Genomic DNA, 113,630 nt, shown 5'->3' with positions numbered 1-113,630 from the left:
CCTTTCTCAATGCGTTTACAAGCAATATTTTCGACCTACGGCCACACCAAGCACTGATGCTTCATGCAATCGCCCTGAGATGGCAGCCGGTTTGCGGTGGATCGCTTTGCCGGGAGAGTAAAATGCGCGTTTGATGCCAGGAATCACCGTGAGCACTATGGACAATGAACAGATGGAAAATCGTTTCGTCGATATCGAGATCAAGCTGGCGCAGCAGGAGGACCTGGTCGAGTCGCTGAACCAGATGGTGTACCAGCAGGGGCGCCGCATCGACCAGCTCGAAGCGATGCTGCACAAGCTGGGCGAGCACGTGCGCGACGGCGCGCAGCAGGCCAATGGTGGCCAGGTCAACGAGCGCCCGCCGCACTACTGATCGCTACCGATCATTACTGCGGTGCGTGATACCTGCGGTTGTTGCGGGTGACGCAAGTATGTCCGGCTGTTATTATTTCAGGCTGGTCCGCGACACAATCGCGGTTCTCTTGCGTTCTTTGAAAGATGTCATGACCCGTCCAACACTGCTCGTCATCGCCGCCAGCCTGATGCTGGCGCCAGCCGCTTTTGCCGCGACCAAGGCGCCAGCCGCCGCTACCGCCGCGGTTGCCCTGCCTGCCAGCAATCCGTTTGCGCAAGCCAGCACCCTGCCTTTCCATTACCCCGCCTTCGACAAGGTGCAGGACGCCGATTACGCGCCCGCCTTTACGGCAGGCATGGCGGCGCACCTGGCGGAGATCAATGCAATCGCCAACAATCCGAAAGCGGCCACCTTCGACAACACCATCGTGGCCATGGAACGCGCGGGCCAGCTGCTGGGCCGTGTGCGCACCGTGTTTTCGGTGATGTCGGGTTCGAACACCAATGAGACGATCCAGGGACTGGAACGCGAGCTGGCGCCAAAAATGGCGGCCCATAGCGACGCGATCATGCTCAACGGCAAGCTGTACCAGCGCATCAGCGCCTTGTACGCCAAGCGCGACAAGCTGGGTCTCGATGCCGAATCGACACGCTTGCTGGAGCGCTACAATACGGACTTCGTGCGCGCCGGCGCCAAGCTGTCGGCTGCCGACAAGGACAAGCTGAAGACCTACAACGGCCAGCTGGCAGCCCTGTCGACCACCTTTGCGCAAAATGTGCTGAAGGAATTGAACGCTTCGGCGGTCGTTGTCGATACGCGCGAAGAGCTCGACGGCCTGTCGCCGGCCGCGATCGAAGTGGCCGCCGGCCTGGCCAAGAAGCGCGGGCTGGACGGCAAGTATGTGATCGCGCTGGTTAACACCACCGGCCAGGCGCCGCTGTCGCAGCTGACGAATCGCGCCGTGCGCGAACGCATCATGGCGGCCTCGCAGGCGCGCGGCAGCCATGGCGGCGAGTTCGACAACCGGCAAGTGGTGCTGGACCTGGCCAAGCTGCGCGCCGAGCGTGCGGCCCTGATGGGCTACCCGAACTACGCGGCCTATTCGCTGGAAGACCAGACCGCCAAGACCACCACCGCCGTCAACGCGCTGCTGGGCGAACTGGCGAAACCGGCCGTCGTCAACGCGCGCCGCGAAGCGGACGATATCCAGAAGGTGATCGATGCCGGCAAAGGCGGCTTCAAGGTCGCCGCCAGCGACTGGGCCTATTACAGCGACAAGGTGCGTGCCGAACGCTACAACTTCGACCAGAACCAGTTGAAGCCGTATTTCGAGATGAACAGCGTGTTGACCAAAGGCGTATTCTTTGCCGCCGGCAAGCTGTACGGCCTCTCCTTCAAGCAGCGTACCGACCTGCCGGTGTACAACGCCGACATGCTGGTGTTCGACGTGTTCAATGAGGACGGCAAGCAACTGGCCATCTTCACGCTCGATCCTTATGCGCGCAGCAACAAGCGCGGCGGCGCCTGGGCCAATGCCTATGTCAGCCAGTCGACCCTGCTGGGCAACCAGCCGGTGATCGCCAACAACCTGAATATTCCGAAGCCGGAAGCGGGCCAGCCGACCCTGATGACGTTCGACGAAGTGACCACCATGTTCCACGAATTCGGCCATGCGCTGCACGGCATGTTCTCGAACGTGAAATACCCGCGCTTCTCGGGCACCAGCGTGCCGCGCGACTTCGTCGAATACCCGTCGCAGGTCAATGAAATGTGGGCGCTGTGGCCGGAAGTGCTGCAGAACTACGCCAAGCACTACCAGACGGGCGTGGCGATTCCCGCCGAGCTGCTGGCGAAGGTGACGGCGGCCGACAATTTCAACCAGGGCTATAAAACCACCGAATACCTGGCCTCGGCCCTGCTCGACCAGCGCTGGCACCAGCTGACTCCGGCCCAGATCCCGACCGACGTGCTGGCGTTTGAAAAAGCCGCCCTGACGGACGCGGGCATCGATTTTGCGCCGGCGCCGCCACGCTACCGCACCACGTATTTCTCGCACGCGTTTGCGGGCGGCTATTCGGCCGGCTACTACGCCTACCTGTGGTCGGAAAAGCTCGACGCCGACACGGTCGAATGGTTCAAGGAAAACGGCGGCCTGACGCGCAAGAACGGCGACTGGTTCCGCGCCAAGCTGCTGTCGCGCGGCGGCAGCGCCGATGCGCTGCAACTGTTCCGCGACTTCCGCGGCCGCGATGCGAAAATCGAGCCGCTGCTGGAACGCCGCGGCCTGACGGGCAAATAAGCTCGCTAAGCTAAAAATGGCCGCCATGGACTGGCGGCCATTTTTTATTTGGGGTATCAAAACCGGCGCCGTGGTAAACCGCGCATTCGGCCCGCGCCGCCACGCTGGCGGATCGCCCTGCTATCATTTGCCACTGGTCCGCGACATGGTCGCGGTTCTTCCCTGCACTTTGAAAGATGTCATGATCCGTCCACAACTGCTCGTCATCGCCGCCAGCGTCATGCTGGCCCACGCCGCTCCGCAAGCCATGGCCGCCGCTGCCACGAAAGCCGCGCCCGCTGCCGCCGTCAGCGCGCAAAATCCGCTGCTCAAGGCCAGCCCGCTGCCGTTCCAGATGCCGCAGTTCGGCCTGATCAAGGACGCGCATTACGCGCCGGCGTTTGCCGAAGGCATGAAGCGCCAGCTGGCCGAAGTCAATGCGATCGCCAATAACCGCCAGGCGCCGACGTTTGAAAACACCATCGTGGCGCTCGAGCGTACGGGCCAGCTGCTGCACCGCGTGCAGAGCATTTTCAGCAACATGACCTCGACCAATACCAACGCGGTGCTCGAAGCGGTGGAGGTGGATGTGTCGCCGAAGCTGGCCGCCCACGCGGACGCCATCAGCCTCAATCCGAAACTGTTTACCCGCATCGACACTCTCTATGCCAAGCGCGACCAGCTGGGTCTGGACGCCGAATCGCTGCGCCTGCTGGACCGCTACCACACCGATTTCGTGCGCGCCGGCGCCAAGCTGTCCGACGCCGACAAGGACAAGCTGAAAGCCTTCAATGCCGAGCAGGCCGGCCTGGAAACGGCCTTCGCGCAGAACGTCTTGAAGGAAACCAACGCCAAGGGCCTGGTGGTGAACACGCGCGAGGAACTGGCCGGCATGACCGACAGCGATATCGACACGGCCGCCGCCGCCGCCAAGGAGCGCGGTCTGGACGGCAAGTTCGTCATCGCCCTGGTCAACACCAGCGGCCAGCCGGCGCTGGCGGTACTCACCAACCGCGCCACGCGCCAGCGCCTGATGGATGCGTCGCTGAACCGCGGCAGCCAGGGCGGCGAATTCGACAACCGCGCCATCGTGCTGAAGCTGGCCAAGCTGCGCGCCGAACGCGCCACCCTGCTGGGCTACCCGAACTACGCGGCGTATTCGCTGGAAGACCAGACGGCGAAAACCACCACCGCCGTCAACACCCTGCTGTCGGAACTGGCCAAACCGGCCGTGGCCAATGCGTGCCGCGAAGCGGCCGATCTGCAGGGTGTGGTCGACGCGGAGAAAGGCGGTTTTACCGTGGCGGCCGCCGACTGGGCCATCTATACCGACAAGCTGCGTAATCAACGTTTCAATTTCGACGAGAACCAGCTGAAGCCTTACCTGGAACTCAATAGCGTGCTGAACAACGGCGTGTTTTTTGCCGCCAACAAGTTGTACGGCATCAGCTTCAAGGAACGTAAAGACTTGCCGGTGTATAACCCGGACGTGCGCGTGTATGACGTGATCGACGCCAACGGCAAGCAGCTGGCGCTGTTTATCGCCGACTTCTATGCGCGCGGCAACAAGCATGGCGGCGCCTGGATGAATGAATATGTGTCGCAATCAAGCCTGATGGGCACCCATCCGGTGGTGGCGAACCAGCTCAATATTCCGAAGCCGCCGGCCGGCCAGCCGACCCTGCTGACGTTCGACGAAGTGACCACCATGTTCCACGAATTCGGCCATGCGCTGCACGGCATGTTCTCGAACGTGAAGTATCCGCGTTTCTCGGGCACCAGCGTGCCGAGCGACTTTGTCGAATACCCGTCGCAGGTCAACGAGATGTGGGCCGTCTGGCCGGAAGTGCTGCAGAACTATGCGAAGCACTACCAGAGCGGCGCGGCCATGCCGCAGGAATTGCTCGACAAAGTCATGGCGGCCAAGAAATTCAACCAGGGTTTCATGACCACCGAATACCTGTCGGCGGCCCTGCTCGACCAGCGCTGGCACCAGCTGGCGCCGAACCAGATCCCGACCGATGTGCTGGCGTTCGAAGCGGCGTCCTTGAAAGAGGCCGGCGTCGACTACGCGCCGGTGCCGCCACGCTACCGCACCAGCTATTTCTCGCACAGTTTCTCGGGCGGCTATTCGGCGGCCTACTATGCCTACCTGTGGTCGGAAAAACTCGATGCCGAGTCGGTCAACTGGTTCAAGGAAAACGGCGGCCTTACGCGCAAGAACGGCGACTGGTTCCGTACCAAGCTGCTGTCGCGCGGCGGCAGCGTCGACGCGCTGCAGCTGTTCCGCGACTTCCGTGGCCGCGACGCCACTGTCGAGCCGTTGCTGGAACGCCGTGGCCTGAAAACCCAGTAAGCGTGGTTCTCCGCTTGCGCTGTTCTTGACCGGGCAGTGCAAGCGTAACGTGCGGACGGCGTAGAATTGAGTAAGATAGTGATAGACACAAAACATGTAGTCGAGAGAGAACAATGAGTCAGCAAGATTTGAATGGCGTCACCCTGGAAGCGATCGTGACGCGATTGCAAGCCCATTACGGCTGGGATGGTTTGGGCAAGCGTATCGATATCAATTGTTTTATCAGCGAGCCGAGCATCAAGTCGAGCCTGAAGTTTTTACGCAAGACCCCGTGGGCCAGGAGCAAGGTGGAACAGCTGTACCTGGACACGCAATTTACCGACTGACAGGAAAAAACATGGAAACCAAACTCAAGGAATCGTTACACCAGCTGCGGTCCAACCTGGAGTCCAGCGGCCCCGTCGATGAAGAGTTGCAAGGTTTGCTGCAAAAGCTCGATGGCGACATTCACCTGCTGCTGGAAAAGCGCGCCGCGCTGGAAGCGCAGGAAGAGCCGGAATCGACCACCTACGGCCTGGCCGAGCGTAGCCAGGAATTGTCGGCCAAGTTTGCCGTCAAGCATCCGAAACTGGAGCCGGCGCTGCGTGAGCTGGGCGAGATCCTGGCCAATATGGGGATTTGAGAAGGTCTGTCGCTGCGCGATCGCAATGCGCCCCGTCAGGGCGCATTGCCCCCAAGTGATTGAAATATAAACGTTTTTTGCACCAAAATCCAACAGTCAAAATCAGGCTGTCAGGTTTGAAATGGCCAATTCCGGTACAATCCGGCCAATGAGCTCCCCTACCAATTTATTTGCGACCGTTCCCAAGCGGTCTGCCCGCGCTGCCGTAGCGCCTTTCCTGCCGATGTCGCGCGCCGAGATGGACGCGCTGGGCTGGGACCAGTGCGACGTCATTCTCGTGACCGGCGACGCCTATATCGACCATCCGAGTTTCGGCATGGCCCTGGTCGGCCGCCTGCTCGAAGCGCAAGGCTATCGTGTCGGCATCATCAGCCAGCCCGACTGGCTGTCGGCCGACGCCTTCCGCATTCTCGGCAAGCCGCGCCTGTACTACGGCGTTACCGCCGGCAATATGGATTCCATGGTCAACCAGTACACGGCCGACCGCAAGATCCGCTCCGACGACGCGTATACCGCCAACGCCGAACCGAACAGACGCCCGGACCGCGCCGTCACCGTCTACGCCCAGCGCGCGCGCGAAGCATACCCGGACGTGCCGGTGGTGATCGGCAGCATCGAAGCGTCGCTGCGCCGCATCGCCCATTACGATTACTGGTCGGACAAGGTCCGCCGTTCCGTGCTGCCCGATTCCAAGGCCGATTTGCTGATCTTCGGCAATGCCGAACGCGCGCTGGTCGACCTGACGCACCGCCTGGCCGCCGGCGAAGCGATCAAGGATATCCGCGACCTGCGCGGCACCGCCTTCATGGTACCGGCCGGCTGGCTGCCGGGGGACGACTGGGGCGTGCACAATTCCACCCGCGTCGATGTGCCGGGAAAGATCGATCCGCACTACAGTCCGTATGAAATGGTGCAGGAAGACAAGACCGCCTGCGCCACCGAAAATGCCTCGAAGTCGGCCGAAGTGATCAAGCCGATCCGCATCATGAGCCGCGAAGAGCGGCTGGCGATGGCCAAGGAAAAGCACGACAAGACCGTGGTGCGCCTGCCCGCGTATGACGTGGTCAAGGACGACCCGGTGATGTATGCGCACGCTTCGCGCGTGTTTCACCTGGAATCGAACCCGGGCAATGCGCGCGCCATGGTGCAGGCGCATGGCGAACGCGACGTGTGGCTCAATCCGCCACCGCTGCCGCTGGCGATGGACGAGATGGACGGCGTGTATGACATGAACTACGCGCGCGCGCCGCATCCGAGCTATGGCAAGGCGCATATCCCGGCCTGGGAAATGATCCGCTTTTCCGTCAACATCATGCGCGGCTGCTTCGGCGGCTGTACCTTCTGCTCGATTACCGAGCATGAAGGCCGCATCATCCAGAGCCGTTCGGAACCGTCGATCCTGCGCGAAATCGAGCATATCCGCGATAAAACCAAAGGGTTTACGGGCACCATTTCCGATATGGGTGGCCCGACCGCGAACATGTACCGCCTGGCCTGCAAGGAAAAAGAGATCGAAGTGTCGTGCCGCCGCCTGTCGTGCGTCTACCCGTCGATCTGCGTCAACCTGGGCACCGACCACAGCAAGCTCATCTCCCTGTACCGCAAGGCACGCGCGATTCCCGGCATCAAGAAAGTACTGATCAGCTCGGGCCTGCGCTACGACCTGGCCGTGCGCTCGCCCGAGTATGTGAAGGAACTGGTCACGCACCACGTCGGCGGCCTGCTGAAGATCGCGCCCGAGCACACGGAAGAGGGCACCTTGTCGAAAATGATGAAGCCCGGCATCGGTGCCTACGACGAATTCAAGGAAATGTTCGACCGTTTCTCGCTGGAAGCGGGCAAGAAGCAGTACCTGATCCCCTACTTTATCGCCGCGCACCCGGGCACCACCGATGTGGACATGCTGAACCTGGCGCTGTGGCTGAAGAAAAACAATTTCAAATTGGACCAGGTGCAGACCTTCATGCCGACGCCGATGGCGATGGCCACCACCATGTATCACACGCGCAAGAATCCTTTGCGCAAGGTGACCGCCGACTCGGAAACCGTGGAAACGGCGCGCAGCGGCAAGATCCGCCGCACTCATAAAGCGTTCCTGCGCTACCAGGACCCGGCCAACTGGCCTATCCTGCGCGAAGCGCTGGTGAACATGGGCCGTGGCGACCTGATCGGCAATGGCGACAAGCACCTGATCCCGGCCTGGACCTCGTCCGAGTCGGGCGGCCTGGCCGCAGGCGAACGCAGCCGCCAGACGCACGGCGCCGGCACGCCCGACAAGTTCAAGGTCACGCCGGGCAAGAACCGCATCGCCTTGGGTGGCACGGCAGCGGCGCCGAAAGCGTCGGCGGCCGAATCAAAAGTGCGTCCATCGATTCTGTCGACCATCAAGACCAAGGCCAAACCTGCCGTTGCCGCACCGGTCAGCCGCGGCAAGGCGCCGGCCAAGGGCGGCGCGCCGGCACGGGGCGGTCGCAGATAAGCAAGTTTCTGCAGTCATCCCTGAAACCCGGCCTTGCGCCGGGTTTTTTCATGGCGAAGTGGCATTTTTGCTGCACCGCACACACAGAATCGCTTGCACTGAGATAGGGCATTGAGGCACACTTCGCTTCGCGCAAACGTTTGCGCAAAGCGTTTTACAAAAAAGCATTGCTCAGACGTGCTTGCCCAACCATACCCTGGAGACTGCCATGACATCCCGTATTCGCCTCAAAATGATCGCCGCCGCCGCCCTCGTGTGCGCCCTGCCTGCCCTGCCAGCGATGGCGCAGACGGCGGCCAAACCGAAGGTCGCGCTGGTGATGAAGTCGCTCGCCAACGAATTTTTCCTGACCATGGAAAACGGCGCCAAGGCGCACCAGAAAGCCAATGCCGCCAAGTACGACCTGCTGTCGAACGGCATCAAGGATGAAACCGACACCTCGAGCCAGATCAAGCTGGTCGAGCAGATGATCGTCTCGCGCGTGAACGCCCTGGTGATCGCACCGGCCGACTCGAAGGCGCTGGTGCCGGTGCTGAAGAAAGCCGTCGACGCGGGCATCCTGGTGGTCAATATCGACAACAAGCTCGACGACGCCGCCCTGAAAGAAAAAGGCATCTCGGTGCCATTCGTCGGCCCGGACAACCGCAAGGGCGCCAAGCTGGTCGGCGACTACCTGGCCAAGCAGATCAAGAAGGGCGACCAGGTCGCCATCATCGAAGGCGTCTCGACCACCTACAACGCGCAGCAGCGTACCCTGGGCTTCCAGGACGCCATGGCCACCGCCGGCGCGAAAGTCGTCAGCGTGCAGTCGGGCCAGTGGGAAATCGCGCCTGCCAACACGGTGGCCGCCGCCATGCTGAACGCCAACCCGAACATTACCGCCATCCTGGCCGGCAATGACAACATGGCCATCGGCGCCATCTCCGCCATCAAGGCCGCCGGCAAGACCGGTAAAGTGCTGGTGGTGGGCTACGACAATATCAACGCCATCAAGCCGATGCTGGCCGATGGCCGCGTGCTGGCTACCGCCGACCAGTTCGGTTCGCAGCAAGCCGTGTTCGGTATCGAAGCCGTGCTGAAAGCGCTGGCCGAGAAGAAAAAGCAAGCCCAGCTGGGCGGCACCATCGAAACCAAGGTGGAACTGGTCGCCAAGGGCGCCAAGTCCTGATCGTTTGATCCTGCCGGGGCCGCAGCTGTCGCCTGACAGCGGCGGCCCCGTTTGTCCTTTTACGCGGAGCCTCCATGCCTACCGACACTCTTGCGGCGCACGCTGCCGCCACTCCTTTGCTCACGCTCGATAATATCGGCAAGTCCTATGTCGGCCCCGTGCTGGGCGGCGTGGCCCTGCGTTTCATTCCCGGCCAGGTGCTGGCGCTGACGGGCGAAAACGGCGCGGGCAAGAGCACGCTGTCGAAGATCGTCTGCGGCCTGGAGCAAGCCACCACGGGCACCATGCTGCTCGACGGCAAACCGTATCAGCCTGCTTCGCGCGGCGCCGCCGAAGCGCTGGGCATCCGCATGGTGATGCAGGAACTCAATCTGATTCCGACCCTGTCGATCGCCGAAAACCTGTATCTGAAGAACTTGCCGCAGCGTTTCGGCTGGATCGACCGTGGCCGCCTCGAGCGCGACGCGCGCGAGCAGATGGAAAAAGTCGGCCTGGGCGCGCTCGACCCGTGGACCCTGGTGGGCGAGCTGGGCATCGGCCACCAGCAGATGATCGAGATCGCGCGCAACCTGATCGGCTCCTGCCGCCTGCTGGTGCTCGATGAACCGACCGCCATGCTGACGCACCGCGAAGTCGAACTGCTGTTCCTGCAAATCGAACGCCTGAAAGCCGAAGGCGTGGCCATCATCTATATTTCGCACCGCCTGGAAGAACTCAAGCGCGTGGCCGACCGTATCGCCGTGCTGCGCGACGGCCAACTGGTGTGCGACGACGATATCGCCGGCCATACGGCCGCCGACCTGGTGGGCCTGATGGTGGGCCGCTCGGCCGACGATGAAATCGACCTCAGTGGCCGTACCATCGGCGCACCCTTGCTGCGCGTGCGCGGCCTGGCGCGTGGCGACGTGGTGCACCCCACCTCGTTCGACCTGCGCGCCGGCGAGATCCTCGGTATCGCCGGCCTGATCGGCTCGGGCCGCACGGAATTGCTGCGCCTGATCTTTGGCGCCGACCGCGCCGACGCCGGCCAGGTCTTCCTCGGCGACAGCGAAACACCGGCCGTGCTCGGCTCGCCGCAGGCGGCCGTCAAAGCCGGCATCGCCATGATCACCGAAGACCGCAAGGGCCAGGGCCTGCTGCTGCGCCAGTCGATCGCCATCAACACCACCCTGGCCTCATTGGATACCGTGAACCGCGCCGGCTGGATGGACCATGCGGCGGAAGCCACGGTCGCCAATGACTATATCGGCCAGCTCGGCGTGCGTTCGCGCAACTGCGAGCAGGCCGTCGGCGAACTGTCGGGCGGCAACCAGCAAAAAGTGGTGATCGCGCGCTGGCTGTACCGCGACTGTCCCGTGATGCTGTTTGACGAGCCGACGCGCGGCATCGATATCGGCGCCAAGTTCGACATCTATCAAGTGCTGGCCGAACAGGCACGCCAGGGCAAGGGCCTGGTCATCGTCTCGAGCGACCTGCGCGAGCTGATGCTGATCTGCGACCGCATCGCCGTGATGAGCGCCGGCAAGATTGTCGACACCTTCGAGCGCGGCGCCTGGAGCCAGGATGCGCTGCTGTCGGCCGCCTTCTCCGGCTACATGAACACCCCTTCCACCCCCGCTGCGGCTTGACCCCGCCGGAAAGATTACCATGACAACACCTTCTTCTCCTTCGTATCTGCAGCGCAGCCTGGCCGACCTGAAAAACTATGCCGGCCTGATCGGCGCGCTGGTGGCCATGTGCGTGCTGTTTTCGTTTGCCAGCGAAAACTTCTTTACCCTGGCCACCCTCAGCACCCTGTCGAACAATATTCCGACCCTGGTGGTGATGGCGGTCGGCATGACGTTTATCCTGATTATCGGCGGCATCGACCTGTCGGTCGGCTCCGTCATGGCGCTGGCCGCCTCCGTCTTGTCGCTGGCGGTGGTGCACTGGGGCTGGCCGGTATGGAGCGCGGCCATGCTGGGCATGCTGGTGGCCGCCACTTGCGGCGCGATCACCGGATTGATTTCGGTCGGCTGGCGCATCCCCTCGTTTATTGTGTCCCTGGGCGTGCTGGAAATGGCGCGCGGCCTGGCGTACCAGGTGACCAATTCGCGCACCGAATATATCGGCGGCGCCGTGGAAGGCATCAGCTCGCCGATCGTGTTCGGTCTGTCGCCGGCCTTTATCGCCTCGATCGCCATCGTGGTCATCGGCCACCTGGTGCTGACGCGCACCGTGCTGGGCCGTCACTGGATCGGCATCGGTACCAATGAAGAAGCGGTGCGCCTGTCGGGCATCAATCCGAAACCATCGAAAGTGCTGGTGTTTGCGCTGATGGGCTTGCTGGCCGGCGTGGGCGCCCTGTTCCAGGTGTCGCGCCTGGAAGCGGCCGACCCGAACGGCGGCGTCGGCATGGAGCTGCAGGTGATCGCGGCGGTCGTAATCGGCGGCACCAGCCTGATGGGGGGCCGCGGCTCCGTGATCAGCACCTTTATCGGCGTGCTGATCATTTCCGTGCTGGAAGCGGGCCTGGCGCAGGTGGGCGTGTCGGAACCCGTGAAACGCATCGTCACGGGCCTGGTGATCGTCGCCGCCGTGGTGCTCGACACCTATCGCCGCCGCGGCGAACGCGCCTAAGCGTCCATCATGGCAACCATCAAACAGGTGGCACAGGTGGCGGGGGTGTCGTTTACCACCGTCTCGCATGTGCTCAACAACACGCGCCCCGTCAGCGACGAGGCGCGCGCGGCGGTGCTGGCGGCGGTGGAGCAGCTGCACTACGTGCCGAGCGCGCTGGCGCGCTCGTTGAAGTGCCGCAGCACCGGCACCATCGGCCTGATCATTCCTAACAATACCAATCCGTATTTTTCGGAAGTGGCGCGCGGCATCGAAGACAGCTGCTATGCGGCCGGCTACAGCGTGATCCTGTGCAATTCCGATGACGACCCGGTCAAGCAGCGCGAGTACCTGAACGTGCTGTTGACCAAGCGCTGCGATGGCCTGATCCTGTCCGCGCTGGCCGACCGCGACGGCGAATTGCTGCATAAAATGAAGGTGCCGGCCGTGCTGCTCGACCGCGCACCGTGCGACCTGTCGCTCGATTCGGTGGCGGTCGACAACCGCGCCGGCGGCCTGCTGGCCGCGCGCCATCTGCTGGGCCTGGGACGGCGCCGCATCGCCTGCATCGCTGGCCCGCGCGAGGTCGGCATTTCGAATGAACGCATCGACGGCGTGCGCGGCGCCCTGCAGGACGCCGGCGTGGCCTTCGATGATCTGCTGTGCCGCCACAGCGACTTTACCAGCGCCGGCGGCTATGCTGCCGCTTTGGCCCTGCTGGCCTTGCCCGCCGGCCAGCGCCCCGACGCCCTGTTTTGCTGCAATGATCTGATGGCGTTTGGCGCCCTGCGCGCCGCCGCCGAACTGGGCATCGCCGTGCCGGGCCAGCTGGCCGTGGTGGGCTTTGACGATATTGATCTCGCCAGCTTCGTGCATCCACCCTTGACCAGCGTGGCGCAAAATACGCGCGAGCTGGGCCATATCACGGCCGCCTGCCTGCTGGCGCGCATTGCCGAGCCCGACCTGCCGCGCCAGCAGCGCAGCGTGGCGCCGGTGCTGCATGTGCGCGGCTCGTCCGGCGGCCTTACTTTGACTTCACCTTTTACTGAACTGATGGGAATGACACCATGATCGTGGTTATCGGCAGCATTAATATGGACCTGGTCTTGCGCGTGCCGCGCATGCCGCTTCCCGGCGAAACCCTGACGGGCGGCGCCTTCCGTACCATTCCTGGCGGCAAGGGCGCCAACCAGGCCGTCGCCTGCGCGCGCATGAGCGGCAAGCTTGCCGCCGGTGGCCAGCAGGTGGCGATGGTGGCCTGCGTCGGCGACGACGAATTCGGCGCTACCCTGCGCGCCGCGCTGGTGGCGGACGGCATCATCGACCGCCATGTGACGACCGTGCCGGGCGTGGCGTCCGGCATCGCCTCGATCCTGGTGGACGACAACGGCCAGAACAGCATCGTGCTGGCCGGCGGCGCCAACGACTGCCTGAGCCCGGCGCATATCGATGCGGCCAGGGAACTGATCGAGCAGTCCGACATCGTCGTGCTGCAACTGGAAGTGCCGATGGAAACCGTGGTGCACGCGATTAAACTGGCGCGCTCGCTGGGCAAGACCGTGGTGCTGAACCCGGCCCCGGCGGCCAAGGTGCCGGCCGACGTGCTGGCGCTGGTCGACTATCTGATCCCGAACGAAATCGAAGCGGCCATGCTGGCCGGCGCCGAGGTCGATGCGAATGACGTCAAGGCGCTGGCCGCCGCGCTGCAGAAACAGGGCAGCGACAACATCATCATCACCCTGGGTGCCAAGGGCGTGCATGCGGCGCTGTATGGCGGCGACCATGATTTCCCTGCGCAAGCGGTGCAGGCGGTCGACACCACCGCCGCCGGCGACACCTTTATCGGCGGCTTCGTGGCCGGCCTGGCGTCCGGCCTGGACGAAGCCGAAGCGATCGCGCAAGGCCAGCGCGCGGCCGCCTGGAGCGTCACCAAGCCCGGTGCGCAAACCTCGATCCCCCATTTGCACGAACTGTTTTAATCCAGACCATGAAAAAATCACCGCTGCTCAATATCGCCCTGTCGCAACTGGTCGCCTCGCTGGGCCATGGCGACATGGTCGTCATCGGCGACGCCGGCCTGCCGTCGCAGCCCGGCGTGCCCCTGATCGACCTGGCCCTGACGCGTGGCATTCCCGGCTTTATCGACACGGTCACTACCGTGCTCAGCGAAATGCAGGTCGAGCACCATTTCCTGGCCACGGAATTGCCGCATCACAATCCAGCCATCGCCGAACAGGTGACCGCGCTGGGCCTGCCCGACGCGCGCCAGCTGTCGCACGAAGAATTCAAGCAACTGAGCAAACGGGCGCGTGCGATCGTGCGCACCGGTGAATGCAGCCCGTATGCGAATGTGATCCTGGTCGCTGGCGTGGTCTTCTGAACGCCATCCCCGTCCTGCCTTCCTGACTGCACCACGGCCGCCATTCCTGCCGCGGCGTCTCCCCCCTTGAAACACGCGCCTCCCGCCGCCAGTTGACACCTGGCCAGCGGGACGCGGCCCGTTGCCGTTCCCCCTTATACTCGTCCGGCTGGCTCTCCATCGATTCTTCCATCCACTGACCTAAAGAGGTGCATACATGGGCATTTTTACCAATATCTACAACAAGATTTTTCATCATGGCGACGCCGCCAAGCCTGCTGCCCCGGCAGCGCCAGCTGCTCCGGCGCCGGCCGCACCGGCCCCAGCCGCAGCACCGGCTCCCGCAGCCGCCCCGGCCGCGCCGGCGCAGCCGGTCGACGTGGAAGCTGTGCTGACCAGCCTGGCTGAAAAGAATCCGGAAAAACTCAACTGGCGCACCTCCATCGTCGACCTGCTGAAACTCCTGCAACTCGACAGCAGCCTGGCCTCGCGCAAGGAACTGGCGCAGGAATTGCATTTCACGGGCGACACCAATGACTCGGCCAGCATGAACATCTGGCTGCACCGCCAGGTGATGACCAAGCTGGCCGAAAACGGCGGCAAGGTGCCGGACGCGCTGAAAAACTGAGGTCTGTTCAATCCGATGGGAACTGCCTATGATGGGGTTCCCATACCGTCATGATAGCCAAAACCAATTGAATCTATTGTGACAATCAATTTTGAATATGGACTAAAACCCTTTACACTAGGGTCTTACTGATTCACCACACGAGAGGAAATGACCATGTCGCTCATCAACACCCAAGTTAAACCATTCAAGGCAACCGCATACCACAACGGCAAATTCGTCGATCTGACGGAAGAGTCCCTGAAAGGCAAGTGGTCGGTATTCGTGTTCTACCCAGCCGACTTCACCTTCGTTTGCCCAACCGAACTGGAAGACCTGGCCGACCATCACGCCGCATTCCAGCAACTGGGCGTGGACATCTACGGTATCTCGACCGATACCCACTTCGCCCACAAAGCATGGCATGACACCTCGGACGCGATCAAGAAAGTGCAATACGCACTGATCGGCGACCCGACCACCACCCTGTCGCGCAACTTTGAAGTGCTGATCGAAGAAGAAGGCCTGGCACTGCGCGGTACCTTCGTCATCAATCCTGACGGCTTCATCAAAGTGCTGGAAGTGCATGACAACGGCATCGGCCGTGACGCATCGGAACTGCTGCGCAAAGTCAAAGCCGCCCAATACGTGGCTTCCCACCCAGGCGAAGTGTGCCCAGCCAAATGGACCGAAGGCGCAGCAACCCTGACCCCATCGCTGGACCTGGTCGGCAAGATCTAAGTCTTGATGCAGCACGCAGCACACAAGTAGTTACCGCGATGCCGGACCGGGCGTCCGGTCCGGCAATCGCCTAAATATTTGTAAAGGAAGAAAAAATCATGTTAGACGCAACCCTCAAAACCCAACTGAAATCCTACCTGGAAAAAGTGGTGTATCCGCTTGAGCTGGTCGCTTCTCTCGATGACAGCGCAAAAGCCCGCGAGATGAAAGAATTGCTCCAGGAAATAGTCCTGTTGAGCGACAAGATCACGCTGGTCGAGCGCCTTGACGCCGGTGTACGCGCCCCGTCGTTCAGCATCAACCGTGCCGGCACCGATATCGGCGTGCGTTTCGCCGGTGTGCCGATGGGCCATGAATTTACCTCGCTGGTGCTGGCGCTGCTGCAAGTGGGCGGCCACACCATCAAGTTCGACGAGGCGGTGATCGAACAGATCCGCAACCTCGACGGCGATTTCGAGTTTGAAACCTTTATTTCGCTGTCCTGCCATAACTGCCCGGAAGTGGTGCAGGCCTTGAATGCCATGTCGGTGATCAACCCGCGCATCAAGGTCACCACCATCGACGGTGGCGTCTTCCCGAAAGAAGTCGAAGCACGCCAGATCATGGCCGTGCCGATGATGTTCCTGAACGGCCAGCATTTCGGCCAGGGCCGCACCAATGTCGAGGAAATCCTCGCCAAGCTCGACACCAATGCCGGCGCCCGCCAGGCGGAAGCACTGAGCAAGAAAGACGTGTTCGACGTGCTGATCGTCGGCGGCGGCCCCGCTGGCGCTGCGGCAGCGATCTACGCCGCCCGCAAAGGCATCAATACCGGCGTACTGGCCGAGCGTTTCGGCGGCCAGGTGCTCGACACCATGGCGATCGAGAACTTTATTTCGATCAAGGAAACCGACGGTCCGAAATTTGCCGTGGCGCTGGAACAGCACGTCAAGACCTATGACGTCGACATCATGAATACCCAGCGCGCCGCCAAGCTGACGCCGGGCAAATTGATCGAGATCGAAACGGCCGGTGGCGCGGTGCTGAAAGCCAAGACCGTGATCCTGGCGACCGGTGCCCGCTGGCGCGAAATCAATGTGCCGGGCGAGAAGGAATACCGCAACAAGGGTGTCGCCTACTGCCCGCACTGCGATGGCCCGCTGTTCAAGGGCAAGCGCGTGGCCGTGATCGGCGGCGGCAACTCGGGCGTGGAAGCGGCGATCGACCTGGCCGGCCTGGTGAAACACGTGACCCTGATCGAGTTCGGCGCGGAACTGCGCGCCGATGCGGTACTGCAACGCAAGCTGCACAGCATGGCCAATGTCACCGTGATCACCTCGGCGCAAACCACCGAGATCCACGGCGACGGCAAGATCGTCAATGGCCTCAGCTATACGGACCGCAGCAGCGGCGCGTCGAACAAGGTGGAGCTGGAAGGCGTGTTCGTGCAGATCGGCCTGGTGCCGAACACCGAATGGCTGAAGGGTACGCTGGCCTTGTCGCGCCACGGCGAGATCGAAGTGGACGCCCGTGGCCAGACCTCGATCCCCGGCGTGTTTGCGGCCGGCGACGTCACCACGGTGCCGTACAAGCAGATCATCATCGCCACCGGCGAAGGCGCGAAGGCAGCCCTGTCCGCCTTTGACCACCTGATCCGCTCGGGTGACGACGAGGTGGTGGAAGAGTCGGCCTCGCAGGAAGCCATGACGGCGTAAGCTGTCTTGCTTAAAAAAAACCGGAACCGCCGCCAGGCCGTTCCGGTTTTTTCATGGCTATTTGACTCAGGCGTCAACCTGCATGCAAGGGATTGCTAGCCACATACACCTTGATGCCGTCGACCGGCATGTCCTTCGGCGCGATGGTGGCCAGCGCGAACACGGTGAGGTGGCTGTCGGTGTCGAGATGCCAGCTGAAGCGCTGGCCGGCACGGACGATGGTGACGGTTTCGCCGCGCGTGACATTGATGTGGCGGGTATCGGGCTGCAGGACGATGGTGCGGCCGGCGTCGGACTCGGCTGCCGGACTGCCGTTGGGGCTGGACGCCTGGGCGGCGGTAAAAGCGAGGGCGCAGGCGAGCGCAAGGGCGGCGCGTGAGGTGTGAAACATGCAGGTCTCCGAAAGTGCCGGCCCGGGTAAGGGCCGTGTGTTGTGATGGAGCGCGCCGGGATCGCCGGCTGGCGCAGCCGGCATGCTAAGCCGGCTGGGCTTGAACTGCAAAGCGGTATTTCACAATTGCACGGTCGCCGCCAGCGGCAATTGCGGTGCCAGATGGCTGGTCAGCACGATGCACTGGCGCGCCAGGCGGCCCGGTTCGGCCAGGCGCTGGCGCAGATGCGCCATGGCATCGGCATCGAGGCCATTGAACGGTTCATCGACCAGCAGCAGCTTCACCGGCAAGGCCAGTGCCAGCGCCAGTTGCAGCTTTTTATGCTGGCCCAGCGACAGCGCGGTGACGCTTTGCCGCAAGGTCGGGCTCATGGCAAAGGCCTCCAGTTCGGCGTTCAGCAGGGCCTGGTCGCTGCCCGGATACAGGGCCAGGTGCAGGTCGAGCCATTCGTGTACTTGCAGCCAGGGCAGGGCGGGCGCGTCGCCACCGCAATAGAACGCCTGGGCGCGGTAGGCCAGCGGCATGCTGGCGCTGTCGAGTTCGTCCAGGCGAATGAGGCCCCGCGCGGGCAGCAGGGCGCCGCCCGCCAGTTTTAACAAAGTGGTTTTGCCGGCCCCGTTGGCGCCGCGCAGCCAGGTGATGCCGGGGCCGAACTGCAGATCGCGGTGCTGGAACACGCTGCGCGTGGCGAAATGAAAATCGAGCTGCTCGACCTGCAGCACGGGAGAAGACAGCTTCAATTCCATAATTCGCTTCCGATGGCGCTCAAGGCAAGGATGGACAGGGCGACCAGCACGACGCGCCCGCGCGCCGTCAGGCGGGTCAGGCCGACGATGGCCAGCAGGGCCAGGCTGGCGGTGATGGCATACACGCTGGTGACGCGGCGCAGCAGGGTGGCGGGGTCCAGGCAGTACAGCAACATGGCGGCGCCCAGCAGCACGGCAAGGGCGGGCAGCAGGCTGGCGGCGCAGGCCAGGCGGAGCACGGCGCCGCTGGCCACGGGCCAGGCGTCCAGTGATGGACGCAGCACGGCGATCTGCTCGCGCACGGCCTTGTCGCCACGGTCCGTCACAATGATCAGGCTGGCGCTGGCCAGCAAACCGAGTAGCGGCGCCGGCACCAGCGGCACGCGCAGCAGCCAGGCCAGCATGCTGGCGAGCGCGCCGGCCAGCAGCACGCTTTGCTGGACGCCAATCACATTCTCGTTGCGCCAGAACGGCAGCCAGAACAGCTGGCGCCACAGGAACAGGGTCGGCCAGCGGGGGCGGCGATATACATAGGCTGTCATGGTTGGCGTGTGCGCCTTTTGCGCCGGGCGTGGCGCGCGCAGGCGCAGCGCCATGATGCAGCTCGACAATAGCCAGGCCAGCAGCCACGCGCAAATGGTGGCGGCGATACCGGACGCGGCAATCGGGCGCAGCCAGGGCGGCGACTGCAGCAGCCAGATGCCGGCCGAAACGGCGTAGGCGATGCCCAGTGGCAGCATCAGCAGGCCGGCCACGGCGATATCGGCTTGCCGGCGCAAGCGGCGCGGCAAGGGCAGCTGGCGCAGCCATGCGGCGACAGGCGAGGGTAGCAGCCGCTTGCGCAGCAGCCAGGCGGGCAGGCAAGTGAGCAGGCTTTGCGCGCACAGCAGGCCCAGCGCGGCGGGCCAGGGCAGGGTCAAGGCAAGAAAGCCGGGCAGGGCGATGACGCTCAGCAGCGCCAGCAAGACGGGCCCGGCCAGGAACACGACGATTTCCATGGAGCTGGCCAGGCTGGCGGCAAATTGCAGCAAAGCATGATGAGCCAGCCGCAGCCGCAGGGCAATATAGGGATGTGTGCTGCTGGGCAAGCGCATGCGGGCAGAGGGGAGTGAGGGACAGCGCTGATTCTAGTGCATTTGCTGAGCTGAAATGGGAAAAGCCCTTCGGTTCAGAGAACCAAAGGGCTTTTCTTTTATTGGCGGAGCGGACGGGACTCGAACCCGCGACCCCCGACGTGACAGGCCGGTATTCTAACCAACTGAACTACCACTCCAAGCTCGTATGATCTGTGTTGCTGATCCATGAAGCACTGGACAGTTTTCTGATTTTGGTGGGTGCTGAGAGGCTCGAACTCCCGACCTACGCCTTGTAAGGGCGCCGCTCTACCAACTGAGCTAAGCACCCGCATACCCAGAAAACTATCCCGACGTTTGTCACCACGTCTGGAAGAGGCACTATTATAGAGGGCAGATTCCCGCTTGTGCAACTAAAAATGCAAAATTTTTTCAGGCAATAAATGGGGATGATTTTCTGGCGCGGAAATGGGAAAAGCCCTTCGGTTCAGAGAACCAAAGGGCTTTTCTTTTATTGGCGGAGCGGACGGGACTCGAACCCGCGACCCCCGACGTGACAGGCCGGTATTCTAACCAACTGAACTACCACTCCAAGCTCGTATGATCTGTGTTGCTGATCCATGAAGCACTGGACAGTTTTCTGATTTGGTGGGTGCTGAGAGGCTCGAACTCCCGACCTACGCCTTGTAAGGGCGCCGCTCTACCAACTGAGCTAAGCACCCAAAGCTTGCTTGTCTCAGAAAACCATCCCGACGTTTGTCACCACGTCTGGAAGAGGCGCTATTATAGGATGGCAAAAATCCTGTTGCAAGCGCTTTTTTCAAATTATTCCTTGATCTCCCATTGCGACAGCATCCAGGCCATGTTGAAGGCGTTTTCCTTGATGGCGTCATAGCGGCCCGAGGCGCCGCCATGGCCGGCGCCCATATTGGTTTTCAGCAGCAGCGGGTTGCTGTCCGTTTTATAGGCGCGCAGCTTGGCCACATACTTGGCCGGCTCCCAGTACATCACCTGGCTGTCGTTGAGGCCGGTGGTCACCAGCATCGCCGGATAAGCCTTGCGGGCGAGATTGTCATACGGCGAATAGCTGAGCATGTAGTCGTAGGCCGCCTTCTGGTTCGGGTCGCCCCATTCCAGGTATTCGCCGGTGGTGAGCGGCAGGCTGGCGTCCATCATGGTGTTCATCACGTCGACAAACGGCACGGCCGCGTGCACCGCGTGGAACAGTTCGGGGCGCAGGTTGACGACCGCGCCCATCAGCAGGCCGCCGGCGCTGCCGCCCTGGATGATCAGCCGGTTCGGGCTGGTCCATTTTTCGCGCACCAGGTAGTCGGCGCTGTCGATGAAGTCATTGAAGGTGTTTTTCTTCTTCATCAGCATGCCGTCTTCATGCCAGGCTTCGCCCATGTCGGTGCCGCCACGGATATGCGCCTGGGCATAGATCACGCCCCGCTCCAGCAGGCTGATGCGGCTGATGGCAAAGCTCGCTTCCGTCGAGATGCCATACGAGCCATACGAATACAGCAGCAGCGGCGCCGAGCCGTCGCGTTTGACGCCCTTCTTGTAGACGATCCACAGCGGCACCTGCACGCCGTCGCGCGCCTTGACCCACAAACGCTCGGTGGCATAGTGGCTGGCGTCATAGCCGCCGACGATTTCCTGCTGTTTCAGCACCGTGCGCTGGCCGTCCTTCATGTTGACGTCGATGACGGTCGGCGGCGTGATCGGCGACTGGTACGACATGCGATAGTGGGTCGCATTGAATTCCGGCGTGCCGGCCGCGTTGGCCAGGTAGACCGGGTCGTCGAATTTGACGGTCTTCCACTGCTTGCTCTTGAAGTCATAAATACGGGCGCGGTTCAGGGCGCGCGCCTTTTCCATCACCACTAGGTAATCCTGGAACACATCGAGCGACTTGATGACGGCGTCCTTGTCGTGCGGCACCAGCGGACGCCAGTGCTTCGGCTGCGGGGTGCTCAGCGGCGCGCTGACGATGCGGAAGTTTTTCGCGTCCTTGTTGGTCAGAATATACAACTGGCCGTCGCGGTGCTCGACGCTGTAGCGGTGGCCTTTTTCGCGTGGCAATACCAGCTGGAATTGGCCGTCGGGCGTGGCCGTGGACAGCAGGCGCACGTCGCTGGTATCGGTGCTGCCGGCGCGCAAAACAAAAAACTGCTTGTCCTGCGTGCGGTTGATGCTGATGGAAAATTGCTCGATCGCCTCGTGGTACACCTGCTGCGGCGCGCCGCCCAGGTCCAGGCGGAACAGCCGGTCCGAACGCTTGGTGGTGGCGTCTTCCTGTACCAGCATCAGCGTGGCGTTGTTGGCCGCCCAGGCCAGCGAGGTGACGCGCGGCATGGTGTCACTGAGCAGCTTGCCGGTGTTCAGATCCTTGATGTGCAGCTCGTACTGGCGAAAGCCGGTGGTATCGGTGGTGTAGGCCAGCAACTGTTCATTCGGGCTGACGGCGAATGCGCGCACCGAAAAGAAGGTGTGGCCTTCGGCCAGCTGGTTCTGGTCCAGCAGGATTTCCTCTGCCGCTTGCGCGTCATAGGCGCCGTTGGTGCCAAGCGGGCGGCGGCAGTTGATCGGATATTGCTTGCCCGCTTCGGTGCGCGTGTAATAGTAAAAATTGCCCATGCGTACAGGCACGGACAGATCCACTTCCTGCATGCGGCCCTTGATCTCGCCGAACAGCTTGTCGGCCAACGGCTGTATCGGGGCCGTCACGGCGGCCGTGTAGGCGTTTTCCGCATTCAGGTAATCGATCACGGCGGGATCGGTCTTTTTTTGCAGCCAGCGGTAGTCGTCGGTCACGACAGTGCCGTGGCGGGTTTCCTGCCAGGCAGATTTGGCGGCGACAGGTGGGGAAGTAACGGCGTCGGCCGCCGTCGCCAGTGGCGCCAGGGTGGACAGCAGCAGGGCCGGCAGGCTCATGGCCAGGCGGACGGTGTGTGAATAGCGTGATAGGCGAGACAAGGCAACTCCTTTGTAGTGTTGTGGCAAGATTCTATTCTTGCTACTCAGAAATGCAACCGCTGATCTTGCCGGCCCGTTTCAACTTGCCAGAATTGCCGTTTCGGGTAATACTGTATGCATGAACAGTATCTTGCCGCCATCGTGCCGCGGCAGGCCCAACCGCCGCGAGGTGTCCTTGACCGCATCTGCTCCGCCACTCTCTGAAACATCCTCCGCGCGCCGCTGGATCGCGCACCTGGATATGGACGCCTTTTTCGCCTCCGTGGAACTGCTGAAATATCCGGAACTGCGCGGCGAAGCCGTCGTCATCGGCGGCGGGCGCCTGCAGCAGCCGGTCTTGCAGGCGGACGGCACGCGCCAGTACGCCCGCATGCGCGATTACGTGGGGCGCGGCGTGGTCACCACCTCGACCTATGCGGCGCGCGCGTTTGGCGTGTTTTCGGCGATGGGCATCATGAAGGCGGCCAAGCTGGCGCCCGACAGCATCTTGCTGCCGGCCGACTTCGAGGCCTACCGCGAGTATTCGGCCCGCTTCAAGCAGGCGGTGGCGAACCTGGCGCCGGTGATCCAGAACGTCGGCATCGATGAAATCTATATCGACCTGACCGCACATGGCGAAGACGCGCCGGCGTTTGCGGCCAGGCTGAAAGCGGCCGTGTCCGAGGCCACCGGCCTGTCGTGCTCGATTGGTCTCGCGCCGAACAAATTGCTGGCAAAAATCTGTTCCGACCTGGAAAAGCCGGACGGGCTGACGATCTTGCATCCGCAGGATCTGGAAAGCCGCGTGTGGCCCTTGCCGGCCAAAAAGATCAACGGCATCGGCCCGAAAGCCACCGCCAAGCTCGAGGCGATGGGGATAGTCACCATCGGCGAACTGGCGCAGGCTGATCTGGCCACGCTGCGCACCCAGTTTGGCGATGTGTATACGGGCTGGCTGCACCAGGCGGCGCTGGGCATCGATGACCGCCCGGTGCAGACCAGCCGCGAAACCAAGTCGGTCAGCCGCGAAACCACGTTCGAGCGCGACCTGCAGGTGGTGCGCGACCGCGCCGTGCTGTCGGAGAAACTGGAAAGCCTGTGCACGCGGGTGGCGGGCGACCTCGACAAGCAGGCGCTGGTCGGGCGCACGGTGGGCATCAAATTGCGCTTCGAAGATTTCAGTACGGTCACGCGCGATATCACCTTGCCCAGCGCCACGGCGGACGCGGCGGCGATCCTGCGCGCCACCCGCGACTGCCTGCGGCGGGTGCCGTTCGAAAAGAAAATCCGCCTGCTGGGGGTGCGCATTTCCACCCTGTGCGACCCGTCCCAGGCAGCCCGGCAGACGCCGGCCCAGGCCGAGCTGTTCCCCGCCCTGTAGCGCCGGCACCCCTGTATTACCAGCAAAACACCGGACTCTCGTTTGACCGCAGCGCCGGGTCGAAAGTGTAGAATGGCATCCTATTAGCTCCAACGAAACAACCGGAAGACAAAAACTATGTGGTTCAAGAATCTTCAGATTTACCGCCTGCCCGCACCGTGGGCTTACACGCCAGAACAGCTGGAAGAGGCACTGTCCTCGAACAAATTTACGCCGGCCACCAGCATGGACCTGATGCGCCAGGGCTGGGATACGCCACGCCCGAACGGCGGCCTGGTCCACGTGGTCAACAAACAGATGCTGATCCTGCTGGGCACGGAAAAGAAACTGCTGCCGGCCACCGTCATCAACCAGGTCGCCAAGGCCCGCGCCGCTGAAATGGAAGAAGCGCAAGGCTTTGCCCCGGGCAAGAAAGCCATGAAGGAACTGAAAGAGCGCGTGGCCGACGAACTGCTGCCGCGCGCCTTCAGCATCCGCAGCAATGTGTGGACCTGGATCGACCCGGTCAATGGCTGGCTGGTGGTCGATGCGGCCAGCCCGGCGAAAGCCGACGAAGTGATCAAATTGCTGCTCAAGGCCGTCGACAAATTGCCGCTGGAAAGCCTGCGCGTGCAGCGTTCGCCGGTGGCGGTGATGACGGAATGGCTGCAGGCCGACGATGCGCCGGCCGGCTTTACGGTCGACATGGATACGGAATTGCGCGCCACCGGCGAGAGCAAGGCCACCGTGCGCTATGTGCGCCACACCCTGGAAGCGGACGACGTGCGCCGCCATATCGCGGCCGGCAAGCAGTGCACGCGCCTGGCCATGACGTGGAACGACAAGATCTCGTTCGTGCTGACGGAATCGCTGGCGATCAAAAGCATCAAGCCGCTCGACGTGATCAAGGAAACCGAATCGAGCACCAAGAACGACGAAGAACGTTTCGACGGCGACATGATGCTGATGACGGGCGAGCTGAGCAAACTGATGGCCGACGTGGTCGAAGCACTGGGCGGCGAAGCGACGGCGTAAGCGTTGCCGTTACCGTTAGCGTAAAAAAAGGAGCCGCGGCTCCTTTTTTTGTGCTGGATGAGACAGCGCTTACAAGGGCTGGAACACGCCGGCGGCGCGGTTCTTCTGCACATTGTCCCAGGCAAAGATCTGTCCGTTCATCGCCACGTAGACGCCGGCCGGCAGAGCCTGCGCCACGCCGCAGGCAAAGCCCAGGTTGAACAGGGCGTCGGAGTTGGCGATTTCATACGGAATCATGGCGCCCGTCAGGATAATGGTCTGCTGCAACTGCGCCGCGCCCAGCACCTGTGCCGTTTCGCGCATGGTGTCGGTGCCGTGGATGATGACGATGGCTTTTTCATGCGCCGCGCGGCACGAGGCCAGCACGCGCTGGCGGTCGGCATCCTGCATGTCGAGCGAGTCGAGCAGCGGCAGTTGCTCCAGCGCCACCGGCGCCGTCATGCGCGCGCGCGCGATGGCGGCCGGCAAATGACTGTCGGAAAAACCCAGGGTGCCGTTCAATTCATTGTAATGCTTGTCGAAAGTGCCGCCGGTGGCGAGGATGCGCAAGGTCATGATGTGGTCACGATGTCAGTGGAGAATGACGCGCATGATAGCGTGAATGGCGATGCCTGGGCGAGTAAGCTTGTTGACCCGCATCTGGAAAATTCGGCCATCTGTGGGTACACTTGCTTCTTTGCTCCCGCTCCGGCTTGATGATTCCCCATGAAAGCGCTTGCTCCCGGCACCGTCATTTTTCACCGCCATCGCGGTTATGGCGTGATCACGTCCGTCAACTTGCTGACCGGCTGGATCGCCGCGCGTTTCGGCAGCGAAGCGCGCACCCTGGACCTGAACCTGTCCACCGATGACGTCGAATTTGCCGATGGCGAAGCGATCCGCTTTCGCCGCGCGCCGCCGGACCGCATGCCGCATGCGCGCCTGATGGCCATGGTGCGCGAATTGCACCGCGCCGGATATCAAAAGCTGTATCTGTATTCCTGGCCGAAACCGTCGGGCCTGCACTGGCGCTGGCATTTGTTTACCGGGCCGCGCGACTGGATGCAGCGGCCCTGGCGCGAAGGCTGGTATGGCTCGGGTGCCGACTACAACGTCAATCCCGTGATGGGCTGGGGCGATACCCCGGGCGCCACCACCGCCGAGCTGGTCGACGCGCTGGCGCGCTTCGATCCGCAAGGCCTGGCCCAGGCGCTGGGCCGCGATGAAGACCATGCGGCCTGGTTCGCGCAGGTCTGCGACGCCTTGCTGCCCAACTATATGTACAGCCTGGACATGCCGCGCGAACCGGGCGCCCCCCTGCCCGAGATGCCGCCGGTGCCGGTGATTGCCGTGCGCGCCGGCTTGCCGGCTTACGCCGGTCCCGTGCTGGCCTGGCCACCGGGCTGGACCGGCCTGTGGTCGCGCCCGCATGTGCTGCCGTTGCCGCCCGTCAGCATCACGGGCGAGCCGGACCTGCTCAAGGGTTTCCAGCGCTCCTGAACGCCAGCTGGCGCGCATGCGCCAGCACCTCGGGATTGAGCAGGCGCGTGCATTGCCCGCGTTCGAAGTCGACGATGTTTTGCAGGGCATAGCTGAAATACAGCTCATAGCCGTCACGCTCCACGTAGCCCAGGTGCGGCGTGGCCAGCACATTGGGCAGCTGCAACAGCGGTGATGTGGGCGGCAACGGTTCGTCCGTAAACACGTCGAGCGCGGCCGCGCCCGGGCGCCCTTGCGGCAGGGCCGCTTCCAGGGCACCATCGGCCACCAGTTCGGCGCGGCTGGTATTGACGAACAGGGCCGTCGGCTTCATGCGCGCCAGGTCCTGCGCCGTGACGATGCCACGCGTCTTGTCGGACAGGCGCAGGTGCAGGCTGAGCACATCGGCCTGCGCAAAAAAGTCCTCGCGCGACTCGGCCGCCGTGTCGCCGGCTGCCACCGCCGCCGTGCGGCTCGCTTCGCTGCCCCATATCAGCACCCGCATGCCGAACGCGCGGCCATAGCCGGCCACCAGCTGGCCGATCTTGCCGTAGCCCCAGATACCGAGGGTGCGGCCCTTGAGCGCCGTGCCCAGGGTGTTCTGCGCCGGTTCCAGCGAGGCCATCTGCCACAAGCCCTCTTTCAGGTTCTGCGCGTACGGCACGATCTTGCGCTGGGCCGCCATGATCAAGGCCCAGGTCAGTTCGGCCGGCGCCGTGGGTGAGCCGACGCCTTCGGCAATCGCGATGCCCAGCTCGGTAGCGGCGGCCACATCCACATGGCCGCTGACCTTGCCCGTTTGCGACAACAGTTTCAAATTGGGCAGCTTGGCCAGCAGGGCGCGGTTGAAACTGCTGCGCTCGCGTATCAATACCAGGGCGTCGAACGGCGCCAGGCGGATCGCCAGCTGGCCCAGGCCGCGCGCCGTGTTGCTGAACACTTTGACGTCGTGTCCTGCCGTTAATTTGAAACAATCGAGGCCGCGCACGGCATCCTGATAATCATCGAGTATGGCAATTTTCATGGAGGTTGACCGATTTTAATGTGAATTTGGTAGGGAAATAACAGGATACGGGTAATGCCGAATAGCCTACTACATTAGTCGGACTATTCTCCTACATTTTTGCGAGAATAGCGGTTTGACGGGTGTACAATCGCCGACACTTTGCTACATCCTGGTGCATGCACCGCGCGTCCACCAGGCGCAAACACCGCCGCCGGCGCCATGCGCCGCGGCCGGCACGACCAGCCAGACTGCCAGCGTGAGCGCGCCGCGGCAGGGCTGTCTGCCGGAACCACCAGAATTTCTTAATTGGTATTGGAGGTAATATGAATCAGCCCGTCATGGGTGGCGTTGCCACACTCAACGTTCCAGCTTATATTAAACAACAGAAACTGATCAACTGGGTGGCGGAGATTGCCGCGCTGACCAAACCCGATCGTATCTACTGGTGCGACGGCTCGCAGGAAGAGTACGAGCGCCTGTGTGCCGAGATGGTGGCCAGCGGCACCATGAAAAAACTGAACGCCGACAAGCGCCCGAATTCCTACCTGGCCTGTTCCGACCCGAGCGACGTGGCCCGTGTCGAAGACCGTACCTATATCTGCTCGGCAACGAAAGAAGCGGCCGGTCCGACCAATAACTGGACCGAACCGGGCGAGATGCGCCACACCCTGAGCGGCCTGTTCGACGGTTGCATGCAGGGCCGCACCATGTATGTGGTGCCGTTTTCGATGGGCCCGCTCGGTTCGCCGATCGCCCATATCGGCGTGGAACTGTCCGATTCACCGTATGTTGCCGTCAACATGAAAATCATGACCCGCATGGGTCGTGCCGTCTACGACGTGCTGGGCACCGATGGCGAGTTCGTGCCATGCGTGCACAGCGTGGGCGCGCCCCTGGCCGCCGGCCAGGCCGATGTGAAATGGCCATGCAACAGCACCAAATACATCGTGCATTTCCCGGAAACGCGCGAAATCTGGTCCTACGGTTCCGGCTACGGCGGCAATGCCTTGCTGGGCAAGAAGTGCTTCGCCCTGCGCATCGCCTCGAACATGGGCTACCAGGAAGCGCAAGCATCCGCAGACGCACCAGGCTGGCTGGCCGAACACATGCTGATCCTCGGTGTCGAGTCACCGGAAGGCAAGAAGCACTATGTGGCGGCGGCCTTCCCATCGGCCTGCGGCAAGACCAACTTCGCCATGCTGATTCCACCGGCCAGCTTCCAGGGCTGGAAAGTGACCACCATCGGCGACGATATCGCCTGGATCAAGCCCGGCGCCGATGGCCGCCTGTACGCCATCAACCCGGAAGCGGGCTATTTTGGCGTGGCGCCCGGCACCAATGAAAAAACCAATTTCAACTGCATGGCCTCGATGCGTGAAAACACCATCTTCACCAACGTCGCGCTGACCGACGACGGCGACGTCTGGTGGGAAGGCTTGACGAAAGAAGCGCCGAGCCATCTGATCGACTGGCAGGGCAAGGACTGGACGCCGCAATCCGGTACCAAGGCCGCCCATCCGAACGCCCGCTTCACCGTTGCCGCGACGCAAAACCCGGTGATCGACGCCGCCTGGGACGACCCGGCCGGCGTGCCGATCTCGGCCTTCATCTTTGGCGGGCGCCGCTCGACCACCGTGCCTTTAGTGACCGAAGCGCGCAACTGGGTCGAAGGCGTCTACATGGCCGCCACCATGGGTTCCGAAACCACGGCCGCCGCCGTGGGCCAGATGGGCGTGGTGCGACGCGATCCATTTGCCATGTTGCCATTTATCGGCTATAACATGAGCGACTATTTCCAGCACTGGCTGGACATGGGCGTGAAAGTGGGCAAGGTCAACCCGGCCGCGCTGCCGAAGATCTATTGCGTCAACTGGTTCCGTACCGACGAAGCAGGCAAATTCGTCTGGCCCGGTTTTGGCGACAATATGCGCGTGCTGAAATGGATGCTGGAACGCATCGACGGCAAGACGGGCGGCGTGGAAAACCTGTTCGGCACCACGCCCGAATACGGCGACCTGAACTGGGACGGCCTGCCGTTCACGCAAGAACAATTCGACACCATCACCTCGATCGACAAGGCGGCGTGGGTGGAAGAATTGAAATTGCATACGGAATTGTTTGAAAAGCTGGCGTATCATCTGCCGCAGGCCTTGGCCGACAACAAGGCGGCGCTCGAGCAGCGCCTGGCAGGGTAAGAGTTTTAGCAGGGGGAGACGCACGCTGGCAAAGACCGGTGTGTGATACAAAGACACGCCGGCAATGACTGGCGTGCTGAAAAGGGAAACGGCGCGGATTGCATGAGCAATACGCGCCGTTTTTTATGGAGCCGACTGTTTATTGCTTCAGCAGCGGTCCCAGGTATTTGCCCGTCACGCTGGCCGGATTGAGGGCCACTTCTTCCGGCGTGCCGGTGGCGATGATCTGCCCGCCGCCGGCGCCGCCTTCGGGACCCAGGTCGACGATCCAGTCGGCCGTCTTGATCACGTCCAGGTTGTGCTCGATGATCACCAGGGTGTTGCCCTGGTCGCGCAGGCGGTGGATCACTTTCATCAGCAGGTCGATATCGTGGAAGTGCAGGCCGGTGGTCGGCTCGTCCAGGATATACAGGGTGCGACCGGTGTCGCGCTTCGACAGTTCCAGCGACAGTTTCACGCGCTGCGCCTCGCCGCCCGAGAGGGTGGTAGCGCTCTGCCCCAGCTTGATGTAGCCGAGGCCCACGTCGAGCAAGGTCTGCAGCTTGCGCGCGATCAGCGGCACCGGCTTGAAGAATTCATGCGCTTCCTCCACCGTCATGCCCAGCACCTCGGTGATGTTCTTGCCCTTGTATTGCACTTCCAGCGTTTCGCGGTTGTAGCGCTTGCCGTGGCACACGTCGCATGGCACATATACGTCCGGCAAAAAGTGCATCTCGACCTTGATCACGCCATCGCCCTGGCACGCTTCGCAGCGTCCGCCCTTGACGTTGAACGAGAAGCGGCCCGCGCTGTAACCGCGTTCCTTGGCCGTCGGCACGGTTGAGAACAGGTCGCGGATCGGCGTAAACAAGCCGGTATAGGTGGCCGGGTTCGAACGCGGGGTGCGGCCGATCGGTGCCTGGTCGACGGAAATCACCTTGTCGAAATGCTCCAGGCCGCTGATCGAATCGTGCGGCGCCGGTTCCGTCTGCGAGCCGTACAAGTGGCGCGACAGGGCCGGGTACAAGGTGTCGTTCACCAGCGAGGACTTGCCCGAACCGGACACGCCCGTCACGCAGGTCATCAGGCCCACCGGCAGGCTCAACGACACTTTTTTCAGGTTGTTGCCGGTCGCGCCGGTAATGACGAGCTGCTTTTCCGGATTGCTCACATGGCGCTTCTTCGGTACGGCGATTTTCAGCTTGCCGTTCAGGTATTGCGCCGTCAGCGACTTCTTGTTTTTCAGGATGTCCTTCAAGGTGCCTTCGGCGATGATCTCGCCGCCGTGCACGCCGGCGCCCACGCCCATGTCGACGATATAGTCGGCGGTGCGGATCGCGTCCTCGTCGTGCTCGACCACCAGCACGCTGTTGCCGATATCGCGCAAGTGTTTCAGCGTTTCGATCAGGCGGTCGTTGTCGCGCTGGTGCAGGCCGATCGACGGTTCATCGAGCACATACATCACGCCCGTCAGGCCTGAACCGATCTGCGACGCCAGGCGTATCCGTTGCGCCTCGCCGCCCGATAGGGTATCGGCGCTGCGGTCCAGCGACAGGTAGTCGAGGCCCACATTGTTGAGGAATTTCAGGCGCGAAATGATCTCTTTCACGACCCGGTCGGCGATCTCTTTCTTGGCGCCCGTCAGTTTCAGTTTTTCAAAGAAATCGAGCGTGTCGCGCAGCGGCTTTTCCGCCACTTCATAGATCGCGCGCTGCTGCTTGCCGGTGCCGACTTTCACATGGCGCGCTTCCACGCGCAGGCGCGCGCCGTCGCAGGACGGGCAGCATTTTTCATTGATGAACTTGGCCAGCTCTTCCTTGACCGCCATCGAATCGGTTTCACGGTAGCGGCGCTGCAGATTGTTGACCACGCCTTCAAACATGTGTTCCTTGACCACGGTACGGCCGCGCTCGTTCACATAGCTGAAGGGAATCACCTGCTTGCCCGAGCCGTACAGCACGGCTTGCTGGGCGTTCAGTTCCAGCTGTTCGAACGGCATGTCGAGGTCGAACTCGTAGAAGTCGGCCAGGTTCGACAGCATCTGGAAGTAAAACTGGTTGCGGCGGTCCCAGCCCTTGACAGCGCCCGAGGCCAGCGACAGATTCGGGAACGCGACGATGCGTTTCGGGTCAAAGAATTCAATATGACCGAGACCGTCGCATTCCGGGCAGGCGCCCATCGGATTGTTGAACGAGAACAGACGCGGTTCCAGTTCCTGCAGCGAATAGCCGCACTCGTTGCAGGCGAACTTGTTCGAAAATACCTGTTCCTGTGCGGTATCCATTTCGTAGGCCACGGCGCGGCCATCGGCCAGGCGCAGCGCCGTCTCGAAACTTTCCGCCAGGCGCTGCTTGATGTCCTGGTTGACCTTGACCCGGTCGATCACCACGTCGATCGTATGCTTTTCGGTTTTCTTCAGTTTCGGCAGGTCGTCGACTTCATAGATCTTCGCGTCGTGCGTGCCGCTCTGCACGCGAAAACGCACGAAGCCCTGTGCCTGCATCTGTTCGAACAGGTCGACGTGTTCGCCCTTGCGGTTGGCCACCACCGGCGCGAGGATCATCAGCTTGGTGTCTTCCGGCATGGCCAGCACGGCGTCGACCATTTGCGACACGGTCTGCGCGGCCAGCGCGTGTTCCGGATGGTTGATGCAATACGGCGTGCCGACGCGCGCATACAGCAGGCGCAGGTAATCGTGGATTTCCGTCACCGTGCCCACCGTCGAGCGCGGGTTGTGCGAAGTGGCTTTCTGTTCGATGGAAATCGCCGGCGACAGGCCCTCGATCAGGTCGACATCGGGTTTTTCCATCAGTTGCAGGAACTGGCGCGCATACGCCGACAGCGATTCGACATAGCGCCGCTGTCCTTCCGCGTACAGGGTATCGAACGCCAGCGAAGACTTGCCGGAGCCGGACAGGCCGGTAATCACGATCAGCTTATTGCGCGGCAAATCGAGATTGATATTCTTGAGGTTATGCGTGCGAGCACCGCGAATGCGGATCTGTTCCATGTGATTAGCCTTGCTTTCAGTGGGGTGCGGTGGACCCGTACCGCCCCGAAACGGGCATGCAGCGGGTCAACTTGTTACTATAGCCGGGTTTTGTTGCGCACGCCTGAGGCCGTGGCAAGCGGATTTTGCCGCCTGGCCGGCGTGCGCGGACAAAGGTTGATGCAGATGCGTACAGACGTTTGAACACTGTATATAATACCAGTATTCAAGTTTCTTGTTTTCACCGCTGCTGAAAAAAACGGGACCGTGCCACATCGCTGCATGGCACGACGCACGCGCCTCAATACAAGTCGCCTTGTGCCGGTGAGTCGCTTATAATCGTCGTTTAGTAAAAAATCTAACGCGCGGCACTCCCGCAGCAGTTCAACAGGAGTTATTCATGGCATCAGTCAACAAAGTCATTATCGTCGGCAATCTGGGCCGCGACCCGGAAATCCGCTACATGCCTAGCGGCGACGCGATCGCCAACATCGCCGTGGCCACTTCGTACAAATCGAAGGACCGCAACACGGGCGAACAAAAAGAGTTGACCGAATGGCATCGCATCTCGTTCTTCGGCCGCCTGGCTGAAATCGTCGGCCAGTACCTGAAAAAAGGTTCCTCGGTCTACGTCGAAGGCCGCCTGCAAACCCGTAAATACACGGACAAGGACGGCGTCGAGAAGTACGCAACCGACATCATCGCTGAAAACATGCAAATGCTGGGCGGCCGTTCCGGCATGGGCGGCGACGCCGGTGGTGGCGACGACAGCTACGGCGGCAACAGCGGCGGCTACGACGCCCCGGCCCCACGCCAGGCACCAGCCCCGCGTCCAGCCCCGGCGCCAGCACCACGCCCGGCACCGAAGCCAGCACCGAACTTCTCGGATATGGATGACGATATTCCGTTCTAAGACCGGAAAAGTAGTTTCAGAACAAGGCCCGCTTTCTGCATGGAAAGCGGGCTTTTTTTTTATCGCTTTATGCACGTTGATTTGCGACCCGGGCGAAGACATCGAACCCCGCTTGTCAGCGCCACACCGTTGCGTAACGCTGAAAGTTGTCAAATGGTATTGTTACGAACTCCCGGCCCAGGCATCCGGCAATAACGCTCCCTATCAGACAAGGCACCCCGCATGGCACATCCCTCGTTCGACATCATTTCCCAGCTTCTGAACGCCGCTCCCGGCCGCAGCACCTCGGCGCTGCCCCGCTTCCGCGACGAGGTCTGGTCGATGCCGGTCTGGGTGCCCGGCGAGCAGGTACCCGTGCCGAATGGGCAGACGGCCACCTCGCTGCACCTGGCCGCCGGGACCGGCGACGCGCTGCCACTCCTGCCGGCTTACCTCAATGAAGCCGAGGCGAATGAGGCGCAAGGCAATGGCCACTGCATCGCCGTGCCGTTCCGCTTCCTGATCCTGTTTGCCGAGTCGAACCGGCTCGATGTCACGCTTGCCGATGCCGGCCAGGTGCTGCCCATGTCGCACGACGGCCTGATGGCGCTGCGCGATGCCGGAGGGCTGGGCGGCGATGGCGTGCCGGTGACGGCGGAAGAAGTGGGGCAGATGGCACAGGCCGTCGAGCGCTTTGCGGCGCAGGCGCGCGCGTATTGCGCCAGCCAGGCGGACATTATCAGCCTGCACCTGTCGCTGGTCAGCATCACCGGCGTCAAGCCCATGCTGATGGGCTGGCTCAGTGGTGGTCGTGGCGAGCATGCGGCGGCCCTGGAGCTGCTGAGCCGCCAGTTCCTGCAGCCCAACTGGCGTTGCATGGTGTTTGACGGCCTGCGCAGCGAGGGGCGGCTGGTCGAGGAACTGACGGCGTTGCCGGCCGTGTACGAGCGCCAGGCCAGCCAAGGCTGGTTCGGCAAGATGAAACAGAAATTGAGCGCGCCAGCGGTGCAGGTCATCCAGCTGGACGTGTACTAGCCCCAGCACTATTGCAAATGCGGCGGCGTTGGCTCCGCCGCCGCCATGTTGTTGTCCTCGCGCTTTTGCGCCAGCAGATTCGTCATCAATATCGCCGTCAACAGTTCCGCCTGCGGCGTCGTGTCCAGCAAGTCGATGCTGTGCCGCGTGCGCAAGGTCATGACCTTGGCTTGCGCCCTGGCGATCACCTGGCCATGCCGGGCCAGTTCGAAATCCATGTCGAGCAGGCTGCCGCGCAGCATGGCGCCGTCGAAGCGGCCACCGACGACGGTGATCTGCCGGCGCCAGCTCCACAGCTTGCCGCGCAAGATGAAGTTTTCTTCGTTGGTGCTGACGTTCCAGATCGGCGTGAATGACCACAGCTTGCGCGTGACGGCGGCCACTTCGCGTCCGTCTTGCGTGATGCTCCACGGCTGGCTCAGCCAGCCCCAGCGGGCGCGGCTTTCGTACAGGACGTTGCCGGCGTCGTCGGTGATCTGGATCTTGCCCAGCAGGGACATCAGCTTCCTGGCGATATGCAGTGTCTTCGGGGCGGCGGTGGCAGTCATGGGGGAACCCTGGCGGCGGAGATACTGGCGATTCTACAAGCCTGCCGCAGATATTGCCGGTGTGGCGCGGCACAGCCTGCTATGCGCGAAGGAAACAAGCCCGGTGGTAAGCTGTCTGTTTCCACCATGACAGGAGCCCGGCTTGCAATCCGCATCGATCCACCGCCAGATCGCCTTGGTCAGCTACGGCACGCAATTCCTGCGCGACAAGCTGGCGCTGGACGACTGGTACCGGCACGGCATCTTTTTCGGCGCCCGCCTGCAGTTCCGGCAACTGGCTGACCATGCCCTGCTGGCCGATGATTTCACGTGGTGGCTGGGCATCCTGAAGCAGTCGGGCGCGGCGAGGCTGTCGCTGCACCTGCTGAGCGAATTCGGCATCGCGCCGCCGCAGCTTGTGCGCAGTGGCGAGCATGCGGTGGTGGTGCATTTTCCTGATCGGTACCAGATCTGGGCCGTCGGCGAAGAGCGGCCCGCGTGGCTGACGCATCCCTTGCTGCCGGACGAGCCGGGCATCCCCATCTTTCCCGACGCGACACATTGGGGCGGCGAGATCGACAGCTACTGGTGCGTCGAAGAGCGGGCCGGGCAACTGAACGTGCCAGAGACCCACTGGAAGGCGCTGGCGGACAGCATCGCCACCAATCTCGAGACCAATATTCCATCGAGCCTGGCGCCGGCCGGCCCCATCTTCCTGCCGCGGGAGCCGCCCGCGTCGTGGGCGAGATTTCCGCTGTTCCCCAGCGGCAGCATTTCTTCCCTGGCGCATGCCGTGCTGGCCACCTTGTATAGCGAGCGGGCAAGGTTTGCCAACGATACCCATCCCAAGAACGAAAACAGCTACTACCAGGGATTCGACGAGGCAGGCATCGCGCAAATCGACGACTGGGGCCGTCGTCTCGATGGCTGGATCAGCGAAGTGGAGCTGCGCTGCGCCAATGAATGCCGCCAGAGAGCGTCCAGTCATGACGGCATGCCCTTGCCACTTCCGCCCGCTTCGGCACGTCCGGCGCGCAGCAAGCGTGTCAAGACACGGAAGGAGGAGCAAGCGCCAACCTATGCCGACCCGGTGACGACAACCGGCGGCAAATGGCTGCGCCGCATCGTGTTCGTGGTGGTGCTGGCGGTGGTGTGCCTGCTGCTGCTGGCCTTTGCCCACATTGTTGCCGCCTGGCCCTGGCTATCCGTGGTGCTTGGTTTGCCGTTCGCCATCTATGCCGTGTATGTAAAAGAGTAGCGGCAATTTGCCTTTACTTGACCTGCCTCGCCGTTTGCCACATTCCTGTCCCGTGCGCTCTTCCCTTCCCCGTCAAAAAGGTTTTTGATGGGAGTGGAAGCGAACCTGCCTGTTGCAGGACCGCTGATTTTGAAAGGAAAACACATGAGCATCACAGGAAAAGTCGCATTGGTCACGGGCGCCGCGCAAGGCATCGGCAAGGCAATCGCCTTAAGGCTGGCCAAGGATGGCGCCGATATCGCGCTGGTCGACCTGAACCAGGAAAAACTCGATGCGGCTGCGGCGGAAGTGCGTGCGCTGGGGCGCCGCGTCTTCACTTATATCGCCGATGTGTCGCAGCTGGATCAGGTCACGGCAGCGGTGGCGTTTGCCGAAAAGGAACTGGGCGGCTTCGATATCATGGTCAACAATGCCGGCATCGCCCAGGTGGCGCCGCTGCTGGACGTGACGCCGGAAGAAGTCGACCGCATCATGCGCATCAATGTGCAAGGCACCTTGTGGGGCATCCAGGCGGCCGCAAAAACCTTCAAGCAGCGCGGGCAGAAGGGCAAGATCATCAATGCCTGCTCGATCGCCGGCCATGACGGCTTTGCCTTGCTGGGCGTGTATTGCGCCACCAAGTTCGCGGTGCGCGCGCTGACGCAGTCGGCGGCCAGGGAACTCGCCTCGGACGGCATTACCGTCAATGCCTATTGCCCTGGCGTCGTCGGCACCGACATGTGGGTCGAGATCGACAAGCGCATGGCCGAGGTGACGGGCGCCGAGCTGGGCGCGACCTACAAGAAATTTGTCGACGGCATCGCGCTGGGGCGCGCCGAAACGCCGGACGATGTGGCGGGGCTGGTGTCGTTCCTGGCCGGACCCGATTCGGACTACATGACGGGGCAGGCGCCGCTGATCGATGGCGGCATGGTTTACCGCTGATCTCCCGCCGTTAAAAAAACAGGCCGCGCAATCATCGATTGCGCGGCCTGTTTCATATGGCTGTCAGCTTAATTGAAACTGACCTCCTTGCGGTTATCGCTCGACACGCGGTCGATCATCTTGTTATATGGATCGACACCGACCTCGAACGGTTTTTCCTTGACCGTGATGGTCACCACCGGGTCTTTTCCACTCAAGACGCGCTTGTCCGTGAACAGCACGGTTTCATCTTTTTCCTTGGCGCCCGGCGCGCGCGCAAAGATGGCGATTTCCACCGGCTCGTCATACACGCGCGGGCTTTCCTTGCCCTTGCCGTCCGATTCGAGCTTGGCCAGGTGCAGCTTCATGGTGACATCCCACTGGCCATCGGGCCGCTTGACGGCGGTCGCTGCGGTCACGCGGTTGTCGTAGAAGACGATTTTCTCGAACAGGTCGGTGATCAGGGCCTGTTTGTCTGCCGGCGCTTCGGCACGGATGTACGTCAGCAGTTCGGCGGTGGTGGTAAATGGCGCTTGCTGGTAGCCCTTGTCCTGCAGGAAGCGTTTCAGTGCGCGGTTGACGGCCGCTTCGCCGATCTCGTCGCGCAGGCGATAGAAGATCAGGCTGCCCTTGCGGTAGTGGATATATTGCTGGTTTTCCACGCGCGCCAAAGGCAGTTCCTCGATCAATTCGCCGCCGCGTCCGCTCAGATAACGGTCCAGCTCATAGCGCAGGAAGCGGCGCAGCTTGTCGCGGCCGTATTCCTTTTCCATCACCATCAGCGCCGAGTATTGCGCCAGCGACTCCATCAGCATCGACGCGCCCTGCACATTGGCGCCGATCACCTGGTGGCCCCACCACTGGTGGGCCATTTCATGGGCCGTGACGTAATACACGTAGTCGATATCGTCCTTGTTGCGCAGGTCGGCGATAAAGCCGATGCCTTCCGAGTACGGAATCGTGTTCGCGAACGACTGGGCAAAGCTGGCGTAGCCGGGGAATTCCAGGATGCGCACCTGCTTGTGCTGGTAGGGCGTGAACTCGGCGGTGTAATAGTCGAGCGACTTCTGTACCGAGGTGATCATGCGCTCGGTGTTGTAGCCGTGTTTCTTGTCGACATACACTTCGATCGGCACGCCGTGCCAATCGCCTTTTTTCACGTCCCAGCGCGCCGACAGGTAGGCAAAGAAGGGCATCATCGGCTGGTCCATCTTGTAGTGGTAGTAGCGGCGGCCATCCTTTTCCCAGCTTTTTTGCAGGTAGCCGGGCGCCAGCGCCGTTTGGTCGCCGCTGGTGGAGACGGTGGTGTCAAAGCTGATCCAGTCCGCTTCGCTGCCAAACACGGTGTTGCCGTAGGCCGACTTGTCTTCCAGCTTGGCCATGCGCTGCGGTTCGCCCAGGCCGCGCTTGCGGCGCTCGTTGCGGTCTTTCAGTTCCATCTCCTGCTGGTAGCCGAAGTGCGGAAAGAAGGCCATGTTGTTGAAGAAGGTACCGTTCAGGTTGACCTGGTCCGGCGCGCCGCTGTTGGTAAAACCTTCATGCGTGACGGCCACCGTGAAGTCGAGCGGCAGTTGCGCGCCCGGCGCCAGCGGCGTGGCCAGCTTCAGGATGCGGAAACCGAGGTCCTTGTCGTCCAGTTGCGTGCTGTGCGCGGGCAAGTTCAGCCAGGTGGTCTCCAGTTCGGGATCGAGCTGGATGCGCAGGGTGTCGATCGCTTGCGCGGTCTTGTTCTGCAACAGGTAATGACCCTTGATCAGCACCTTGCGCTGTTCCGGATAGATATCGACATTGGCCTGCACCTCGGTGATCTTCAGCTGCGGCAAGTCCTTGTACTGGCGGTACAGTTTTTCGTAGCGCGCCGCCTTGTCCATGTTTACATCCGCCGTTGCATAGGTGTTGAGCACATTGGTGTTGTAGAAGATCCAGCCGCCGGTGCCCAGCCAGCACAGCACGACCGCGGCCAGCGCCGCGCCGGTACCGCTTTTCAGGCGCCGGCCAGCCAGGCTGACGCGGGAACGCCAGCCGGTCGACAGGCCGCGCACCCAGAACGCCTGCGCCAGCATCACCAGGGCCACGGTAAACAGGCTCCAGTACAGCGCATACCAGCGCCAGCCCGCCAGGAAATGGCCATAGCCGTTCATGTCGGAATACTTGATGTCGGGCGTGGCGCCGAAGTTGTACAGGTTATGCTCGAAGTGCAGCATGCCCAGCACGGCCTGCGACACCATCAGCAGGATCACCGCCAGGTAACCGATGAACTTGTTGTTCGACAGCACTTGCAGCACGATGGCGCACAAGCCCATCAGCACGAAGAAGAAGCTACCCAGCAAGCTGCCTTGCAGATACAGGCCCAGCTCCACCGGCGCACCACCCTTGACCAGCTGGAAGATGATGGTAGTGATCACGCCGACCAGCATATAGCCAGCCACCACGCCGACCAGGGCCGTGCACTTGGCCAGCAGCGGCGTCCAGTCAGCCACCGGCATGGCGTCGCTGACATCGGCGATCTTCACTTGCCGCTCCTTGAAGATCAGTTCGCCTGCGTAGAAGGTGACGATAATGATCAGCATGAAGCTGAAGCTTTGGCTGATCTGCTGCAGCATCAAATAGGTCATCGGATAGACGGCGGTGCCGTACATCTTGGAGCTCATGGTGGCGCCGGCCACCAGGTTGATCACGCCGAACAGCAGCATCACCAGGAAGGGCACGCTCTTGAACACGCCGGCGGCGTCGAAGCGCAGGATCTGCCACCACTGGCGCCAGGCGGTGGCGGCACCAAACGCCGGCGTAATGCGCGGCAATTGCAGCGGCGCTGCCACCGCAGGGGCTGCCGCTTGCGTCTTGTGCTTGCCGAACAGGCGCTTGCCGGTGCCGGTGCGCTGCGGCTTGAACAGGATTACGGTGGCGGCAAACAGGGCAGTGGTAATGGCCAGCCACAGCAGGCGGTTGGCCAGCAGGAAATGTTCAAACGGCGGCAGGCTGGTATTCGCTTCGGACGAGGTGAAATAGCGCGTCATGCGGCCAAAGGCGGTCACGCCGAACGGGTCGATCAGCACGGCCAGCCATTCGTTGTTGATGTCGCGCGTAAACACGCTGGCGATGGTGCGCAGCACGAAAAACGCCAGCACGCCCACATACACCAGCAGCATCGAGCGCGTGGTGGCGGCCAGCAGCATCAGCAGCGCGCCGACGAACAGCAGGTTGGGGATCACCAGCACGGCAAAGGTCCAGCCATAGGTGTGCAGTGAAAACGGCCCCACGCGTTGCGGGTCGACCCACGGCATCAGCGGGCCGATCATGGTACCGAGCGCGATGCAGACAAAAATCACCAGGCAGGCGACAAAACCGGCGGCAAAGCGGCCGAACAGATAATCCCATTTGCGCATCGGCGTGGCGAACAGCATGTCGGCCATGCCGACTTCGCTGTCGCGCAGCACGGCGCCGGCGATAAAAACAGTAATGAGAAACATCGACAGCAGGGTAAACATGCCCAGTAGCTGCGCCACCACGGTGGGCGCATTGCGGTTGACGTTACCGATCGCGCCACCCATCTGCACCGAATCGCTGGTCGTCACGCCAAAGGCCATCAGGGCCAGGATGGCGGCAAATACCCACAGCAGCGGTTGTTTCAGCTGGTAGCCGAGGTCAAACTTGAAAAATTCCTTCCACATGGCGCGCTCCTCAAGCCACGGTGGTGGCAGAGGCGGCGGCAGGCGCGGCGGCATGGCGGCCGGCGTTGCGCACATGCAGGAAGTACACGTCTTCCAGGTCCGGCGCGATCTGCACGAAGCCGCTGTCGGGCTGGCTGTCGGCAAAGACATTGATCTGCGGGCGGCCACCGACCAGGCGCGTCGACAGCACGTTCAGGCTCTGCTGGTACTGCGCCAGCTCGTCGGCGGACACGGTGCGGCGCCATACCTTGTTGTTCAAGGTATCGATCGCCGCCTGCGGCTCGCCCTGCACCAGTACCTGCCCCTTGACGATCATCGCCATGCGCGGGCACAGGTCGGTCACGTCGGCCACGATATGGGTCGACAGGATCACCACCACCTGCTCGCCAATTTTCGCCAGCAGGTTCAGGAAACGGTTGCGTTCGTCCGGGTCCAGGCCGGCCGTCGGCTCATCGACGATCACCAGGCGCGGCGCCCCCAGCAGCGCCTGGGCGATGCCGAAGCGCTGGCGCATGCCACCGGAATAGGTGCCGAGCTTGCGCTTGCGAGCTTCCCACAGATTGGTCTGCTGCAGCAGCGCTTCCACCGCTTCCTTGCGCGGGCCTTTTTCGGTCAGGCCTTTCAGTACCGCAAAGTGATTGAGCAGGGTTTCCGCGCTGACCTTCGGGTAGACGCCAAAGTCCTGCGGCAAATAGCCGAGCTGGCGGCGCAGGCCTTCCTTGTCTTTCAGCACATCGACACCATTGAAAGTGATGCTGCCGCTGTCGGGGTCTTGCAAGGTCGCAATCGTGCGCATCAGCGACGATTTGCCGGCGCCATTCGGACCCAGCAGGCCGAACATGCCGTTCGGAATATCGAGGCTGACATCGTGAATGGCCCTGACGCCATTGGAATAGGTTTTGTTCAGTTGTTTGATCGATAGCATTACGGCACTCTCCTGGGCTTGACGGTAAAAGTGCCGGCCGATTCGTGTCGGCCGGTCTGTCTGGTCTTCCGCGATAGCGGATGTTACTTAAAGACAATACTCTATCGACAATTAGAAAGTAAATAATATTTTTGCGACCAAGAGCCAGAATACCGGGCTGGAATGCGGCAGGAAGGGATGAATGACGAGGGCGTAAACGACAACGTCCCCGCACGCGGCGGGGACGTTGAAGGAAGGGTGGCGAATCAGAAGCGCATCTTGACGTAGGCCGATGGGCCCGTCAGGCGGATATTCAGGTCGGCGTCGCGGGTGCTGTCGCGGCGCAGGGCGATTTTCGAGATGCCGTAGTCGGCCACGAAACCGACATTTTTGAACGGAAACCATTCCACGCCGATATTGCCGCCATAGATATGGCCGTTGATGGTGCCGCCGTTTTTCTTGATGCCGGACGCTTCCATGTACATGCGCAGGTCCGGCGTGAAGGCATGGCGCCAGGCCACTTCGATCAGCGGCGCGAATGCGTGTTCGCTGACGGAGTCGCGCGCGGTGGCGCTTACGCCATTGACCAGGCCGGTTGCCGTGCCGTCCAGCTTGGCGCTGTAGTAGGCCGCGCCCAGGCCGATGCCGAAGGTATCCTTGTTCTCGCCCAGCCACCATTTGTAGGCCAGCTTGGCCAGGTCCAGCTGCAGGTCGGCGTCGGCCGTGGCGGTGCCGGTGACGGGCTGGCCGTTGATGATGGTCTGGCCGGACAGGGTAGGCGTATAGTTCTTGTCGTAGCGGTAGTAGTCGAACGACAGGCCATGGCGGTCGCCGATCAGCAGGTCCGCCTTGACGCGTGGAATCGTGGTGTGTTTCGGGTTGGAATCCGGCGCATCGAGGCGGCCGAACTGCGTATCGGCGCCGATATCGATGCGCGGATCGGCGTAAAATGCGCCCACGGAAATGCTGGCGCGGTCGAGCGCCACGGACGGCTCGGCATGCGCCGCCGTGCCGGTGGCGGCAACGCCCACGATCCCCAGCAACATGGCGCTGCGCATGGCAAGATGGCGCAAACGTGGCGGCGACAAACGGGCAGGGGCGAACGTGGCAAACATGGAATCTCCTCAGGTCATGGAATACCGCCGCAGCGATGGCGCGGCAGTGCAATGCGGAAATAGTATCAATTGCGCCATATTGCCCATGTAGCCGCACGACTCAGCTTTACGTCAGAATTATCCTACCGAGCAGAACCGGAGCCCATCATCATGAAAATCGCCGCCATTTCCGATATCCACGGCAATCTTGCCGCCTTAGAGGCCGTGCTGGCCGATATCGCGCGCCGCGGCGCCGATGTCACCGTCAACCTGGGCGATATCGTCTCGGGCCACCTGCAGCCGCGCGAGACGGCGGCGCGCCTGATGACGCTGGCGCTGCCCACCATCCGCGGCAACCATGAGCGCCAGTTGCTGGGCGATCCGGCGCGCATGGGCGTGTCCGACGCGTATGCGCGGGCGCAGTTGCTGCCGCAACAGCTGGCGTGGATCGCCGCGCTGCCCGCCAGCTTGCGCCTGCGCCACGATGTGCTGCTGGTGCATGGCACGCCAGGCAGCGACCTGGTGTATTTCATGGACACCATCACGCCGCAGGGCAGCCGCTGCGCCACCATGGACGAGGTGGCGCAGCGGGCCGGCGACGCGGATGCGGCCTTGATTTTGTGCGGCCACACGCATATGCCGCGCGCGGTGCAATTGCCCGACGGACGGCTGATCGTCAATCCCGGCAGCGTCGGCCTGCAGGCCTATGATGACGATCATCTGTATCCGCACGTGATGGAAAACGGCACGCCGCATGCGCGCTACGCCATCGTGGAAAGCGATGCACACGGGCGCTGGTCGGCGCAGTTTTACCAGGTCGAGTATGACTGGGAAACGCAGGCGCGGCTGGCGCTGGCGAATGGCCGGCCGGACTGGGTCGTGCCCTTGCGCAGCGGCCGGGTGGGAATGGCTACCTGAACTCTTCGGCCACCAGATTGTATTTCTGCATCTTGTGATACAGGGTCTGCTTCGGCAGGCCCAGCACAGTGCTTACTTCGCTGACATTGCCGGCATAGGCGCGCAGTTCCTGTTCGATCAGCGCGCGCTCGAAGCCGTTGACCTGCTCGGCCAAGGACAGCGCAGCGGCCTGGGCGCCGGTGGCCAGCAAATTCGAGGCGCCGCCGGCGATGCCCAGCACGAAGCGGTCGGCTATATTGCGCAGCTCGCGCACATTGCCGGGCCAGCCATGCGCCATCAGGTTGCGCATCTGCGCGCTCGACACCATCGGCGCGGCGCGGTTGTAGCGCGCGGCGGCGGCCAGCACAAAATGTTCGAACAGCATCGGAATATCTTCGCGCCGCTCGCGCAGCGGCGGCAGGTGCAGCACGATCAGGTTCAGGCGGTAATACAGGTCGCTGCGAAACTTCTGCTGGCGCGACAGGTCTTCCAGGTCCAGCTTGGCCGCCGCCACCACGCGCACGTCGACCGGCGTGGGAATGTTCGAGCCCAGCCGTTCGATATAGCGTTCCTGCAGCACCCGCAGCAGTTTCACCTGCAAGGACAGCGGCAGGCTTTCGATTTCGTCGAGAAAAAACGTGCCGTGGTCGGCATGCTCGATCTTGCCCACCTGCCGCTTGGCCGCGCCCGTAAACGAGCCCGTTTCATGGCCGAAGACTTCGCTTTCAAATATGCTTTCGGGAATCGCGCCGCAGTTGACGGCGACAAAATTGTGCTTGCGGCGGTGGCTGAAGTCATGCAGGCAGCGCGCCACCATTTCCTTGCCGGTGCCGGTGTCGCCATAGATCAGCACGTCGGCCGGCTCATCCGCCACGTCGAGGATCAGGCGGCGAATATCGCGCATCGATTGCGAATTGCCCAGCAAACGCGATTCGATGCCGCCGCCGTCTTCCAGCTGGCGGCGCAGGCTGTGCACTTCCAGCATCAGGCGCCGGGTTTCCAGCGCGCGCAAAATCACGTCGACCAGCTGCTCCGACGAATACGGCTTTTCGATAAAATCGTAGGCGCCGGTGCGCATCGCATGCACCGCCATCGTGATGTCGCCGTGGCCGGTAACCAGGATCACCGGCAGGTTGGGGTCGAGCTGCTTGATCGCTTGCAATAAATCCAGGCCGCTCATGCCGGGCAGGCGCACGTCGCTCACCACGATGCCGGGAAAGTCGGGCGCGAGCAGCTTGTAGGCCAGCTCGGCCGAGTGAAACGCCAGCACGTCCAGGCCGGCCAGCTGCAGCGCCTGCTCGCTGCCTTCGCGCACGGTCGGATCGTCCTCGACCAGCAACACTTTCAAACCATCAAACATGCTTTTCCTCCTGCGTTGCCATCTGTAATTCGATGGTGAATATGGCGCCGCCGCCAGGGGCATTGTCGGCGCGCAGCACGCCGCCGAACTGGCGCGTGATCTGTTCTGAAATGGCCAGCCCCAGGCCCAGGCCCAGCCCCTGCGGCTTGGTGGTGAAGAAGGGCTCGAACAGGTGTTCGTAGACTTCCGTCGACAGGCCCGGCCCCGTATCGGCCACATGGATCAGCACCAGCGGCGCCTTGCATTCGACCGTCACGCGCAGGCTGCGCACATCGCTGCCGTTCATGGCGTCGAGCGCGTTGGCGTACAGGTTGACCAGCACCTGTTCCAGGCGATTGCTTTCGCACATGGCGAAGATATCGTCGGGCGGCAGCTGCAAGGTAAAGCGCACGTTTTCCACCTGCAGACGCCGCTCGACCAGGAACAGCGCATTGCTGATCGCGGTCGGGATCGATACCGAGGTCAGGCTGGTGGTCGACTTGCGCGCAAACACTTTCAACTGGCCCGTGATCGCCCCCATGCGGGCGGCGATCTGCGATATCTTCGCCAGGTTGCGGCGCGCATCGTCGAGCCGGCCCCGCTCCAGCAAAATCACCGCGTTGTCGGACATGGTGCGCAGGGCCGTCAGGGGCTGGTTCAGCTCGTGCGTGATGCTGGCCGACATCTGCCCCAGCACCGCCATCTTGCCGGCCTGGAACAGTTCATTCTGCGTGATATGCAGCTTCTGTTCCGCCTTGCTGCGCACCTCGATTTCCTGGCTCAGGCTTTGCGTCATGGCGTTCAGTTCCGAGGTGCGTTCCTCGACCATCGTTTCCAGGTTGTCATAGGCGTGCTGCAAGTCTTCGCGCGCGCGCAGTTTTTGCGCCACCGCCGCGCGCCGCTGGCGCACATAAAAGAACAGCAGCACGAAAAAGCCCAGCAGCACGCCGGAAAAGGCCGCCGCCGAGCGGGCGCTGGCCTTGGCCTGCGCCAGGTCGGACAGATAGATGAAGGTCCAGCCGTTGGGCGACTTGAGCTTGATCTGCGTCATCACGCTGGAGGTGATTTTCTGTGGCGCATCGGCCCGTTCCTGCTCGCGCACGCTGATCACGCGCGCGCCATTGCCCAGCTGGCGGTCGGACACAAACGGAATCGTTTCCAGCTGCTTCGAATAATACTGACGGGTGCGGTTGATTTCCTCGATCACCGCCGGCGAGAGCGGCGCCAGGGTCTTGTATTTCCAGTCCGCCACGGAACTGAGGAAAATCACGCCGTGCTCGTCGGCCAGCATCACCTTGTCGGCGCCCTGCACCCAGCGCTTTTCCAGGTTTTCCAGGTTCAGCTTGACGGTGGCCAGGCCCAGCATGCGGCCATTTTGATAGATGCCGTGGGCAAAGAAATAACCGGGTTCGAGGCGCGTCGTGCCGACGCCGTAAAAGCGGCCCGGCGTGCCGCGCAGCGCATCCTGGGCATACGGGCGAAAGGCGATATTGTCGCCGATAAAACTGTCGGGCTTCTGCCAGTTGCTGGCCGCGCGCGTGTTGCCGTCGAGGTTGCTGATAAAGATGGTCGACGACTTGGCCTGGGCATTCATCTGCTCCAGGTAATTGTTGACGGTGTCGACCAGCACCGGGTCGTCCGGGTGCTGCAGCAGGCGGATCACGTCGCGGTTCAGTTCCAGCGTCTTGGGCAGGAAATCGTATTTTTCCAGCGCGTTTTCCAGGCTGCTGACATACACTTCCAGCCGCTGCGCGCCGCTGGCCTGCAGTTTGCCGATGGCCAGGCGCTCGGTCCAGAAATACACCAGCCAGACGATGGCCAGGCAGGCGGCCAGCACCACGCCCCAGGCCAGCGCCTTGCGGGCCGAACGTTGCGCCAGGCGCTGGCGCCAGGAAAGAGGAGTTGTGCTGCTGTTGGTCATGGTTCGGTGTCAGACTGCAAGAGGCCACAGTATCGCATCAAGGGCGGCGCATAAATGAAAAAAGCCGCCGGAACGCACTCCGGCGGCTCTGGCGGGAGCTAGGCGTGATCAGAACAGATGACGCATGCCCAGATTGAATCCCGAGTTGCCGGTGCCGTTGTCGGTGGCGTTGCCAACGACAAACGTGGCGCCATTCTTGTTGCTGATATGGCCGTAACCGGTGTACAGGTCGCTGCGCTTGGACAGGGCGTAGTAGGCGCCGATGGCCCATTGCTGGGCGTCGCGGTTCAGGTTGCTCTTGTCGTTGTGGCGGATATACGAGGCGACCACCTTGGTCGGGCCGAACGGCACGCTCACGCCCAGCAGCACGTCGTTGCTTTTGACACCGGCCAGGGCACGGTTGTCGGCGTAGCCGAGGTTGGCTTGCGCCACGCCGAAGTCATAGCGCATGGCCAGCAGGCTGTTGCGGGTCTGGTCGGTACCGGCGACGTTTTCCTTGCGGTGGTGCGTCAGGGTCAGGTTCAGCGGACCGTCGATGTAATGCACGGCGCCGCCCAGGCTGCGGTTTTTCTTGTTGTCGTCGGCCACTTCGCCGAAGCCGTAGGCCACGTCGGCCGACAGCTTGTTCCAGGTTGGCGTGCTGTACTGCGCCATATTGTCGACGCGGATATTGGTCACCATGATGTTCGAGGCTGTGCCGGCCAGGCCGATCACGAACGGGTCGGCCACGTCGCGCAGGGCCAGGTAATACGGCGAGTACTGGCGGCCCAGGGTGACGGTGCCGCCCGTGCCGGACAGGCCGACATACGCCTGGCGGCCGAACAGCAGGCCGCCCTGGCCCGAGGTACCCGTATCGATATTGAACCCGCTTTCCAGCATGAACAGGGCCGACAGGCCGTTGCCCAGGTCTTCCTTGCCCTTGAAGCCAATGCGCGAGCCGGACGCGACGCCCGAGGCGACGCGGGTCAGGCGGTCGCCAGCGGCGTCCTTGTCGACGACCAGGCCGGCATCGGCCACGCCGTAGATGGTGACGCTCGATTGCGCCAGTGCGGTGCAGGAAGCACCGAGAGCCAATAAGGTAAACAGGACTTTTTTCATGAAAATCTCTCTATTAGGGGTTAACTACTGATCGCACTGCCCGACTGCTTGTTACTCAACATTGAGATTAAAACAATGGCCCGCTTGTGGCGGGCCATTCTGTTTAAGCCTTCTTAGCGTGGTCTGCTTCGCCCCAATGGCTTTCGGTATTCATGTTGGCGGCATTGGCTGCCGCCGCTTCTTCTTCGGTGGCCAGGCCACCTTCCCACTTGGCGACGACCGCCGTGGCGACGGCATTGCCGACCGCGTTGGTGGCCGAACGGCCCATGTCGAGGAACTGGTCCACGCCCATCAGCAGCAGCAGGCCCGCTTCCGGGATATTGAATTGGTTCAAGGTGGCGGCAATCACCACCAGCGAGGCGCGCGGCACGCCGGCGATGCCCTTCGAGGTCAGCATCAGCAGCAGCAGCATGGTGATCTGGGTGCCGACCGACAGGTCGATGCCGTAGGCCTGGGCAATGAACAGCACGGCAAAGGTGCAGTACATCATCGAGCCGTCCAGGTTGAACGAGTAGCCCAGCGGCATCACGAAGCTGGAGATCTTGCGGTCCACGCCAAACTGGTCAAGCGCCGTCAGCAGTTTCGGATACGCCGCTTCCGAGCTGGCGGTCGAAAAAGCCAGCAGGAACGGTTCGCGGATCAGCCCGACCAGCTTGAAGATGCGCGGGCCGATGACCACAAAGCCGGCGCCGATCAGCAGCGCCCACAGGCAGATCAGGCCGACATAGAAGCCGCCCATGAATTTTGCGAACGTGACCAGCACGCCCAGGCCGTGGGTGGTGACCACCGAGGCCATGGCGGCGAACACGGCCAGCGGGGCCAGGTTCATGATGGTGCCGGTAATGCGCAGCATGACTTGCGCCAGCTGGTCGATCACGTTGGTGAGGGCCTTGCCCGATTCGCCCAGGCCGGCCAGTGCGCCGCCGAAGAAGATGGAAAACACGAGAACTTGCAAAATTTCATTGTTGGCCATCGCCTCGATCGGCGACTTCGGCACCAGGTGCGTGAAGAAGTCTTTCATGGTGAAAGCGGCGGTCTTCAGGTTGGTCGACGCGTGCACGTCCGGCAGCGGCAGGCCCAGGTTGGTGCCGAGCTGCATGATATTCGACAGCACCATGCCCAGCGCCAGCGAGACCAGCGAGGCGACCAGGAACCAGCACATGGCTTTCAGGCCGATGCGGCCGGCCGTCTTGCCGTCGCCCATGTGGGCGATGCCGACCGTCAGGGTGGAGAACACCAGCAGCGCAATGATCATCTTGATCAGGCGCAGGAAAATATCGGTGACGATGGAAATATTGCTGGCGATCTTGGCGCTGACGGCCGTGTCGGGATAAGCGGTGTGACAGGCGTAGCCCACCAGAATGCCCAGGATCATGGCAATCAGGATATACAGGGTTAATGGCCGTTTCTTTTTCATTGGTGACTCCTCCAGTAAATCGCCGCTGTGAGCGGGTTATTGATAGCGAGCAACTTAAGCTTGGAAGGAATATTGCCGAGAAACAAGCTCTTGCATGCTAGCGTTTATTTGCTGCAAAGTCACTACATAGCAAAGGATATGCCTGAAAACGACTTTTGGTACGGAACTTATTAAGGTCTTGATTTCAATGCGCTTTTTTGTTGTCAGGATGTAGCACCATGGTGGGGATTGCGCGAAATATTGGACGCGGCCAAGCTCGGCTGTATGAGTTTTCATACAGCCGCCACGGCGCTGGAAAAGCAAGATTATCAGGACCATAAAAAAGGCCCCGCACGAAGCGGGGCCTTTCGATACTGCGGTACTGCCTGAGTCAAACGCGTCCTAGAACTTGACGTTGGCCGTCAGGCTGAACGAACGTGGCTGGCCCGGCGTGTAGCGGTAGCCGCTCTTGTTGATGGCCGCAACGTAGGTCTTGTCGGCCAGGTTGTAGGCGTTCAACTGCAGGTCCAGGTTCTTGTTGACCGTGTAGGTCGCCATCGCGTCGAAGACCCAGTAGGAATCGATGCGGGCCGGGGTGCCGTAGGCGCCGTCGGTGCCGCGCAGCATTTCACCGACATAACGACCGCCGCCGCCGATCTTCAGCCCGAATGGCAGGGTGTACGAGGTCCAGGCCGTGAATGCCTGTTTCGGCGTGTAGCTCAGGTTGTTGATGCCGCTGGCGGTCACCACGCGGCCCGATTTGACGCTGGTGTTCATGCGGGTGTAGCCGGCGCTGACCAGCCAGTTATGCATGACTTCGCCAACCACGCCCAGTTCCACGCCCTGCACGCGCTTTTCGCCCGTCTGGTAGTAGATGGTGGAGATGACCGGATCTTGCTCCACTTCATTGGTCACCGTGGTCTGGTACAGGGCGGCCGTCAGCGACAGTTTTTGCTTCAGCAAGTCCCACTTGGTACCGATTTCCTTGGTGGTGGTTTCCTGCGGATCGTAGCTCAGGTTCTGGGCGCTGCTGGCGGCCGTGCTGAGGGTAAAGTTGGTGCCCGGCGGCGCTTTCGAGGTCGAGTACAAGGCATACACGCTGCTGTCCGGGGTCGGCTTGTACATGGCCGAGATCTTGCCGTTGTAGACGGTGTCGCTCAGCGACAGGCTTGAACCGATCGGCGTGCCGACCGGAATCAGCTGTGGCTGGCCGGTGGCGGCCGCCGCTTGCAAGGTAATGGCATTGTATTTCGTGTTGAAATGGTCGGCACGCACGCCACCGCTGATTTGCCACTGATCGTTGAATTTCAGCGTGTCGAACAGATACAGGCTTTGCGTGTCGATCTGGCCGTCGGTGGTGGCGCCGCTGCGCACTGGCGTGAATACGGCCGTGCTTTCGTTCGGATTCGGGTTGTACAGATTGGCCAGCGGAATGGTACGCGGGTTGGCCGCCGTCGGCACGGCAACGCTGGCGCCCAGGCTGGAAGCGACATAGCTGTAGTTGGTCTGTTTCTCGGTGGTGAACTCGAAGCCGCCGACCAGCGAGTGCTTCACGGCACCCGTATTGAACGCGGCCGTGACCGTCGACTGGTTGGTCAGGATGGTGTTTTTCTGGTCCTTGATGGTGCGGTTCGAGCGCGCCAGCAGCCAGGTCGACGGGTTGCCCGGCACCGCGCCCAGCGCCGCATTGTTGGTCACCAGGTTGGCGCTCGATCCCATGAAGGCCGACAGCAGGTAGTCCTGCTTGGTCTTGCCCCAGCGCGTGACGTTCTGCAGCTTCACGTTCGGCGAGAAGTCATGGTCGATCTTGACCGTGAACATGTCGGCCTTGACCTTGTCATAATCGGACGACAGGCCGTAGAAATTCTTCGGATCGACTTTTGGCGCGGCATTGATATAGGTACGCACCGGAGTCGGATTGGCAGGCGTTACGCTGGCCGGATTGTCCGGTCCGACATAACCTGGCAGGCCGATGGTCGGCACGCCGCCGTCGGGCACGTTGTCCTGGTCGACGTGCAGGAAGCTGGCGGTGACGCGGGTCGGTTTGCCCAGGCCAAAGGTGACCGATGGGGCGATCGCCCAGCGCTCGTTCTTGACTTCGTCGCGCGCCGCATTGCCGCTGTCCTGCTTCAGCAGGTTCAGGCGGAAGGCGGTACCCGAATCGGTGTCGATCACGCGGTTCCAGTCGGCGGTGGCGCGTTTCTGCTTGCCGCTGCCGACGGTGATCAGGGAATTGATGCTGTTTTCCAGGTTCGGCGTCTTGCTGACCAGGTTGATCGAGCCGGTAGGCGAACCACGGCCGCTATCGGTGCCGGCCGGGCCTTTCAGCACGTCGATCTGTTCGATGTTGAACACGTCGCGCGAGATCGAGCCGATGTCGCGCACGCCGTCGACGTAGATGCTGCTCGAGGCGTCAAAGCCGCGCATGTAGACCGCGTCGCCGGTATTCGTGTTGCCATTTTCGCCGAGGAAGAAGGTGCCCACGCCTGGCGTGTTGCGCAGCGCGTCGGTCAGGGTCAGGGCGCCCTGCTGTTCGATCAGTTCTTTCTTGATCACGACGATGGTTTGCGGCGTATTGACCAGTGCTTCCGTGTATTTCGGCGACGAGGCCTTGTCGGCCTTGAAGTCGTTTTCCTGGGTGCCAACGATGGTCACTTCGTTCAGTGTCTGTTGCGATGCCGGTGCGCTCTGGCCGGCAGGGTCTGCGGCCTGTGCTGCGACGGGCAGCAGCATGACGGCCAGGGCGGCGCCGACATGTTGGTTGAAGCGGGATTGGACGTGCTTGCGGCTCTTGATTGCCATCTTGCTCTCTCGTTATGATCAGGGTAGGTGTCTCTGCCCTGCGCTGCGGCCGCATGCGCACTGGCTGGGAAACGGTGAATGACATTGTAATAATTGCCCGTCATTCCGTAAATGAGAATCGTTATCAGTCTCGTTTAAGTCTCGTTAACGCAACGTTTTTATGTGCCGAAAAAAACACACTGTGATTTTCCGCAGAGCCTTGCAAACCCGCATGGACTGGTGCTATCACGCACGCTGCGCACGCGATACTTGCGCCGGAGTATGATGCTCAACCTCCCTCCACACTTGGTGCCGCATGCTGGAAACGCCGAATGCCTTTGTTCCCCTGATCGATGTTCCCGTGCCGGCGCCGTCGCCGGCCGAGACCCTGACCTTTGTCTTCCATCGCGGCCGCCTGCTGCTGCGCAGCCCCGACCTGGCCTTGCCGTCCGCCATTCAGGTGGGCGCGCTCGGGGTCGACCTGGCGCGCGCCCAGCCGGTCGGCCTCTGGCAGGGCCGCTATTGCCAGACAGTCTGGGTCGATGACGAAACCTTGCTGGACGCCAGCCTGGAATGGCGCGGCCTGCGCAGCCTCTTCAACGTGCTCGACGATGGTTTTGTCGGCCTGGCCAGCCGCGCCGTGCAACTGGCCGAATGGGCGCGCACGCACCGCTATTGCGGCGTGTGCGCCACGCCCATGGTGCGCCTGCCGGGCGAGCGCTGCTTCAAGTGCCTGGGCTGCGGCATGATGGCCTATCCGCGCATTTCGCCGGCCATGATGGTGCTGATCCGCAAGGGCGAGCAGGTGTTGCTGGCGATGCACAAGCATTCGCCGTCACAGCGCTACAGTCCGCTAGCCGGTTTCCTGGAAGCGGGCGAATCGGTGGAAGAGGCCGTGCACCGCGAAGTGATGGAAGAGGTGGGCTTGCGGGTGCACAACCTGCGCTACTTCATGAGCCAGTCGTGGCCGTTTCCCCATTCGCTGATGCTGGCCTTTACGGCCGACTACCTCGATGGCGAGATCCGCCTGGACGAGAACGAGATCGCCGAAGCGCGCTGGTTCGGCCCCGGCGATGTATGGCCGGAGGCGACCTCCAGCGTGTCGATCTCGGCTCTGCTGGTGCGGGCGCACCGGCCACCGCCGGCGCTGTAAAAGCCGGCCGGTCAAGGCAGCCGGTCCAGTTTTCTATATACTGGCGGCAATTGAAAATTTGAGGAAGTTTTAGCATGGCACACGAAGAATTCACCGAAGACGACTGGCGCCGCCTGATCGCCAGCATAGGCGAAGACCCGCAACGCCCAGGGTTGCTGGAAACCCCGGCGCGCGTCACGAAAGCGTGGAAACACTGGACCTCGGGCTATGGCCAGGACCCGGTTGAATTGCTGAAGGCGTTTGAAGATGGCGCGGAGCAGTACAACGAACTGATCGTCGTGCGCGGCATTCCCGTCTACAGCCATTGCGAACACCACCTGGCGCCGTTCTTCGGCAAGGCCACCATCGGCTACGTGCCGAACGGCAAAATCGTCGGCCTGTCGAAACTGACGCGCCTGGTCGATTGCTTCTCGAAACGCCTGCAGGTGCAGGAACGCATGACGATGCAGATCGCCAATGCGCTGATGGAAGTGCTGGAACCGAAAGCGGTCGGCGTGGTCGTACGCTGCCGCCACCTGTGCATGGAAAGCCGCGGCATCCGCACGCCCGGCGAGGAAACCATTACCTCGGCCATGCTGGGCGAGCTGCAGCCGAATTTGGCCATGCGCACGGAGTTCCTGGCACTGGCGCGCGAAAGCTGATTTTCGCTGTCGATGCATACAGAAGGCGGCGCGATGCCGCCTTTTTTACGTCTGCCGGGTCAGTAACGGTACTCGCTGACCAAGTGTTTCGTGAAATTGTACTTGCTGCCGCCGTCGAGCAGGTCGATCAGGCGCTTCGGCGTCGAGGCCGACATGAAGGCGTCGGCGGCGCCGTCGGTGCTGCGGAACTTCATGCCGGGGCTGAGGATCTGGTTCGCGCCGATTTTCAGGTGCTGGAAGCTCTTGGTCTTCTCGTTGTTGAGGATGAAGTGCAGTTCTTGCTTGAAGGTCAGGAAGGGTATCTTCAGCCACCAGCCTTCGTCCGTGCCATAGTTGGTCACGCTGGAAAAATGCGTGTTCTTGTCCGTCAGGGTGGGTTTGCCCAGGCGGTCGTTGATGCGTTTCATGGCGTCGTTCTTGGTCATGCGTTTCTTTCGTAAGCAGCGTTTCAGACGCGCATTCTGCCACAGTTTTCCTTCCCCTTATCTGCCCGCCTTGCCAGCAACGCATTAACAACACCGGCAAAAAAACATTGCCAGATAGCATTGTAAATAAGGCCAGTTCGAGCGTATGCTGGAACCGTCTGATCGGCGCCGCCAGAGTGCCGGCGCCGCCGCATTGCCATGCCCGCCATGGCAGCGGGGCAAGCCCATGCCGCTGCAAAAATACAAGTAGGAGACACGCATGAATAAACTGTCGTTCAAGCAGAAATTATGGATACCCCTGATTTGCAGCCTGCTGTGTATTTCGATTATCTTTGTCTATAACGCCTTCGAAGTGCGCAAGATCCGCATCGAAGAGCGCAGCGCCGACATCACCAACGCGGCCGACCTGGGCCTGGGCGCCGTCAAGATGTTCGGCGAACTGGCCGCCAGCGGCGCGCTGACCACGCAGGAAGCGCAAAAGCAGGCCCTGGCCGTTATCAGGAGCATGCGCTTCGGCGAGACCGGTTATCTGGCCGTCATCAACCTGGACGCCGTGGTGGTGATGAACCCGGCCGCACCGCAGACGGACGGCAAGAACATGTCCGACTTCAAGGATGCCAACGGCACTTATCTGTACCGCGACATCGTGGCGGTCGGCAAGAGCGAGACGGGCAAGGGTTTTGTGCGCTATCACTTCCCCCGTCCCGGCCAGAAAAACGCCGAACCCAAGCTGAGCCGAGTGGCCGCCTACAAACCGTGGAGCTGGAACATCGTGGTCGGCGTCTATATGGACGATATCGACACGGCCTTCCGGCAAACCCTGCTGATGTCGCTGGGCCTGCTGATACTGGTCTGCCTCGTCCTCGGTGGCGTGGTGGTGATGATCAACCGCAGCCTGCGCCATGCGCTGGGCGGCGACCCGGAATACGCGGCCGACGTGGCGGCCAAGATCGCCGACAACGACCTGAGCTTCGACGTGCACACCCATGCCAGGGACCGCCACAGCGTGCTGTATGCGATGAAAACCATGCAGGCCAACCTGGCCACCGCCATCAGCGAAATTCGCCACAGCGCCGAGACCATCGCCACGGCGTCGAGCGAGATCGCCAGCGGCAATATGGACTTGTCGGCGCGTACCGAAATGCAGGCCAGTTCGCTGGAAGAAACAGCCGCCTCGATGGAAGAGCTGACCTCGACCGTGACGCAAAACACGGGCAATGCCGTGCAGGCCAATGAGCTGGCACAGTCGGCCTCGGCAGTGGCACGCCAGGGCGGCGCCGTGGTGGCGCAGGTGATCGGCACCATGGACACCATCAATGCGTCTTCGCGCAAGATCGTCGACATTATCGGCGTGATTGACGGCATCGCCTTCCAGACCAATATCCTGGCGCTGAACGCCGCCGTGGAAGCGGCCCGCGCTGGCGAGCAGGGCCGCGGCTTTGCGGTGGTGGCGTCGGAAGTGCGCAACCTGGCGCAGCGCTCGGCGGCGGCCGCCAAGGAAATCAAGGCCCTGATCGGCGCCTCGGTCGACAGCATCGCCGCCGGCAGCACCCTGGTGGCGCAGGCGGGCACGACGATGGATCAGGTGGTGGCCAGCGTCTCGCGCGTGACCGACATCATGGCCGATATCACGGCCGCCTCGCACGAGCAAAGCACGGGCATCGGCCATGTGAACCAGGCGATTTCGGAGATGGATTCGGTGACGCAACAGAATGCGGCGCTGGTCGAGCAGGCGGCGGCAGCGGCCGGCAGCATGCAGGACCAGGCGGCCGTGCTGGCGCAACTGGTGTCGCGCTTCAAGTTGACGGCCCACGAATCGAACGGCCCGCGCCTGGCGGCGTCCCGCCCGGTGACGAAACTGTCGAAGGCGCCGCAGCGCAAGCTGGCGCGCGTGTAAGTTATTGCGCCGGCGCCGCAGCCTGTGGCGCCGGCACGAACGTCAGCTGGTCATCGACGACCTCGAATTTGCCGACCGGCTGGCCCAGGTCGGCTTTCGGGTCGTTTTCCATTTCCACCAGGCTGTTGCAGGTAGTCGTTTCCGCCTGCCACAGCTGGTCGCCCATGCGGATATTCCACACGCCATCGCCGGCCGAAAACACATCGACCGTGACCTCGTCGGCCAGCGTGTCGAGCGACAAGGTATGCAAACGCTGGCATTGCGGCAAATTGGTCGCCATCAGTTGCACTTCCACCGTGTCCTGCCAGAAGTAGTTTTGCTGGCGGCGCACGGTCAGCGAATGCTCCTGGCCATCGATCATGAAGATGGCGAAATCTTTGACGCAGCCCGACAACAGCAGGCATAGCGAGACGATCAGGAGTTTGCGCATGGTCGGCTTTCGTTGAGGGTTCTCGGGGCTGGACGGGACGCTGCGGCCCCCGGCTTGTTTTCCGCTTACGTGGCATTATATCCATGCATACCAGTTGCGGCGCGACAATATACTGCGCCCCCTGCCAGCTGGCCCACTCCCCCTTGACTCTGAGAGACCACGATGATCGATCTGTACTATTGGACCACGCCCAACGGGCACAAGGTAACCATGTTCCTGGAAGAAGCGGGCATCCCCTACAATATTATTCCGGTGCATATCGGCAAGGGCGAGCAGTTCACGCCCGAGTTCCTGGCCATCGCGCCGAACAACCGCATTCCCGCCATCGTCGACCAGGCGCCGGAAGATGGCGGCGCACCGTTGTCCCTATTCGAATCGGGCGCGATTTTGCAGTATCTGGCCGAGAAAAGCGGTCAATTCCTGCCATCCGGCGTGCGTGAACGCGCGGAAGTGATGCAATGGCTGTTCTGGCAGATGGGCGGCCTGGGGCCGATGGCCGGCCAGAACCACCATTTCGTGCAATACGCACCCGAGCCTATCGAGTACGCGATCACGCGCTATGTGAACGAAACAAATCGTTTATATGGCGTGCTGAACAAGCGCCTGGCCGACCGCGCCTATGTTGCCGGCGATACGTACACCATCGCCGACATGGCGATCTACCCATGGATCGTGCCGCACAAACGCCAGCGCCAGATTCTCGCCGACTTCCCGCATCTGGCGCGCTGGTTTGATGAGATCGCCGCCCGCCCGGCGACCGTGCGCGCCTATGCCCGCGCGGCCGAAATCAACGTGCAGCCGACCGTCAGCGGCGACGCCAAAAACGTGCTGTTCGGCCAGACCGCGAAGTCTTTGGGCTGACCTTAATTTCCGCGATAAGTGGAAAAGCCGAAAGGGCTGAGCAGCAGCGGAATATGGTAGTGCTGGTCGGTCTTTTCGACGTGGAACTGCACCGGGATTTCCGGGAAAAACGTCTCCTGTTTCAGGCGCGCATAGTGCTCGCCCGTCTTGAACACGATGCGGTAGTCGCCCTCTACCATCGCCTTGTCCGCCGGATACATTTCCGCGATGCGCCCCTGCGCATTGGTCACACCGCTGGCCAGCTGGCGCCAGTCATTGCCCGTCTTTTGTTCCAGCGTGACCGTCACGCCAGCGGTCGGCGTGCCGCTTTGCAGGTCGAGAATATGCACGCTGAGCGGATTGGCGGCCAGGACAGTGGTGGAGAACGCGGCGAAGGCCAGTGCGAATGTCAGTGATATAAGGCGTTTCATGGTGTTTCCTTTATAAATTAAATGGCAGGGTCGAGTTCGGGCACGGCGCCAATCGCCGCCTGAGCGCAGGCGCGGTCTTGCAGGGCGCCGCCACCGCCGGCCACGCCGATGGCGCCAACGATGTGCCCCTTGGCCGTCAAGGGCAGGCCGCCGCCGAGCAGCAACAGTTCCGGCAAGGTGGTCAGGTTGGCGGCGTCCGGATTGCCGCGCGCATTGCTTGCCAGCAGCTGCGTATCGGTCCTGGTGGAGAGGGCGGTATACGCCTTGAGCCGGCTCGCTTCCGTGTTGTGCGGCCCCACGCCATCGGCGCGCTGCACGCTGACGATATTGCCGCCACGGTCGAGCACGGTCACGACGATCTGCTTGTTCTTTAGTTGGCAGGCGGCCATGGCGGCGGCGCTCAGCTTTTGGGCCGCAGCCAGGGTCAGGTCGCTGACGGTTTGCAGTTGCGCCTGCGCCGGGCCGGCCAGCAGGCCCAGCAGGCCGGCGGCAACAATCAAGTGTTTCATATGGTGCTCCGTGTCAAAAGATGGCGCCAGTATGGCGATCACCGCCCTACGCGAAGATGATGGCCGCATGACATTTTTATCATCCGCGCGGGCCGCCCCCGGGCGTAAAATGTTCCATCCTCCTCATGAAAGCAGCCAGCCATGCGTATCCTGGTGATAGAAGACGAACCGAAGACCGGCGATTACCTGTTGCGTGGCCTGGGCGAAGCGGGCTTTGTGGTCAGCCTGGCGCGCAATGGCCGCGACGGCCTGCGGATGGCCGGCGAGGGCGGCTATGACCTGGTGGTGCTCGACGTGATGCTGCCCATCATGGACGGCTGGCAAGTGCTGCGTGCCTTGCGCCTGCAGGAGGGCGGCGCGGATGTGCCGGTGATTTTTCTCACCGCCCGCGACGAGGTGCAGGACCGCGTCAAGGGGCTGGAACTGGGCGCCGACGATTACCTGGTCAAACCATTTGCGTTTGCCGAACTGGTGGCGCGCATCCGCACCCTGCTGCGGCGCGGCCCACCGCGTGAAGACGACGTGATCCGTATCGGCGACATGGAAATCGACGTGATGAAACGCAAGGTCAGCCGGCAAGGCCAGCGCATCACCCTGACGGCCAAGGAGTTCGGCTTGCTGCACCTGCTGGCGCGGCGCCAGGGCGAAGTGCTGTCGCGTTCCATTATCGCCTCGCAAGTGTGGGACATCAATTTCGAGAGCGACACCAATGTGATCGACGCGGCCATCCGCCGCCTGCGCAGCAAGCTCGACGACCCGTTCGAACCCAAGCTGATCCACACCTTGCGCGGCATGGGGTATGTCTGCGAATTGCGTGCGCCATGACGCGCACCCACTCGTCGCTGACCTTGCGCGTGACGCTGGTGTTCGTGTTGATCGTCGCGCTGGTCTCCGCCGGGCTGGGCGTCTATCTGTACCGTTCATTTGTGGCGGAAATCGAACGGCGCGACGATATCTTGCTACTCGGCAAGCTGCGGCAGATCCAGCAACTGCTGGGCAATGCGGGCACACTGGACATTATCCGCGAGCGGCCGCAGTATTTTCGCGACACCATGAGCGGCCAGGAAAACTCCCTGGTGCGCATCGTGCGCGACGACGGCACGCGATTGATCGATGTCAATCCGCATACTGAAACCTTGCCGCTGCCTATGCCGGTGGCGGTCGACGCACTGGTCACCGCCAGCGCGATCCACGGCTGGACCAGCCGCGACGGCTATCCGGCCCGCGTGGTGGCGGCCAGCGCCCGCATCGGCATGCCGGCGCAGATGGCCGACATCACCGTGGCCCGCGTGTATGGCGACCGCAGCGCCATGTTCGCCGCCTATCGCTGGCAGATCGTCATTTCCGTGGCCGTCAGCGCGCTGGTGGCGGCCATCCTGGCCAGCGCCATGCTGCTGCGCGGCCTGCGTCCCTTGCGCGCGATCGCCGCGCACGCGGCCCTGGTGCGGCCGGGCAAGCTGGAGCAGCAGCTCGATCCACGCGGCGCGCCGACCGAACTGCTGCCCCTGATCCACGCCCTGAACGCCATGCTGGCGCGGCTGCAGGAGGGTTACGCGCGCCTGTCGCAGTTTTCCGCCGACCTGGCGCATGAATTCCGCACGCCCGTGACGAACTTGCTGGGGCAAAGCCAGGTGATGCTGGCCCGGCCGCGCAGTAGCGAGGAATATGAGCAACTGGTGTCGTCCAACGTGGAAGAGCTGGAACGGCTGTCGCGCATGATCGACAGCATGTTGTTCCTGGCGCGGGCCCAGCAGGAAGAGATGGTATTGGTCAAGCAGGCCTTGCCGGTGCAGGACGAGTTTTTGCGGCTGGCCGATTTTTTCGAAGGCCTGGCCGAAGAGCGCGACCTGCTGCTCGACTGTCACGGCAGCGGCGAAGTACTGGCCGAGCCGCAACTGCTGCGCCGCGCGCTGGGCAATCTGCTGTCGAACGCGATACGCCACGCGGCGCCCGGCAGCACGATTACGCTGCGTTCACAGGCGACGCCACAAGGCATGGAACTGAGCGTGCGCAATCTGGGTCCGGCGATTCCGGCCCAACATCTGCCGCACCTGTTCGAGCGCTTCTACCGCGCCGATCCGGCCCGCAGCGATTCGGCCGCCTCCACGGGGTTGGGGCTGGCGATCGTCACCGCCATCATGCAGTTGCATGGCGGCAGCGCTGGCGTGGCGTCGGATGCGGCAGCCACGACGTTCAGCTTGCGGTTTCCTCGCTAATTTAACTTGGGCCGTAAAGTAAAATAAGAAAAATCTTATTTTACTTTCGCTCTGATTCATTACCCCATCTCCACCAAAAACTCCTGCATCCCCGTATGCGCCAGCTGTGCGCAGGCCGGCGCGAAATGCGGCAGCTGTCCCCACAGCAGCGGGTTGCCGACGATATACACGTAGTGCTGGGCGCGGGTCAGGGCCACGTTCAGCAGGTTCGGCGTGCCGGCCGCCCATTGCGCGGCGCCGGCCGTGCTGTCGTCGGCGCCCAGGATCAGCATCACCACGCTTTGCTCCTTGCCCTGGAAGGTGTGCACGGTGCCCACCATCTCCCTGGTCCATTGCCGTAATTCACGTTGGGTGGGCGCCTTGCCGTAGCCGAGGCGGCGGTCCCAGTCCAGGTCGATGATGCGTGCGCGCAATTCGTTGCGCACGGCCTTGAACGGGGTAATCAAGTACATGCCGGGCAGCTTGCCGTCGCGGCGGTACAGTTTCAGCAAGACCTCCAGCACGAAATCGAGTTGCAGCGGCACCACCTGCTTGTAGCTGACGGGGCCGATGGCGTCGATCCAGCGGCTGGGGCCGCGCGTCAGGCCACGGCTGCCGGCCGGCGGGGTGCTCTCGGCGAGGCCATATACCATCTTGTCTTCATAGGCGATGGCGTTGGCCAGTGAGAACATCGGTTCCACGCAGCGGCGGTGCACGCGCAAGGGGCTGCCTATCCACAGCGGCTGCGGGCCGCTGGCGCCGACCACCGCGCCGTAGCGGTTGGCCTTGTCGGCCAGGGTCTGCACGGAAACATTGCTGGGCGCATAGCTGCCGTCCTGCGTGTGTTCGGACAGGGCCGACAAGCCGTGCACCAGGCGTGGCGGCACGGTAAACACCGGTTCGATCTGCAGCGGGTCGCCCACCACCACGGCGCGTTTTGCGCGCCACAGGCTGCCGACCGCCGCTTGCGGCACGGCCTGGCCCGCCTCATCGATAAACAGCCAGCCCAACGATTCGGCGCCCATGCCCTGGAACTGGCGCGCGAACGAGGCGAACGTGGTCGACACCACCGGCACCACCATGAACAGGCTCTGCCACACCATGGCGACGTGCGACTGGTCGTAAGCGCGCTTGTTTTTCAGCAGTTTGGAGACGGCCAGCAAGTTGCCGCCAAAGCCGGGGCCGCCTTTTCGGGCCACTTCGGCCAGCCATGCTTCGTGCAGCGCCAGCGCCTTGGCAAACAGGCGCGAGCGCAAGCGCGCCAGCGCCGGTTCATGCCACAGCCCGCCTTTCTGCAGGGTGTCGCCATCGAGTTCCTGCAAAGTGGCCGGCGAAGCGATGGTGGGGAAACGCAGGCGCGCGCGGCGCAGCATTTCCGTGCTGTCGTCCCATTCGCGCTCGCGCGATTGCTGCGTGCGCAGCGCCACATGCAGGCTGTTGCGGGCCCGCTCGCAGCGCGGCTCCAGCTCGCCTTTCAGCAGCAGCTTGATGGCCGACACGTCGCGCGCGGCCTGGCGCTGCGCTTCGGCATTGGCCAGCACCGCTTCCTTGAAGGCGCGCGCCGGCGCCGTGCGGAACAATCGGGCAAAAAAGCCCGGTTCGCTCAAGGCCACCAGCCGTTCTTCTTCCAGCAGTTCCTTCTTGCTGGCCAACAAGGTATCTTGCTGGGCCATGGCGGTGGCCAGCGCTGCATTGGCCGCTTCCATCTCGACTTCTGCCGCGCGCAGGGTCTCCACGCTGGCGTGCAGGAATTCCTGCTCGCTGCAGGTGCCCACCGCCTGCCACAGGGCGGCGTATTGGGCCTGCTCGGCCAGCGCTTTTTCCACCACGTGCTGCGTCTCGCGGAACTCGCGCGCGGCCTGGGCAAAACCCACGCCTTGGTAGCTGGTCAGCCACTGGCGAATATTCTGCGTGTTCGGCGTCTTGCGCGGCGTGATTTTGTCCCAGTCGTCATCATAGAAATTGCTGATGAAACGGCGGCGATTGCTGCTGTTGCCCAGCGCGCAGGAGATCATGCCCCACGGCATGTCTTCCTCGGCCAGCAGGCGGTTGGCGCCATTGCCGTCGGCCGCCACGCGGCGCGCCACGCTGTCGAGGTAGCGGGTGCGGGCCCATTCCTTGCCCAGTTGTTTCGGTTTCGGCAAATCGCCTGAAATATTTTCCACCGCCGCATTGTTCGACGAGGCCACCACCATTTCAAAACCCGTCAGTTCGGGCCGCAGGCGGGCGATCGTGATCGGGTCGCGCACGCCTTCGAAGGCAACCGCCACCTTGCCGATAAAGGCGTCGGCGGCGCGGTCCAGGCAGGCCAGCACGCTGGCGCGGCGCACGATATTGTCGGCGAACAGCTCGCGCAGCAGGGTGGTCTTGCCGGTGCCCGGCGGGCCGTTGACGGAAAAGATGCCGCGCTCCGCCAGCCCCGTGCGCGCGCCATGGATGGCGAACTGCTGCATCAAGCTCAGCGCATAGCTGGAGTCCTCCAGCCAGTGGCCACGGTTCATGTTGGCCGGGTTCAACATCGCGGCCAGCGCCTGGCGTCCTTCCGGGCTGTACAGGTCGATGCGCTCGGCCTGGGCCAGCGGCGTCAGGTAGGCGGCCAGGGTGGGGGAGATCTTGCCGCCGCGCAGGGTGCGGATGATCTGCTCCAGGTCATCGAGGTAAAAACTGTTCAGGATATCGATGGACGGTTCGACCGCATCGCCGAAATCGAGCACGCGGTTTTCCACCGCCTCCACGCCGGGCAACAGCGCTTCTTTGGGTGGGCGTTTCTTGCGCGTGCGAATTTCCAGTACTGCCAGCGGTTGCGCGGACGAAGGGTGAAAATGGGCCCAGTCCATGAACAGATGGGCCAGCGCGGCAATTTCGGTGCCGGACAAGGGCGTCGACACATTGCCGGCCTCGTCCGTCACGGTGCCGGGCGTGCGCGCGGCGGCAAAGTTGCGCAGGCTGTCCTGCAGCGCCAGCTGGCTGTCGCTGTACGCATCCAGGCTCAAGCCCGACCAGTCGGCCGTGCGCGGCCGGCCCAGCGCCCACGGCAAGGTGGACACCGAGACCGGATCGAACTGCGGCTCGCCCAGCGCGTTCAGGCTCAGGCGCGCAAAGCACGAGCGGCCAACGAGTTCCGTCTTTTCCGCTTCGGCGATGGTGTCCGCGCCGGTGGCGGGCAGCAGCTTGTTGATCTCGGCCTTGTCGAACACGCCCAGGAACAGGGAAAAGCCGTCGATCTCGCGGTCCGGGCCGACAGGCAATTGCGTAAAGAACTGCGGCGACCACTGCGCCAGCTGTTCACGATGAAGGAGACGCACGGTGGACTGGTCTTCAACTTCCGTGATTTGATTCAGGTCAAACGGTATAAAGAATTCGATCTTGTGCCAATACTCCAGGATAGCCAGGAGGCGCTGCTGTTCTGCCTGATTCATGATGACCAATATTTTGTAAAGCGAGCGGCGATTGTAAAGCGTATGCGCGCCGCGTGTTTTACGGTTTCGTGCATTTGCCTTGTCTGGTCATAAAAAAAACCGTTGTTCTGGGCGAAAAAAAGCCAGGCGGAAACTTCTTGCCTGGCTTTCACTGGTGCAGCGGTGTCAACGCGCTTAAAACTCTTCCCACTCGCTGTCGCTGGAACGCGGTGCCGAGTTCGCCACCTGCTTGCTGGCCGGGCGCCGCAAGGGTTCGCGCGCGATCGCCGTGGCGGCCGGCTTGCCGGTGCGTACGGCCGCCAGCTTGGGGACGGACCTGGCGACAGGCTTGCTTGCCGCCACCGCCTGGCCGGTCTTGAAGAAGCCCACCACATGGGCCAGTTCGCCGGCCTGCTCCTGCATGCTTTGCGAGGCGGCCGCCGCTTCTTCGACCAGCGCCGCATTTTGCTGCGTCACTTCATCCATCTGCGCGATCGCCATGTTGATCTGCTCGATGCCCAGGGTCTGCTCATGCGTGGCGGAGGTGATTTCGCCCATGATGTCGGTCACGCGCACGATGCTGTCGACGATGTCGCCCATGGTCTGGCCCGCTTCATTGACGAGGCGCGAGCCGGTGTCGACGTTGGCCACCGAGGCGGCGATCAGCTCCTTGATTTCCTTGGCCGCACCGGCGCTGCGCTGGGCCAGGTTGCGTACTTCGCTGGCCACCACGGCAAAGCCGCGGCCCTGTTCGCCGGCGCGCGCCGCTTCGACCGCCGCGTTCAAGGCCAGGATATTGGTCTGGAAGGCGATGCCGTCGATCACCGCGATGATGTCGACGATTTTCTTCGACGACTCGTTGATGGTGCCCATGGTGTCGACCACCTGCGAGACGATATTGCCGCCGCGCACAGCCACTTCCGACGCGCTTTTCGCCAGCTGGTTGGCTTGGCGCGCATTGTCGGCATTCTGTTTCACGGTCGAGGTCAGCTCTTCCATCGCCGACGCGGTTTCTTCCAGCGAACTGGCCTGCTCTTCCGTGCGCGACGACAGGTCGAGGTTGCCGGCGGCAATTTCGCTCGACGCCGTGGCGATCGCATCCGTGCCGTGGCGCACCTGGCCCACCACGTCCAGCAAGCCGTCGTTCATGGCTTTCAGCGCGCCCAGCAGGCGGCCCGTTTCATCGCCGGAATTGACGATGATCTGCGACGACAAATCGCCCGAGGCCACGGTTTCGGCCACGCTGACGGCCGCATTGATCGGCCTGGTGATCGAGTGCGTGATGATCCACGCCACGAAGGCGCCCAGCAGCAGAGCCACGCAGCCCATGCCCAGCATGGAGGCCTGCGCCTTTTCGCTCAGCGCTTCGGCGTCATCGGCTGCCTGCGTCGCCTGTTGCGCCTCATACGCCACCAGGCTGTCGAGCGCGACCAGCACATTGTTCAGGCTGGGCGCCGCCTGCTGGGTCAAAAACGTGACGGCTTCCTCGGTCTGGCCCGCCTTGCGCAGTTCCACCACCTTGTTGTTCATCGGCGCTCCCGCTTTCAGGGCCGCGTCCAGCTGCCCCATCAGCGCCGCTTCCTTGTCGGTCGACACCATCTTCTGCAGCACTTCCTTGGCGGCGCCATATTTCTTGCGCGCTTCGCCGATCTTGTTCAGTTGCTCTTGCATCAGCGCATCCGTTGGCGCCACCACCACGCTGGTGATCGCCAGCGTAATGCTGCGCACGTTATCGCTCATGGTGTTGGCGGCCGCCATCTTGACGTTCTTGTCGGCGACGATATCGTGGGTGCGCGCGCTCAATTGGCCCATGGAGTACAGGCCGACCAGCAGCACGGCCACCAGCAGGCCGAGAACGACAGCAAAGCCGATGCCGAGGCGGGTACCGATTTTGAATTGTGTGAGTGACATTGATTGCTTTCGTGTATACGGGGAAATTAGAGCTCAGGCCGCTACGGGTAAGTACTTAGCGCAGCGAGGCAGTAATTGTTCCTCAAAATTCCACACGGCAATACAAATAACTGTATCAAGTTACAAAAAAGGCAGCTCCTGAAACAAGTTGTCGTGTGGAAACAACGTGGGGCAGCACTGCAAGCGAACTCATCATTTTGGAAATAGATTTGCTACCAGAAAATCAATGAAAACGCGCAGTTTCGGCGACATATTCCGGCTACCTGGCCATAGGATATGGAAAGGCGCCGCATGTACGGTGTGTTCCGCCAGCACCGCTTGCAAGCGGCCGGCCTCGCGTGCGGCGCGGGCGGCAAAGTCGGGCAGGGCGGCGATGCCCAGGCCGCGCTCGGCAAAGTGCAGCAGGGTGTCCACGCTGTTGCAGCTGAGACTGGCGGGCAGGCCGGCGGCCAGCAGGGCATTCCAGTCCGCCAGCGGCCAGGCTTCGATCTTGCCGCTGCTGGGAAATTTGTACAGCAGGCAGTTGTGCCGCGCCAGATCGAGCGGCAGGGCCGGCACGCCATGCTCGGCCAAGTAGGCGGGCGAGGCCACCAGCTGCAAATGAAAATGGCCCAGCAGGCGGCTCATCAAACGGCTGTCGGCGCTGTCGCCGGCGCGCACCACGGCGTCATAGCCTTCCTCGACCAGGTCCACGCGGCGGTTGCTGAAATCGAGATCGAGCTCCACCAGCGGCCAGGCGCGCGCAAACGCGGCCAGCACCGGGTTGAGCAGTTCGCCCACCAGCGGCATGCTGACGCGCAGCCGCCCGCGCGGCGCGCTCTTGCTGCTCGACAGTTCCAGTTCGGCCGCCTCGATTTCACCAAGGATGCGCCGACAGCGCTGCAGGAAAATCGTCCCCTCGCTGGTCAGCGCGATGCTGCGCGTGCTGCGGTGAAACAGGCGCACGCCCAGGCGTTCTTCCAGCCGCGCGATGCTCTTGCCGACCGCCGACGCCGAAATGCCCAGGGCGCGCCCCGCCGCCACGAAGCTGCGCGTATCGGCCGCCTGCACAAAAGCCGTCAAACCCGCCAGATTGTCCATGGTGCCCCTTCAATTGCGGACGTCAGCGTCCGCTCAGACAGAAACTATAGCCTTTTTTCTTTGATGCCGGCCGCCTTACGCTGGGCCTTTCCATTTGAAAGGTTGACCATGAGCACTGACTTTCCTGCCGCGCCGCTGGCGGCCCGTATCGATACCCTGCTGAGCACCGTGCTGCATGAGCGGCGCCTGGTGGGCGCCGTGGTGCTGGTGCGCCACCAGGGCCGCGAACGCTACCGCCGCGCGGCCGGCCACCTGGACCGCGAAGCGGCCATACCCATGCGCGACGACGCCTTGTTCCGCCTGGCTTCGGTCAGCAAACCCATCGTCTCGACGGCGGCGCTGGCGCTGGTGGCGCAAGGCCGTTTGCAACTGGATGACCTGGTGGCGCGGTGGCTGCCATATTTCCAGCCGCGCCAGCCCGATGGCCAGGTGGCGGCCATCACCGTGCGCCAGTTGCTGACGCATACGGCTGGCCTCGACTATGGTTTTTTCCAGCCGCCGGGCGGCCCGTATGCGCAGGCGGGCGTGTCGGACGGCATGGATGCCTCATCCGTCTCGCTGGAAGATAATCTGCGCCGCCTGGCCGGCGTGCCGCTGGCCTTTGCGCCCGGTGAACGCTGGGGCTATTCGATCGCCAGCGATGTGCTGGGCGCCGTGATCGAGCAGGCGGCCGGCATGCCATTGGCGCAGGCGGTGCGGCAGCTGGTGACGGGGCCGCTGGGCATGGCGGACACCGACTTTGTTGCGCTGGATGCGCAACGCCTGGCGGTGGCCTATGCCGACCGCGTGGCAGGCCAGGCGCAGCCGCGCCGCCTGCATGACAGTGGCGACGATCATCTGCCTTTTCTCGACGGCATGGCCGGTTTTACCCTGTCACCAGGACGGGCGCTGGACCCGGCCGCGTATGCCTCGGGCGGCGCCGGCATGGTCGGCTCGGCGCCAGATTTCATGCGCCTGCTGGAAACCCTGCGCCTGGGTGGCGCGCCCTTGTTGCCTCCAGGCTTGGCGCGCGAAATGAGCCGCAGCCAGACCGGCAGTCTTGAGCTGCCGTTCTGGCCCGGGCGCGGTTTTGGCCTGGGATTTACCGTATTGAATGATCCGCTGGCGGCGGGCACGCCGGAAAGCACAGGTACCTGGCGCATGGGGGGCACCTATGGCCATTCGTGGTTTGTCGATCCGGTGCGTGAACTGTCGGTGGTGGCGTTCACCAATACGGCCATCGAGGGCATGGCCGGGCCGTTCGTCGAGCAACTGTGCCGCGCCGTGTATGGCCAGGAGCTGGCATGAGGCGCCCGCATCCCATCGTCTTTCTCGCGCTGGGCCTGTTCGGCGTGTATTGCATCGAGTTTGGCGTGGTCGGCATCTTGCCGCTGATTATGCAGCGCTTCGATGTGTCTGCCAGCCGCGCCGGCATGCTGGTGGGCCTGTTCGCGCTGGTGATCGCCGCAGCCGGTCCCTTCCTGGTGCTGCTGGCCACGCGCTGGCGACGCAAACCCGTATTGCTGGTGTCGCTGGGCGTGTTTGCGCTGGCCAGCGTGGCGTCTGCGTTTGCGCCGCGCTTCGAATGCTTGCTGGCGCTGCGCGTGGTGCCGGCCCTGTTCCACCCTGTGTATTTTTCGCTGGCGATGGTGGCGGCTGCCGCCTTGTACCTGCCGCAAGACGCCGCGCGCGCCGGCGCCCATGCGTTCACGGGCACCAGCATGGGCATGGTGCTGGGCATCCCCCTGACCACCTGGATCGCCGCTCAATATGGCTACGAGGCATCGTTTTTGGCTTGCGCCGCCGTCAATCTGCTGGCCGCGCTGGGCTTGTATCGATTCCTGCCCGATACGCCGCACAGCGCGCCACTGGCCTATGGCCGCCAGCTGGCCATCCTGCGCAAGCCGGCACTGTGGTTGAATATTGTCGCGGCCATGCTGGTGTTTGCCGCCATGTTTTCCGTGTATGCCTATGCGGCCGCCTACCTGCAGGAAGTGGCCGGCGTGACGGCGCGCCAGACGGGGCTGCTGCTGGTGGTGTTTGGCGCCGGTGGCGTGGCCGGCAACCTGCTGGCGGGGCGGCTGCTGGGGCGCCATGTGCTGCGCACGGTGCTGTTGCAGCCGTTACTGCTGTGCCTGGCTTATGGCCTGCTGTACCGCTATGCGCAGGCTGGCGGCTGGGCCATCGCGGTGCTGGCGCTGTTCTGGGGCGCCGCTCATACCAGCGGGCTGATCGTCACGCAAATGTGGCTCAGTTCCGAAGCGCGCGAGGCGCCGGCCTTTGCCATCGGCGTGTATATCGCCGCCATCAACCTGGGCGTGACAGTGGGCGCGCTGGCGGGCGGGGCGGCGATTGCCCGCTACGGCATGCAGGGCGCGCTGGCCAGCGGCGTTTTATTGGCGGCGCTGGCGCTGGCCGTCATCGTGGTCAAAGCATCGTTGTTCCGCGCGCCGTCATTCCAGGTGGCTGGGGATGCACACCAGTAAATCCGTGTCGCCGATGTCCACCCCCGCCTGCGACAGCAGGGTCGTCGCCTGGCCGCGGTGATGCGTCTGGTGGTTAAAGAAATGCATCAGCAGCGCAAAGAACTGGCGCCGGTTCTCGCCACGGCTGTTGCGGTAGTCGAGCAAATGGTCGAGATCGGCTTCCGTGATCGAGGCGGCCCAGTCGACAATTACTTGGTCGAGCCGGTGTCGGTGCGCCTGCATGGCAGTGAAATCGTCGAACAGCGATTGCGTGAGCGAGGTCGGCGGCGTGATGGCGCGCACCGGGTCCAGCAAGGGAAAGCCGGCCGGGTGTTTTGCAAAACGCTGCAGCCACAGCGTATCGCCCGCCATGATGTGATTGAGGGTGCCGAGCAGCGAACCGAAGAAGGCGCCGCGCTCGCGCCGCAGTTCTTCGCTCGGCAAGGCGGCGGCCGCCGCATACAGCTTGGCGTTCATCCACTGGTTATATTCGGCCATAATGCAGATGTGGGCGCAGCGGCTCATGGTGTTTTCTCCGGTTTAAACTGATTTCAAAAAGGCCCGTATGCCGGCCAGCAGCATTTCGATCGCCATCGCCGTCAGGATCAGGCCCATCAGGCGCTCGAAGGCCGTCATGACCCTCGGCCCCAGCGCGCGTTGCAGGCGCTCGGCGCTCAGGAACACCACCAGCCACACCAATGCTACCGCGCTCAAGCCCGCCACATGGGCGATGACCTCATCGACTTCGTGCGAAGAAAACAGCAGCACGGTAGCCAGCGCCGACGGCCCTGCCAGCGCGGGAATCGCCAGCGGCACGATAACCGGTTCGCCGGCGATATCGTGATCGCTATTGCCATTGCTGGGTTGCGGAAACACCATGCGCATGGCGATCAAAAACAGGATCACGCCGCCGCCGATGCGCAGCGCGACTTCCGACAGCTGCATGGCTTTCAGGAAATGACGGCCAAAGAACATAAACAGCAGCAAGATGCCGAAGGCGATCGCGCATTCGCGCACCACCACCTTCCAGCGCCGCTCGACGGGCACGCTTTTCAGGGCATTGACGAACAGGGAAACGTTGCCGAACGGGTCGGTGACCAGCAACAGCAGGATAAAAGTTTGGAAGAAATTCTGGGTCATGTCAGTGTTGGTAGGGTTGCCAGCCGGTATAGACAACTACGGTTTCAAGGCTTGCGATGATAGCAAGCCAGATCGCAATCGCCCACGATTATTGATGCATAGCAGCATTTTTTTTGACCACTGTTGGCGCCGTGCGATAAAAGTCGGTCGGCGTGGTGCCGAAGTGTTTTTTGAACATCGCCGCAAACGCGCTCTGGCTGGTATAGCCATTGTCCATCGCCACGTCGATCACCTTGGCCCCGTGCGCCAGCTGTTCCAGCGCGCGCAGCAGCCGCGCCTGCTGGCGCCACTGGCCGAAGCGCATGCCGGTCTGTTTCTGGAACAGCCGGTGCAGGCTGCGTTCGGTGATGTCCAAATGAGCGGCCCAATGCGCCACCGTCCGCTGTTCGCCGGGCTCCGCCATCAGGCGCGTGCAGATGCCGCGCAGGCGCGCATCGACTGGCAAGGGCAAATACAGGGGCAGCACCGGCAGGCTGTCGAGCTCGTGCAGCAGCAGTTGCAGCAAGTGCCAGTCGCGTCCGCCATCGGCAAAATCGGGCGCGATATCGACCGCCGCCACGATCAGCTGGCGCAGCAGCGGGCTGATCTCGAGCACACAGCTGTGGCGCGGCAGCAGCGGTGAATTCGCACAGTTGATGAACACGGTGCGCATTTTCACGGCGCCGCTCATGCGGATCTGGTGTTCCACGCCGGGCCGCAGCCATACGCCGCGCGTGGGCGGCACCACCCAGCGCCCGCTGTCGGTTTCGATCGTCATCACGCCGTCGATGGCGTAAAGCAGCTGGGCATGCGAATGCCGGTGCACGGAAATCACGTGACCGTGCGCATAGTCGATCGCCAGCGCCATGGCGCGCGCGGTGACGGGCAGCAGTTCCTGGTAGTGCGCTTCAGTGGTCATGATGAGTCAGTTTTGCGATAGCTTACGGCATATTAGCGCGAGAAGGCGCGGCGCGCCTGCGGCATGATGGTTTTCCCGCCATTGACACCGGAGCCATGCATGCTTGCCCACGACAAGATCCACCCCCACCATTATCTCTATCCCCTGGCCGCCATGCTCTTGTGGGCCGGCAATGTGGTGGTCTCGAAACTGGCCGCCGCCAGCATCGCCCCCACCGCCATCACCTTTTATCGCCTGGTGCTGGTGCTGCTGGTGATGACGCCCTTTGTTGCGCGCCCGCTGTGGCGCAACCGCGTGGCGATACGCCGCCACTGGTGGCAGCTGGCGTTGTGCGGCGTGATGGCGATGGCGCTGTTCCAGAGCCTGTCGTATCGCGCGGCGGAGAGCACCACCGCCACCAATATGGCCATCGTCACGGCGCTGGCGCCCTTGATGACGGCGATCCTCAGCGTGCTGCTGCTGGGCGAGCAATTGACGCTGGGCATGGCGCTTGGGGGCCTGCTGTCGTTTGGCGGCCTGCTGTACCTGGTGGGGCGCGGCGACATGCTGGTGCTGCTGCATGAAGGCGTGCATGCGGGCGACGCGCTGATGCTGCTCGCCTGCCTGGTGTTCGCCCTGTACGGCGTGCTGCTGCGCCGCTGGCGCCTGGCCGTGCCCGCCTGGCAAGCGATCTACTGCCAGGCCTGGGCGGCGCTGCTGTGCATGCTGCCGTTCTTCCTGCGCCTGCCGGCCGGCAGCGCGCCCTTGAACAACGCCACCCTGCCGCTGATCGCCTATGCCGGCATTGGTTCGTCCATCGTGCTGTCGTATTTGTGGATCGAAGGCGTCAAGCGGCTGGGGCCGAACCGCTGCAGCATTTTCGTCAACCTGCTGCCGATACTGACGGCCTTGCTGGCCATCGTCTGGCTGCACGACACCCTGCATGCATTTCACCTGATCGGCGGCGGTATTTCCCTGCTGGGCGTGCTGCTGGCGCAGACGGTGCAGCGACCGGTGTTTGCACGCAATACCATTGCATCACAGGCATGAAAAGTACGGCAACTGCACAAAAAAACATCAGGTGTTGGTGACAAAGCGTGATTTTTTGCCCAATATATTGCTACTCATAAATTTTCCCTGTAGTCTTGCAATCAAGAAATTAAACGCGCGAAGAACCCCTCTGTTTTTCGCGCTTCTCTTCTGATACGAGTGGGCCGCCTTTCCCCTGCCGCCGCACAACACTCCGTCACTTGCATACTCATACAACCGTTACGTCATGAAGCCGGCCGTTCCGCCAGGATCAGCGCCCTCATGCCGCGTATCTATCAAGGAAAATTTATGTTCTCCAAACTCACCATCAAGCTGCGCTTGATCGCCACCATGACCGTGCTCGGCGTGCTGATCGCCATCCTGGGCGGCATGAGCATCGTCGGCCTGAAATCGGCCAACAATACCTTGAACGAGGTCTACAGCAACCAGCTGGCGTCCACGCAAGCCATCGGCGAATCGCAGATCCTGCTGGGCCGCGCTCGCTTCACCATCGACCGCGCCGTGGTGCACCCGGAAGCGGCCGATGCCAAGGATATCGTCACGCGCGGCGAGCAATTCATCGACTCGTCGAACAAGTCCTGGAAAGTCTACCTGGCGCTGCCGCAGAGCCCGGAAGAAAAGGTGTTGTCCGACGACATGGACAAGAAGCGCAGCGATTATATCAACAACGGCCTGCTGGCCCTGGGCAAGGCCCTGCGCGAAGGCAAGGCGGAGCAGGCCGACAGCCTGATGATGAAGGGCATGACGCCGCTGTACCGTTCGATGGACGTGGCCGCTGAAAAGCTGACCCAGTTCCAGATCACCACGGCCGCCAGCATGTATGCCGGCAGCCAGGCCAAGTACGACACCCAGGTGGCGATGGCCATCGGTGGCCTGGTGATCGGCCTGCTGCTGATCGTCGTGTCCAGCATCCTGCTGCTGCGCGCCATCTTCCGTCCGCTGGACCAGGCGCTGCGCCATTTCGATGCGATTTCCGAGGGCAACCTGGCCAACGATATCGTCATCGAGCGCCAGGATGAAATGGGCGCCTTGCTGGGTGGCCTGAAACAGATGCAGGACCGTTTGTCGACCACCGTGCGCGGCGTGCGCGACGGCAGCGGTGCGATCGCCACCGCCAGCAATGAAATTGCCTCGGGCAACCTGGACCTGTCGAGCCGTACCGAACAGCAGGCGTCGAGCCTGGAAGAAACCGCCTCGTCGCTGGAAGAACTGACCTCGACCGTGAAGCAGAATTCCGACAATGCGCGCCAGGCCAACCAGCTGGCCGTGTCGGCCTCCGACGTGGCCGTCAAGGGCGGCGCGCTGGTGGCGCAAGTGGTGGCCACCATGGGCACCATCAGCGACTCGTCGAAACAGATCGCCGACATTATCGGCGTGATCGACGGCATTGCCTTCCAGACGAATATTTTGGCATTGAACGCGGCGGTGGAAGCGGCGCGTGCGGGCGAGCAGGGCCGTGGCTTTGCCGTGGTCGCCACCGAAGTGCGCAACCTGGCGCACCGCTCGGCCAGTGCCGCGAAAGACATCAAGCAATTGATCGAAGCGTCGGTGCAGAACGTGGGCACCGGCAGCGACCTGGTGACGCAGACCGGCACCACGATGGACGAGATCGTATCGAGCATCCGCCGCGTGACCGACATCATGGGCGAGATCAGCGCCGCCGGTCGCGAGCAGGAACTGGGCATCAACCAGATCAACCAGGCCGTGGCCGAAATGGATACCGTCACGCAGCAGAACGCCGCGCTGGTGGAAGAGGCGGCCGCCGCTTCGGAATCGATGCAGGAACAGGCAGCGGCGCTGGCCGAAATGGTCAGCCGCTTCAAGCTCGACGCCAATCACAGCGCGCCAGTGGCACCGCCTGCATTGCGCAAACCGGCAGTGGCCGCGGCCAGGCCGGCTGCCGCCAAGCGCCCGGCCTTGAAACTGGCCAAGCCGGCCATGGCCAGCGCCGCCGCCAAGCCGCGCATGGCAAAACCTGCGGCCGACAGCAGCGGCGAGTGGGAAGAGTTCTAAACCGTTATACGTCGAGCGCGGTATGGTTGCGCTGCTCCAGCAGCAGCGCAGCTTCCTCGGCCGCCCTGGCGCGCGCCGCCTCCGCCGCCAGCTCCGCTTTCTCATGTGCATCATGGCGCGCCTGCAAGGCCGCCCTGGCGCGCACGAACACAATCTTGATCGCCGCCATCACCGGCACCGACAGGAAAATCCCCACCACGCCACCCAGCTGGTCGCCGGCCAGCAAGCCGACGATGACCATCAGCGGCGACACCTCCACGCCTTCGCTCATCAGGTAAGGATTGACCACGTAATCCTGGAACAAGCGATACGCGGCAATAAAACCGATCAGCCAGAACACGTGTTCGAAGCCGCTGAAGCCGGCCACCACCACGGCAATGATCGCCGCCGCCAACGGCCCCGCAAACGGAATAAATTCCAGCAGCGCGGCGGCACCCGCCAGCAGCAAGCCATACGGCACGCCCATCAGCGAAAACGCCACGCTGTACGAGATAAACGTCGCGATCGACAACAGCAGCAGGGCGCGCACATAGCGCGACAGCAAGATGTCGAGGTCATCGATAATGGCGCCCCACAGCTTTTTATTTGGACGATTCAGCAGGGACAGCAAGCCGTCGCGCATGTCCGGCCCTTCCTTGATCAGCAAAAAGCTTAGCACCGGCACCAGCACCAGATAGATCAGGTTGCTGGCCGCATGCATCACCGTCAGCCCCAGTTCCTTGGCCAGCGGCATCGCCTGCCCATTCCCGCCGCTCAGCTGCGTCTGCATGAACGACAGCAGCCGCGCGCGCAGTGGCTCCATAAATTCCGGCAGCGGGATACGCTCGGCAAAGTTATTCCCCTTGAGCAGGGTCGGCAACTGATCGCTGAGCTTGATCGCCTCATCCTCGATGCGCGCCCCAAAAATCGACCCCAGCACCGCCACCAGCAAGATCACCACCAGGAACACGATGCCGATACTGGCCGTACGCGGCAGGCGCTTCGGCCCATACTTCTCCAGCAGCCCGATCAGCGGATACACCAGGTAACTGAAGAACACCGCAAACACCACCACGATCAAGGTCGACGACACCTTGTAGATAATGAACAGCAAGAAAGCGACGATAAAAGCCGTCCACACCATCTTGGCGACGCGTAAGTTAAAACCGAACATAGAAGGTCCTTGGAGAGAGAGCTACCCAGGCTTTGCTGTGCCTGGATACAACGAGGTGCGCAAGGCGGGGGCAGGGCGTGGCGGCACGGTGGGAAATCATACCGCAGAATGGCAAAATGCTATTTTCATTTACGTCGGAGCAATTTTTAACCGCACTGCGTCCAAGTATTCGTCCATGGTGAGGTCACCATTCGCCCAACGCAGGGCGTGCTGTGCATCTTCTTCGCTGATCTTGCCGCCGGACAGCTCAACGTTCGCCCGCGCAAAGTCCAGGGCCTCATGACGCTTGCGTTGTTCCGTGCTCATCCCTGCCCGTTGCAGGTTCTTCTGTTTTTGTTCTTCCTCGTAGGTCGGGATGCTTGCCGCATATTGCTCACGCATGCGCTGGAAGGCGGCGGCGTCGCTTTGCTGCGCCGTGATGGCGTACTCACAAGCACGAGCGGCATGCAGGGCACTCTCTCCTTTGGTCGTGGTCATTATTTGCTCCTTCCTGTGTAGCGCTCACGCTTCGATAAAGCAAGTGCTATGGCGTGGCCAAGCTAAATACGACGCTCATCGGACTACTGCCTTCGTGACTCTCGTATCGTACCGGACCGTGATAAACGAAGGGCGCACCTTTGCCGTTGTGTAGCCTAGACTCTCTTACAAACAAGTGGATCGCGAGTCCTTTTTGCTCGTGCTCGATAATGTCTCGTCCCCTTTTGTTAATCGGTGTTGTGGAGTTTTGGCTTTGCCAATGAAAGGTGCTGTCATCGATCCAATGATCGAGATAGCGATGATCTGCAACCTTGCCTTGCTTATTTAGCGTTACCAGCAACACGATAGCGTTTTTGCTGGCCAGCGTCACATGGCCGGCATTCCAACTGCCGCTGTTAAAGGTCTCGCCAAATAGCGGCGCAATATCCTCGCGCTTGAACGACTGTCCTACAGCCAGATCGAGCGGATTAACAACGGCTTTAAAGCGCGCCAAGGTGTGCATGTCCTCGGTGGCATCCATGTCCTGATAGTCTGGATTGGTTGCATGCAGCACATAGCTGCCGCCAGGTGTTTTGACGATATGGCGCAGCAAATACTGGAAGCCATCACCGGCATCGTCTTGACGCTCGATCGCCATCACCGATCCCGTTATCGAGCCGGCATTGGTGGAGGTGATATGTTCCAGTAGCAGGTAATCGCCATCCTGAATCGGATGTTTACCCCCGTTCATGGAGTTGCCCGATGCCCGAGCGATAAAGTGCCGATGCGGATCGACATGTCCGTAGCTGATCGGCAGGCTGCGGTACTCTTCAGCATCCACAGTGCCAGTCTTAAAGTGACCGCAGGCGATCTTCAAATTTGGGAAATAGGGGAGCGAGGTCAGATTGTTTGCCTTGTCGCTGCGAACAAACGGAATCACATTACTCGGTACCTCGGCTTGGATGCGACGAATTTCATAGGCGGCCAAGCGGTAATCGATGATCTCTTGCACCATCAGTTCGAATTTTTGTCGGTGGCCATCAGCGAGTGTAAAGACAGCTTCAAATCGCCCATCTTTGATTCGGAAATCGCTATTTTTACTTGTGCTATTACCGCCTGTCCAAGCGTTGATCGGATTGCCGGACCAGTAGCGTAGCCATGCCTCGCTATGACCATTTCCTGAGCGAAGTGCTTCCGGAAGATCTCCCAGAAGTGCACGTCGCCGTTGCAGTACTTGCCAAGAACGCTCGGAGAGCGCGGCGACTGTTGGTGGCGTATCCCAACCGTCGATTTCCTGAAATGCTTCAAGCAATACCATCTTGAAGCTCTTGTTCATATTGGTAATTTCCAATTCGCGCAAGAAGCTACGATGCTTGGTAGCGATGACTTGCTCGTCTGCGTCAAGGTCATCCATGGCCTGAACGAGAGCGTACCAATCACCATACTCTTTGCGCATGGCTGGCATGCTCGCGCCAGCCCGGTAAAACTCGGCCAAGGCGGGGCGCCGACCGAAGCTATCACGCAAGGCGACGTATTCGTTCTTTGTTCCGTCGCTGTCCAGCGACTTGAGAAAATCGATCAATTCCAAATCGTAGTTGACGAAGCATCCCTCGGGCAGTTCAAGCTGATTCGCCTCTGCCTTACGCGCAAAATCCGCTAATTTTTTGTAGCTGGCGTCGATCTCAAACAAGGCCTCCGGCTTGTGAAGGAAGCTCTTGTGATTACCGATAAAGTCCAAAATAACCAAGCGTTCTTTGCCTTCACTTTTGCGCAAGCCTCGGCCTAGCTGCTGCAGAAACAGAATTTTAGATTCGGTAGGGCGCAGCATCATAACCGTATCGATGGCCGGCAAATCGACGCCTTCATTAAACAGGTCGACAGAAAAGATCACCGCAAGGCGTCCGTCGCGCAAGCGCTCCAGCGCATCGGCACGGCTCATGGGCGAACCAGCATAGACCGCAGCGCAAGCGATACCCGCCTTCGCAAACTGTGCGGCCATAAACTCGGCATGGACCACCGAGACACAGAATGCCAGTGTGCGCTGCTGTTTATAGCGCTGCCATTCTGTCAGCGCATGCTTGGCGCGAGCCAGTGTCGCCAGCTTATTACTCAGCTGGTCGAGATCGAATCGGCCGCTACGCCATGGTAGTTCAGCATAATCCACCGAGCTGTCGAAGATGCCATAGTAGTGAAACGGCACCAAGAGCTTGGCCGTGATTCCGTCGAATAGCCCACGCGTAAAGACGAGATTGTCATCGCAAAGAGAAAGAATATCGGATTGATCTGAGCGATCCGGCGTTGCTGTCAGACCCAGCAAAAACTTCGGCGAAAAATAGGCCAGTAAGCGGCGGTAGGTCGGTGCAGCGGCATGATGAAATTCGTCGACGACGATATAGTCAAAATGGTCTGGGGCGTAGCGCTCCAAATGCTTTTCTTGCCCCAGCGTCTGAATAGAAGCACAGAGTATTTCCGCCTCAGTGTCTCGCGTTTGACCCGCATAAAAACCCACGCGCGCATCCGGGCGAATTCTGAGAAACGTCTCTGCCGCCTGGTACAAAATCTCTTCTCGATGGGCGACAAACAACACGCGACGCGCGCCCAGCTGCCTCGCATCGAAAGCAGCCAGCCATGTTTTTCCAAGTCCGGTCGCCAGCACGACCAAGCCGCGTCGAAATCCTTCATCACGTGTCGCTCGGAGGGCGAACAAGGCCTCGATTTGGACGGTTGACGGCGTCGGCGGCGCATCTTGTTCCAGGCTACCTGGCGCTACCGCCATCGGTAAGGGAACGCGGCGTGCATCGTACTGCGCAATCCACTCATCCGTTAGGGGAATACAGCGAGGATGTACGAACAATTCTTCAAATCTGGCGCGCGCTTCAAGATAGCCATTGTCGCCCGGATAATCGATACGATAGTTCCATTCCAAGCCATTCGTGAGCGCTTGCCGGCTGATATTGCTAGAGCCAATAAATGCCGTGCCGCTTAGAACACTCTGATCATTGAGCTGCGCGAACAGATAAGCTTTGAGGTGAAAACTGCTGCCAGCCGATTCATACACTTTGACCTGCGCGCCTTGCGCTTTAAGCAGCATCAATAAGCGCAGCGCCTCGGTATCGGTCACGTCTAAATAGTCGCTCGTTAGCACACGTACACGTGCCGCGTTTCGGTTCAATTCCTTATCACCTTTGAGCGCACTTTGCAGGTCTGGCAGCAGCAAGCGCAGGCCAGTCGTCTTCACGAAAGCGACAGCTAAATCGACTTCGGACGCTTGGTTAATGGAACTGCTGAGGTGCGGCAGAAACGGATCGCTGCCGCCCGTAATCAGATGATTTTGCGGCGCGACTGCACGGCGCACCAGAGCATTGAGCCATTGCTCCGTGCGTCCTGGGCGCTGATCGCTGGACTGCCAACACTCGACCCGGTCAACATCTGGCAAGCCAGCAAACCACTCGCGCAATTGCGGTTCTTCAACGTCCGTGAAATGACGCCCATCCTGAACGCGTTCGCTGGTTCCCAGCTTAAAACTGAGGTAAAACGCCCCACCGGGCTTCAGCGCATTCCATAGACCGGCAAGTGTTGCTGGCAACTCTGCTTGTGAGACATGCAGCAAACTAGCGCAGGCCCAAATACCGTCATAGCAAGCGTGTTCTTTGACATCGGAGAAGTTGCGTAACTGAACCTCAAGACCGGTATGCTCCTTTGCTAATTGCACAAGCTCATGTGAAGCGTCAAAGGCGGTAACACGATAGCCTTTTTCGAGAAAGACCTTGGCATCGCGTCCTGAGCCACAACCGGCATCCAACACGCTGCCACCAGCGCTTACAGCAGACAAAAATCGAGCATGCAGCGCGGACATATCGACTCTGACAGTATTGCTAAAGAACGCTGTCGCGTTTTGATTGTAGTAGCTCAGTGTGGGAGTCATCGTGCCATTCAATACGATCAAAAAAAAGGCGACACATCGTGTCGCCCCCTCTATCAACAATACCGCTTATACGTCGATATTGCCAGCACGCAACGCATTATTCTCAATAAACGCCCTGCGCGGTTCCACATCATCGCCCATCAGAGTAGTGAAGATCTGGTCCGCAGCGATCGCGTCCTCGATTTGCACCTTCAGCAAGCGGCGCACGGTTGGGTCCATGGTGGTTTCCCACAGCTGGTCCGGGTTCATTTCGCCCAGCCCTTTGTAGCGCTGTTTCGATACTGTGCGTTCGGCTTCGTCGCGCAGCCATTGCATGGCCTGGTGGAAGTCGGTGACGGCGATTTCCTTGACGCGCTCGCCTTCGCCACGGCGGACAAAAGCACCTTCGCCCATCAGGCCTTCGAAGGTGGCGGCGCCGGTGCTCAGTACGGCGTAGTCGGGGCCTTGGACGAAGTCGGCGTCGATGGAGCTGACTTTGACGTTGCCGTGGTGCATGCGCTCGATGCGCAGCATGTGTTTTTCGGACAAGTCGTCCGAGCGCACCAGCACTTTGACGGCCGTGTCGTTGATGGCTGCTTGCAGGGCTTGCGCCGAGGTTTCGGCCAGGTCCAGGGTCGACAGGTCCAGCTGCACGCCGGTCATGATGGCGGTCAGGGCGGCGCGGTCGATCACGCGGGTCAGGCGGGTCATAATGGTGTTCGACAGGTTGAATTTGCGCACCAGTTCGGCCAGGGTGTCGCCCGAGATGCCTTCGGCGCCTTCGCGCGGCACCAGCACGGCGGTGTTCAGCGCGACCGTCATCATGTAGGTGGCTTCTTCGGCGTCATCTTTCAGGTAACGCTCGTCGCGGCCGGCTTTGACCTTGTACAGCGGCGGTTGCGCGATGTAGATGTGGCCGCGTTCGACCAGTTGCGGCATCTGGCGGTAGAACAGGGTCAGCAGCAGGGTGCGGATGTGGGCGCCGTCGACGTCCGCATCGGTCATGATGATGATGCGGTGGTAGCGCAGCTTGTCGGCATTGAATTCGTCCGGACCGATCGAGGTGCCGAGCGTCGCGATCAACGTGGTGATCTGCTCCGAGGACAGCATTTTTTCGAAACGCGCTTTCTCGACGTTCAAGACCTTGCCGCGCAGCGGCAGGATGGCCTGGAACTTGCGGTCGCGCCCTTGCTTGGCCGAGCCACCTGCCGAGTCACCCTCGACGATGTACAGTTCGCACAGGGCGGGGTCTTTTTCCTGGCAGTCGGCCAGCTTGGCCGACAGGCCCAGGCCGTCCATGATGCCTTTGCGGCGGGTCAGGTCGCGGGCCTTGCGGGCCGCTTCGCGCGCGCGCGCCGCTTCGACGATCTTGCCGCAGATGATCTTGGCGTCGTTCGGTTTTTCCTGCAGGTAGTCGGCCAGGGTCTTGGCGACGATCTCTTCGACCGGGCCGCGCACTTCGGAGGACACCAGCTTGTCTTTCGTCTGCGACGAGAATTTCGGTTCCGGCACTTTCACCGACAGCACGCAGGTCAGGCCTTCGCGCATGTCGTCGCCGGTGATTTCCACTTTCGCCTTCTTGGCGAACTCGTGTTCATCGATATATTTGTTGATCACGCGCGTCATCGCCGCGCGCAGGCCCGTCAGGTGGGTGCCGCCGTCGCGTTGCGGGATGTTGTTGGTGAAGCACAGCACCTGTTCGTTGTAGGCGTCGTTCCACTGCATCGACACGTCGACCGAGATATTCGTGTTCTGGTCCGACATGCGCTCGCCGGTGGCCTGGAAAATGGTCGGGTGCAAGACCGATTTGGCCTTGTTGATGTATTCCACGAAGCCGCGCGTGCCGCCTTCGAAGGCGAAAATTTCTTCCTTGCCGGTGCGCTGGTCGGACAGGCGGATGTTGACGCCATTGTTCAGGAACGACAGTTCGCGGATGCGCTTGGCCAGGATTTCGTAGTGGAATTCCACGTGCGTGAAAATCTCTTCGTCGGCCCAGAAATGCACGTCGGTGCCGCGCTTGTCGGTGTCGCCGATCACCTGGATAGGGGACGTCGCCACGCCATCGACCATTTCGATGATGCGGTTTTGCGGCACGCCACGCACGAATTCCATGTAATGGACTTTGCCGTTGCGGCGGATGGTCAGTTTCAGCAGTTTCGACAAGCCGTTGACGCACGATACGCCCACGCCGTGCAGGCCGCCCGAGACTTTATAGGAGTTCTGGTCGAACTTGCCGCCGGCATGCAGTTCCGTCATGACGATTTCGGCGGCCGAGCGTTTCGGGTCGTGCTTGTCGTCCATTTTCAGGCCGGTCGGCACGCCGCGGCCATTGTCGGTGATCGAGATCGAGTTGTCGCTGTGGATGGTGACGTGGATTTCGGTGCAATGGCCGGCCAGCGATTCATCGATCGAGTTGTCCAGCACTTCGAACACCAAGTGGTGCAAGCCGGTGCCGTCCGAGGTGTCGCCAATATACATGCCCGGGCGTTTGCGTACGGCTTCCAGGCCTTCCAGAATCTGGATGGAGGAGGCGCCGTATTCTTCCGTTTTGGCCTGGATCGGGGTGTCTTGTGGATTCTCGGACATGGACTGCTTTCTCAAATAGCGATTACTGATTGATTCGGGACTGCTGGCGGATGACCGTAGGTCGGGTTAGCCGGAACGGCGTAACCCGACATGGCCGCCGGGTGCGTCGGATTACGCTTCGCTAATCCGACCTACCTTCTATATCCGCATCGGCATGACAACGTACTTGAAGTCGGCGTTGTCAGGGATGGAGATCAGCGCGGACGAGTTCGAATCGCCCAGCGCGATGTTGACGTATTCGCACTTCAGGTTGTTCAGCACGTCGAGCAGGTAGGTGACGTTGAAGCCGATGTCGACCGAGTCGCCGCCGTAGTCGATTTCCAGTTCCTCGACCGCTTCTTCCTGGTCGGCATTGGTCGAGCTGATCTTCATGCTGCCCGGGGTGATAATGCAGCGCACGCCCTTGAACTTGTCGCTGGTCATGATGGCGGCGCGTTGCAGCGAGCGCAGCAGTTCATCGCGGCCGATCGTGAAGTCGTTTTTGTAGCCCTTCGGAATCACGCGCGTGTAGTCGGGGAACTTGCCTTCCACCAGCTTCGAGATCAGCTCGATGTCGGCAAAGGTCAGTTTCACCTGGTTGGCGGCGATGTCCAGCTGGACCGGCTCGTCGTTTTCTTCCAGCAGGCGCTGCAGTTCGATAATCGTCTTGCGCGGAATAATCACTTCCTGGCGCGCGAAGGTCTGCTCGGTGGCGACCTGGCAGAAGGCCAGGCGGTGGCCGTCGGTGGCCACGGCGATGACATTATTGCCATCCAGAACCAGCAGCAGGCCGTTCAGGTAGTAGCGGATGTCTTGCTGCGCCATCGAGAAATGCACCATATTGAACAGGTGCTTCAGGGTTTTCTGGGGCAGGGTGACGGACGCGTTATAGCTTTCCGCCTGTTGCACGGTCGGAAACTCTTCCGCCGCCAGGGTCTGCAGGGCGAAGCGCGACTTGCCGGTTTGCACGGTCAGGCGCTTGTTCAGCAGGGTCATGGTGACGTCGCCCGACTCGGGCAGGGCGCGCAAAATGTCCAGCAGCTTGCGCGCGGCCACGGTGGTGCCGGTCACGTCGGCGCCGGAGCCGATCTGGGCGTGCGTGGTGATCTGCACTTCGGTGTCGGTCGACAGGAAAGAAACATTTTCACCGTCTTTGCGGATGAGGATATTGGCCAGAATCGGCATAGTGTGCCGACGCTCGACAATACCGCTCACGATCTGCAGTGGCCGGAGAAGCGTATCTCGGGTGGTTTTGACCAATTGCATAGTTATCCTCAGGTTGGGTATGTAGTTGAAGAAGGTAATAATTCACAATCATTGCAAGGGAGCACCGGCAAGACTCGCTGTTTGCTGCTGCGGGCGCCCTACCAGATCATAAGGGTAAAGCACGTTTTGAGCCAGCCTTGCCAAGATGCCGGGCTTAGCCCTTCAATGTTTGCTCCAGCACATGCAACTCATGGTTGCATTCCGGGTTTTTGGTGCGGTCCAAGGCGATCTTGCGCACGGCGTGCAGCACGGTCGTGTGGTCGCGGCCGCCGAACAGTTCGCCGATCTCCGGCAAGCTCTTCTGCGTCAATTCCTTGGCCAGGTACATGGCGATCTGGCGCGGCCGCGCGATATTGGCGGGCCGGCGCTTCGAATACATGTCGGCGACCTTGATATTGAAGAAGTCGGCCACGGTTTTCTGGATGTTTTCCACGGAAATCTGGCGATTCTGTACCGACAGCAAGTCCTTCAGGGCTTCCTTGACGATGTCGATCGTGATGTCCTTGCCGTGGAAACGCGAGTACGCCAGGATCTTGCGCAGCGCGCCTTCGAGTTCGCGCACGTTCGAGCGCAAGTGCTTGGCCACAAAGAACGCCACGTCATCCGAGAAGGTCACGCCTTCCTGCTTGGCTTTTTTCAGCAGGATCGCCACACGCATTTCCAGTTCCGGCGGCTCGATCGCCACCGTCAGGCCGGAATCGAAGCGCGAGATCAACCGGTCATCCATGCCGGTGATTTCCTTCGGATAGGTATCCGAGGTGATGATGATCTGTTTCTTGGCTGCGATCAGGGCTTCGAAGGCATAGAAGAATTCTTCCTGCGTCCGGCTCTTGCCGCCAAAGAACTGGATATCATCGATCAGCAGCATGTCGAGCGAGTGATAGTAGTGCTTGAAGTCGTCGAAACCCTTGCGCTGGTAAGCGGTCACTACGTCGCGCACATACTGTTCCGCATGGATGTAGCGGATCTTCGCGCCCGGATTGTCGGCCATCACCTGATTGCCGATGGCGTGGATCAAGTGGGTTTTACCGAGGCCGACGCCGCCGTAGAAGAACAGCGGGTTGTACGACACGCCCGGGTTGTTCGCCACCTGGATCGCGGCGGCGCGCGCCAGCTGGTTGGCCTTGCCGGTAACAAAGCTGTCGAAGGTCAGGTCGGTGTTGATGCGGCTCTGCTCGCGCCGTGGCGCGGCGCCGATGCTCAGTTCCGGCACGCTCGGCTGCGGCTCCGCGGCGCGCGCGCTGGGCGCGCCACCGTTCGGATCGCTGGCCGGGGTGCTGGCGGCAACCGGCTTCTTCGGCAGGGCCAGGCGCGGGTCGAGCACGAACTGGACCTCGGTCGGCGCTTCGAAGTAGTCAATTGCAAGAGCGGTAATGCGGCTGGCGAACTGGGTCTTGACCCAATCGAGCTTGAATCGATTGGGCGCAGCAATGCGCAGCTTGCCCTCTTCGTAGTCGAGAGGGATAAGCGGTTTTATCCACGCACTGAATTGTTGCGGTGTCAGCTCCAGTTCCAACTGCGCGGAACAGGCCTGCCAGAAATTGTCCATGAATCGTCTATGTGAAAAGGTGTGGGAGGGCGTATCGATCAGCCCTGCGTGCACCGTGTTGCAAGGCCGGCGTCGCGCGAGGGCTCGCCACACGTAACGCGCTATTCTACTCCCGACCGCCAAAGTTATCCACAGGCACGACTGTTATTTTTGCGACTGGGGCCTGGCCGGGCATGTGCACAAGTCTGGAGTTATCCTCTGCCGCGCAGCGGCAATGCGGCATTCCGGACAGATGGGGACGGCTGCGAAAATTTCCACCCGATCACGGCAATCCTTGACAGCGGGGGGGTATATGCTGAATAATTCAGGGTTCCCCGCCCGTATTCCGTGTTTATTCATTTGGAACGACAATATGGACTAAGCGTGGATTAAGCGGGCGATGAGATTGGCCAGCTTGTGCCTTGGCATAAGTGCGCGATTGTCATTGGCACCAAAAACTGACGGGACGTCAGACCCGATTTTGCATTTTTTTTGTTTTTAGCGAGACCAACATGAAACGTACTTACCAACCTTCCGTCGTTCGCCGCAAGCGTACGCACGGCTTCCGCGCTCGTATGGCTACCCGTGGTGGCCGTGATGTGCTCAACGCACGTCGCGCAAAAGGCCGCAAACGCCTGGCCGTCTAGGCTTGTCGTTGACAGCTGATCGCGTGGCTAGCTGTACTCCAGTCGGCAATCAACGCGAAGGTTCACACGACTTCGCGCGCGTTCGGCGTATCGTTAAAACGGATGAATTTTCATCCGTTTTTCGTTTGCGCCCTTCGCAAAAAACAGCGCATTTTGTGCTGTATACCCGACACAATCTCTTGCCGCATGCGCGGCTGGGCGTCGTTGTGGCCAAGCGTTTCGCGCCACGCGCGGCGACCCGCAACACGATCAAGCGCGTCACGCGCGAGCTGTTTCGCAACAGCGCGCTGCCGCCGGTCGACTGTGTGGTGCGCCTGTCGCGCGCCGTCAACAGCAAGGATGGCCCGGCCACCACGGCCAGGCTGAAAGCCGAGCTGCGTGATGAACTGAGCCGGCTGTTCGCGGCGCAAGTGGCCGCGCAAGCGCGCTCTGTTGCTGCGCCACCACCATCCGCGCCATGAAAACCCTGCTGCTGTTCCTGTTGCGAGCTTATCAATTGGTGATCAGCCCCATGCTGGGACAGAATTGCCGCTTCTATCCAAGTTGTTCGCATTACGCGATGGAAGCGTTGCGCGTCCACGGCGCCGCGAAAGGCAGCCTGCTGGCTGCCAAGCGCGTGTGCCGCTGCCACCCCTGGAATGACGGGGGCTTTGACCCGGTGCCACCGGCCGACGGCAAACAATCTTCAACGACCGCTTGCGGTTGCAACCACTCCTGACCAATACCCTAATGGATATCAATAAACGTACCATCCTGTGGATCGTGTTCTCCGTCTCGCTGGTAATTCTGTGGAATGAATGGATGATTTCGACCGGTCGCCCGTCGATGTTCTCCGCTAATACCGCCCAGACCGCCAAGGCGCCGACCACCCCTGCACCGACCGCCCTGCCGGCCGCCGGCGCGGCATCCTTGCCTGGCGTGAATGCCGATCCTGGCGCTTTCAAGAGCGAGCGCATCACCATTACCACCGATGTCATCAAGGTCGATATCGACACATTGGGTGGCCAGGTCAAACGTCTGGAATTGCTCAAATTCAAGGGCGCGGGCAATCCGGGCTGGTTTGGCGGTTGCTTCGGCCTGTTCCAGTGGTGCCAGCCTGATGCAGGCAAGCAAAACGAAGTGCTGTTCGACGAAGGCGCGAACCATACCTACCTGGCGCAAACCGGCCTGGTCGGCGGTCCGTTCCCGACGCACAACACCGGCTTCACGGTGCAGCCTGGCGTGCGCACCCTTGCCGACGGCAAGCAGATCCAGCTGGTGATGGAAGCGGTGCAAGGCGGCGTCAAGCTGACCAAGACGTTCACCTTCAAACGCGGCGACTATGTGATCGACGTGCGCCATGACGTATCGAACGTCGGCACCGCGCCGGTGACGCCTCAGCTGTACATGCAACTGGTTCATGACGGCAACAAGCCGGTCGGCGACTCGTTCTTCAACAGCAGCTACACGGGCCCGACCCTGTACACGCCGCAGGACAAGTACCAGAAGATGACGTTCGAGAAGATCGAAAAAGCGGCTGTCGAAGATGAACGCACCGGCAAGGATACGGCCATGAAAGGCCTGCATCCGGTCCGCGCCGACGGCGGCTGGTTTGCCATCTCGCAGCACTTCTTCGTGTCGGCTTTCGTGCCGCCAGCGAACATCGCGCGCGATATCTTTACCAAGAAGCTGTCGACCAACACCTACGCCATCGGTAACCTGGTGACCTTGCCGGCGCTGGCGCCAGGCGCCTCGGCCGCGATCGATGCCAAGCTGTACTCGGGTCCGCAAATCGCGCACCTGCTCGAACCCGTGTCGCCTGGTCTGGAACTGGTCAAGGATTATGGCTGGCTGACGATTATCGCCAAGCCGATCTTCTGGGTCATGGAACAGATCCACAGCGTACTGGGCAACTGGGGCTGGACGATCATCGCCTTCACCATCCTGATCAAGCTGGCCTTCTTCCCGCTGTCGGCCGCCGGCTACCGCAGCATGGCCAAGATGAAACTGGTCACGCCGAAGATGCAGGCCATCCGCGAGCGCTACAAGGGCGATCCGCAGAAGATGAACCAGGCCACGATGGAGCTGTACAAGACGGAAAAAATCAATCCGCTGGGCGGCTGCCTGCCGATCCTGATCCAGATGCCGGTATTTATCGCCCTGTACTGGGTGCTGAACGCGTCGGTGGAAATCCGCGGCGCGCCATGGATAGGCTGGATCACCGACCTTGCCCAGCATGACCCATGGTGCATCCTGCCAGTGCTGTACGCGATTTCGATGTATATCACGACCAAGCTGAACCCGGCCCCTGCCGATCCGATGCAAGCGAAGATGATGCTGTTCATGCCTTTGGCGTTTTCGGTGATGTTCTTCTTCTTCCCGTCGGGCCTGGTACTGTACTGGGTCGTCAACAACGTCCTGTCGATCGGCCAGCAATGGGTGATCACCAAGAAATACGCGCCATCCACTGTGTAAGCAGGGTTAGCAAAGCAAAAGCCCGCCTAGTGCGGGCTTTTTTTTGAAATCGGACCCGCTGGGTCCGATTTCAAAAAAAAGTGGGTTTTGCCGACCTCTTCCAGCCTTCTCCGAATAAACTACCCCCATGAAACTCGACTCCTCTCCTATCGCCGCCATCGCCACCGCTCCCGGACGCGGCGGCATCGGCGTGGTCCGCGCCTCCGGCAAGAACCTGGCGCCCCTGATGGCCGCGCTGTTCGGCGACCAGGCATTGAAACCACGCCACGCCACTTATGTGCCATTCACTGAAGCGGACGGCGCCATTATCGACCAGGGCATCGCCATCCATTTCAAGGGCCCGCATTCGTACACGGGCGAAGACGTGCTGGAACTGCAGGGCCATGGCGGCCCGGTCGTGCTGCAGCTGTTGCTCGCGCGCGTATTGGAAGCGGGCAAGGACAGCGGCTTGCGCCTGGCCGAGCCCGGCGAGTTCACGCGCCGTGCCTTCTTGAACGACAAGCTCGACCTGGCGCAGGCCGAGGCCGTGGCCGACCTGATCGACGCCTCGACCGAGGCGGCCGCCAAGTCCGCCTCGCAATCGCTGTCGGGCGCGTTTTCGAACACCATCCATGCGCTGGTGGAGCAGGTGACGGGGCTGCGCATGCTGGTCGAAGCGACCCTGGATTTCCCGGAAGAAGAGATCGACTTCCTGGAAAAATCGAACGCGCGCGGCCAGCTGAAAGCCGTGATCGAGGCCTTGAATAAAGTGTTTGCCCAGGCCGCGCAGGGCGCGCTGCTGCGCGAAGGCTTGAACGTGGTGCTGGCCGGCCAGCCGAACGTGGGCAAGTCCTCCTTGCTGAACGCGCTGGCGGGCGCCGACGTGGCCATCGTCACGCCGATCGCCGGCACCACGCGCGACAAGGTCAGCGAAACGATCCAGATCGAGGGCATTCCGCTGAACATCATCGACACTGCCGGCATCCGCAGCGCCGGCGACACCGTCGACGCCGTCGAGCGCATCGGCATCGAGCGCACCTGGGGAGAAATCGGCAAGGCCGACGTGATCCTGCACTTGCTCGACGCCGACCACGGCCCGACCCTGGCCGACGAAACCATCGTCGCCGCCTTTCCCGAAGGCGTGCCGGTGGTGCGCGTGTGGAACAAGATCGATTTGTCCGGCCACAAGCCCAGCGTCGACATGTTGCCGGACGCGACCCACGTCTACCTGTCGGCGCATGAACATATCGGCATCGACCTGCTGCGCGGCGAGCTGTTGCGTATCGCCGGCTGGCAACAGACGGGCGAATCGCTGTACCTGGCGCGCGAACGCCATCTGATCGCCCTGAAATCGGCCGGCAAGCATCTGAATATCGCCGCCGAACACGCGGCCCAGGACGACCAGTCGCTGGACCTGTTCGCCGAAGAACTGCGCCTGGCGCAGGTGCAGTTGTCGAGCATCACCGGGGAATTTTCGCCTGACGATCTGCTGGGCGTGATTTTCAGCCGGTTCTGTATCGGGAAATAAGGAGAAATGATGAAGCTTGTGTTCGCGCTTTTGCTGAGCCTGCCTCTGCTGGCTGGCGCAAAGCAAAAACTGCCGGCTGATGTGGCAAAGTTTATCGACAATGCCGAGATGTGCGAGCACTTCGCTGGCGAGTGGGACGAGAACGACAAGGCGCGCCAGCGCGAAATCACGCAGGCCATCGAGCAGTCGTGCGGCGCGGCGCAGCAGCAGCTGAAGCGCTTGAGCGTGAAATATGCGAAACAGCCGGAGATCATGAAAGTGATCGATGACAACGCGAATGATGCGGTCAGGAGTTTTCGGAAACAGGGCTAGTATTGCTGTTCAGTTCAACCCCCAATGCAAGTTCCGGGGTCAGACCCTCAATGCCGCAAACTCGGAGTTCATTGCTGACGGGCGAGGGTGCTGACCCCAGATTTTGCTTCCGCCACGATTGAGAATTGTCATGAAGCACAATCGCCGCTGACGTACTCTTGCCTGACGCACTTTAGTGCTTTTAGGAAAGGGGGCCGGCATGGACAGCAAGCAGTTGCAAGCCTCGCAGGAGGAGCGGGACAGTGCACGGCTGACGCCTTTGCAGCTGGCCGCAAACCTGCCGCCCAAGGGCGCCTGCTGGTATTGCGACAAGCCGCTCGATGCGGTGCGGCGTTTCTGCTGCAAGAGTTGTGGCGAGGCGTATGCGGAAGAGACGCAATATGATCGCTGATTGTCGCTGATTGTCGCTGATTGTCGCTGATTATCGCCGGCGCAGCAGGGCTTCCAGTGCGTTGTCAAAATCGAATTCATGGGCGGCGGCCGCCACTTCCTGGTACACATGCACGCCCAGGCTGGCGGCCAGCAGGCTGGCCGAATTTTCCAGGATATCGATGGCGGCGCCGTCGCCCTCGCGCAAATGGCTGGCCAGGCGCGCCAGCAGCAGCTGGATGGCGGGGGCGGACGGGTCGGGCGCCATGTCCTGCGCTGCCAGATGACTTTCTTCGGGCGTGCCCAGCATCGCGCTGACGGCGCCCAGCAGTTGATCTTGCGCCAGTTCCAGGTGCGCGATCTGCTGCGCCAGGCCGGGCGCCTGGGCCCGCAGCGCCATTTCCAGCGCGCTCGACAAGGCATGCACCTGGACCGCGCCGATCATGCCGGCCGCGCCCTTCAAGGTGTGCACGCGCAGGCGCGCGCCGGCATAGTCGCCGGCGGCAAACACCATGCGGATCTGGCGCGGCGTGGTGCCGTGATCATGCAGGAAGCGGCGCAGGATTTTCAGGTATAGCGGGCGGTCGCCCATGATACGGCCCAGCCCGCCTTCCACGTCGAGCACGCGCGAACCCTGCGCTGTGGTGGCGCGATGGTCGCTATCGGCGTGGGGTGTGCTCATGCCGTCACCGCTAGCGCGTGGTAAACGACCAGCTGCGCGTGACGGCGGTACCGTTCACACGGCCGTTGAAGCTGACGTCGTACGTGGTGCCGGCCGTCAGCGGCGCCAGCGGAATGATGGCGGCGGCGGACAAGGGCGTTTGCGGGTCCGTCGCGCGTTGCAGCAGCAGTACCGTCAGGTCGCTGGCGGCGCCGCGCTGGCGCACGGTAAAGGCCGTCACGCCGAGCACGTCGTTGATATTGGCGTGCACGCTGATCGGATAGCCGACAATATCCTGGTTCGGCACCGGATCGGGTTCCTCGTTATTGCTGGAAAAACTGGTGGCCACCTTGGCCTGGTTGCTGACGGGGTAGGTGACGACTTGCCCTGCGGCCAGCCCAGGGCCATAGCCATTGTTGGCGGCGAAGTCGGCGGTGAAATACGCGTAGCCATTGTTGCCCATGGCGGCGCCGGTGCCCGCTTCCTTGAAGATCGGTTCAAAGATGGCGAAGCGGTGATAGATGGCGGTGATCAGTTCTTCCGCCAGGTAAAAGCCGGAGTTGTTGGTGGCGCCCGCGATCACTTCGCCATAGGCATAGGAATTCGAGCGGTTCAGGCTATAGCCCGCCTTGACGAAGCGGTCGGCCAGGGTGGCGCCCGTAAAGCCGGGCTTGCCGGCAACCTGGTCATGCGAGACCGTATTATTGGTTTTTAAATAGTCGGAATGGCCTTGCGCCGCGGTATCGATCAGGCTGTTGCGCGCCAGGCTGGCCAGGCCGACCTGGCCGCGCCGGTAATTGATCCAGTTGTAGCCATCGGTGGCGATGCTGCCGGTCATGGCGGGCGCGCCCGCCTCCTGCACCAGCTGCGGCCCGGGAGTGGCCGTCGATGCCGTGGTCGTATTGCCGCTGTCGCTGCCGCCACCGCCGCAAGCGGTCAGCAGCGCCGCGATCAACAGGGCGGGAATGAATGATTTGCTATGCTGGGACAAGGCGATCAAGCTGACTCCTGTATGAAAGGGAACTGCTGCTCTGTTGATGGTGGCGCCTTGAATCGATTCTAAGGTATTTTTGCCGCCCGGAGTGCACAGAAGTTACTGCCGTGTGCGGCTGGCCGACGCTAGGGTGCGAACCCGCGCGCAGGGTAGAATGGGTGCAATGCTTGTTCGCTATGCCACTGTTTTTTCACCGATTTTTTGGATTGCCCATAATTTGAACACCTTGCCCAAGTCGCGCCTGCAGCGCGCCAAGTACGCCTTGCCCAGTATGGTGACTTTGCTTTCGATAGCATGCGGCTTTGCCAGCATCGTCATTTCGGTCGATAACGCGGGCACCGGCGACCCCGCCGACTACCGGCTGGCGGCGGCGCTGCTGGTCCTGGCGGGCGTGTTCGATGCGCTTGACGGCTATGTCGCGCGGCTGACCAACACCGGCTCGGACTTCGGCATGCAGCTCGATTCGATCGCCGACGTGATGAATTTCGGCTGCGCGCCGGCGGTGCTGCTGTATTGCTATGGTTTCGTGCAGATGGGCGTGCATGATCCGCTGCTGCTGCGCTTTGGCGGCATGGCCAGCTTCTTTTTTGTTGCTTGCGGCGCCATGCGCCTGGCGCGCTTCAATGTGAACGTCGGCAAGACCGACCCCATGTATTTTGTCGGCATGCCGATCACCGCCGGCGCCGCTTGCGTGGCGGCCGTGGTGGTGGCCTGGCCGGCCCCGATCGACAGCCAGTTGCACAGCTATCTGCTGATGCTGCTGCTGGTCGGCGTGGGCAGCCTGATGGTGTCGACCCTGCGTTTCCCCAGCTCCAAGCAGAAGAAAAGCCTGGCCCTGCTGCTGGTGGTGGCCGTCGCGGTCGGCATGCTGGTGTGGCTGAAAACCAGTTTCTTTGCCTTCTTCTTTGCCGTATATATCGCCGCCACCCTGGCGCTGAACCTGGCTTGGCACCTGGGCTGGCGCGGGATTGCCCTGCCTCAGGTATTTACGGATGTCGACGAAATAGATTAAGCGACCTCGTGCCCTCTTGCCGCGCGCAGGATGGCAAACCAGTCGCTGCGGCTGAGAGCAAACTGCGTGCCTTCCACGGCCACGCCCACCGCCTCGATGCGACCGGTGCCCGTCAGCGGCAGCGGCTTGCACGGCACTTGCATGATCCAGGCGAACACCACGCTGGCAAACGGGCGCTGCAGTTCATCGGCGATATCCTTGATCACATTGCGCAAGTTTTCCACGTTCGCGTCGCCGCCCTGGAACAATCGTCCGCCGGCCAGCGGCGACCAGGCCATCGGCGCTACGCCCAGGTCCTGCAGGCCATCAAAGGTTTCATCGAACATCGGTGCCGTATGCAGCGGCGAAAATTCGACCTGGTTGGTCGCCAGCGGAAAGCGGCGGTGCAAGGCTTCGAACTGGTGGCGGCTGAAATTCGATACGCCGAAGTGCAGCACCTTGCCAGCGTTTTTCAATGCGGTGAACGCGCCGGCGATCTCGTCGAAATCCATCAGCGGATCGGGGCGGTGGATCAGCAGCAGGTCGAGCCGGTCGGTGCGCAGCTGGCGCAAGGACTGTTCGACCGAGCCGGTGATATGGGCCGCGCTGGTGTCGTAATGCTGGATCGCATGGCCGGGGCGATGCGGCGAGAGCAGCTTGATGCCGCATTTGCTGACCAGTTCCATCTGGTCGCGCAAGCCCGGCCGCAGGGCCAGCGCTTCGCCGAACAGGCCTTCGGCGCTGTAGTCGCCATAGATATCGGCGTGATCGAAACTGGTGACGCCCAGCGTCAGGCATTGCTCGATAAACGCCAGGCGCTGCTGCGCCGTCATGTTCCATTCGCCGATGCGCCACATGCCGGCGACGATGCGCGACAGTTCGGGGCCATGCGGCGAGAGGCGGCTGCGCGGGGCTTGCAGGCTGGCGGGAAAAACATGGGTCATGGGCATACTTTCTGGGAGTGGCGACGGGCTGATCTGACGGATTATATCCTTGCAACAGGCAAAAAAAAGCCCGCATCGCTGCGGGCTGTTTGCGACTACCTTAATAGGCTCTTATTGCTTATTTCAGCCACAAGCGCATCGAATCCCAGGCGCGGCCAAAGATCGAGGCTTCGGTGATCGGCTCCAGCGCCACCACCGGCAGTTCCAGCAGGGTCTTGCCGTCCACCACCATTTTCAGCTTGCCTACCGGGGCGTTCTGCGGCAGCGGCGCGACCAGCGGGTCCTTGCGTTCCAGCACCGGTTTCATCTTGGCGGCCGTGCCTTTCGGTACGGTGACCAGCACGTCGTTGGCAAAGCCGATTTTCACGGTGCTTTTCGAGCCTTTCCACACTTCCGGCGTGGCCACGGCCTGGCCCTTCGAGTACAGCTTGACGGTATCGAAGTTCTGGAAGCCCCAGTTCAGCAGCTTCTGGCTTTCCTGCGTACGGGCCTGGTCGGAGGTGGTGCCGAGCACCACGGAAATCAAACGGCGCTCGCCGGAACCGCCCGGGCGGCGTGCCGAGGCGATCATGCAGTAGCCGGCCGCTTCCGTGTGGCCGGTTTTCATGCCGTCGACGGTCGGGTCCAGCCACAGCAGGCGGTTGCGGTTCGGCTGGGTGATCTTGTTGTACGTAAAACTTTTCACGGAATCGATTTTGTAGAATTCCGGATAGTCGGCGATCACGCGTTTGGCCAGCACGGACAAGTCTTGCGCGGTGGAATAGTTATCGGGACTAGGCAGGCCATGCGGATTGGCAAAACGGGTGTTTTTCAGGCCCATGCGCTGCGCTTCGCGGTTCATCAGCACGACGAAGGTGCCTTCGTCGCCGGCAACGGCTTCGGCCAGCGCGACGGCGGCGTCGTTACCCGATTGAATCATCAAGCCATGCAACAGGTCGTCGATCGACACCGGGGTGGCCGGGTCGATGAACATTTTCGAGCTGCTGGCGTCCACTTTCCAGGCGCGCACGGAGACATTCACTTTCTGGTCCAGCGCCAGTTTCTTTTCGCGCACGGCGGCAAACGTCAGGTAAGCCGTCATGATCTTGGTGAGCGAAGCCGGTTCGATGCGCGCGTCCGGATCTTGCGAGGCAATGATCTGGCCACTGGTGGCGTCGAGCAGGAGCCAGGACTTGGCGGCGATGGTCGGCGCCGGAACGGTCTGGGCCACGGCGGCGGATAGGAAAAGTACACTGGAGGCCAGTGCCGCTAGGAGTTTTTTCATGGAGGCTGGTCTGCGAAAAAAAGTGAAGGCTGAGGGCCATGCTGCTGATGCTGACATGGCCGCGTGGAAAAAACGGATCAATTATAGCCGCGGAAACGGCAGTAAGCCCACACTTCAAGCATCGTCGAGCGTGCTGGCGGGTTTGTCGCCATGCCATAGCGCGATCACCAGTTGCTTGATGTGATTGAGCTTGCGGTGGAAAAAGTGGTCGGCGCCGGGAATCACGATTACGGGAATATCCTGTGGCCGGGCCCAGTCGAACACGGCCGACAGGGGGATCGTGTCGTCCAGTTCGCCGTGGATCAGGATGGTGTCGGCCGGAATGTCGGCCATCGCCCATTTTCCAGCCGCGCTGCCGATCAGCGCCAGGCGCTCGGCCGGCGTGCCGGCGGCGCTCAGGCGCTCGTTCAATTTCGATTGCACGAAGGTGCCGAAGGAAAAGCCGGACAAGGCCACCGGCAGGCCCGGATACAGGCTGCGCATGTGTTCGTACAGCAGTTGCATGTCGTCGGTTTCGCCGGCGCCGTGGTCATGCACGCCTTCCGAGGCGCCCACGCCGCGAAAGTTGATGCGCGCCACCACGTAGCCGAGCGCGACAAAGGCGCGCGCCAGGGTCTGCGTGACCTTGTTGTCCATGGTGCCGCCGTACAGCGGGTGCGGATGGGCCACCAGCGCGATGCCGCGCGGGGTATCGGCCGGGAAGTCCAGCAGGCCTTCCATGCTGCCCGCATGGCCGGCCAAGGTGAATTTTTCGGAATTTCGGTTCATGAGGCTCATGTTGGCGCTTGTCTCTTAAATTGGTATTAAATCTTGAGGCGATCGACAACCTTGCCGCCCACCAGATGGCTATCGATAATGTCATCGATATCGCTGTTGTCGACATAGGTGTACCAGGTGCCTTCCGGGTAGATCACCAGCACCGGTCCTTCTTCGCAGCGGTCCAGGCAGCCGGCCTGGTTGATGCGGATATTGCCGGCGCCACTCATGTTCAGGTCCTTGATGCGGCGCTTGCAGTGTTTTTGCGCTTTTTCGGCGCCATGGTCGCCGCAGCTGTTGCGGCCGTCTTCACGTTTGTTCATGCAGAAAAAAACGTGGCGTTCAAAATAGGGGGCGTCGCTCATTGTCGTACTCCTGCGGTTGGCTATGCGCCATGATAACGCTTATGGATGGTCTTCGCGCCGATGTCGCTGCAGTTCTTCCTGCCGGTTCAGCTTGTGCGATGGCAGCCACAGGAACCACAGCGCCATGAACGGCCACAGCAGGGCGAGGAACTGGGCCGCGCCATTGAAGTTGAGGAACTTGCCTTGTACCCAGCCTTGCAGGGTGGACATGAAATAGGGATTGATCGGCGTGGTATTCACGATAACCAGGCTCAGCAGCAAGGTGGCGACCGCGATGCGGCGCTGTGCCACATGGGGCGCGAAAGCCAGCCCGCCCAGCATGATCAGGCCGATCAAAAAGCCGCCCTGGGCACCCGGCGTGATCCACACGAAGGCGTTTTGCGGCGAGAACAGCAGCGCGCTGGCCAGCGAACGCACCACCAGCGCGGCACCGATCAGGATCACCACCAGTGCGGTGCGCGGCGCCGACCGGCGCATCAGACACAGCAGGGCCAGCACGGCGCCCGTCATGCCGCAGGCCGTGATGATGGTCTCCGATAGCCAGTATTGTTCCACCGTCAGCACGGCGTCGGGCCGCAGGTAGGACGCCAGGTCGATCTCCATGCCCATCAGGGTCGACAGCCAGTCCGACAGGATGGGCAGCAGCTGGCCCAGGCCGAACAGATAGCCTTGCGGATAGATCTGCGCCAGCGGCCACAGCGCGACCAGCACCAGGCCCTGGCTGGCATGCTGCACGAACCAGCGCTGGCGCACGCGCAGCAAATGGCTATGGTCGAGCAGCTTGCGCGCCGACAGGGCGCCGACGATGGCGCCCACGCAGCAGCCGGCCGAGTTGGTATAGAAATCGAGGTTCGACGAGACGCGGCTGGGCAGGTAGGTTTGCACCGCCTCCATGCTGCCGGAGACAAACATGCCGCACAAGGTGGCGATCAGCACGGCAAAAAAGCCGGTGATGCGCGGGAACAGCGAATACACGATCAAGGTGCCCAGCGGCATGTAGCCGACGATATTCACGCCGACGTCAAAGCCCGTCCAGTACCGGGGCATCCTGGTGTTTTCAAGAAACAGCAATGGCGACAGGCCGTTGCTGTGCCAGCCCGTAAATGGAAACCAGCTGGCATAGACGATCAGGAACACATAGGCCAGCAGCGTCGCGCGCGAGACGGGCGAAGAGCGGCGAGGCGCAGGCGGATGCGGCGGCGCCGCCAGCGGATGGTCGTGGGCTGAGGCCGGCATCATTCTTTCGGTATGTTCAGCGTGCCCAGCCAGGCCAGCAGGTCGGCGGCGACGGCGTCCGACGCCAGGGCCAGCGCCTGCGCGCCGCCTTGCGCATCGGCGCTGGCCGCGCGGCTGTTGCGGCTGAAGGTTTTCTGGTCGAGCAACTGGTGGCCGCGGAACAGCGAGGCGCGCAGGGTGACCTGGCCGCTGCTTTGCTTTTCGCTATCGAAGTTTTGCGAGAAATCGTCGACATCGATGCGCAGCAGCGGAATGCCGGCCGCCGCGTCGGTGGTCGACAAGACCTTCACGCCGCCCTGGGCGACGCGGGTTTTCAGGCGCTGGCTCAGCAGTTGCAGCGGCGGCGTGTTCCAGCGGTTGTAGGCATACGGGCGCGACTGCTGGGCGTCGGCGTACAGCAGGCGGTAATACATGCGCTGGGTATCGAGCCACGACGGACCGTTGGCGTCGGCGATGACCAGCACCGGCAGCGGCGCGGAAGTCGTTTGCGCCACTGGCGCGGCCGGCGGGCCGAAATCATAAAAGGTCGGCAGCGGGCCACGGCTGGCGCAGCCGCCCAGCAGCAGGGCCGCCGCCAGGGTCAATACGCCGGCGCTGGTGCGCGAAGGATGGGGAAACTGCATCGGTGATCTCCTTATTTTGCCGGCGCCGAGAAGCCGGGCTCGCCCGGACCGGGCGGAATGTCGGGGTTGCCGAACAAGATGCTTTGCGGCTGTTCGTTCAGGGTGCTCATGGTGGTTTTCAGGGCGCGCATCGAGGAACGCGCTTCGCCGCTCAGTTCGATGACTTGCGGCAGCACTTCCAGCGAGACGCCGCTGGCCACCGATTCCACCGAGCGGCCGACGCGCGCCACCGTGCCATTGACGTTGTCGAGCATGCCGCCGGGCGCCTGCAGGTCGGTGCCCAGTTTTTTCCAGGTCTGCGACAGTTCCGTCACATTGTCGCCCGCATCCTTGATGGCGGCGATGCTCTTGCGCGTTTCATCGGTCAGCTGCGGCAATTGCTGCAAGGTTGGCTGCAGCTGCTTCGGAATCTCGCCGAAGGCCTTGGCCGTCTTGCCCACTTCCGTGAAGGCGGCCAGCATGGCTTCCTGGTTATCGGGACTGAGCAGGTTGTTGACCTTGTTCGTGATCTGTTCTGCCTGGTCGAGGATGCGCTTGCCGCGCTTTTCCAGTTGATCGAGCAAGCCCGCCCGCAGCGGAATCAGCGACGGTTTTTCCTTGGTCGTGCCCAGCAGTTTCGAGCCCACGGTTTCATCGTCGAGCTGGATGTAGGCGATGCCCGTCACGCCCTGGTAGCCGAGGGTGGCAAAGGTGGTATTGGTGACCGGGGTGTCGGGCGCGACGCTGATATGCACCAGGATCTGCCCGGCTTTTTGCGTATCGAAGTCGATCGCGTCGACCTTGCCCACTTCCAGGCCGCGGTAGCGCACGGCCGCCTGCGGGTTCAGGCCCGGCACCGACAGGGTGGTGGCCAGCAGGTAGGGCACGCGTTCGACCCGGTCGCGGTTGAACCAGACGCCGAACAAAATGGCGGCAACCAGCAGGGTGAGCGTGAAAAAGCCCGTCAGCAGGGCGTGTGATCTGTTTTCCATTAATTCTCCGCTTTCTTGTCAGTGCCGGGGGCGAGTTCCGGCGGCGCCTCGGCGGCCTGTTTTTCATCGAGGACGGCCAGCGCGCGCTTGCCGCGGTCGCCCAGGAAGAATTGTTTGATGAACGGGTGATCGACCGCGATGACTTCGCGCGTGGTGCCGAGCGCGATCACATGTTTTTCGGCCAGCACGGCGATGCGCGTGGACAGGGCGAACAGGGTGTCGAGGTCGTGCGTGACCATCACCACCGTCAGGCCCAGTTCGCGGTGCAGCGACTGGATCAGGGTGACAAAACTTTCCGACAAGTCCGGGTCCAGGCCGGCCGTGGGCTCGTCGAGAAATAATAACTTCGGTTCCAGCGCCAGGGCACGCGCCAGGGCCACGCGCTTGATCATGCCGCCCGACAGGTCGGACGGCATCTTGAGCGCATGTTCCGGCCCCAGCCCGACCATATTCATTTTCAGCAGCACCGCATCGTGGATCAGGTCTTCGGGCAGCACGCGCAGTTCGCGCATCGGCTGGGCCACATTGTCGAACACGGTCAGCGCCGAATACAGCGCGCCCTGCTGGAACAGCATGCCCCAGTGGTTGCGCAATTGCTGCAGATGGTCGCGGTCGGCCTTGTTGATATCTTCGCCAAACACCTTGACGCAGCCGCGCGACGGGTGTTCCAGGCCCAGCATCTGGCGCAGCAGCACCGTCTTGCCGGTACCGGAGCCGCCGACGATGGAGAGAATCTCGCCGCGTTCGATCTCCAGGTTCAGGTCCTGGTGCACCACGGTGCGGCCGAACTTGGTCCACAGATTGCTGATCTCGACCACCGGCGTATCGCCGTGGAAGTCCAGCTTGCTCTCGCCGTCGTCGCTGTGTGTCAAGCCGCAGCTGACGTTTTCTTCGCTCATCAGTAGCCTACTCCATTGAAAACGATGGCAAACACGGCGTCGGCCAGGATCACCACCGTAATCGCCGTGACCACGGCGGTGGTGGTGCCGCGTCCCAGGCTTTCCGTATTGGCCTTGATGCGCAGGCCGAAGTGGCAGGACACCAGCGCGATCAGCATGCCGAAGATCACGCCCTTGCCCAGGCCTATCATGTAGTTGGCCAGCGGCACGGCGTCCGGCAGCTTCTGGATAAAGTAGCGGGCCGACAGATTCAGTTCCACCTTGGCCGCCACCATGCCGCCGATCAGCGCCGCCGTATCGGTCCAGATCACCAGCAGCGGCATGGAAATGGCCAGGGCCAGCACTTTCGGCATGATCAACCTGAAACCGTGCGAGATGCCCATCACCAGCATGGCGTCCAGTTCTTCGGTCACGCGCATCACGCCCAGCTGGGCCGTGATCGACGAGCCCGAGCGGCCTGCCACCAGAATCGCCGCCAAGAGCGGCCCCAGTTCGCGGATCACGCTCATGCCCAGCAGGTTGACCAGGTAGATATCGCCGCCGAAATTGCGCAGCTGCTGCGCCGACAGATAGGACAGCACCACGCCGATCAGGAAACCCACCAGCGCCGTGATGCCGAGCGCCTGGAAGCCGGCATGGAAGATATTGGCGGAAATTTCGCGCCACGGCCCGCGCAGCGGATGGCGCGCAAAGCGGCCCACGTCCTGCGTGACCTGGCCGATCAGGGCGATAAAACCCTTCAGGTGCTCGAAGAACACCAGGATCGCCATGCCCAGCTTCATGACCAGGGTCAGGCGATGGGCGCGCGACTGCGCCGTCTTCAACGGGCCGGTTTCTTCGATACGCTTGAAAAATTCTTCCTGGCTAGGCGCCAGGGTCAGTTTCGCCGGACGGCTCTTGCCCCAGGCATTCCAGAACAGCTGGGCACCGATATGGTCCATGCTGTCGATCGCAGACAGGTCCCAGCTGACATTGGCGTCATCCTTGAGCGGCTTGAGCTGGGCGTTGATGGCCTTGATCGCGTTGTCCTGCGCCAGCGCGTGCACCTGCCAGGTGCCGCTGGCAGTGACCACGCTCCCCTGCTGGGAGTCGGCTTGGGCTAGCTTCAGTTGGGGCGATTGTAGAGTGGGCATCACGCCAGTTTAAGGGAGAATGGCCCTGACCGCCACAGATGTTCCATTCTCGCGGCCCCGCTGTGTGGGCTGGCGCGCTCTAGGACGCCAAATGGCGGGCCTGGCGCTGCGGCAGGGCGGCGGCCAAAGGAGGCGCTTTGGGCTGTTCGGCGGGGGCGGCATGATGTGCGGCCTTGGCACCGCCCGCATAGTCGCTGGCCACCAGTGCGTTGGCTTCCAGTGCGCTCATGCCGCGCGTTTGCAGCCACTGCGCCACCAGCTTGGCCAGTTTTTCCATGGCGATGCGGTGGGTGGCGTCGGTATGGGCATACAGCCAGTTGGAAAAATCCATGAAGTTCTCGAACGGTGCGTCGCCCAGCATCCATTGCACCGTATTGGCGAAGCGGCCCGAATTGGCCACCAGGTCCCAGTAGCGGGCAAAGCGCACCAGGCGCTGCATGCTCATGAAGTCCAGGTGCTTGTTGGCCAGGATGGTGTACGGCGGATGCGGGTCGAACACCATGCCGAATTGTTCCGTATGGCGGATGATGGGCGTGCCGCGCAGGCGCTTCAGGATGCCGAACTGGATTTCATGCGGCTTCAAGGCCACCAGTTTATTGAAGCCGGCCGCAAAGCTGGCTTCATCTTCGCCCGGCAGTCCGGCGATCAGGTCGACGTGCAGGTGGGCGTTCGATTCCTCGCACAGCCAGCGGATATTGTCGGCCGCCTTTTGATTGTCCTGCCGGCGGCTGACCAAGGCTTGTACCTCGGGATTGAAGCTCTGGATGCCGATCTCGAACTGCAGCGCGCCCGGTGGGAACTTGCTGATGCCCTCTTTCAGTGCATCGGGCAGGTGGTCGGGTACCAGCTCGAAGTGGGCATAGATAGCATCGTCCGGATTCGCTTCGATTTTATCGAGGAAGAACTGCATGATCTTCAGGCTGGTCTTGATATTCAGATTGAAAGTGCGGTCGACGAACTTGAACAGCCGCGCGCCGCGCGCATGCAGCGACTCCATCTCGGCCAGGAAATTGTCGAGCGCGAACGGCCAGGCCGTCTTGTCCAGAGCGGACAGGCAGAACTCGCACTTGAACGGGCAGCCGCGCGACGCTTCCACGTACAAGGTGCGGTGCTTGATGTCGTCGTCTGTATACAAGGAATACGGCGTTTGCAGTTCGGCCAGCGGCGCCTGCACGCCGGCATGGATCTTCATGATGGGTTTCGGGCCGTTGAGGATCTCGCCGCACAGCTTGGGGAAGGTGACGTCGCCCCAGCCCGTGATCAGATAGTCGGCCAGCCTGACGATCTCCTGCTCGCCCGCCTCGTGCGATACCTCGGGGCCACCGAGCACGATGATCACCTCGGGCGCCACGCGCTTGAGCATGGCCACCAGCTTGGTGGTTTCCTCGACGTTCCAGATATACACGCCAAAACCGATGATGCGCGGCTTGTTGACGAGGATGCGTTCGACCAGTTCCGTGGTTTTCGCGCCGATCACGAATTCCTGCAGCCGCGTCTGCGCCTGCAGCGGCCCCATGTTGGCCAGCAGGTAGCGCAAGCCCAGCGAAGCGTGGGTGTAGCGGGCGTTCAGGGTGGAAAGCAGGATGGTCATGGCGGCAGCTGGGATCGGCGAAACCGCTATTTTACCTGTCGTGTCAGCGGTGCGCTGCGGGCGTAAATGCCATGTTACCATTTATCAATAATTACCAACTTGGCAATGCTACGGCAGGGTAGAGGGGATACACGGTGCTGGCGAAAAAAGGTTTCAGTAAAAAAGTCCTGTTCGGATCACTGGCCGGGGTGGCGGTGGTGGCGGCCGCGCTGGTCGGCTACCGGGCGTTTGGCTGGGGCGCGATGGGGCCGGTCAACAGCCTCAAGCTCGACTTGTCCAGGCCCGATGCGCTGGTGCGCACCAAAAGCCTGTCGACCCTGCCGCGCGACCTGCTGACGGTGCCGCTGGCGCGCGACGTGCTGCGCGAGGAATTCCTGTTCTACTACGAGCAGAGCGAAGACCGGCTGGGCCTGAAGGGCAGCCTGCGCCGCATCGCCTATGAACATCAACTGGGCTGGGGCGACCAGCTGCTGCGCATGGTGCTGGACCAGCCGGCCGAAGTGGCCTTGTGGCGCGATGCCGACGGCTCGCTCAAGCATTTTGCCATCGCCGTCTCGCGCAACCAGCTCACGCGCATCCTGGAAGAAGCGGGCAAGGTGGCCTTGAAGGACACGCAGATGAGCGTGGCCGGCAGCCTGCGCGTCGATGGCGACACCGTGCCCGTCTACGCACTCAATTACGCCTGGCAGCGCACCTTGCTGTTCGCCGCTCACGGCCAGCGCCTGGTGATCCTGTCGCATCCCGGCATGCTGTATGGCGGCAGCGAAGGCAAGGACGGCGACGGCACGGCCGAGAAAACCGTCGTCAGCCTGCTGGCGAAAGATGCGGACAAGCAGAACGTGTTTCATCCGCAATTCCATCTCGATAATGCCGCGCCCGAGGGCCACAGCATCGCCGTCAAGGCGGACTTTTTATCGTTCGGCTACCAGCCCTTTTTTGGTGCGCTGGAGGCGCTGCGCTTCGATTTTCAACAAGGCGCCTGGCAGTCGAAGGTGCTGCTCAATGCCGACAAACTGAAAAAAGATGGTGGCTACGACAGCAGCGCCCTGTGGCCGGTGCTGCCGCATGCTCCCAGCGCCTGCTTCAGCGTGCCGGTCGACTGGACCGCCCTGGCCCCGGTGTTGAAGCGCCTCGGCAGCAAGACCCCGGAACCGGTGGCGCCGCTGGCCGAGCACCTGCAAGGCCCCGCCGCCGCCTGCTGGTATGGCAATTCGCGGCTGCATACGCCGGTGTTTGTCGCCACCCGCAAGCCGCAGGCCGGCGACGAGGCTCTGTATGCCAGCCTGTTCGAAGCGGCCATCGGCGGCAAGGACCCGGTGCGCAAGACTGCGGGCAAGGATGGCGCCATCCGGTGGGAGCGCACCATTGCCACGGGCCTGGGGCCGGCCACCGCGGCGCTGGCCGTCGCCGGCAATACCGTCGTTTTCTCGGCCGACGCCAAGCTGGTCGACCAGGTGCTGGCGGTGCGCCGCAAGCAGGCGCCGGCCGCCAGCGACCTGCTGCCCGATGGCGCCCGCACGGTCGGCCTGATCGCGCCGGCCTCGCTGGCAAAACTGATCCAGTTCGAGGCCTTCGATACGCTGCCGGCGAATAACGAACCGGTCCTGCGCGCGGCCGCCAATGAACACCTGGTGCCGCGCCTGGACGCGCTGAAAAAATACCCGCCGCTACGCATGGTGCTCAAACAGCCGCCGGCCAGTGGCACCGCATGGGCACCGCTGGAATGGCAGGAGACGGTGCGATGACGGTGGTGAATGCGCGCCGCGTCGCCTTGCGCTCGCTCGCCGGGTGCGCCGCCATGGTGGCCGCACCCGCGGCTTGGGCTCTGCGCGAACCGGTTGAGGAGCAGGTGCGGCTGTCGCAAGCGCAAAGCCGCGCCTTCCAGGCCTGGATGCTGCGCATCGTGAATGCCCAGATCGAACGGGGACCGTCGCCGCGCTGGATCCACCGCGACTGCGCCGGCCTGGTGCGCTTTGCCGTCAATGAAGCGCTCACCGTGCATGATGCGAAGTGGCTGCACGCGAACGGCATCGCCAGCGACCGGCGCCTGCCGCCCGAACTGGAGCTGGACGCACACCAGGCCGCGCTGCGCAACCGCTGGGTGCAGACGGGCGGCACCGTTGGCCACTTTGTCACGGCGCTGGCGCTGGTGCAGCACAACAGCCGTTTTATCGCCCGCGAGATCAGCCAGGCACTGCCCGGCGACTTGCTGTTTTTCGACCAGGGCGACGAACAACATCTGATGGTCTGGATGGGGGCGCGTATCGCCTACCACACCGGCACCGTCACCCCCGACGACAATGGTCTGCGGACCGTCGATATCAAACAACTCACGACCTGGAAGGACACCCGGTGGCAACCTGTGCCCAACAATCCGAATTTCGCCGGGGTATACCGGCTGGCGTTTTTATCATGAAGCTGCTTTTTGCGAGTTTGCTGGCGTTCGTGCTGATGGCTGGCGCCTCGGCGCAGGAACGCCAGCCAAGCAATTACACGACCTTCAAGGGCGAGCCGTTCTTCCTGCTGTCGGACGCCAGCTACGGCAGCGTCGACGAGGCGCGCGTGCGCCTGGAAGTGCCGGGCCGCGACATGGGGCGCATGAACCTGGAAGCGTATTCGGGCGCCGACATCGTCGTCTACCGCGTGCCCGAACCGATGGAGTTTTTGAAGAAGCAGCGCAATCTGCACCGCATCCAGGTCGAAGGCAATTACCAGGGCGAAGGCCTGGCCAACACCTTGAGCTTTTTGTGGGACAGCTGGTGGAAGCAGTCGCGCCTGGCCTGGCGCAAGCTGTTTTCGGGCGACGCGCGTCTCGCGGTCACGAAGGAACAGCCGCAACTGGCGACCAATGACGCGATCCGCCGGCGCACCGTGTTCGCCAACCATCCGCAGTACAAGCCGATCAAGGGCATGGAGCTGGTCGACAGCTTCCGCTATCCGCTGTGGCAGGCCAAGGCGATCGAACCGCCGAAAGGCGTGAAGCTCGATGGCTCCAGCAGCGAATTCATCGTCGCCGGCGCCGGCAATGTGATGATCCCGCTCGGCAAACGCAAGCCGGGCCTGTACCTGATCGAAGCGATCATCGGCGAGCACCGCGCCACCACCCTGGTGTTCGTGTCGGATACGGTGGCGGTGACCAAGGTTTCGTCCGGCCAGATGCTGGTCTGGACCGCGCGGCGCGACAACAGCGCCGCCGTGGCCGGCGCCAGCGTGGCGTGGACCGACGGCACCGGCGTGCTGCAGTCGGCCACCACCGGCGCCGACGGCGTGGCCTCGCTCGAGCGCGGCAGCCCGGAACACACCTATGTGCTGGGCCAGGACCGCGCCGGCGGCGTGTTCGTGTCCGAGAATTTTTACTATGACAGCGAGATCTACAACACCAAGATCTATGCCGTCACCGACCGGCCCCTGTACCGCCCCGGCGACGAAGTCAACGTGAAGTTTCTGGGCCGCGAATTTACCTCGGCGCGCAACTCGCAGGCCGCCGCCGCGGCGCCCATCAGCTTGAGCGTGCTCAATCCGAACGGCACGCCGCTGCTGACGCAAACGCTGCAGCTGTCTGGCGACACGGGTGCCGAAACGCGCTTCCGCCTGCCCAGGGAAGCCACCGCCGGCGGCTATGAGCTGCGCTTCAATTACAAGGATGGCGTGTATGGCGCGGCCTTCCGCGTGGCCGAGTATGTCAAGCCGCACTTTGAAATCAATGTCCAGCCATCGAAACCCGAATTCAAGACAGGCGAGGCGGTCAAGGGCAGCATCGCGCTGCGCTACCCGGATGGCAAGCCGGTGAAAAACGCGAAGATGACCCTTTCGCTGCGCAGCCAGCAAAACACCATGGTCGAAGGCGAGCTGCGCTACAGTGGCCTGTTCCCGGTGGCCTTGAAAACCGAGGAAGTCGTCAGCGATGGCAGCGGCAATCTGGATTTCACTTTGCCGGCCGCCACCGATCCATCGCGCTATATATTGACGGTGCTGGCGACCGATGGCGCGGCCTACCGCGTCAAGGCGACGCGCGAGCTGATGATCGAACGCTCGATCACCACTTATCAGTTGAAAGCCACGCGCCAGTTTTCCGATCCGGGCCAAGCCGTGCATTTTGATTTGCTGGCAGACGGCCAGGGCGCGGCCAGGCCGGTGCGCTGGGAAATGGTACAGCTGGAGAAACAGACGAAGACCGACGGCGCTTTCGATCCGAACGCCAAGGGCTGGGACGTGACATTCCCCGCATCGGGTTCGTATCAGCTGGCGCTGCGCGACGAGCGCGGCAACCTGCTGGCGGCAGCCAGCCACTGGGTCTCGGGCGACGGCGTGCAGACCACGCCGGGCAGCATCGAGATCGTGCTGGACCGCGCCCGCTATCGTCCCGGCGACACCGCCGAAGCCCTGATCACGTTTTCCGACAAGGTCGACCAGGCGCTGTTTACCCTGGAGCGCGACAAGGTGGAGCAATATGGCTTGATGGCCGGCGCCGCCGACTGGTACCAGGCAAAGCGCGTGGCGCCGCGCCAGTGGCGCGTGCGCATACCCGTCAAGGAGGAACATGGCCCGAACATGACGTTCTCGGTGGCCTACACGCGCAATGGCGACTTCGTGTTCGAGAACGCAGGCCTGCAGGTAATCGAGCCGCGCATCGCGCTCCAATTCAAGGCGGACAAGGAAGTCTACCAGCCCGGCGAAAAAGTCACGCTGGACGTCAAGGCGACCCTGGACGGCAAGCCTTTGAGCACCATGGTGGCGCTGGGCGTGGTCGATGAAATGATCTATGTGCTGCAGCCGGAAATCGCGCCCGAAATCGGCGACTTCTTCTACCATCCGCGCCGCAACAATGTGCGCACCACGGCCAGCCTGTCCTTTATCAGCTACGACATGGCGCAGGGCCGCACCGCCGGCGCACCGGCCCGCCACAATTACAACGAGCGTGGCGTGAAGGTGCTGGAACGTCCGCGCCGCGACAATATCGATACCGCCTACTGGGCGCCGTCGCTGAAAACCGACGCGAATGGCAATGCGCGCGTGAGTTTCACCATGCCTGATGCGCTGACCCGCTGGCGGATTACCGGCCGCGCGATGGATGACCAGGGGCGCGTGGGCCAGCGCACCGGCTATCTGCGTTCCGATAAAAACTTCTATGCCAAATGGACCGCGCCCGACTGGATGCGCGCCGGCGACGCGCCGCGCGCCTCGGTGGCGGTGTTCAACCAGACCGGCAAGGAGCAGGCGCTGGACGTCACTTTGACAGGCGGCGCGCAGCCAAAAACGGAAAAACTGTCGGCCAAACCGGGCGTCAACTATGTCGAATTCCCGCTTGCCGCAGGCAGCGGACCGCTGCGCCTGGAGCTGAAGCAGAACGGCAAAGTGGTCGATGCGCTGGACACGGCCATGCAAACCCTGCCCGCCGCCTGGAGCAGCCCGCGCTCGCTGGTGCTGCCGTTGGATGGCGCCACAGGTGAACTGGCGCTCAAGCTGCCGGCCGACGCGCGAAATATCCGCGTGGCGTTTGCGCAGGGAGCGGCCAGCCAGTTCGCGCGCATCGCCGACGACCTGATCGATTACCCGTATGGCTGCGTCGAGCAGACGGCCAGCCGCCTGATTCCGCTGGCGCTGGCCACCCAAAGCCTGGGCCCGGACGCCGGCGCGCCATACGAGCGCCTGCAGGCGACCCTGACCGCGCAGCGTTTGCGGCTGGTGTCGATGGCCGGCCCGAAAGCCGTCTTCGGCTGGTGGGGCAATGCCACCGCCGGCAATGCGCTGATGACGGCTTACGCCTATTACGCCGACTGGTACGCCTCGCGCGCGCTGCGCATCGAGCTGCCGGCCGAGCACTGGAACAAGCTGCTGGCGGTCTACAGCGAAAGCGGCTTGAAGGACCCGCTGGGCGACCGCGCGCTGGTGCTGTGGATGGCGCACGAGATGGGTTTGCCGACGCAGACGCTGGCCTCGGGCCTGGTCGACGACAGCGCGATTGCCACCCTGGGCGGCAAGCCGCGCCAGCCTGGCGACAGCGGCAGCCTGCTGCTGGGCGGCGCCGCTGACCGCGAAGCGCAGGCGATGAGCCTGGGCCTGGTGGCGCTGGTCGCCGCGCAGAACGGCATCGCCTTGCCGCACTCGCTGCAGCTGCAAGTGGCCAGCGCCTGGCAGGTCTTGCGCGAGTCGAAAGCGCCGGTGGCGCAGGCCTTGCTGATGCTGGCCGGCGAAGTGCCTGCGACCCAGGCCGAGGCGGTGCTGGCCAGCGTGCGCGCCGAGATGCCGACCCTGGACCGCGCGATGACCTTGATGTGGGTGCAGAAGAAACTGGGCGGCGTAGCATTCGGCAAGGGGCCGGCCGTCACGCTGGACGGCGCATGGCAGAAACGCGACAGCCGCAGTGGGCAAGCGGTGTGGCGCTGGACGGACGCCAAGGCAGTGCCTGATAAATTGCGTCTCTCGGCCTCGACGCCGGCGCCGGCGGGCACGGTGGCCGTGGTGCAGTACGACAGCCACGCCGCCGAAACGCAGACATTGCCGGTCACCGTCGAGCGGCGCATCCTGCGTATGAAGGCGGGCAAGGGCGGCTATACGACAGAGCTGGTCAAGCCGGGTGAAGCACTGAGCACGGACGCGCTGTATCTCGATGAAATCACCCTGAAAGCGGCGCCGGGCACGAAACACCGCTTTGGCCTGCTGGAAGTGGCGCTTCCGCCCGGCGCGATGGTCGAGTCCACCACCTGGGGCATGGTGATGGCGGGCGACAAGCCGGTGGCGCTGGAACGCGCGCGCCACACCGAACGGCGCGATGGCTATGCCGTGCCGGTCGAGCCGTTGGAAGGCGACGTCACCGTGCGCCATCTGATCCGCTTTGCGCAGAAGGGCAGTTATGTGCTGCCGCCGGCGCGCTTTTACCGCATGTACCAGCCGGAGCAGAAGGCCTTCGAGGGCGGCGGCAAGTCCACGCGCGCGCTGAAGGTCGAGTGATGCGCTTTGCACGTCCAGCCTTGATGCTTGCCACCTTGCTGGCCGCGCCTGCGTGGGCGGCTTCGCTGGATATGGCCTGGTGGCGCGACGGCAAGCTGGAAGTGCGCCAGCTGCGCCAGGGCGGCGCCGCGCCGCCGCCGTTCGACGGCGCGCGGCAGGTGCCGCTGGCCAGCCTGTGGAAGCTGTTCGTGTATGTCTACGCCAGCGACAGCAAGGTGGCGATGCCGGACTACCGCTGCGGCGGCCGTGATCCGGAAGAAGTGTATTGCTGCGACGCGGGCCAGAGCATAGGCCACGACGCGGCGCTGGCGCAGTCCTGCGGCCTGTTTTTCTCGCCCAAGCGCCTGATGATCACCGCCGCGCCGTGGCGCAAATACTGGACCGGCCGCCTGGGTGGTGCGCCCGCGGGCGACTTTGCCTGGCTGGCGGATCCGGCCCAGCTGGTACCAAAGCGCACGGTGCGCCTGGACAGCCTGCTGCGGGCGCTGGGCAGCATCCCGGCCGCCAGCCGCCAGGACGCCGAAGCGGCGCTGCTGCGGGTGGTGCTCGATGGACGCGGTGCAGGTACGGCGCGCTGGTTCGGCAGCCAACTGCGCGTCAAGACCTATTCCTGGCATCAGGCGAGTGGCCGCATCGGCGGCGCGGCCGGCTGGCTGGCCGACGGCACGCCGATCTGGTTTGGCGGCGCGGGCGGCAGCAGCAATGTGTTCGAACAGTGGGCGCCCAGACTGGCCGCCAGCTTGCCGCCGGTGGGCGCGGCCGACGATGGCGGCTGCGTGGTGGTCGATTACTTCCAGCGCTATCCTATCCGCGCCGTGCGTGGCGAGCGCGGTATTGCCGCACCCGGGCCGCTCAATGGCCGCTACCATGTGCGCTTTGAAAATGGCCAGAACCTGGCCTTGCGCAGCAGCGGCGAACTGATGCTGGTACAGGACAAGGGTGGCCGCCCCCAATTGCGCGGCCGCTTCGGCGTCAATGAATATGTGGCGCGCGTGCTCGACCGCGAAGCGAATGCTGGCGAGCCGGAAGCGGCCAAGGCGCTGGCGATCGCCGCGCGCACGTATCTGCAGCAGAACGCGGTGACGGTGGCCGGCTGCCAGCAGATCGCCGACAGCAGCGCCACCCAGCGCGTCAGTCCCAGCCCGGCCACGCCGGCGGCGCTGGCGATCGCGCGCTGGACCGACCAATTGATCGTCGATGGCGTCACCGTGCGCTATCACAGCACCACGCCGTCCGAGGGCACGATGGCGTGGACGGAAGCGGTGCGGCAGGCCAGGCAAGGCAAGCACTATGACGAGTTGCTGGCGGCCGCCTACCCGGGCGGCGCGCTGAGCACCTTTGGCAATACCGGCGCGCGCTGCCAGCGCCTGGCGCAGAACGAAGACTGGCTGGCCCGGTCCGTGCCACGCTGGCGGCGCGTGCTGCTGCGCGAGGCCGGCTACGAGGCGCCGCCGCAAGCGCCACTGGTGTGCGCATTGCAGAGCGGCGCGCCGTATTCCGAGCAGTCGCGCAACCGCATCTACATGCGGTCACTGGCCACGCGCGAAGACCGCATCACCCTGGCCCATGAATACCTGCATCTGGGCCTGCGCAACCATCCGCGCGGCCAGGATGAAGACTATGTCGAGCAACTGGCGCGCCGGCTGGTCGACCTGAACCTGGAGGCGATGTGAATTACTGCGTCCTGATATTGAGTGGCGTCGTGCTGGCGCAGGCCGCGCCTTGTGCGCTGGCCGCCGACAAGAGCATGAGCACCCCGTTTGGGGGCTGGAATCGCGCGGGACTGACCGACAAGTCCGATGAGCTGGCGGTCAATTATCCTTATTCGCTGGTCGATCGCGGCGCACAGCGTGGCCGGCGCATGATAGCGGGCGAGCTGGAAAAACTGGGGAAAACGCGGGCGGTCCACAAGCTGGTGGTCAATGGCAATCCGACGCCGCTGTATACAGATGACGATGGCCGCTACGCGCGCGCCTACTCCTTCGGTTCCGGCTCGAACAGCATCGAGATCCGCTCGCCCGATGGCAAGCCGGTCAAGCGCGTGCAGTTTTACGAAGCGGACCGCAGCCGGCCGCAGCCCATGATCCGCATTATCGCCGCATGGGACGATAGCCAGGCCGAGGTCGACCTGCATGTGGTCACGCCCGATGGCCAGCATGCGTTCTGGTCGCATCCGACCTTGACCAATGGTGGCGGGCTTGACGCCGACACCGTCGACGGGCCGGGGCCGGAAAACTTCATGATGACCTCGCCGATGCGCGGGCTGTACCAGGTGTGGATTAATTACTGGGGCAATTTCAGCGGCGATGGCTATCACTTCGACGAGAAAACGCGCCAGCGGCCCGTCATTACCAGCCGCATCACGCTGGTGTTCAACGAAAACACGGCGCGCGAGCGGCGCGAGGAGTTTGTCGTGCCCTTGCGCGGTATCGGCGAGCTTACGCTGGTCAAGACTTTCAAGTACTGAGATGATGAAAACACTGCCGATTTCCTTGCTGTTGCTGCCGCTGTGGGCGCAGGCCCAGGTCACCATCGACGCGCCCAAAAGCGGCTGGCGCAATTCGGCCGGCGCGCAAGAAGAATACACGCAAGCCGTCAACTACCCCGCCGCCTCGGTCAACCTGCAGCCGGGCCAGGGCGAGACGGCGCAGATACGAGGGCGCATCGCGGGCGCCGGCAAGGGCAAGCCCGCCACGCTGGTGGTCAACGGCGTGGCCATGCCGATGGAAGTGGGCGAGAACGGCGCTTATGGCCGCCCGTATGGCTTCGGCAGTGGCTCGAACAGCGTCGAAGTGCGCTCGCCGGACGGCAGGAGCCGCGCACGCACCCAGTTTGTCGACAGCTACCAGGGCAAGACCCAGGCGCGCCTGCGCATCGTGCTGTCCTGGGACAGCGCCGGCACCGACCTCGATCTGCACGTGGTCACGCCCGACGGTGGCCATGCCTGGTACGGCAATCGCGTGCTGAAAGATGGCGGCGCGCTGGACGTGGACGTGACTACCGGCTATGGCCCGGAAATCTTTTCCAGTGCGGCCCCCGTCAAGGGCAACTATCACGTCTATGTCAATTACTACGGCAGCGGCGAGAACACCTCGGTGCTGACGGTGGCCCGCCTGTCGGTGATCACCAATGAGGGCACGCCGCGCGAAAAGCTGCAGAGCTTCCAGGTGCCGATGCGGGCCGCCGGCGAGCTGACCTTGGTGAAATCTTTCGTCCTCCCATAAATGACCCTTGCGCAGCTGCTTTTGCTTGGCTATAATTCGCCCCCTCGCTGAACGACGCATGCAAATGCTGAGTGAAGTGGGGGAAAAAGAAGGTTGACGAAATGCTGAAAAAGCTTCATACTCTTCCTTCTTCGCAGATGACAGACACAACGCTTTGTCGATAGCGCGAATCGCAGAAATGCGGCAGTACGGAATACCGTTCTTTAACAATTAACAGTCGATAAGTGTGGGCATTTGATGAAGTGCAGCGTTGATCTTCGGATTGACG

Annotated in this window: 92 protein-coding genes and 4 tRNA genes; 48 read left to right on the top strand and 48 right to left on the bottom strand. The window is 62.3% G+C overall.

Annotated features, from left to right (window positions below; translation table 11 throughout):
* Positions 1-157: 157 nt before the first annotated feature.
* From ACP7B7_RS21065 to ahpF, 15 genes are all read left to right on the top strand, one after another.
* Positions 158-373: a SlyX family protein gene (locus tag ACP7B7_RS21065; protein WP_308925831.1), complete on the top strand. Its 216-nt coding sequence runs from the start codon at positions 158-160 to the stop codon at positions 371-373.
* 130 nt (positions 374-503) lie between these two features.
* The gene (locus ACP7B7_RS21060; protein WP_426077963.1) at positions 504-2,654 is read left to right on the top strand and encodes a M3 family metallopeptidase; all 2,151 of its coding nucleotides are present in this window, start codon (positions 504-506) and stop codon (positions 2,652-2,654) included.
* Between the two features lie 181 nt (positions 2,655-2,835).
* A complete protein-coding gene (locus ACP7B7_RS21055) occupies positions 2,836-4,989 on the top strand; it encodes a M3 family metallopeptidase (protein WP_426077962.1) in 2,154 nt (717 codons plus the stop codon).
* 113 nt (positions 4,990-5,102) lie between these two features.
* Complete coding sequence (locus ACP7B7_RS21050) at positions 5,103-5,315, top strand: VF530 family protein (RefSeq protein WP_308923036.1); 213 nt, start codon at positions 5,103-5,105, stop codon at positions 5,313-5,315.
* Between the two features lie 11 nt (positions 5,316-5,326).
* Entirely contained in the window at positions 5,327-5,611 is a 285-nt protein-coding gene (locus ACP7B7_RS21045) for a DUF4404 family protein (protein WP_308923035.1), read from the top strand.
* 223 nt (positions 5,612-5,834) lie between these two features.
* Positions 5,835-8,090: a YgiQ family radical SAM protein gene (locus ACP7B7_RS21040; RefSeq protein ID WP_426077965.1), complete on the top strand. Its 2,256-nt coding sequence runs from the start codon at positions 5,835-5,837 to the stop codon at positions 8,088-8,090.
* A 208-nt stretch (positions 8,091-8,298) separates the two neighbouring features.
* Positions 8,299-9,258, top strand: a complete 960-nt coding sequence (locus ACP7B7_RS21035; RefSeq protein WP_426077961.1) for a sugar ABC transporter substrate-binding protein — start codon at positions 8,299-8,301, stop codon at positions 9,256-9,258.
* Positions 9,259-9,332: 74 nt separating this feature from the next.
* Positions 9,333-10,886 carry a sugar ABC transporter ATP-binding protein gene (locus ACP7B7_RS21030; RefSeq protein ID WP_426077960.1) on the top strand — a complete coding sequence of 518 codons (1,554 nt, stop codon included), beginning with the start codon at positions 9,333-9,335 and terminating at the stop codon, positions 10,884-10,886.
* Positions 10,887-10,905: 19 nt separating this feature from the next.
* A complete protein-coding gene (locus ACP7B7_RS21025) occupies positions 10,906-11,877 on the top strand; it encodes an ABC transporter permease (RefSeq protein WP_308923029.1) in 972 nt (323 codons plus the stop codon).
* A gap of 9 nt (positions 11,878-11,886) precedes the next feature.
* Positions 11,887-12,927, top strand: coding sequence for a LacI family DNA-binding transcriptional regulator (locus ACP7B7_RS21020; protein WP_426077959.1), 1,041 nt, complete (start codon positions 11,887-11,889; stop codon positions 12,925-12,927).
* Positions 12,924-13,835, top strand: coding sequence for a ribokinase (rbsK, locus tag ACP7B7_RS21015; protein WP_426077958.1), 912 nt, complete (start codon positions 12,924-12,926; stop codon positions 13,833-13,835). The genes ACP7B7_RS21020 and rbsK overlap by 4 nt, the downstream gene beginning before the upstream one ends.
* A gap of 8 nt (positions 13,836-13,843) precedes the next feature.
* Positions 13,844-14,236 (top strand): D-ribose pyranase, encoded by a 393-nt coding sequence (gene rbsD / locus ACP7B7_RS21010; protein ID WP_426077957.1) that lies wholly within the window; start codon positions 13,844-13,846, stop codon positions 14,234-14,236.
* A gap of 196 nt (positions 14,237-14,432) precedes the next feature.
* Positions 14,433-14,843 (top strand): DUF3597 domain-containing protein, encoded by a 411-nt coding sequence (locus ACP7B7_RS21005; RefSeq protein ID WP_308923025.1) that lies wholly within the window; start codon positions 14,433-14,435, stop codon positions 14,841-14,843.
* A gap of 156 nt (positions 14,844-14,999) precedes the next feature.
* Positions 15,000-15,563 carry an alkyl hydroperoxide reductase subunit C gene (gene ahpC / locus ACP7B7_RS21000; protein WP_308923024.1) on the top strand — a complete coding sequence of 188 codons (564 nt, stop codon included), beginning with the start codon at positions 15,000-15,002 and terminating at the stop codon, positions 15,561-15,563.
* Positions 15,564-15,661: 98 nt separating this feature from the next.
* Positions 15,662-17,257 carry an alkyl hydroperoxide reductase subunit F gene (gene ahpF, locus ACP7B7_RS20995; protein ID WP_426077956.1) on the top strand — a complete coding sequence of 532 codons (1,596 nt, stop codon included), beginning with the start codon at positions 15,662-15,664 and terminating at the stop codon, positions 17,255-17,257.
* 73 nt (positions 17,258-17,330) lie between these two features.
* On the opposite strand, the gene ACP7B7_RS20990 is transcribed toward ahpF, so the two are convergent.
* The 8 genes from ACP7B7_RS20990 to ACP7B7_RS20955 all read right to left on the bottom strand — a co-directional run bounded on the left by ACP7B7_RS20990 (position 17,331) and on the right by ACP7B7_RS20955 (position 22,447).
* Complete coding sequence (locus ACP7B7_RS20990; protein ID WP_308923022.1) at positions 17,331-17,648, bottom strand: CzcE family metal-binding protein; 318 nt, start codon at positions 17,646-17,648, stop codon at positions 17,331-17,333.
* A 120-nt stretch (positions 17,649-17,768) separates the two neighbouring features.
* The gene (locus ACP7B7_RS20985) at positions 17,769-18,395 is read right to left on the bottom strand and encodes an ATP-binding cassette domain-containing protein (RefSeq protein WP_308923021.1); all 627 of its coding nucleotides are present in this window, start codon (positions 18,393-18,395) and stop codon (positions 17,769-17,771) included.
* Positions 18,386-19,426 carry a hypothetical protein gene (locus ACP7B7_RS20980; RefSeq protein WP_308923020.1) on the bottom strand — a complete coding sequence of 347 codons (1,041 nt, stop codon included), beginning with the start codon at positions 19,424-19,426 and terminating at the stop codon, positions 18,386-18,388. Before ACP7B7_RS20980 ends, ACP7B7_RS20985 begins: the two co-directional genes overlap by 10 nt.
* A 165-nt stretch (positions 19,427-19,591) precedes the next feature.
* Positions 19,592-19,668: transfer RNA gene (locus ACP7B7_RS20975), tRNA-Asp, on the bottom strand.
* 55 nt (positions 19,669-19,723) lie between these two features.
* Positions 19,724-19,799 (bottom strand) — tRNA-Val (locus ACP7B7_RS20970).
* Between the two features lie 184 nt (positions 19,800-19,983).
* Positions 19,984-20,060, bottom strand: a tRNA-Asp gene (locus ACP7B7_RS20965).
* 54 nt (positions 20,061-20,114) lie between these two features.
* Positions 20,115-20,190 (bottom strand) — tRNA-Val (locus ACP7B7_RS20960).
* Positions 20,191-20,293: 103 nt separating this feature from the next.
* The gene (locus ACP7B7_RS20955; protein WP_426077955.1) at positions 20,294-22,447 is read right to left on the bottom strand and encodes a S9 family peptidase; all 2,154 of its coding nucleotides are present in this window, start codon (positions 22,445-22,447) and stop codon (positions 20,294-20,296) included.
* Between the two features lie 118 nt (positions 22,448-22,565).
* On the opposite strand from ACP7B7_RS20955, the gene dinB reads away from it, so the two are divergent.
* Both dinB and ACP7B7_RS20945 read left to right on the top strand, forming a co-directional pair.
* Entirely contained in the window at positions 22,566-23,807 is a 1,242-nt protein-coding gene (dinB, locus tag ACP7B7_RS20950; protein WP_426077954.1) for a DNA polymerase IV, read from the top strand.
* A 117-nt stretch (positions 23,808-23,924) separates the two neighbouring features.
* Positions 23,925-24,821: a recombination-associated protein RdgC gene (locus ACP7B7_RS20945; protein WP_308923018.1), complete on the top strand. Its 897-nt coding sequence runs from the start codon at positions 23,925-23,927 to the stop codon at positions 24,819-24,821.
* Positions 24,822-24,890: 69 nt separating this feature from the next.
* Here the strand turns inward: ACP7B7_RS20945 and ACP7B7_RS20940 are convergent, their stop codons facing one another.
* On the bottom strand, positions 24,891-25,376 hold the full coding sequence (locus ACP7B7_RS20940) for an asparaginase domain-containing protein (protein ID WP_308923017.1): 486 nt from the start codon (positions 25,374-25,376) through the stop codon (positions 24,891-24,893).
* A gap of 150 nt (positions 25,377-25,526) precedes the next feature.
* Between ACP7B7_RS20940 and ACP7B7_RS20935 the strand changes: the two genes are divergently transcribed.
* Positions 25,527-26,300, top strand: a complete 774-nt coding sequence (locus ACP7B7_RS20935; RefSeq protein WP_308923016.1) for an L-asparaginase — start codon at positions 25,527-25,529, stop codon at positions 26,298-26,300.
* Here the strand turns inward: ACP7B7_RS20935 and ACP7B7_RS20930 are convergent.
* A complete protein-coding gene (locus ACP7B7_RS20930; RefSeq protein ID WP_308923015.1) occupies positions 26,278-27,303 on the bottom strand; it encodes a D-2-hydroxyacid dehydrogenase family protein in 1,026 nt (341 codons plus the stop codon). The genes ACP7B7_RS20935 and ACP7B7_RS20930 overlap by 23 nt on opposite strands.
* A gap of 305 nt (positions 27,304-27,608) precedes the next feature.
* On the opposite strand from ACP7B7_RS20930, the gene ACP7B7_RS20925 reads away from it, so the two are divergent.
* Positions 27,609-29,480, top strand: coding sequence for a phosphoenolpyruvate carboxykinase (GTP) (locus ACP7B7_RS20925; protein ID WP_308923014.1), 1,872 nt, complete (start codon positions 27,609-27,611; stop codon positions 29,478-29,480).
* 139 nt (positions 29,481-29,619) lie between these two features.
* Here the strand turns inward: ACP7B7_RS20925 and uvrA are convergent, their stop codons facing one another.
* Positions 29,620-32,469 (bottom strand): excinuclease ABC subunit UvrA, encoded by a 2,850-nt coding sequence (gene uvrA / locus ACP7B7_RS20920; RefSeq protein WP_308923013.1) that lies wholly within the window; start codon positions 32,467-32,469, stop codon positions 29,620-29,622.
* 379 nt (positions 32,470-32,848) lie between these two features.
* On the opposite strand from uvrA, the gene ssb reads away from it, so the two are divergent.
* Positions 32,849-33,361 (top strand): single-stranded DNA-binding protein, encoded by a 513-nt coding sequence (gene ssb, locus ACP7B7_RS20915; RefSeq protein ID WP_426077953.1) that lies wholly within the window; start codon positions 32,849-32,851, stop codon positions 33,359-33,361.
* A gap of 222 nt (positions 33,362-33,583) precedes the next feature.
* Complete coding sequence (locus ACP7B7_RS20910) at positions 33,584-34,375, top strand: hypothetical protein (protein WP_426077952.1); 792 nt, start codon at positions 33,584-33,586, stop codon at positions 34,373-34,375.
* A gap of 8 nt (positions 34,376-34,383) precedes the next feature.
* Here ACP7B7_RS20910 and ACP7B7_RS20905 read toward each other — a convergent pair whose 3' ends face one another.
* Entirely contained in the window at positions 34,384-34,923 is a 540-nt protein-coding gene (locus tag ACP7B7_RS20905; protein ID WP_426077951.1) for a hypothetical protein, read from the bottom strand.
* A gap of 142 nt (positions 34,924-35,065) precedes the next feature.
* Here ACP7B7_RS20905 and ACP7B7_RS20900 point away from each other — a divergent pair, with 142 nt between their 5' ends.
* A complete protein-coding gene (locus ACP7B7_RS20900) occupies positions 35,066-36,160 on the top strand; it encodes a hypothetical protein (protein WP_308923010.1) in 1,095 nt (364 codons plus the stop codon).
* A gap of 144 nt (positions 36,161-36,304) precedes the next feature.
* Entirely contained in the window at positions 36,305-37,084 is a 780-nt protein-coding gene (locus tag ACP7B7_RS20895) for an acetoin reductase (RefSeq protein WP_308923009.1), read from the top strand.
* 68 nt (positions 37,085-37,152) lie between these two features.
* On the opposite strand, the gene ACP7B7_RS20890 is transcribed toward ACP7B7_RS20895, so the two are convergent.
* The 3 genes from ACP7B7_RS20890 to ACP7B7_RS20880 form a co-directional block, all read right to left on the bottom strand.
* Positions 37,153-40,734 carry a M1 family aminopeptidase gene (locus ACP7B7_RS20890; protein ID WP_426077950.1) on the bottom strand — a complete coding sequence of 1,194 codons (3,582 nt, stop codon included), beginning with the start codon at positions 40,732-40,734 and terminating at the stop codon, positions 37,153-37,155.
* 10 nt (positions 40,735-40,744) lie between these two features.
* The gene (locus ACP7B7_RS20885; protein ID WP_426077949.1) at positions 40,745-41,659 is read right to left on the bottom strand and encodes an ABC transporter ATP-binding protein; all 915 of its coding nucleotides are present in this window, start codon (positions 41,657-41,659) and stop codon (positions 40,745-40,747) included.
* Positions 41,660-41,904: 245 nt separating this feature from the next.
* Positions 41,905-42,753, bottom strand: a complete 849-nt coding sequence (locus tag ACP7B7_RS20880) for a hypothetical protein (RefSeq protein ID WP_426077948.1) — start codon at positions 42,751-42,753, stop codon at positions 41,905-41,907.
* Positions 42,754-42,903: 150 nt separating this feature from the next.
* Between ACP7B7_RS20880 and ACP7B7_RS20875 the strand changes: the two genes are divergently transcribed.
* The gene (locus ACP7B7_RS20875; protein WP_426077947.1) at positions 42,904-43,650 is read left to right on the top strand and encodes a metallophosphoesterase family protein; all 747 of its coding nucleotides are present in this window, start codon (positions 42,904-42,906) and stop codon (positions 43,648-43,650) included.
* Here the strand turns inward: ACP7B7_RS20875 and ACP7B7_RS20870 are convergent.
* The 5 genes from ACP7B7_RS20870 to ACP7B7_RS20850 all read right to left on the bottom strand — a co-directional run bounded on the left by ACP7B7_RS20870 (position 43,643) and on the right by ACP7B7_RS20850 (position 52,185).
* On the bottom strand, positions 43,643-44,989 hold the full coding sequence (locus ACP7B7_RS20870) for a sigma-54-dependent transcriptional regulator (RefSeq protein ID WP_426077946.1): 1,347 nt from the start codon (positions 44,987-44,989) through the stop codon (positions 43,643-43,645). The genes ACP7B7_RS20875 and ACP7B7_RS20870 overlap by 8 nt on opposite strands.
* The gene (locus ACP7B7_RS20865) at positions 44,982-46,889 is read right to left on the bottom strand and encodes a sensor histidine kinase (protein WP_426077945.1); all 1,908 of its coding nucleotides are present in this window, start codon (positions 46,887-46,889) and stop codon (positions 44,982-44,984) included. The genes ACP7B7_RS20870 and ACP7B7_RS20865 overlap by 8 nt, the downstream gene beginning before the upstream one ends.
* 108 nt (positions 46,890-46,997) lie before the next feature.
* Positions 46,998-47,987: a porin gene (locus tag ACP7B7_RS20860; RefSeq protein ID WP_426077944.1), complete on the bottom strand. Its 990-nt coding sequence runs from the start codon at positions 47,985-47,987 to the stop codon at positions 46,998-47,000.
* 103 nt (positions 47,988-48,090) lie between these two features.
* A complete protein-coding gene (locus ACP7B7_RS20855) occupies positions 48,091-49,404 on the bottom strand; it encodes a dicarboxylate/amino acid:cation symporter (RefSeq protein WP_426077943.1) in 1,314 nt (437 codons plus the stop codon).
* A gap of 381 nt (positions 49,405-49,785) precedes the next feature.
* A complete protein-coding gene (locus tag ACP7B7_RS20850) occupies positions 49,786-52,185 on the bottom strand; it encodes a catecholate siderophore receptor Fiu (protein ID WP_426077942.1) in 2,400 nt (799 codons plus the stop codon).
* 295 nt (positions 52,186-52,480) lie between these two features.
* On the opposite strand from ACP7B7_RS20850, the gene nudC reads away from it, so the two are divergent.
* Together nudC and folE are read left to right on the top strand one after the other, a co-directional pair.
* The gene (nudC, locus tag ACP7B7_RS20845) at positions 52,481-53,317 is read left to right on the top strand and encodes an NAD(+) diphosphatase (protein ID WP_426077941.1); all 837 of its coding nucleotides are present in this window, start codon (positions 52,481-52,483) and stop codon (positions 53,315-53,317) included.
* A gap of 74 nt (positions 53,318-53,391) precedes the next feature.
* On the top strand, positions 53,392-53,958 hold the full coding sequence (folE, locus tag ACP7B7_RS20840) for a GTP cyclohydrolase I FolE (protein WP_426077940.1): 567 nt from the start codon (positions 53,392-53,394) through the stop codon (positions 53,956-53,958).
* A gap of 59 nt (positions 53,959-54,017) precedes the next feature.
* On the opposite strand, the gene ACP7B7_RS20835 is transcribed toward folE, so the two are convergent.
* Positions 54,018-54,383, bottom strand: coding sequence for a hypothetical protein (locus tag ACP7B7_RS20835; RefSeq protein WP_426077939.1), 366 nt, complete (start codon positions 54,381-54,383; stop codon positions 54,018-54,020).
* A gap of 259 nt (positions 54,384-54,642) precedes the next feature.
* On the opposite strand from ACP7B7_RS20835, the gene ACP7B7_RS20830 reads away from it, so the two are divergent.
* Positions 54,643-56,280 carry a methyl-accepting chemotaxis protein gene (locus ACP7B7_RS20830; protein ID WP_426077938.1) on the top strand — a complete coding sequence of 546 codons (1,638 nt, stop codon included), beginning with the start codon at positions 54,643-54,645 and terminating at the stop codon, positions 56,278-56,280.
* Between the two features lies 1 nt (position 56,281).
* On the opposite strand, the gene ACP7B7_RS20825 is transcribed toward ACP7B7_RS20830, so the two are convergent.
* On the bottom strand, positions 56,282-56,710 hold the full coding sequence (locus ACP7B7_RS20825) for a hypothetical protein (protein ID WP_308922995.1): 429 nt from the start codon (positions 56,708-56,710) through the stop codon (positions 56,282-56,284).
* 162 nt (positions 56,711-56,872) lie between these two features.
* Between ACP7B7_RS20825 and ACP7B7_RS20820 the strand changes: the two genes are divergently transcribed.
* Positions 56,873-57,571: a glutathione binding-like protein gene (locus tag ACP7B7_RS20820; protein ID WP_426077937.1), complete on the top strand. Its 699-nt coding sequence runs from the start codon at positions 56,873-56,875 to the stop codon at positions 57,569-57,571.
* 2 nt (positions 57,572-57,573) lie between these two features.
* On the opposite strand, the gene uraH is transcribed toward ACP7B7_RS20820, so the two are convergent.
* Positions 57,574-57,981 (bottom strand): hydroxyisourate hydrolase, encoded by a 408-nt coding sequence (gene uraH / locus ACP7B7_RS20815; protein ID WP_426077936.1) that lies wholly within the window; start codon positions 57,979-57,981, stop codon positions 57,574-57,576.
* 17 nt (positions 57,982-57,998) lie between these two features.
* Complete coding sequence (locus ACP7B7_RS20810; protein ID WP_308922992.1) at positions 57,999-58,490, bottom strand: GlcG/HbpS family heme-binding protein; 492 nt, start codon at positions 58,488-58,490, stop codon at positions 57,999-58,001.
* Between the two features lie 141 nt (positions 58,491-58,631).
* Between ACP7B7_RS20810 and ACP7B7_RS20805 the strand changes: the two genes are divergently transcribed.
* Positions 58,632-59,315, top strand: coding sequence for a heavy metal response regulator transcription factor (locus ACP7B7_RS20805; protein ID WP_308922991.1), 684 nt, complete (start codon positions 58,632-58,634; stop codon positions 59,313-59,315).
* Positions 59,312-60,706: a heavy metal sensor histidine kinase gene (locus tag ACP7B7_RS20800; protein WP_426077935.1), complete on the top strand. Its 1,395-nt coding sequence runs from the start codon at positions 59,312-59,314 to the stop codon at positions 60,704-60,706. Before ACP7B7_RS20805 ends, ACP7B7_RS20800 begins: the two co-directional genes overlap by 4 nt.
* Positions 60,707-60,765: 59 nt before the next feature.
* Here the strand turns inward: ACP7B7_RS20800 and ACP7B7_RS20795 are convergent, their stop codons facing one another.
* The 3 genes from ACP7B7_RS20795 to ACP7B7_RS20785 all read right to left on the bottom strand — a co-directional run bounded on the left by ACP7B7_RS20795 (position 60,766) and on the right by ACP7B7_RS20785 (position 67,074).
* The gene (locus tag ACP7B7_RS20795) at positions 60,766-64,104 is read right to left on the bottom strand and encodes a DEAD/DEAH box helicase (protein WP_426077934.1); all 3,339 of its coding nucleotides are present in this window, start codon (positions 64,102-64,104) and stop codon (positions 60,766-60,768) included.
* A 174-nt stretch (positions 64,105-64,278) separates the two neighbouring features.
* A complete protein-coding gene (locus tag ACP7B7_RS20790; RefSeq protein WP_426077933.1) occupies positions 64,279-65,994 on the bottom strand; it encodes a methyl-accepting chemotaxis protein in 1,716 nt (571 codons plus the stop codon).
* Positions 65,995-66,186: 192 nt separating this feature from the next.
* The gene (locus tag ACP7B7_RS20785) at positions 66,187-67,074 is read right to left on the bottom strand and encodes a LysR family transcriptional regulator (protein ID WP_426077932.1); all 888 of its coding nucleotides are present in this window, start codon (positions 67,072-67,074) and stop codon (positions 66,187-66,189) included.
* A 108-nt stretch (positions 67,075-67,182) separates the two neighbouring features.
* Between ACP7B7_RS20785 and ACP7B7_RS20780 the strand changes: the two genes are divergently transcribed.
* Both ACP7B7_RS20780 and ACP7B7_RS20775 read left to right on the top strand, forming a co-directional pair.
* On the top strand, positions 67,183-68,361 hold the full coding sequence (locus tag ACP7B7_RS20780) for a serine hydrolase domain-containing protein (RefSeq protein WP_426077931.1): 1,179 nt from the start codon (positions 67,183-67,185) through the stop codon (positions 68,359-68,361).
* Positions 68,358-69,539 carry an MFS transporter gene (locus ACP7B7_RS20775; RefSeq protein ID WP_426077930.1) on the top strand — a complete coding sequence of 394 codons (1,182 nt, stop codon included), beginning with the start codon at positions 68,358-68,360 and terminating at the stop codon, positions 69,537-69,539. Before ACP7B7_RS20780 ends, ACP7B7_RS20775 begins: the two co-directional genes overlap by 4 nt.
* Here ACP7B7_RS20775 and ACP7B7_RS20770 read toward each other — a convergent pair.
* From ACP7B7_RS20770 to ACP7B7_RS20760, 3 genes are all read right to left on the bottom strand, one after another.
* Complete coding sequence (locus ACP7B7_RS20770; RefSeq protein ID WP_426077929.1) at positions 69,507-70,043, bottom strand: DinB family protein; 537 nt, start codon at positions 70,041-70,043, stop codon at positions 69,507-69,509. The genes ACP7B7_RS20775 and ACP7B7_RS20770 overlap by 33 nt on opposite strands.
* 15 nt (positions 70,044-70,058) lie before the next feature.
* Complete coding sequence (locus tag ACP7B7_RS20765; RefSeq protein ID WP_426077928.1) at positions 70,059-70,658, bottom strand: MarC family protein; 600 nt, start codon at positions 70,656-70,658, stop codon at positions 70,059-70,061.
* An 88-nt stretch (positions 70,659-70,746) separates the two neighbouring features.
* Positions 70,747-71,556, bottom strand: a complete 810-nt coding sequence (locus ACP7B7_RS20760) for an AraC family transcriptional regulator (protein WP_426077927.1) — start codon at positions 71,554-71,556, stop codon at positions 70,747-70,749.
* A 99-nt stretch (positions 71,557-71,655) separates the two neighbouring features.
* On the opposite strand from ACP7B7_RS20760, the gene ACP7B7_RS20755 reads away from it, so the two are divergent.
* Together ACP7B7_RS20755 and ACP7B7_RS20750 are read left to right on the top strand one after the other, a co-directional pair.
* Positions 71,656-72,585, top strand: a complete 930-nt coding sequence (locus tag ACP7B7_RS20755) for a DMT family transporter (protein ID WP_426077926.1) — start codon at positions 71,656-71,658, stop codon at positions 72,583-72,585.
* Between the two features lie 288 nt (positions 72,586-72,873).
* On the top strand, positions 72,874-74,598 hold the full coding sequence (locus ACP7B7_RS20750; RefSeq protein ID WP_426077925.1) for a methyl-accepting chemotaxis protein: 1,725 nt from the start codon (positions 72,874-72,876) through the stop codon (positions 74,596-74,598).
* Positions 74,599-74,602: 4 nt separating this feature from the next.
* Here the strand turns inward: ACP7B7_RS20750 and ACP7B7_RS20745 are convergent, their stop codons facing one another.
* The 6 genes from ACP7B7_RS20745 to dnaA all read right to left on the bottom strand — a co-directional run bounded on the left by ACP7B7_RS20745 (position 74,603) and on the right by dnaA (position 85,491).
* The gene (locus ACP7B7_RS20745) at positions 74,603-75,751 is read right to left on the bottom strand and encodes an AI-2E family transporter (protein ID WP_426077924.1); all 1,149 of its coding nucleotides are present in this window, start codon (positions 75,749-75,751) and stop codon (positions 74,603-74,605) included.
* 129 nt (positions 75,752-75,880) lie between these two features.
* Positions 75,881-76,228: an antitoxin VbhA family protein gene (locus tag ACP7B7_RS20740; RefSeq protein WP_426077923.1), complete on the bottom strand. Its 348-nt coding sequence runs from the start codon at positions 76,226-76,228 to the stop codon at positions 75,881-75,883.
* Between the two features lie 46 nt (positions 76,229-76,274).
* Positions 76,275-80,132, bottom strand: coding sequence for a DUF3427 domain-containing protein (locus ACP7B7_RS20735; RefSeq protein WP_426077922.1), 3,858 nt, complete (start codon positions 80,130-80,132; stop codon positions 76,275-76,277).
* A gap of 66 nt (positions 80,133-80,198) precedes the next feature.
* Positions 80,199-82,697 carry a DNA topoisomerase (ATP-hydrolyzing) subunit B gene (gene gyrB / locus ACP7B7_RS20730; protein ID WP_308922975.1) on the bottom strand — a complete coding sequence of 833 codons (2,499 nt, stop codon included), beginning with the start codon at positions 82,695-82,697 and terminating at the stop codon, positions 80,199-80,201.
* 138 nt (positions 82,698-82,835) lie between these two features.
* Entirely contained in the window at positions 82,836-83,942 is a 1,107-nt protein-coding gene (gene dnaN / locus ACP7B7_RS20725) for a DNA polymerase III subunit beta (protein WP_071075104.1), read from the bottom strand.
* A 154-nt stretch (positions 83,943-84,096) separates the two neighbouring features.
* Positions 84,097-85,491: a chromosomal replication initiator protein DnaA gene (gene dnaA, locus ACP7B7_RS20720; RefSeq protein ID WP_308922974.1), complete on the bottom strand. Its 1,395-nt coding sequence runs from the start codon at positions 85,489-85,491 to the stop codon at positions 84,097-84,099.
* 491 nt (positions 85,492-85,982) lie between these two features.
* Here dnaA and rpmH point away from each other — a divergent pair, with 491 nt between their 5' ends.
* From rpmH to ACP7B7_RS20685, 7 genes are all read left to right on the top strand, one after another.
* A complete protein-coding gene (gene rpmH, locus ACP7B7_RS20715) occupies positions 85,983-86,117 on the top strand; it encodes a 50S ribosomal protein L34 (RefSeq protein ID WP_010401996.1) in 135 nt (44 codons plus the stop codon).
* 23 nt (positions 86,118-86,140) lie between these two features.
* A complete protein-coding gene (rnpA, locus tag ACP7B7_RS20710) occupies positions 86,141-86,578 on the top strand; it encodes a ribonuclease P protein component (protein WP_308922973.1) in 438 nt (145 codons plus the stop codon).
* Entirely contained in the window at positions 86,575-86,835 is a 261-nt protein-coding gene (yidD, locus tag ACP7B7_RS20705; RefSeq protein WP_308922972.1) for a membrane protein insertion efficiency factor YidD, read from the top strand. The genes rnpA and yidD overlap by 4 nt, the downstream gene beginning before the upstream one ends.
* 11 nt (positions 86,836-86,846) lie before the next feature.
* A complete protein-coding gene (yidC, locus tag ACP7B7_RS20700) occupies positions 86,847-88,571 on the top strand; it encodes a membrane protein insertase YidC (RefSeq protein WP_426077921.1) in 1,725 nt (574 codons plus the stop codon).
* 127 nt (positions 88,572-88,698) lie between these two features.
* Complete coding sequence (gene mnmE / locus ACP7B7_RS20695; protein WP_426077920.1) at positions 88,699-90,078, top strand: tRNA uridine-5-carboxymethylaminomethyl(34) synthesis GTPase MnmE; 1,380 nt, start codon at positions 88,699-88,701, stop codon at positions 90,076-90,078.
* Positions 90,079-90,159: 81 nt separating this feature from the next.
* Positions 90,160-90,390, top strand: a complete 231-nt coding sequence (locus ACP7B7_RS20690) for a hypothetical protein (protein WP_426077919.1) — start codon at positions 90,160-90,162, stop codon at positions 90,388-90,390.
* Between the two features lie 199 nt (positions 90,391-90,589).
* Entirely contained in the window at positions 90,590-90,781 is a 192-nt protein-coding gene (locus ACP7B7_RS20685; RefSeq protein WP_426077918.1) for a hypothetical protein, read from the top strand.
* A gap of 30 nt (positions 90,782-90,811) precedes the next feature.
* On the opposite strand, the gene ACP7B7_RS20680 is transcribed toward ACP7B7_RS20685, so the two are convergent.
* Positions 90,812-91,441: an Hpt domain-containing protein gene (locus ACP7B7_RS20680; protein ID WP_308922967.1), complete on the bottom strand. Its 630-nt coding sequence runs from the start codon at positions 91,439-91,441 to the stop codon at positions 90,812-90,814.
* 10 nt (positions 91,442-91,451) lie between these two features.
* Positions 91,452-92,420: a CAP domain-containing protein gene (locus ACP7B7_RS20675; protein WP_308922966.1), complete on the bottom strand. Its 969-nt coding sequence runs from the start codon at positions 92,418-92,420 to the stop codon at positions 91,452-91,454.
* Between the two features lie 235 nt (positions 92,421-92,655).
* Between ACP7B7_RS20675 and pssA the strand changes: the two genes are divergently transcribed.
* Positions 92,656-93,426 carry a CDP-diacylglycerol--serine O-phosphatidyltransferase gene (gene pssA, locus ACP7B7_RS20670; protein WP_308925829.1) on the top strand — a complete coding sequence of 257 codons (771 nt, stop codon included), beginning with the start codon at positions 92,656-92,658 and terminating at the stop codon, positions 93,424-93,426.
* Here the strand turns inward: pssA and ACP7B7_RS20665 are convergent.
* The 10 genes from ACP7B7_RS20665 to ACP7B7_RS20620 all read right to left on the bottom strand — a co-directional run bounded on the left by ACP7B7_RS20665 (position 93,423) and on the right by ACP7B7_RS20620 (position 103,187).
* On the bottom strand, positions 93,423-94,349 hold the full coding sequence (locus tag ACP7B7_RS20665) for an aldo/keto reductase (protein ID WP_308922965.1): 927 nt from the start codon (positions 94,347-94,349) through the stop codon (positions 93,423-93,425). The genes pssA and ACP7B7_RS20665 overlap by 4 nt on opposite strands.
* 118 nt (positions 94,350-94,467) lie before the next feature.
* A complete protein-coding gene (locus ACP7B7_RS20660) occupies positions 94,468-95,613 on the bottom strand; it encodes a D-alanyl-D-alanine carboxypeptidase family protein (protein ID WP_308922964.1) in 1,146 nt (381 codons plus the stop codon).
* Between the two features lie 114 nt (positions 95,614-95,727).
* Complete coding sequence (locus ACP7B7_RS20655; RefSeq protein WP_308922963.1) at positions 95,728-96,381, bottom strand: alpha/beta hydrolase; 654 nt, start codon at positions 96,379-96,381, stop codon at positions 95,728-95,730.
* 35 nt (positions 96,382-96,416) lie between these two features.
* Positions 96,417-96,734, bottom strand: coding sequence for a (2Fe-2S) ferredoxin domain-containing protein (locus ACP7B7_RS20650; protein WP_426077917.1), 318 nt, complete (start codon positions 96,732-96,734; stop codon positions 96,417-96,419).
* A gap of 39 nt (positions 96,735-96,773) precedes the next feature.
* Complete coding sequence (locus ACP7B7_RS20645; protein ID WP_426077964.1) at positions 96,774-97,970, bottom strand: VanZ family protein; 1,197 nt, start codon at positions 97,968-97,970, stop codon at positions 96,774-96,776.
* Positions 97,970-98,593 carry an ABC-type transport auxiliary lipoprotein family protein gene (locus ACP7B7_RS20640; RefSeq protein ID WP_426077916.1) on the bottom strand — a complete coding sequence of 208 codons (624 nt, stop codon included), beginning with the start codon at positions 98,591-98,593 and terminating at the stop codon, positions 97,970-97,972. The genes ACP7B7_RS20645 and ACP7B7_RS20640 overlap by 1 nt, the downstream gene beginning before the upstream one ends.
* 11 nt (positions 98,594-98,604) lie before the next feature.
* Complete coding sequence (locus tag ACP7B7_RS20635; protein ID WP_426077915.1) at positions 98,605-99,564, bottom strand: MlaD family protein; 960 nt, start codon at positions 99,562-99,564, stop codon at positions 98,605-98,607.
* A complete protein-coding gene (locus ACP7B7_RS20630; RefSeq protein WP_426077914.1) occupies positions 99,564-100,463 on the bottom strand; it encodes an ABC transporter ATP-binding protein in 900 nt (299 codons plus the stop codon). The genes ACP7B7_RS20635 and ACP7B7_RS20630 overlap by 1 nt, the downstream gene beginning before the upstream one ends.
* A complete protein-coding gene (locus ACP7B7_RS20625) occupies positions 100,463-101,596 on the bottom strand; it encodes an MlaE family ABC transporter permease (protein ID WP_308922958.1) in 1,134 nt (377 codons plus the stop codon). Before ACP7B7_RS20625 ends, ACP7B7_RS20630 begins: the two co-directional genes overlap by 1 nt.
* Before the next feature lie 79 nt (positions 101,597-101,675).
* Complete coding sequence (locus tag ACP7B7_RS20620) at positions 101,676-103,187, bottom strand: DUF4080 domain-containing protein (protein WP_426077913.1); 1,512 nt, start codon at positions 103,185-103,187, stop codon at positions 101,676-101,678.
* Positions 103,188-103,321: 134 nt separating this feature from the next.
* Between ACP7B7_RS20620 and ACP7B7_RS20615 the strand changes: the two genes are divergently transcribed.
* The 6 genes from ACP7B7_RS20615 to ACP7B7_RS20590 are packed head-to-tail and all read left to right on the top strand — an operon-like array spanning position 103,322 to position 113,362.
* Positions 103,322-104,932 carry a DUF2138 family protein gene (locus tag ACP7B7_RS20615; RefSeq protein ID WP_426077912.1) on the top strand — a complete coding sequence of 537 codons (1,611 nt, stop codon included), beginning with the start codon at positions 103,322-103,324 and terminating at the stop codon, positions 104,930-104,932.
* Entirely contained in the window at positions 104,929-105,603 is a 675-nt protein-coding gene (locus ACP7B7_RS20610; protein WP_426077911.1) for a DUF1175 family protein, read from the top strand. The genes ACP7B7_RS20615 and ACP7B7_RS20610 overlap by 4 nt, the downstream gene beginning before the upstream one ends.
* Positions 105,600-110,138: an alpha-2-macroglobulin family protein gene (locus ACP7B7_RS20605; protein WP_426077910.1), complete on the top strand. Its 4,539-nt coding sequence runs from the start codon at positions 105,600-105,602 to the stop codon at positions 110,136-110,138. The genes ACP7B7_RS20610 and ACP7B7_RS20605 overlap by 4 nt, the downstream gene beginning before the upstream one ends.
* Positions 110,138-111,811 carry a DUF2300 domain-containing protein gene (locus ACP7B7_RS20600; protein ID WP_426077909.1) on the top strand — a complete coding sequence of 558 codons (1,674 nt, stop codon included), beginning with the start codon at positions 110,138-110,140 and terminating at the stop codon, positions 111,809-111,811. Before ACP7B7_RS20605 ends, ACP7B7_RS20600 begins: the two co-directional genes overlap by 1 nt.
* Complete coding sequence (locus ACP7B7_RS20595) at positions 111,808-112,605, top strand: YfaP family protein (protein ID WP_426077908.1); 798 nt, start codon at positions 111,808-111,810, stop codon at positions 112,603-112,605. The genes ACP7B7_RS20600 and ACP7B7_RS20595 overlap by 4 nt, the downstream gene beginning before the upstream one ends.
* A gap of 1 nt (position 112,606) precedes the next feature.
* A complete protein-coding gene (locus tag ACP7B7_RS20590) occupies positions 112,607-113,362 on the top strand; it encodes a YfaP family protein (RefSeq protein WP_426077907.1) in 756 nt (251 codons plus the stop codon).
* The last annotated feature ends 268 nt before the right edge of the window (positions 113,363-113,630 follow it).

The sequence above is a fragment of the Janthinobacterium sp. PSPC3-1 genome (assembly GCF_049896105.1).
In the GTDB taxonomy this organism is placed as follows: Bacteria; Pseudomonadota; Gammaproteobacteria; order Burkholderiales; family Burkholderiaceae_D; genus Janthinobacterium.
Note: the sequence above shows the minus strand (reverse complement) of the source record. Positions and strands in the feature narration are given on the sequence as shown.

Coding starts and splice junctions, on each gene's coding strand:
- yidD (WP_308922972.1), top strand. CDS start 86,575: ATGAAAACCCTGCTGCTGTTCCTGTTGCGAGCTTATCAATTGGTGATC.
- ACP7B7_RS21020 (WP_426077959.1), top strand. CDS start 11,887: ATGGCAACCATCAAACAGGTGGCACAGGTGGCGGGGGTGTCGTTTACC.
- ACP7B7_RS20940 (WP_308923017.1), bottom strand. CDS start 25,376: ATGACCTTGCGCATCCTCGCCACCGGCGGCACTTTCGACAAGCATTAC.
- ACP7B7_RS20785 (WP_426077932.1), bottom strand. CDS start 67,074: ATGGACAATCTGGCGGGTTTGACGGCTTTTGTGCAGGCGGCCGATACG.
- ACP7B7_RS20870 (WP_426077946.1), bottom strand. CDS start 44,989: ATGTTTGATGGTTTGAAAGTGTTGCTGGTCGAGGACGATCCGACCGTG.
- ACP7B7_RS20895 (WP_308923009.1), top strand. CDS start 36,305: ATGAGCATCACAGGAAAAGTCGCATTGGTCACGGGCGCCGCGCAAGGC.
- ACP7B7_RS20865 (WP_426077945.1), bottom strand. CDS start 46,889: ATGACCAACAGCAGCACAACTCCTCTTTCCTGGCGCCAGCGCCTGGCG.
- ACP7B7_RS20910 (WP_426077952.1), top strand. CDS start 33,584: ATGGCACATCCCTCGTTCGACATCATTTCCCAGCTTCTGAACGCCGCT.
- uraH (WP_426077936.1), bottom strand. CDS start 57,981: ATGAAACGCCTTATATCACTGACATTCGCACTGGCCTTCGCCGCGTTC.
- ACP7B7_RS20795 (WP_426077934.1), bottom strand. CDS start 64,104: ATGAATCAGGCAGAACAGCAGCGCCTCCTGGCTATCCTGGAGTATTGG.
- ACP7B7_RS20655 (WP_308922963.1), bottom strand. CDS start 96,381: ATGAACCGAAATTCCGAAAAATTCACCTTGGCCGGCCATGCGGGCAGC.
- ACP7B7_RS20610 (WP_426077911.1), top strand. CDS start 104,929: ATGACGGTGGTGAATGCGCGCCGCGTCGCCTTGCGCTCGCTCGCCGGG.
- mnmE (WP_426077920.1), top strand. CDS start 88,699: ATGAAACTCGACTCCTCTCCTATCGCCGCCATCGCCACCGCTCCCGGA.
- dinB (WP_426077954.1), top strand. CDS start 22,566: ATGAACAGTATCTTGCCGCCATCGTGCCGCGGCAGGCCCAACCGCCGC.
- ACP7B7_RS20605 (WP_426077910.1), top strand. CDS start 105,600: ATGAAGCTGCTTTTTGCGAGTTTGCTGGCGTTCGTGCTGATGGCTGGC.
- ACP7B7_RS20750 (WP_426077925.1), top strand. CDS start 72,874: ATGTTCTCCAAACTCACCATCAAGCTGCGCTTGATCGCCACCATGACC.
- ssb (WP_426077953.1), top strand. CDS start 32,849: ATGGCATCAGTCAACAAAGTCATTATCGTCGGCAATCTGGGCCGCGAC.
- ACP7B7_RS20755 (WP_426077926.1), top strand. CDS start 71,656: ATGCTTGCCCACGACAAGATCCACCCCCACCATTATCTCTATCCCCTG.
- ACP7B7_RS20740 (WP_426077923.1), bottom strand. CDS start 76,228: ATGACCACGACCAAAGGAGAGAGTGCCCTGCATGCCGCTCGTGCTTGT.
- ACP7B7_RS20645 (WP_426077964.1), bottom strand. CDS start 97,970: ATGCCGGCCTCAGCCCACGACCATCCGCTGGCGGCGCCGCCGCATCCG.
- ACP7B7_RS20935 (WP_308923016.1), top strand. CDS start 25,527: ATGAAAGCGCTTGCTCCCGGCACCGTCATTTTTCACCGCCATCGCGGT.
- ACP7B7_RS20905 (WP_426077951.1), bottom strand. CDS start 34,923: ATGACTGCCACCGCCGCCCCGAAGACACTGCATATCGCCAGGAAGCTG.
- ACP7B7_RS21060 (WP_426077963.1), top strand. CDS start 504: ATGACCCGTCCAACACTGCTCGTCATCGCCGCCAGCCTGATGCTGGCG.
- ACP7B7_RS21045 (WP_308923035.1), top strand. CDS start 5,327: ATGGAAACCAAACTCAAGGAATCGTTACACCAGCTGCGGTCCAACCTG.
- ACP7B7_RS21055 (WP_426077962.1), top strand. CDS start 2,836: ATGATCCGTCCACAACTGCTCGTCATCGCCGCCAGCGTCATGCTGGCC.
- ACP7B7_RS20885 (WP_426077949.1), bottom strand. CDS start 41,659: ATGCTATCGATCAAACAACTGAACAAAACCTATTCCAATGGCGTCAGG.
- ACP7B7_RS20780 (WP_426077931.1), top strand. CDS start 67,183: ATGAGCACTGACTTTCCTGCCGCGCCGCTGGCGGCCCGTATCGATACC.
- rbsK (WP_426077958.1), top strand. CDS start 12,924: ATGATCGTGGTTATCGGCAGCATTAATATGGACCTGGTCTTGCGCGTG.
- ACP7B7_RS20945 (WP_308923018.1), top strand. CDS start 23,925: ATGTGGTTCAAGAATCTTCAGATTTACCGCCTGCCCGCACCGTGGGCT.
- gyrB (WP_308922975.1), bottom strand. CDS start 82,697: ATGTCCGAGAATCCACAAGACACCCCGATCCAGGCCAAAACGGAAGAA.
- ACP7B7_RS20775 (WP_426077930.1), top strand. CDS start 68,358: ATGAGGCGCCCGCATCCCATCGTCTTTCTCGCGCTGGGCCTGTTCGGC.
- yidC (WP_426077921.1), top strand. CDS start 86,847: ATGGATATCAATAAACGTACCATCCTGTGGATCGTGTTCTCCGTCTCG.
- ACP7B7_RS20660 (WP_308922964.1), bottom strand. CDS start 95,613: ATGAAAAAACTCCTAGCGGCACTGGCCTCCAGTGTACTTTTCCTATCC.
- ACP7B7_RS20930 (WP_308923015.1), bottom strand. CDS start 27,303: ATGAAAATTGCCATACTCGATGATTATCAGGATGCCGTGCGCGGCCTC.
- folE (WP_426077940.1), top strand. CDS start 53,392: ATGGCACACGAAGAATTCACCGAAGACGACTGGCGCCGCCTGATCGCC.
- ACP7B7_RS20640 (WP_426077916.1), bottom strand. CDS start 98,593: ATGCAGTTTCCCCATCCTTCGCGCACCAGCGCCGGCGTATTGACCCTG.
- ACP7B7_RS20925 (WP_308923014.1), top strand. CDS start 27,609: ATGAATCAGCCCGTCATGGGTGGCGTTGCCACACTCAACGTTCCAGCT.
- dnaA (WP_308922974.1), bottom strand. CDS start 85,491: ATGGACAATTTCTGGCAGGCCTGTTCCGCGCAGTTGGAACTGGAGCTG.
- ACP7B7_RS20990 (WP_308923022.1), bottom strand. CDS start 17,648: ATGTTTCACACCTCACGCGCCGCCCTTGCGCTCGCCTGCGCCCTCGCT.
- rbsD (WP_426077957.1), top strand. CDS start 13,844: ATGAAAAAATCACCGCTGCTCAATATCGCCCTGTCGCAACTGGTCGCC.
- ACP7B7_RS21025 (WP_308923029.1), top strand. CDS start 10,906: ATGACAACACCTTCTTCTCCTTCGTATCTGCAGCGCAGCCTGGCCGAC.
- ACP7B7_RS20880 (WP_426077948.1), bottom strand. CDS start 42,753: ATGTTTGCCACGTTCGCCCCTGCCCGTTTGTCGCCGCCACGTTTGCGC.
- ACP7B7_RS20680 (WP_308922967.1), bottom strand. CDS start 91,441: ATGAGCACACCCCACGCCGATAGCGACCATCGCGCCACCACAGCGCAG.
- ahpF (WP_426077956.1), top strand. CDS start 15,662: ATGTTAGACGCAACCCTCAAAACCCAACTGAAATCCTACCTGGAAAAA.
- ACP7B7_RS20620 (WP_426077913.1), bottom strand. CDS start 103,187: ATGACCATCCTGCTTTCCACCCTGAACGCCCGCTACACCCACGCTTCG.
- ACP7B7_RS20985 (WP_308923021.1), bottom strand. CDS start 18,395: ATGGAATTGAAGCTGTCTTCTCCCGTGCTGCAGGTCGAGCAGCTCGAT.
- ACP7B7_RS20685 (WP_426077918.1), top strand. CDS start 90,590: ATGGACAGCAAGCAGTTGCAAGCCTCGCAGGAGGAGCGGGACAGTGCA.
- ACP7B7_RS20890 (WP_426077950.1), bottom strand. CDS start 40,734: ATGTGGAAGGAATTTTTCAAGTTTGACCTCGGCTACCAGCTGAAACAA.
- ahpC (WP_308923024.1), top strand. CDS start 15,000: ATGTCGCTCATCAACACCCAAGTTAAACCATTCAAGGCAACCGCATAC.
- ACP7B7_RS20630 (WP_426077914.1), bottom strand. CDS start 100,463: ATGAGCGAAGAAAACGTCAGCTGCGGCTTGACACACAGCGACGACGGC.
- nudC (WP_426077941.1), top strand. CDS start 52,481: ATGCTGGAAACGCCGAATGCCTTTGTTCCCCTGATCGATGTTCCCGTG.
- dnaN (WP_071075104.1), bottom strand. CDS start 83,942: ATGCAATTGGTCAAAACCACCCGAGATACGCTTCTCCGGCCACTGCAG.
- ACP7B7_RS20800 (WP_426077935.1), top strand. CDS start 59,312: ATGACGCGCACCCACTCGTCGCTGACCTTGCGCGTGACGCTGGTGTTC.
- ACP7B7_RS20825 (WP_308922995.1), bottom strand. CDS start 56,710: ATGCGCAAACTCCTGATCGTCTCGCTATGCCTGCTGTTGTCGGGCTGC.
- ACP7B7_RS20765 (WP_426077928.1), bottom strand. CDS start 70,658: ATGACCCAGAATTTCTTCCAAACTTTTATCCTGCTGTTGCTGGTCACC.
- ACP7B7_RS20635 (WP_426077915.1), bottom strand. CDS start 99,564: ATGGAAAACAGATCACACGCCCTGCTGACGGGCTTTTTCACGCTCACC.
- ACP7B7_RS20830 (WP_426077938.1), top strand. CDS start 54,643: ATGAATAAACTGTCGTTCAAGCAGAAATTATGGATACCCCTGATTTGC.
- ACP7B7_RS20600 (WP_426077909.1), top strand. CDS start 110,138: ATGCGCTTTGCACGTCCAGCCTTGATGCTTGCCACCTTGCTGGCCGCG.
- ACP7B7_RS20665 (WP_308922965.1), bottom strand. CDS start 94,349: ATGACCCATGTTTTTCCCGCCAGCCTGCAAGCCCCGCGCAGCCGCCTC.
- ACP7B7_RS20860 (WP_426077944.1), bottom strand. CDS start 47,987: ATGAAAAAAGTCCTGTTTACCTTATTGGCTCTCGGTGCTTCCTGCACC.
- ACP7B7_RS20590 (WP_426077907.1), top strand. CDS start 112,607: ATGATGAAAACACTGCCGATTTCCTTGCTGTTGCTGCCGCTGTGGGCG.
- ACP7B7_RS21005 (WP_308923025.1), top strand. CDS start 14,433: ATGGGCATTTTTACCAATATCTACAACAAGATTTTTCATCATGGCGAC.
- ACP7B7_RS21030 (WP_426077960.1), top strand. CDS start 9,333: ATGCCTACCGACACTCTTGCGGCGCACGCTGCCGCCACTCCTTTGCTC.
- uvrA (WP_308923013.1), bottom strand. CDS start 32,469: ATGGAACAGATCCGCATTCGCGGTGCTCGCACGCATAACCTCAAGAAT.
- ACP7B7_RS21065 (WP_308925831.1), top strand. CDS start 158: ATGGACAATGAACAGATGGAAAATCGTTTCGTCGATATCGAGATCAAG.
- ACP7B7_RS20625 (WP_308922958.1), bottom strand. CDS start 101,596: ATGCCCACTCTACAATCGCCCCAACTGAAGCTAGCCCAAGCCGACTCC.
- ACP7B7_RS21050 (WP_308923036.1), top strand. CDS start 5,103: ATGAGTCAGCAAGATTTGAATGGCGTCACCCTGGAAGCGATCGTGACG.
- ACP7B7_RS20805 (WP_308922991.1), top strand. CDS start 58,632: ATGCGTATCCTGGTGATAGAAGACGAACCGAAGACCGGCGATTACCTG.
- ACP7B7_RS20835 (WP_426077939.1), bottom strand. CDS start 54,383: ATGACCAAGAACGACGCCATGAAACGCATCAACGACCGCCTGGGCAAA.
- ACP7B7_RS20875 (WP_426077947.1), top strand. CDS start 42,904: ATGAAAATCGCCGCCATTTCCGATATCCACGGCAATCTTGCCGCCTTA.
- ACP7B7_RS20745 (WP_426077924.1), bottom strand. CDS start 75,751: ATGTTCGGTTTTAACTTACGCGTCGCCAAGATGGTGTGGACGGCTTTT.
- ACP7B7_RS20850 (WP_426077942.1), bottom strand. CDS start 52,185: ATGGCAATCAAGAGCCGCAAGCACGTCCAATCCCGCTTCAACCAACAT.
- ACP7B7_RS20650 (WP_426077917.1), bottom strand. CDS start 96,734: ATGAGCGACGCCCCCTATTTTGAACGCCACGTTTTTTTCTGCATGAAC.
- ACP7B7_RS20820 (WP_426077937.1), top strand. CDS start 56,873: ATGATCGATCTGTACTATTGGACCACGCCCAACGGGCACAAGGTAACC.
- ACP7B7_RS20810 (WP_308922992.1), bottom strand. CDS start 58,490: ATGAAACACTTGATTGTTGCCGCCGGCCTGCTGGGCCTGCTGGCCGGC.
- ACP7B7_RS21035 (WP_426077961.1), top strand. CDS start 8,299: ATGACATCCCGTATTCGCCTCAAAATGATCGCCGCCGCCGCCCTCGTG.
- ACP7B7_RS20760 (WP_426077927.1), bottom strand. CDS start 71,556: ATGACCACTGAAGCGCACTACCAGGAACTGCTGCCCGTCACCGCGCGC.
- ACP7B7_RS20770 (WP_426077929.1), bottom strand. CDS start 70,043: ATGAGCCGCTGCGCCCACATCTGCATTATGGCCGAATATAACCAGTGG.
- ACP7B7_RS20855 (WP_426077943.1), bottom strand. CDS start 49,404: ATGAAAAAGAAACGGCCATTAACCCTGTATATCCTGATTGCCATGATC.
- rpmH (WP_010401996.1), top strand. CDS start 85,983: ATGAAACGTACTTACCAACCTTCCGTCGTTCGCCGCAAGCGTACGCAC.
- ACP7B7_RS20735 (WP_426077922.1), bottom strand. CDS start 80,132: ATGACTCCCACACTGAGCTACTACAATCAAAACGCGACAGCGTTCTTT.
- ACP7B7_RS21040 (WP_426077965.1), top strand. CDS start 5,835: ATGTCGCGCGCCGAGATGGACGCGCTGGGCTGGGACCAGTGCGACGTC.
- ACP7B7_RS20790 (WP_426077933.1), bottom strand. CDS start 65,994: ATGTCACTCACACAATTCAAAATCGGTACCCGCCTCGGCATCGGCTTT.